Annotated in this window: 122 protein-coding genes, 2 tRNA genes and 5 pseudogenes (1 of these 129 cut by a window edge); 60 read left to right on the top strand and 69 right to left on the bottom strand. The window is 62.8% G+C overall.

Annotation, left to right across the window (positions count from 1 at the left end):
• The 6 genes from NKH21_RS20515 to NKH21_RS20490 all read right to left on the bottom strand — a co-directional run.
• A protein-coding gene (locus NKH21_RS20515; protein ID WP_352666442.1) for a type II toxin-antitoxin system VapC family toxin crosses the window boundary here: on the bottom strand, positions 1-45 show its 5' portion. It extends 348 nt beyond the left edge of the window; only the first 45 of its 393 coding nucleotides appear in the window; its start codon is at positions 43-45; its stop codon lies off the left edge, out of view.
• Between the two features lie 2 nt (positions 46-47).
• Positions 48-281, bottom strand: coding sequence for a type II toxin-antitoxin system Phd/YefM family antitoxin (locus NKH21_RS20510; RefSeq protein ID WP_352666421.1), 234 nt, complete (start codon positions 279-281; stop codon positions 48-50).
• Positions 282-443: 162 nt separating this feature from the next.
• On the bottom strand, positions 444-1,253 hold the full coding sequence (locus NKH21_RS20505; protein WP_352666419.1) for an alpha/beta hydrolase: 810 nt from the start codon (positions 1,251-1,253) through the stop codon (positions 444-446).
• Between the two features lie 40 nt (positions 1,254-1,293).
• Positions 1,294-2,190, bottom strand: coding sequence for an HlyC/CorC family transporter (locus NKH21_RS20500; RefSeq protein ID WP_352666418.1), 897 nt, complete (start codon positions 2,188-2,190; stop codon positions 1,294-1,296).
• Positions 2,187-3,308, bottom strand: a complete 1,122-nt coding sequence (aroB, locus tag NKH21_RS20495) for a 3-dehydroquinate synthase (protein WP_352867146.1) — start codon at positions 3,306-3,308, stop codon at positions 2,187-2,189. The genes NKH21_RS20500 and aroB overlap by 4 nt, the downstream gene beginning before the upstream one ends.
• Positions 3,305-3,907 (bottom strand): shikimate kinase, encoded by a 603-nt coding sequence (locus NKH21_RS20490; protein WP_352666415.1) that lies wholly within the window; start codon positions 3,905-3,907, stop codon positions 3,305-3,307. The genes aroB and NKH21_RS20490 overlap by 4 nt, the downstream gene beginning before the upstream one ends.
• Before the next feature lie 158 nt (positions 3,908-4,065).
• Between NKH21_RS20490 and NKH21_RS20485 the strand changes: the two genes are divergently transcribed.
• From NKH21_RS20485 to NKH21_RS20465, 5 genes are all read left to right on the top strand, one after another.
• Positions 4,066-4,215: a hypothetical protein gene (locus tag NKH21_RS20485; RefSeq protein ID WP_023677884.1), complete on the top strand. Its 150-nt coding sequence runs from the start codon at positions 4,066-4,068 to the stop codon at positions 4,213-4,215.
• Entirely contained in the window at positions 4,212-5,129 is a 918-nt protein-coding gene (locus tag NKH21_RS20480; RefSeq protein WP_352666414.1) for a site-specific tyrosine recombinase XerD, read from the top strand. Before NKH21_RS20485 ends, NKH21_RS20480 begins: the two co-directional genes overlap by 4 nt.
• A 99-nt stretch (positions 5,130-5,228) precedes the next feature.
• Positions 5,229-6,179, top strand: coding sequence for an acetyl-CoA carboxylase carboxyltransferase subunit alpha (locus tag NKH21_RS20475; protein ID WP_254816618.1), 951 nt, complete (start codon positions 5,229-5,231; stop codon positions 6,177-6,179).
• A gap of 212 nt (positions 6,180-6,391) precedes the next feature.
• Positions 6,392-7,717, top strand: coding sequence for a L,D-transpeptidase family protein (locus tag NKH21_RS20470; protein ID WP_352666440.1), 1,326 nt, complete (start codon positions 6,392-6,394; stop codon positions 7,715-7,717).
• A gap of 5 nt (positions 7,718-7,722) precedes the next feature.
• Complete coding sequence (locus NKH21_RS20465; RefSeq protein WP_352666413.1) at positions 7,723-7,992, top strand: sulfurtransferase TusA family protein; 270 nt, start codon at positions 7,723-7,725, stop codon at positions 7,990-7,992.
• A 164-nt stretch (positions 7,993-8,156) separates the two neighbouring features.
• Here the strand turns inward: NKH21_RS20465 and NKH21_RS20460 are convergent, their stop codons facing one another.
• Both NKH21_RS20460 and NKH21_RS20455 read right to left on the bottom strand, forming a co-directional pair.
• The gene (locus NKH21_RS20460; protein ID WP_352666412.1) at positions 8,157-9,299 is read right to left on the bottom strand and encodes a CobW family GTP-binding protein; all 1,143 of its coding nucleotides are present in this window, start codon (positions 9,297-9,299) and stop codon (positions 8,157-8,159) included.
• 4 nt (positions 9,300-9,303) lie between these two features.
• Complete coding sequence (locus tag NKH21_RS20455) at positions 9,304-10,482, bottom strand: D-alanyl-D-alanine carboxypeptidase family protein (protein ID WP_352666439.1); 1,179 nt, start codon at positions 10,480-10,482, stop codon at positions 9,304-9,306.
• A gap of 270 nt (positions 10,483-10,752) precedes the next feature.
• Between NKH21_RS20455 and NKH21_RS20450 the strand changes: the two genes are divergently transcribed.
• Positions 10,753-11,916 (top strand): M20 aminoacylase family protein, encoded by a 1,164-nt coding sequence (locus tag NKH21_RS20450; protein ID WP_352666411.1) that lies wholly within the window; start codon positions 10,753-10,755, stop codon positions 11,914-11,916.
• Positions 11,917-12,381: 465 nt separating this feature from the next.
• On the opposite strand, the gene NKH21_RS20445 is transcribed toward NKH21_RS20450, so the two are convergent.
• The 3 genes from NKH21_RS20445 to NKH21_RS20435 all read right to left on the bottom strand — a co-directional run bounded on the left by NKH21_RS20445 (position 12,382) and on the right by NKH21_RS20435 (position 13,785).
• Positions 12,382-12,672, bottom strand: a complete 291-nt coding sequence (locus NKH21_RS20445) for a hypothetical protein (protein WP_352666409.1) — start codon at positions 12,670-12,672, stop codon at positions 12,382-12,384.
• A 134-nt stretch (positions 12,673-12,806) separates the two neighbouring features.
• On the bottom strand, positions 12,807-13,331 hold the full coding sequence (locus tag NKH21_RS20440; RefSeq protein WP_502903418.1) for a hypothetical protein: 525 nt from the start codon (positions 13,329-13,331) through the stop codon (positions 12,807-12,809).
• A 127-nt stretch (positions 13,332-13,458) separates the two neighbouring features.
• Positions 13,459-13,785, bottom strand: coding sequence for a DUF1330 domain-containing protein (locus NKH21_RS20435; protein WP_023677873.1), 327 nt, complete (start codon positions 13,783-13,785; stop codon positions 13,459-13,461).
• Between the two features lie 338 nt (positions 13,786-14,123).
• On the opposite strand from NKH21_RS20435, the gene NKH21_RS20430 reads away from it, so the two are divergent.
• The 5 genes from NKH21_RS20430 to NKH21_RS20410 all read left to right on the top strand — a co-directional run bounded on the left by NKH21_RS20430 (position 14,124) and on the right by NKH21_RS20410 (position 18,781).
• Positions 14,124-14,816, top strand: coding sequence for a winged helix-turn-helix transcriptional regulator (locus NKH21_RS20430; protein ID WP_352451189.1), 693 nt, complete (start codon positions 14,124-14,126; stop codon positions 14,814-14,816).
• Positions 14,817-14,863: 47 nt separating this feature from the next.
• Positions 14,864-14,940, top strand: a tRNA-Arg gene (locus NKH21_RS20425).
• A gap of 101 nt (positions 14,941-15,041) precedes the next feature.
• Positions 15,042-15,890 (top strand): alpha/beta fold hydrolase, encoded by an 849-nt coding sequence (locus NKH21_RS20420; protein ID WP_352666405.1) that lies wholly within the window; start codon positions 15,042-15,044, stop codon positions 15,888-15,890.
• Positions 15,891-16,314: 424 nt separating this feature from the next.
• Positions 16,315-17,304 (top strand): hypothetical protein, encoded by a 990-nt coding sequence (locus tag NKH21_RS20415; protein WP_352666403.1) that lies wholly within the window; start codon positions 16,315-16,317, stop codon positions 17,302-17,304.
• A gap of 1 nt (position 17,305) precedes the next feature.
• Positions 17,306-18,781 carry an FAD-dependent oxidoreductase gene (locus tag NKH21_RS20410; RefSeq protein WP_352666401.1) on the top strand — a complete coding sequence of 492 codons (1,476 nt, stop codon included), beginning with the start codon at positions 17,306-17,308 and terminating at the stop codon, positions 18,779-18,781.
• A 24-nt stretch (positions 18,782-18,805) separates the two neighbouring features.
• Here NKH21_RS20410 and NKH21_RS20405 read toward each other — a convergent pair whose 3' ends face one another.
• Positions 18,806-19,276 carry a YbhB/YbcL family Raf kinase inhibitor-like protein gene (locus tag NKH21_RS20405; protein WP_352471470.1) on the bottom strand — a complete coding sequence of 157 codons (471 nt, stop codon included), beginning with the start codon at positions 19,274-19,276 and terminating at the stop codon, positions 18,806-18,808.
• A gap of 48 nt (positions 19,277-19,324) precedes the next feature.
• Positions 19,325-19,762: a DUF2267 domain-containing protein gene (locus NKH21_RS20400; RefSeq protein WP_352666400.1), complete on the bottom strand. Its 438-nt coding sequence runs from the start codon at positions 19,760-19,762 to the stop codon at positions 19,325-19,327.
• A 253-nt stretch (positions 19,763-20,015) separates the two neighbouring features.
• Between NKH21_RS20400 and NKH21_RS20395 the strand changes: the two genes are divergently transcribed.
• Positions 20,016-20,495, top strand: a complete 480-nt coding sequence (locus tag NKH21_RS20395) for an Hsp20/alpha crystallin family protein (RefSeq protein WP_352666398.1) — start codon at positions 20,016-20,018, stop codon at positions 20,493-20,495.
• Positions 20,496-20,593: 98 nt separating this feature from the next.
• Here NKH21_RS20395 and NKH21_RS20390 read toward each other — a convergent pair whose 3' ends face one another.
• Positions 20,594-20,887 carry a CBS domain-containing protein gene (locus NKH21_RS20390; RefSeq protein WP_352867137.1) on the bottom strand — a complete coding sequence of 98 codons (294 nt, stop codon included), beginning with the start codon at positions 20,885-20,887 and terminating at the stop codon, positions 20,594-20,596.
• A 429-nt stretch (positions 20,888-21,316) separates the two neighbouring features.
• On the opposite strand from NKH21_RS20390, the gene NKH21_RS20385 reads away from it, so the two are divergent.
• From NKH21_RS20385 to NKH21_RS20365, 5 genes and pseudogenes are all read left to right on the top strand, one after another.
• Positions 21,317-22,051 (top strand): phosphoribosyltransferase, encoded by a 735-nt coding sequence (locus NKH21_RS20385; protein ID WP_352867135.1) that lies wholly within the window; start codon positions 21,317-21,319, stop codon positions 22,049-22,051.
• A gap of 11 nt (positions 22,052-22,062) precedes the next feature.
• Complete coding sequence (locus tag NKH21_RS20380; RefSeq protein WP_352867132.1) at positions 22,063-22,740, top strand: dienelactone hydrolase family protein; 678 nt, start codon at positions 22,063-22,065, stop codon at positions 22,738-22,740.
• Between the two features lie 122 nt (positions 22,741-22,862).
• Positions 22,863-23,363: a DUF6496 domain-containing protein gene (locus tag NKH21_RS20375; RefSeq protein ID WP_352867129.1), complete on the top strand. Its 501-nt coding sequence runs from the start codon at positions 22,863-22,865 to the stop codon at positions 23,361-23,363.
• A 319-nt stretch (positions 23,364-23,682) separates the two neighbouring features.
• Complete coding sequence (locus tag NKH21_RS20370) at positions 23,683-24,630, top strand: arginase family protein (RefSeq protein ID WP_352666390.1); 948 nt, start codon at positions 23,683-23,685, stop codon at positions 24,628-24,630.
• A 77-nt stretch (positions 24,631-24,707) separates the two neighbouring features.
• Positions 24,708-26,373 (top strand): annotated as a pseudogene (locus NKH21_RS20365) (vitamin K epoxide reductase family protein); the annotation flags it as partial.
• A gap of 126 nt (positions 26,374-26,499) precedes the next feature.
• Here NKH21_RS20365 and NKH21_RS20360 read toward each other — a convergent pair.
• The 4 genes and pseudogenes from NKH21_RS20360 to betI all read right to left on the bottom strand — a co-directional run.
• Positions 26,500-26,676, bottom strand: a pseudogene (locus NKH21_RS20360) (aspartate aminotransferase family protein); the annotation flags it as partial.
• Between the two features lie 27 nt (positions 26,677-26,703).
• A complete protein-coding gene (locus NKH21_RS20355; RefSeq protein ID WP_352867126.1) occupies positions 26,704-28,005 on the bottom strand; it encodes a flavin monoamine oxidase family protein in 1,302 nt (433 codons plus the stop codon).
• On the bottom strand, positions 28,002-28,187 hold the full coding sequence (locus tag NKH21_RS20350; protein ID WP_352666388.1) for a hypothetical protein: 186 nt from the start codon (positions 28,185-28,187) through the stop codon (positions 28,002-28,004). The genes NKH21_RS20355 and NKH21_RS20350 overlap by 4 nt, the downstream gene beginning before the upstream one ends.
• A 25-nt stretch (positions 28,188-28,212) precedes the next feature.
• Positions 28,213-28,908, bottom strand: a complete 696-nt coding sequence (gene betI / locus NKH21_RS20345; RefSeq protein ID WP_352867123.1) for a transcriptional regulator BetI — start codon at positions 28,906-28,908, stop codon at positions 28,213-28,215.
• 239 nt (positions 28,909-29,147) lie between these two features.
• Between betI and NKH21_RS20340 the strand changes: the two are divergent.
• Both NKH21_RS20340 and NKH21_RS20335 read left to right on the top strand, forming a co-directional pair.
• A pseudogene (locus NKH21_RS20340) lies at positions 29,148-29,276 on the top strand (aminomethyl transferase family protein); the annotation flags it as partial.
• A gap of 2 nt (positions 29,277-29,278) precedes the next feature.
• Positions 29,279-29,539, top strand: coding sequence for a hypothetical protein (locus NKH21_RS20335; protein ID WP_352666385.1), 261 nt, complete (start codon positions 29,279-29,281; stop codon positions 29,537-29,539).
• Positions 29,540-29,625: 86 nt separating this feature from the next.
• Here the strand turns inward: NKH21_RS20335 and NKH21_RS20330 are convergent, their stop codons facing one another.
• From NKH21_RS20330 to NKH21_RS20315, 4 genes are all read right to left on the bottom strand, one after another.
• A complete protein-coding gene (locus NKH21_RS20330; RefSeq protein ID WP_352867120.1) occupies positions 29,626-30,684 on the bottom strand; it encodes a dipeptidase in 1,059 nt (352 codons plus the stop codon).
• A 186-nt stretch (positions 30,685-30,870) separates the two neighbouring features.
• A complete protein-coding gene (locus tag NKH21_RS20325; RefSeq protein WP_352666381.1) occupies positions 30,871-31,170 on the bottom strand; it encodes a GNAT family N-acetyltransferase in 300 nt (99 codons plus the stop codon).
• Positions 31,163-31,798 carry an alpha/beta hydrolase gene (locus NKH21_RS20320; protein WP_352666379.1) on the bottom strand — a complete coding sequence of 212 codons (636 nt, stop codon included), beginning with the start codon at positions 31,796-31,798 and terminating at the stop codon, positions 31,163-31,165. Before NKH21_RS20320 ends, NKH21_RS20325 begins: the two co-directional genes overlap by 8 nt.
• A 10-nt stretch (positions 31,799-31,808) precedes the next feature.
• On the bottom strand, positions 31,809-32,741 hold the full coding sequence (locus NKH21_RS20315) for a VOC family protein (RefSeq protein WP_352666377.1): 933 nt from the start codon (positions 32,739-32,741) through the stop codon (positions 31,809-31,811).
• A gap of 194 nt (positions 32,742-32,935) precedes the next feature.
• On the opposite strand from NKH21_RS20315, the pseudogene NKH21_RS20310 reads away from it, so the two are divergent.
• Positions 32,936-34,530: pseudogene (locus tag NKH21_RS20310) on the top strand (alkaline phosphatase family protein).
• 52 nt (positions 34,531-34,582) lie between these two features.
• Here the strand turns inward: NKH21_RS20310 and NKH21_RS20305 are convergent.
• Entirely contained in the window at positions 34,583-35,917 is a 1,335-nt protein-coding gene (locus NKH21_RS20305) for a PRC-barrel domain-containing protein (RefSeq protein WP_352666374.1), read from the bottom strand.
• Between the two features lie 250 nt (positions 35,918-36,167).
• Between NKH21_RS20305 and NKH21_RS20300 the strand changes: the two genes are divergently transcribed.
• Positions 36,168-37,088 carry a diacylglycerol/lipid kinase family protein gene (locus NKH21_RS20300; RefSeq protein ID WP_352666372.1) on the top strand — a complete coding sequence of 307 codons (921 nt, stop codon included), beginning with the start codon at positions 36,168-36,170 and terminating at the stop codon, positions 37,086-37,088.
• A gap of 57 nt (positions 37,089-37,145) precedes the next feature.
• On the opposite strand, the gene NKH21_RS20295 is transcribed toward NKH21_RS20300, so the two are convergent.
• Positions 37,146-37,319 carry a hypothetical protein gene (locus tag NKH21_RS20295; RefSeq protein ID WP_352666371.1) on the bottom strand — a complete coding sequence of 58 codons (174 nt, stop codon included), beginning with the start codon at positions 37,317-37,319 and terminating at the stop codon, positions 37,146-37,148.
• 146 nt (positions 37,320-37,465) lie between these two features.
• On the opposite strand from NKH21_RS20295, the gene NKH21_RS20290 reads away from it, so the two are divergent.
• The gene (locus NKH21_RS20290) at positions 37,466-38,989 is read left to right on the top strand and encodes a sensor histidine kinase (protein WP_352666369.1); all 1,524 of its coding nucleotides are present in this window, start codon (positions 37,466-37,468) and stop codon (positions 38,987-38,989) included.
• A 43-nt stretch (positions 38,990-39,032) separates the two neighbouring features.
• On the opposite strand, the gene NKH21_RS20285 is transcribed toward NKH21_RS20290, so the two are convergent.
• Both NKH21_RS20285 and NKH21_RS20280 read right to left on the bottom strand, forming a co-directional pair.
• Positions 39,033-39,524, bottom strand: coding sequence for a hypothetical protein (locus NKH21_RS20285; protein WP_352666367.1), 492 nt, complete (start codon positions 39,522-39,524; stop codon positions 39,033-39,035).
• Between the two features lie 10 nt (positions 39,525-39,534).
• Entirely contained in the window at positions 39,535-39,861 is a 327-nt protein-coding gene (locus tag NKH21_RS20280; protein WP_352666437.1) for an ElaB/YgaM/YqjD family protein, read from the bottom strand.
• 287 nt (positions 39,862-40,148) lie between these two features.
• On the opposite strand from NKH21_RS20280, the gene NKH21_RS20275 reads away from it, so the two are divergent.
• A complete protein-coding gene (locus NKH21_RS20275) occupies positions 40,149-40,469 on the top strand; it encodes a response regulator (RefSeq protein WP_502903417.1) in 321 nt (106 codons plus the stop codon).
• Positions 40,470-40,499: 30 nt separating this feature from the next.
• On the opposite strand, the gene NKH21_RS20270 is transcribed toward NKH21_RS20275, so the two are convergent.
• A complete protein-coding gene (locus tag NKH21_RS20270) occupies positions 40,500-41,051 on the bottom strand; it encodes a sigma-70 family RNA polymerase sigma factor (protein WP_023678544.1) in 552 nt (183 codons plus the stop codon).
• A 3-nt stretch (positions 41,052-41,054) separates the two neighbouring features.
• The gene (locus NKH21_RS20265) at positions 41,055-41,258 is read right to left on the bottom strand and encodes a NepR family anti-sigma factor (protein ID WP_023720919.1); all 204 of its coding nucleotides are present in this window, start codon (positions 41,256-41,258) and stop codon (positions 41,055-41,057) included.
• A 221-nt stretch (positions 41,259-41,479) separates the two neighbouring features.
• Here NKH21_RS20265 and NKH21_RS20260 point away from each other — a divergent pair, with 221 nt between their 5' ends.
• The 5 genes from NKH21_RS20260 to NKH21_RS20240 all read left to right on the top strand — a co-directional run bounded on the left by NKH21_RS20260 (position 41,480) and on the right by NKH21_RS20240 (position 44,642).
• A complete protein-coding gene (locus NKH21_RS20260; protein WP_352471123.1) occupies positions 41,480-42,274 on the top strand; it encodes a response regulator in 795 nt (264 codons plus the stop codon).
• A 224-nt stretch (positions 42,275-42,498) separates the two neighbouring features.
• A complete protein-coding gene (locus NKH21_RS20255; protein WP_023678541.1) occupies positions 42,499-42,663 on the top strand; it encodes a DUF1328 domain-containing protein in 165 nt (54 codons plus the stop codon).
• Positions 42,664-42,854: 191 nt separating this feature from the next.
• Positions 42,855-43,889 (top strand): sensor histidine kinase, encoded by a 1,035-nt coding sequence (locus NKH21_RS20250; protein ID WP_352666362.1) that lies wholly within the window; start codon positions 42,855-42,857, stop codon positions 43,887-43,889.
• A gap of 140 nt (positions 43,890-44,029) precedes the next feature.
• The gene (locus tag NKH21_RS20245; protein WP_023678539.1) at positions 44,030-44,200 is read left to right on the top strand and encodes a hypothetical protein; all 171 of its coding nucleotides are present in this window, start codon (positions 44,030-44,032) and stop codon (positions 44,198-44,200) included.
• A gap of 196 nt (positions 44,201-44,396) precedes the next feature.
• Entirely contained in the window at positions 44,397-44,642 is a 246-nt protein-coding gene (locus NKH21_RS20240) for a YMGG-like glycine zipper-containing protein (RefSeq protein ID WP_006328050.1), read from the top strand.
• Between the two features lie 100 nt (positions 44,643-44,742).
• Here NKH21_RS20240 and NKH21_RS20235 read toward each other — a convergent pair whose 3' ends face one another.
• The 4 genes from NKH21_RS20235 to xylF form a co-directional block, all read right to left on the bottom strand.
• Entirely contained in the window at positions 44,743-46,365 is a 1,623-nt protein-coding gene (locus tag NKH21_RS20235) for a CHASE domain-containing protein (RefSeq protein WP_352666360.1), read from the bottom strand.
• A 128-nt stretch (positions 46,366-46,493) separates the two neighbouring features.
• Entirely contained in the window at positions 46,494-47,288 is a 795-nt protein-coding gene (locus NKH21_RS20230) for an ATP-binding cassette domain-containing protein (protein WP_292655543.1), read from the bottom strand.
• 77 nt (positions 47,289-47,365) lie between these two features.
• On the bottom strand, positions 47,366-48,694 hold the full coding sequence (locus NKH21_RS20225) for a sugar ABC transporter permease (protein WP_352867111.1): 1,329 nt from the start codon (positions 48,692-48,694) through the stop codon (positions 47,366-47,368).
• A gap of 142 nt (positions 48,695-48,836) precedes the next feature.
• Positions 48,837-49,877, bottom strand: a complete 1,041-nt coding sequence (gene xylF, locus NKH21_RS20220; RefSeq protein ID WP_292655550.1) for a D-xylose ABC transporter substrate-binding protein — start codon at positions 49,875-49,877, stop codon at positions 48,837-48,839.
• Positions 49,878-50,163: 286 nt separating this feature from the next.
• On the opposite strand from xylF, the gene NKH21_RS20215 reads away from it, so the two are divergent.
• A complete protein-coding gene (locus tag NKH21_RS20215) occupies positions 50,164-51,408 on the top strand; it encodes an ROK family protein (protein ID WP_352867108.1) in 1,245 nt (414 codons plus the stop codon).
• Positions 51,409-51,417: 9 nt separating this feature from the next.
• Here NKH21_RS20215 and phoB read toward each other — a convergent pair whose 3' ends face one another.
• The 6 genes from phoB to pstS are packed head-to-tail and all read right to left on the bottom strand — an operon-like array spanning position 51,418 to position 56,629.
• The gene (gene phoB, locus NKH21_RS20210; protein ID WP_352666354.1) at positions 51,418-52,107 is read right to left on the bottom strand and encodes a phosphate regulon transcriptional regulator PhoB; all 690 of its coding nucleotides are present in this window, start codon (positions 52,105-52,107) and stop codon (positions 51,418-51,420) included.
• Between the two features lie 16 nt (positions 52,108-52,123).
• The gene (gene phoU / locus NKH21_RS20205; protein WP_254816572.1) at positions 52,124-52,831 is read right to left on the bottom strand and encodes a phosphate signaling complex protein PhoU; all 708 of its coding nucleotides are present in this window, start codon (positions 52,829-52,831) and stop codon (positions 52,124-52,126) included.
• A 32-nt stretch (positions 52,832-52,863) separates the two neighbouring features.
• Positions 52,864-53,667, bottom strand: coding sequence for a phosphate ABC transporter ATP-binding protein PstB (gene pstB / locus NKH21_RS20200; protein WP_292655560.1), 804 nt, complete (start codon positions 53,665-53,667; stop codon positions 52,864-52,866).
• A complete protein-coding gene (pstA, locus tag NKH21_RS20195; RefSeq protein ID WP_023678532.1) occupies positions 53,664-54,515 on the bottom strand; it encodes a phosphate ABC transporter permease PstA in 852 nt (283 codons plus the stop codon). Before pstA ends, pstB begins: the two co-directional genes overlap by 4 nt.
• A gap of 3 nt (positions 54,516-54,518) precedes the next feature.
• Positions 54,519-55,508 carry a phosphate ABC transporter permease subunit PstC gene (pstC, locus tag NKH21_RS20190; protein ID WP_352634128.1) on the bottom strand — a complete coding sequence of 330 codons (990 nt, stop codon included), beginning with the start codon at positions 55,506-55,508 and terminating at the stop codon, positions 54,519-54,521.
• Positions 55,509-55,567: 59 nt separating this feature from the next.
• On the bottom strand, positions 55,568-56,629 hold the full coding sequence (gene pstS / locus NKH21_RS20185) for a phosphate ABC transporter substrate-binding protein PstS (protein ID WP_352666352.1): 1,062 nt from the start codon (positions 56,627-56,629) through the stop codon (positions 55,568-55,570).
• Positions 56,630-57,283: 654 nt separating this feature from the next.
• Here pstS and NKH21_RS20180 point away from each other — a divergent pair.
• Positions 57,284-57,631 carry a hypothetical protein gene (locus NKH21_RS20180; RefSeq protein WP_352666351.1) on the top strand — a complete coding sequence of 116 codons (348 nt, stop codon included), beginning with the start codon at positions 57,284-57,286 and terminating at the stop codon, positions 57,629-57,631.
• Positions 57,632-57,718: 87 nt separating this feature from the next.
• Here NKH21_RS20180 and NKH21_RS20175 read toward each other — a convergent pair whose 3' ends face one another.
• Positions 57,719-58,690 carry a DUF2865 domain-containing protein gene (locus NKH21_RS20175; RefSeq protein ID WP_352666349.1) on the bottom strand — a complete coding sequence of 324 codons (972 nt, stop codon included), beginning with the start codon at positions 58,688-58,690 and terminating at the stop codon, positions 57,719-57,721.
• A gap of 335 nt (positions 58,691-59,025) precedes the next feature.
• On the opposite strand from NKH21_RS20175, the gene NKH21_RS20170 reads away from it, so the two are divergent.
• Positions 59,026-59,241: a hypothetical protein gene (locus NKH21_RS20170; RefSeq protein WP_352468942.1), complete on the top strand. Its 216-nt coding sequence runs from the start codon at positions 59,026-59,028 to the stop codon at positions 59,239-59,241.
• A gap of 131 nt (positions 59,242-59,372) precedes the next feature.
• On the opposite strand, the gene tolA is transcribed toward NKH21_RS20170, so the two are convergent.
• From tolA to NKH21_RS20145, 5 genes are all read right to left on the bottom strand, one after another.
• A complete protein-coding gene (tolA, locus tag NKH21_RS20165; protein ID WP_352489333.1) occupies positions 59,373-59,777 on the bottom strand; it encodes a cell envelope integrity protein TolA in 405 nt (134 codons plus the stop codon).
• 40 nt (positions 59,778-59,817) lie between these two features.
• Positions 59,818-59,967 carry a hypothetical protein gene (locus tag NKH21_RS20160; RefSeq protein ID WP_352666347.1) on the bottom strand — a complete coding sequence of 50 codons (150 nt, stop codon included), beginning with the start codon at positions 59,965-59,967 and terminating at the stop codon, positions 59,818-59,820.
• A gap of 173 nt (positions 59,968-60,140) precedes the next feature.
• Positions 60,141-61,019, bottom strand: a complete 879-nt coding sequence (locus NKH21_RS20155) for a glutathione S-transferase family protein (RefSeq protein WP_352666345.1) — start codon at positions 61,017-61,019, stop codon at positions 60,141-60,143.
• 26 nt (positions 61,020-61,045) lie between these two features.
• Positions 61,046-61,627 (bottom strand): VOC family protein, encoded by a 582-nt coding sequence (locus NKH21_RS20150; RefSeq protein ID WP_352666343.1) that lies wholly within the window; start codon positions 61,625-61,627, stop codon positions 61,046-61,048.
• A gap of 343 nt (positions 61,628-61,970) precedes the next feature.
• Positions 61,971-62,411 (bottom strand): SRPBCC family protein, encoded by a 441-nt coding sequence (locus NKH21_RS20145; protein ID WP_352666341.1) that lies wholly within the window; start codon positions 62,409-62,411, stop codon positions 61,971-61,973.
• A gap of 116 nt (positions 62,412-62,527) precedes the next feature.
• Here NKH21_RS20145 and NKH21_RS20140 point away from each other — a divergent pair, with 116 nt between their 5' ends.
• Positions 62,528-63,592 (top strand): adenylate/guanylate cyclase domain-containing protein, encoded by a 1,065-nt coding sequence (locus NKH21_RS20140; protein WP_352867097.1) that lies wholly within the window; start codon positions 62,528-62,530, stop codon positions 63,590-63,592.
• A 460-nt stretch (positions 63,593-64,052) separates the two neighbouring features.
• Here the strand turns inward: NKH21_RS20140 and NKH21_RS20135 are convergent.
• From NKH21_RS20135 to NKH21_RS20125, 3 genes are all read right to left on the bottom strand, one after another.
• Positions 64,053-64,127, bottom strand: a tRNA-Glu gene (locus NKH21_RS20135).
• A 90-nt stretch (positions 64,128-64,217) separates the two neighbouring features.
• Positions 64,218-64,625, bottom strand: coding sequence for a VOC family protein (locus NKH21_RS20130; RefSeq protein ID WP_352666290.1), 408 nt, complete (start codon positions 64,623-64,625; stop codon positions 64,218-64,220).
• Positions 64,622-65,005, bottom strand: coding sequence for a fimbrial protein (locus NKH21_RS20125; RefSeq protein ID WP_352666288.1), 384 nt, complete (start codon positions 65,003-65,005; stop codon positions 64,622-64,624). The genes NKH21_RS20130 and NKH21_RS20125 overlap by 4 nt, the downstream gene beginning before the upstream one ends.
• 26 nt (positions 65,006-65,031) lie before the next feature.
• Here NKH21_RS20125 and NKH21_RS20120 point away from each other — a divergent pair, with 26 nt between their 5' ends.
• From NKH21_RS20120 to NKH21_RS20110, 3 genes are all read left to right on the top strand, one after another.
• The gene (locus NKH21_RS20120) at positions 65,032-66,072 is read left to right on the top strand and encodes an RluA family pseudouridine synthase (RefSeq protein WP_352666286.1); all 1,041 of its coding nucleotides are present in this window, start codon (positions 65,032-65,034) and stop codon (positions 66,070-66,072) included.
• Between the two features lie 187 nt (positions 66,073-66,259).
• A complete protein-coding gene (rpoH, locus tag NKH21_RS20115; protein ID WP_023720954.1) occupies positions 66,260-67,171 on the top strand; it encodes an RNA polymerase sigma factor RpoH in 912 nt (303 codons plus the stop codon).
• Between the two features lie 350 nt (positions 67,172-67,521).
• The gene (locus NKH21_RS20110; RefSeq protein WP_352867093.1) at positions 67,522-68,031 is read left to right on the top strand and encodes a hypothetical protein; all 510 of its coding nucleotides are present in this window, start codon (positions 67,522-67,524) and stop codon (positions 68,029-68,031) included.
• 186 nt (positions 68,032-68,217) lie between these two features.
• Here NKH21_RS20110 and NKH21_RS20105 read toward each other — a convergent pair whose 3' ends face one another.
• From NKH21_RS20105 to NKH21_RS20090, 4 genes are all read right to left on the bottom strand, one after another.
• Positions 68,218-69,090 (bottom strand): MBL fold metallo-hydrolase, encoded by an 873-nt coding sequence (locus tag NKH21_RS20105; protein WP_352867091.1) that lies wholly within the window; start codon positions 69,088-69,090, stop codon positions 68,218-68,220.
• A 150-nt stretch (positions 69,091-69,240) separates the two neighbouring features.
• Positions 69,241-69,900, bottom strand: a complete 660-nt coding sequence (locus NKH21_RS20100; RefSeq protein WP_352666282.1) for a peroxiredoxin — start codon at positions 69,898-69,900, stop codon at positions 69,241-69,243.
• Between the two features lie 174 nt (positions 69,901-70,074).
• A complete protein-coding gene (locus NKH21_RS20095) occupies positions 70,075-70,440 on the bottom strand; it encodes a cell division protein ZapA (protein WP_292655609.1) in 366 nt (121 codons plus the stop codon).
• A gap of 4 nt (positions 70,441-70,444) precedes the next feature.
• Entirely contained in the window at positions 70,445-70,717 is a 273-nt protein-coding gene (locus tag NKH21_RS20090) for a DUF4164 domain-containing protein (RefSeq protein WP_006200774.1), read from the bottom strand.
• A 260-nt stretch (positions 70,718-70,977) separates the two neighbouring features.
• Between NKH21_RS20090 and tkt the strand changes: the two genes are divergently transcribed.
• From tkt to NKH21_RS20075, 3 genes are all read left to right on the top strand, one after another.
• The gene (gene tkt, locus NKH21_RS20085) at positions 70,978-72,969 is read left to right on the top strand and encodes a transketolase (RefSeq protein WP_352666281.1); all 1,992 of its coding nucleotides are present in this window, start codon (positions 70,978-70,980) and stop codon (positions 72,967-72,969) included.
• A 158-nt stretch (positions 72,970-73,127) separates the two neighbouring features.
• Positions 73,128-74,138: a type I glyceraldehyde-3-phosphate dehydrogenase gene (gap, locus tag NKH21_RS20080; protein ID WP_352465773.1), complete on the top strand. Its 1,011-nt coding sequence runs from the start codon at positions 73,128-73,130 to the stop codon at positions 74,136-74,138.
• Between the two features lie 216 nt (positions 74,139-74,354).
• Entirely contained in the window at positions 74,355-76,244 is a 1,890-nt protein-coding gene (locus NKH21_RS20075; RefSeq protein ID WP_352666279.1) for a potassium/proton antiporter, read from the top strand.
• 168 nt (positions 76,245-76,412) lie between these two features.
• On the opposite strand, the gene NKH21_RS20070 is transcribed toward NKH21_RS20075, so the two are convergent.
• Positions 76,413-77,312, bottom strand: a complete 900-nt coding sequence (locus tag NKH21_RS20070) for a polyprenyl synthetase family protein (protein WP_473600023.1) — start codon at positions 77,310-77,312, stop codon at positions 76,413-76,415.
• 97 nt (positions 77,313-77,409) lie between these two features.
• On the opposite strand from NKH21_RS20070, the gene NKH21_RS20065 reads away from it, so the two are divergent.
• From NKH21_RS20065 to NKH21_RS20055, 3 genes are all read left to right on the top strand, one after another.
• Positions 77,410-78,168 carry a biosynthetic peptidoglycan transglycosylase gene (locus NKH21_RS20065; RefSeq protein ID WP_352540340.1) on the top strand — a complete coding sequence of 253 codons (759 nt, stop codon included), beginning with the start codon at positions 77,410-77,412 and terminating at the stop codon, positions 78,166-78,168.
• Between the two features lie 139 nt (positions 78,169-78,307).
• On the top strand, positions 78,308-78,490 hold the full coding sequence (gene rpmF / locus NKH21_RS20060; RefSeq protein WP_006203806.1) for a 50S ribosomal protein L32: 183 nt from the start codon (positions 78,308-78,310) through the stop codon (positions 78,488-78,490).
• A 199-nt stretch (positions 78,491-78,689) separates the two neighbouring features.
• A complete protein-coding gene (locus NKH21_RS20055) occupies positions 78,690-79,091 on the top strand; it encodes a hypothetical protein (RefSeq protein WP_023720966.1) in 402 nt (133 codons plus the stop codon).
• A 10-nt stretch (positions 79,092-79,101) separates the two neighbouring features.
• Here the strand turns inward: NKH21_RS20055 and NKH21_RS20050 are convergent.
• From NKH21_RS20050 to NKH21_RS20040, 3 genes and pseudogenes are all read right to left on the bottom strand, one after another.
• Positions 79,102-79,532: pseudogene (locus NKH21_RS20050) on the bottom strand (GlcG/HbpS family heme-binding protein).
• 94 nt (positions 79,533-79,626) lie between these two features.
• Entirely contained in the window at positions 79,627-79,857 is a 231-nt protein-coding gene (locus NKH21_RS20045; protein ID WP_023678501.1) for a hypothetical protein, read from the bottom strand.
• A 76-nt stretch (positions 79,858-79,933) separates the two neighbouring features.
• The gene (locus NKH21_RS20040) at positions 79,934-80,458 is read right to left on the bottom strand and encodes a winged helix-turn-helix transcriptional regulator (protein ID WP_352666276.1); all 525 of its coding nucleotides are present in this window, start codon (positions 80,456-80,458) and stop codon (positions 79,934-79,936) included.
• A gap of 96 nt (positions 80,459-80,554) precedes the next feature.
• Between NKH21_RS20040 and NKH21_RS20035 the strand changes: the two genes are divergently transcribed.
• Together NKH21_RS20035 and NKH21_RS20030 are read left to right on the top strand one after the other, a co-directional pair.
• Complete coding sequence (locus NKH21_RS20035) at positions 80,555-81,406, top strand: alpha/beta fold hydrolase (RefSeq protein ID WP_352666274.1); 852 nt, start codon at positions 80,555-80,557, stop codon at positions 81,404-81,406.
• A gap of 54 nt (positions 81,407-81,460) precedes the next feature.
• Positions 81,461-82,117 carry a glutathione S-transferase family protein gene (locus NKH21_RS20030; RefSeq protein ID WP_352666272.1) on the top strand — a complete coding sequence of 219 codons (657 nt, stop codon included), beginning with the start codon at positions 81,461-81,463 and terminating at the stop codon, positions 82,115-82,117.
• A 142-nt stretch (positions 82,118-82,259) separates the two neighbouring features.
• Here NKH21_RS20030 and NKH21_RS20025 read toward each other — a convergent pair whose 3' ends face one another.
• The 3 genes from NKH21_RS20025 to NKH21_RS20015 form a co-directional block, all read right to left on the bottom strand.
• Positions 82,260-82,547 (bottom strand): ArsR/SmtB family transcription factor, encoded by a 288-nt coding sequence (locus tag NKH21_RS20025; protein WP_023678497.1) that lies wholly within the window; start codon positions 82,545-82,547, stop codon positions 82,260-82,262.
• Between the two features lie 31 nt (positions 82,548-82,578).
• Positions 82,579-83,826, bottom strand: a complete 1,248-nt coding sequence (locus NKH21_RS20020; RefSeq protein ID WP_352465767.1) for an MFS transporter — start codon at positions 83,824-83,826, stop codon at positions 82,579-82,581.
• Between the two features lie 96 nt (positions 83,827-83,922).
• Positions 83,923-84,117, bottom strand: coding sequence for a DUF1192 domain-containing protein (locus tag NKH21_RS20015; RefSeq protein ID WP_023678495.1), 195 nt, complete (start codon positions 84,115-84,117; stop codon positions 83,923-83,925).
• 124 nt (positions 84,118-84,241) lie between these two features.
• On the opposite strand from NKH21_RS20015, the gene NKH21_RS20010 reads away from it, so the two are divergent.
• The 3 genes from NKH21_RS20010 (at position 84,242) to NKH21_RS20000 (ending at position 86,606) form a co-directional block, all read left to right on the top strand.
• Entirely contained in the window at positions 84,242-85,252 is a 1,011-nt protein-coding gene (locus tag NKH21_RS20010; RefSeq protein WP_352867083.1) for an NAD(P)H-quinone oxidoreductase, read from the top strand.
• 164 nt (positions 85,253-85,416) lie between these two features.
• Positions 85,417-85,557, top strand: coding sequence for a DUF1127 domain-containing protein (locus tag NKH21_RS20005; RefSeq protein WP_023678493.1), 141 nt, complete (start codon positions 85,417-85,419; stop codon positions 85,555-85,557).
• A gap of 353 nt (positions 85,558-85,910) precedes the next feature.
• Entirely contained in the window at positions 85,911-86,606 is a 696-nt protein-coding gene (locus NKH21_RS20000; RefSeq protein ID WP_292655650.1) for a DUF1013 domain-containing protein, read from the top strand.
• Between the two features lie 61 nt (positions 86,607-86,667).
• Here the strand turns inward: NKH21_RS20000 and NKH21_RS19995 are convergent, their stop codons facing one another.
• From NKH21_RS19995 to NKH21_RS19985, 3 genes are all read right to left on the bottom strand, one after another.
• Positions 86,668-87,387, bottom strand: coding sequence for a helix-turn-helix transcriptional regulator (locus tag NKH21_RS19995; RefSeq protein ID WP_023678491.1), 720 nt, complete (start codon positions 87,385-87,387; stop codon positions 86,668-86,670).
• A gap of 18 nt (positions 87,388-87,405) precedes the next feature.
• Positions 87,406-87,813 (bottom strand): hypothetical protein, encoded by a 408-nt coding sequence (locus NKH21_RS19990; protein ID WP_352666268.1) that lies wholly within the window; start codon positions 87,811-87,813, stop codon positions 87,406-87,408.
• Between the two features lie 141 nt (positions 87,814-87,954).
• Positions 87,955-88,122: a hypothetical protein gene (locus NKH21_RS19985; RefSeq protein ID WP_254816537.1), complete on the bottom strand. Its 168-nt coding sequence runs from the start codon at positions 88,120-88,122 to the stop codon at positions 87,955-87,957.
• A 203-nt stretch (positions 88,123-88,325) separates the two neighbouring features.
• Between NKH21_RS19985 and NKH21_RS19980 the strand changes: the two genes are divergently transcribed.
• Complete coding sequence (locus NKH21_RS19980; protein WP_008873884.1) at positions 88,326-88,487, top strand: hypothetical protein; 162 nt, start codon at positions 88,326-88,328, stop codon at positions 88,485-88,487.
• A 13-nt stretch (positions 88,488-88,500) separates the two neighbouring features.
• Here the strand turns inward: NKH21_RS19980 and NKH21_RS19975 are convergent, their stop codons facing one another.
• The 7 genes from NKH21_RS19975 to NKH21_RS19945 all read right to left on the bottom strand — a co-directional run bounded on the left by NKH21_RS19975 (position 88,501) and on the right by NKH21_RS19945 (position 95,225).
• Positions 88,501-89,232, bottom strand: coding sequence for an SGNH/GDSL hydrolase family protein (locus NKH21_RS19975; RefSeq protein WP_352666267.1), 732 nt, complete (start codon positions 89,230-89,232; stop codon positions 88,501-88,503).
• An 86-nt stretch (positions 89,233-89,318) separates the two neighbouring features.
• Positions 89,319-90,056, bottom strand: a complete 738-nt coding sequence (locus NKH21_RS19970) for a DUF899 domain-containing protein (RefSeq protein WP_352666266.1) — start codon at positions 90,054-90,056, stop codon at positions 89,319-89,321.
• A gap of 151 nt (positions 90,057-90,207) precedes the next feature.
• Entirely contained in the window at positions 90,208-91,233 is a 1,026-nt protein-coding gene (locus NKH21_RS19965; protein WP_352666264.1) for a class I fructose-bisphosphate aldolase, read from the bottom strand.
• Positions 91,234-91,373: 140 nt separating this feature from the next.
• Positions 91,374-92,570, bottom strand: a complete 1,197-nt coding sequence (locus NKH21_RS19960) for a phosphoglycerate kinase (RefSeq protein ID WP_352867077.1) — start codon at positions 92,568-92,570, stop codon at positions 91,374-91,376.
• A gap of 162 nt (positions 92,571-92,732) precedes the next feature.
• A complete protein-coding gene (locus NKH21_RS19955; protein WP_352666261.1) occupies positions 92,733-93,587 on the bottom strand; it encodes a transglycosylase SLT domain-containing protein in 855 nt (284 codons plus the stop codon).
• 4 nt (positions 93,588-93,591) lie between these two features.
• Positions 93,592-94,845, bottom strand: coding sequence for a flavodoxin-dependent (E)-4-hydroxy-3-methylbut-2-enyl-diphosphate synthase (ispG, locus tag NKH21_RS19950; protein ID WP_352867074.1), 1,254 nt, complete (start codon positions 94,843-94,845; stop codon positions 93,592-93,594).
• A gap of 200 nt (positions 94,846-95,045) precedes the next feature.
• Entirely contained in the window at positions 95,046-95,225 is a 180-nt protein-coding gene (locus tag NKH21_RS19945) for a YdcH family protein (RefSeq protein WP_023678481.1), read from the bottom strand.
• 239 nt (positions 95,226-95,464) lie between these two features.
• Between NKH21_RS19945 and NKH21_RS19940 the strand changes: the two genes are divergently transcribed.
• On the top strand, positions 95,465-95,668 hold the full coding sequence (locus NKH21_RS19940; protein WP_023678480.1) for a YdcH family protein: 204 nt from the start codon (positions 95,465-95,467) through the stop codon (positions 95,666-95,668).
• A 51-nt stretch (positions 95,669-95,719) separates the two neighbouring features.
• On the opposite strand, the gene NKH21_RS19935 is transcribed toward NKH21_RS19940, so the two are convergent.
• The gene (locus tag NKH21_RS19935; RefSeq protein ID WP_352867071.1) at positions 95,720-96,523 is read right to left on the bottom strand and encodes an IclR family transcriptional regulator; all 804 of its coding nucleotides are present in this window, start codon (positions 96,521-96,523) and stop codon (positions 95,720-95,722) included.
• A 128-nt stretch (positions 96,524-96,651) separates the two neighbouring features.
• On the opposite strand from NKH21_RS19935, the gene NKH21_RS19930 reads away from it, so the two are divergent.
• From NKH21_RS19930 to NKH21_RS19875, 12 genes are all read left to right on the top strand, one after another.
• The gene (locus NKH21_RS19930; protein ID WP_031212143.1) at positions 96,652-97,533 is read left to right on the top strand and encodes a transporter substrate-binding protein; all 882 of its coding nucleotides are present in this window, start codon (positions 96,652-96,654) and stop codon (positions 97,531-97,533) included.
• Between the two features lie 67 nt (positions 97,534-97,600).
• Positions 97,601-98,266: an amino acid ABC transporter permease gene (locus NKH21_RS19925; RefSeq protein ID WP_352867068.1), complete on the top strand. Its 666-nt coding sequence runs from the start codon at positions 97,601-97,603 to the stop codon at positions 98,264-98,266.
• Position 98,267: 1 nt separating this feature from the next.
• On the top strand, positions 98,268-98,918 hold the full coding sequence (locus tag NKH21_RS19920) for an amino acid ABC transporter permease (RefSeq protein WP_292655692.1): 651 nt from the start codon (positions 98,268-98,270) through the stop codon (positions 98,916-98,918).
• Between the two features lie 4 nt (positions 98,919-98,922).
• A complete protein-coding gene (locus NKH21_RS19915) occupies positions 98,923-99,717 on the top strand; it encodes an amino acid ABC transporter ATP-binding protein (protein ID WP_352867065.1) in 795 nt (264 codons plus the stop codon).
• Positions 99,718-99,751: 34 nt separating this feature from the next.
• Positions 99,752-100,213, top strand: coding sequence for a RidA family protein (locus NKH21_RS19910; protein WP_352666251.1), 462 nt, complete (start codon positions 99,752-99,754; stop codon positions 100,211-100,213).
• A gap of 26 nt (positions 100,214-100,239) precedes the next feature.
• Entirely contained in the window at positions 100,240-101,445 is a 1,206-nt protein-coding gene (locus tag NKH21_RS19905) for an aminotransferase class V-fold PLP-dependent enzyme (protein WP_352666249.1), read from the top strand.
• A gap of 167 nt (positions 101,446-101,612) precedes the next feature.
• On the top strand, positions 101,613-102,560 hold the full coding sequence (locus NKH21_RS19900) for a metallophosphoesterase family protein (RefSeq protein WP_352867062.1): 948 nt from the start codon (positions 101,613-101,615) through the stop codon (positions 102,558-102,560).
• Positions 102,561-102,571: 11 nt separating this feature from the next.
• Entirely contained in the window at positions 102,572-102,919 is a 348-nt protein-coding gene (locus tag NKH21_RS19895; RefSeq protein ID WP_352666245.1) for a cupredoxin domain-containing protein, read from the top strand.
• A gap of 25 nt (positions 102,920-102,944) precedes the next feature.
• On the top strand, positions 102,945-103,505 hold the full coding sequence (locus NKH21_RS19890; protein WP_502903415.1) for a sigma-70 family RNA polymerase sigma factor: 561 nt from the start codon (positions 102,945-102,947) through the stop codon (positions 103,503-103,505).
• The gene (locus NKH21_RS19885; protein WP_352867059.1) at positions 103,502-104,335 is read left to right on the top strand and encodes an anti-sigma factor family protein; all 834 of its coding nucleotides are present in this window, start codon (positions 103,502-103,504) and stop codon (positions 104,333-104,335) included. The genes NKH21_RS19890 and NKH21_RS19885 overlap by 4 nt, the downstream gene beginning before the upstream one ends.
• Positions 104,336-104,464: 129 nt before the next feature.
• The gene (purE, locus tag NKH21_RS19880; RefSeq protein WP_292655714.1) at positions 104,465-104,962 is read left to right on the top strand and encodes a 5-(carboxyamino)imidazole ribonucleotide mutase; all 498 of its coding nucleotides are present in this window, start codon (positions 104,465-104,467) and stop codon (positions 104,960-104,962) included.
• Complete coding sequence (locus tag NKH21_RS19875) at positions 104,959-106,035, top strand: 5-(carboxyamino)imidazole ribonucleotide synthase (RefSeq protein ID WP_352666242.1); 1,077 nt, start codon at positions 104,959-104,961, stop codon at positions 106,033-106,035. The genes purE and NKH21_RS19875 overlap by 4 nt, the downstream gene beginning before the upstream one ends.
• The last annotated feature ends 82 nt before the right edge of the window (positions 106,036-106,117 follow it).

Below are 106,117 nucleotides of genomic sequence, written 5' to 3'. Positions count from 1 at the left end.
GGTCTCACCGCCGACCCAGCGGACGAGAACATGCGTGTCCAACACGATCAATTGCTGGCTTCCCAATCATCTTCGGCCACCGGATCCGTGGGGCGGTCGTAACGCAGGACGGACCCGCGCAGCACCTCCAAAGGGTCGCGCGCAACCGATTCATAGCGTCGTATCTCCAGTGTGGGCTGGCCGTGATCGGTCACAATGATTGGCTCGCCACTCGTTTCAACCTGACGAAAATACTCGAGAGCCTTTGCCTTGAACTTCGATTTCGACACCTGCGCGGCCATGCGCCACCTCAATGAACAAAATTGCCGTTCACTATATAGGACCAGAAGTGACCACGGGCAATGACCACGGTCACAGCAATCGCTCCGGCTTAGCCGTCCCTCGTTCCCCGCGTCTGCGCGCGCCTCACCGGCCTGCCGCCATCCAAAAGACCCGCTGGTAACTCAGCCGAGGCTCGCCCTCAGGAAAGCCATCACCGCTGCGGTCAATGTATCGCCTTCGGTGCCGAAGTCGCGATTGATCGACATGTGCGAATAGGCGCTGCCGTCGAACAGCGTGACCCTGGTTCCGGTGGCGCGCAGACGCTCGGCGAAGGCCTGCGCGTCCGCCGCGCGGGCTTTCGCGCGCGAATGGGCGATAAAGGTCGGCGGGTGCTTGCGGCCTTCGACGTAGGTGACAGGCGACAGCGCGCGCCACTGCGCCGGATCGGAAAAGGCGCGGGCATAGACCCCTGCCATGCCGCCGCTCCTGGCCAGTGCCTCCAGATCGTAAGCCCTGGTGTCGTCGAGGACCAGCGCCGCGACGCCGGGCAGGCCGCCGCGCAGGCCGGTCAATGCGACGAGATGGCAGCCGGCCGAATGGCCCATTGCGACGATCCGGTCCGGATCGCCGCCATGCCTGGCGATGTTGGCGCGGACGTAGCGATAGGCCAGTTCGACATCAGCCGCCTGGGTGGCGACGTCTGCTTCAGGCAACATCCGGTAGTCGATCGAGACGAAGCAGAAGCCATTGTCGAGCAGGAAACCAGGCTTGGAGTTGACATTGTTGCGGTTGCCGACCCGCCAGGCGCCGCCATGGACGAAGAAGACGACCGGCAGGCCGCTTGCGCCATCGCGGGAATAGATGTCGAGCTTGGCCGGACCATAGTCGAAGGTTTCGGGCGATTGCGAACGCAGCCGCGATGCGGCACGAGCCTGCCCCGGCAGCAGCGCCGCCATCGACGCCAGAAGCAGGGTTCGCCGATCGATTGTCATAAACGCCTGACTGCCCACGGCTGCCACAAGGTGCGCACTGTCATTCTCCAAGCATCGCCGGCTTGATCCTCAACCGTGCGATCCGGTTCTTGTCGCGCTTCATGACGACGAAGCGCTTGCCGTGAAACGTAAAGGCCTGCTTTTCGTCCGGGATCGACTGCGCCTCGTGGATGACAAGGCCGGCGATGGTGGTGGCTTCCTCGTCCGGCAGGTTCCAGTCGAGCGCCCGGTTCAGGTCGCGGATCGGCACCGTGCCGTCGACGACGACGGAGCCGTCGGCCTCCTGCTTGACGCCCTGGATGTCGATGTCGTGCTCGTCGGCGATCTCGCCGACGATCTCCTCGATGATGTCTTCCAGCGTCACCAGCCCTTCGACCTCGCCATATTCGTCGACGACGATGGCGAAATGCGCCTTGCGGCGCAGGAAGGCATTGAGCTGCTCCTGCAGCGTCGTGGTGTCGGGCACGAACCACGGTTTCGACGCGATCTTCATCACGTCGATCCGGGAGAAATCGTTGCCGACCTCGTTCAGCGCGCGCAGCAGATCCTTCGCGTGCAGCACGCCGACAATGTTGTCGAGCGAACCCTTCCACAACGGCATGCGGGTGTGCGGGCTCTGCAGGATCTCGCGAACCACCGCTTCCGGCGGGTCGTCGGCATTGACCGAGCGCATATTGGTGCGGTGGACCATGACGTCCGACACTTCGAGCTCCTCGAGGTCGAACAGGCCGCCAATGCGGGCGCGGTCCTCGCGCACCACCTGGCCGTCGCGGCGGAAATCGTCGACGGCGCCGCGCAGTTCGTCGCGCGCCGAGCGCTGCGGCTCGATGCGTTGCAGCTCGTAGCCGAAGGCGGCGAGCATTTGCCGGCGCAGGACGAAGCCCAGCAGGCCGAGGCCGGCGAGCACTGCAGCCGCGATCCAGCCGGCCTGGCTCATCCCGGATGGTTCTCCCGGAGGAACGCCAGCACTTCCGAGGCCGGCACATCCCGGGCGATGAAGGCCTGGCCGATGCCGCGCGTCAGGATGAAGGTCAGCGCGCCGCGCGACACCTTCTTGTCCTGGGTGATGAAGGAGAACAGCGTCTCGGCGTCGGGCAGTTCGCCTGGAATGTCGGCCATGCGCCAGGGCAGGCCGACGGCGCGAAGATGCGCCTCGACACGCGCCGCGTCGTCGGGGCTCGCCAAATTGAGCCTTGACGAAAAGCGATGCGCCAGCGCCATGCCGATGGCGACGCCTTCGCCATGCACGAGCCTTGCGCCGTCATAGCCGGTCGCCGCCTCCAGCGCATGGCCGAAAGTGTGGCCGAGATTGAGCAGGGCGCGGTCGCCGGTCTCGAACTCGTCGCGGGCAACGACGTCGGCCTTGGCGCGACAGGCCTCGGCGATGGCCGCAGCCCGCTCCGGCCCGCCGGCAAACACGCGAGGCCAGTTTTCCTCCAGCCAGGCGAAGAACTGCGGCCGGTCGATCAGCCCGTATTTGGCCAGTTCGGCGTAGCCGGCGCGAAACTCGCGGATCGGCAGCGTGTCGAGCACTTCGGTGTCGGCCAGCACCAGCTTCGGCTGGTGAAACACCCCGACCAGGTTCTTGCCGCGCTTGCTGTTGATGCCGGTCTTGCCGCCGACGGAGGAATCGACCTGCGCCAGCAGCGAGGTCGGAACCTGAACGAAGTTCATGCCGCGCCGCGCGATGCCGGCGGCAAAGCCGGCGAGGTCGCCGACGACGCCGCCGCCGAGAGCGATGACGACATCGCCGCGCTCCAGCTTGGCGGCCAGCACGCCGTCGACCACCTCTTCGAGATGCGCAAAGCTCTTGGTCTTTTCGCCGGGCGGCAGCGTGATGACGGCATGTTGGATGCCTCCGCTTGCCAGGCCGGCCGCAAGCGTCGCGAGATGCGCGCTAGCGACGTTTTCGTCGGTGACAACCGCCGCTCGCGTGCCCGGCAGACGGCGCGAAATCTCGGCGCCGGCGCGTGACAGCAGGCCGGGACCGATCAAAATGTCGTAGGCACGCTCGCCAAGCCCGACTTCGACAGAGACCGTTGCATCAGCGCTCACGACCGCACCTCGTCGATGTCGGCAACGCCAAGGTGGCCGCGCAACGCCTCTACCACTTCGGCGGCAATGATCTCCTTGCGGTCGTCGCGGGTCGGCACGATGACATCGGCCGCGGCATAAACGGGGTAGCGTTCCGCCATCAGCCGTTCGAGCACGGCGCGTGGATCGGCGCTTTTCAGCAGCGGCCGGTTCTGTTTCTTGGAAACGCGCTCCATCAACAGGTTGATCTCGGCTTTCAGCCAAACCGAAACGCCATGGCTGGCGATCGCCTCGCGCGTCTGCGCGTTCATGAAGGCGCCACCGCCGGTCGACAGCACCTGCGGCCCGTGCTCCAGCACGCGCAGGATGACGCGCTGCTCCAGCGCCCGGAACTCCGCCTCGCCATAGCGCTCGAACAGGTCCGGGACGCTCATGCGCGAAACGGTTTCGATCTCCTGGTCGCTGTCGATGAAGGGCAGTGCCAGCATCGCCGCCACCTTGCGGCCGATCGCCGTCTTGCCGGCGCCCATCAGCCCGACAAAGACGATGGAACGGCCGCCCAGTCGGCCGAGCAGCGCGGCATGGCTCTCGCCCGGAGGATTTGCTGGTAGCGCATTCATGCTTCTAGGGCCTCTTTGCCGGCGTATCGACATCAAAAGCCTGTTTGCGTCAAGCGCGGCGCAACCGGGACTATGGGCTTCACCCTTGAATTGGCCGGATTGGCGTCTCATAAGGGCACAGGGTTGGAAATGCAGAATAAGACGACGGGCGAAAATTAATGCCAACACTGTTTCGCTTTGTCGTGACGCTCGCGATTCTGGCCGGCATTGTCTATGGCGCGATGTTCGCCCTGGTCATGTTCGTCGAGCCGAGAAAGGCGGAAATGAGCGTGCGTATCCCTCCGGAAAAGCTCAATCCCAAAAAATGAACAGCGCCGCCCGCATCGAAGCTTTCCTGGAGATGATGAGCGCCGAGCGCGGCGCTGCCGAAAACACGCTTTCCTCCTATCGCCACGACCTCGAGGACGCTTCCGCCGGGATCGGCGGCGGGCTTGCCGCTGCCACAAGCGCTGACATCCGCGCCTATCTCGACGACATCGCCGCGCGTGGCTTTGCCGCCACCTCGCAGGCGCGCAAATTGTCGGCGGTCCGGCAGTTCTTCAAGTTCCTCTACGCCGAAGGCCTGCGCGGCGACGATCCGACCGGCACGCTGGACAGCCCGAAGAAGGGCCGGCCGCTGCCGAAGACGATGAGCGAGGCCGATACCGGCCGGCTGCTCGACCGCGCCGCGCAGGAGGCGATCGACCCCTCGCTCAACGACGGCGACAGCCTGGCGGCGCTGCGCCTGCACGCGCTGGTCGAGGTGCTCTACGCCACCGGTTTGCGCGTTTCGGAGCTGGTCGGCCTTCCCGTGACGGTGGCACAGCGCGACGACCGCTTCTTCATGGTGCGCGGCAAGGGCAACAAGGAACGCATGGTGCCGCTGTCGGCCAAGGCGCGCACGGCGATGCGGACATGGCTTGCCGCGCGGGCGGCGGTGCCGGCTCTTGCCGACAGCCCGTTCCTGTTTCCGGCCGCCTCGGACAGCGGCTATCTTTCGAGACAGGTCTTTGCCCGCGAGCTGAAGGGGCTTGCCGCGCGGGCCGGCATTGCCACGGCGAAGATATCCCCGCATGTGCTGCGCCATGCTTTCGCCAGCCATCTCCTGCAGAACGGCGCCGATCTCAGGGCCGTGCAGCAGTTGCTTGGCCATGCCGATATTTCAACGACGCAGATCTACACGCATGTGCTGGAGGAGCGGCTGGTGCGTCTGGTCAACGATCATCATCCGCTTGCCGACTAGGCGTCATGTCGCTATGTGAGAACGACGTTCCACCGCGCCCAGCCTGCATTTTCAGGCTTGCGTCAGTCATTGCCTTCCGACTTGCCGGTCCGCCCAAGAATGTACAATTACCTCGATTTCGAAAAGCCTGTGCAGGATCTCGAAGGCAAGATCCTTGAGCTGAAGAAGCTTGCCGAGAACGGCGAGGCGGTCGATGTCGGCGATGAGATCGCCCGCCTCGAGAAGCGCTCGCGCGATGCGCTGCGCGACGCCTACAAGGCGCTGACCCCGTGGCAGAAGGTGCAGGTGGCGCGCCATCCGGACAGGCCGCATTGCATCGACTACATCAAGGGCCTGCTTACCGATTTCACGCCGCTCGCCGGCGACCGCAATTTCGGCGAGGACCAGGCGATCGTCGGCGGCTTTGCCCGCTTTCGTGGCGAGCCGGTGGCGATTATCGGCCAGGAGAAGGGTTCCGACACGGCAAGCCGGCTGAAGCATAATTTCGGCTCGGTGCGGCCGGAGGGCTACCGCAAGGCGGTGCGGCTGATGGAACTCGCCGACCGCTTCCAGATCCCGCTGCTGACGCTGGTCGACACTGCCGGCGCCTATCCCGGCGTCAACGCCGAAGAGCGCGGCCAGGCGGAAGCCATCGCCCGGTCGACCTCGGCCTGCCTTGGCCTGAAGGTGCCGTCGATCTCGGTGGTAATCGGCGAAGGCGGCTCGGGCGGCGCCATAGCGATCGCCACCGCCAACCGCGTCTACATGCTCGAACACGCCATCTATTCGGTGATCTCGCCGGAAGGCGCCGCCTCGATCCTGTGGCGCGATACCACGCGGTCCAGGGATGCTGCGACCAACATGAAGATCACGGCGCAGGACCTGCTGGAGCTGAAGATCATCGACGCCATCATCGCCGAGCCGCTCGGCGGTGCCCATCGCGCCCCCGAAACGGTGATCGCCGCCACCGGCGACCTCATTGCCAGGACGATGAAGGAATTCTCCGGCGCCAACACCGACTTCCGCGAGCATCGCCGCGAGAAATACCTGGCGATGGGCCGCAATCTGTAACATCCGGCAGGCACGCGGCCCGAAATGTGGCGGCGTGAACCAGTTTCGCCACAAAAATGCCGCTGCATTCGGCTCAGTGGACTTGCCGTAAGGGGACGCGCCAGCATGATTGCGGTAAGGAATTTTCAAGGTTAACGGGCTTAGGGTCCGTCAGTGGTCAGTTTAGCAGCCGCGGCATCCGCGGCGCAGAGATGAAGACGATAGCCATATCCATGTTAGCCAGGCTTGCCCGCACCGGAGTTCTGATCGCTGCGATCGGCGTCGCCGGCTGCAACGATGCTTCGATGAAGGATTTTGCGCCGCAAGCCAACAAGCCGCTGCCGGACAAGATCCTGTCCGAGATGAAAGCCAAGGGCATGGTCCGCACCTCCTCGGTGATGGCCCGCATCTTCAAGGAAGAAGGCAAGCTCGAAATCTGGAAGGCCAAGACCAACGGCCGCTACGACCTGGTCGCCAGCTACGACATCTGCAAATGGTCGGGCAAGCTCGGGCCGAAGTTCACCGAAGGCGACCGCCAGGCGCCGGAAGGCTTTTACACCGTCCGTCCGGCACAGATGAACCCGCGGTCGAATTATCACCTGTCCTTCAACATCGGCTACCCGAACGCCTATGATCGCGCCAATGGCCGCACCGGTTCGAACCTGATGGTCCATGGCGCCTGCTCGTCGTCTGGCTGCTATTCGATGACCGACGCGCAGATCGAGCAGATCTACGCCTTCGGCCGCGACGCCTTCCAGGGCGGCCAGACCGAGTTCCAGATCCAGGCTTTTCCGTTCCGCATGACCGCAGCCAACATGGCGCGCTATCGCAACGACCCGAACTACGAATTCTGGAAGATGCTGAAGGTCGGCTACGACAATTTCGAGGTCACCAAGGTGCCGCCGAAGGTCGACGTCTGCGAGAAGCGCTACGTGTTCAACCAGATTGCGGCCGACGGCTCGACCTTCAATCCGACCGGCCCTTGCCCTGCAACCACCCAGCCCGATTCGCTGAAGAGCGCCATCAACGCCTATCAAAGCACCTATGAGGCGGCCTTCAACGGCGCCATCAAGGCCAGCGTGCCGGCGCCCAAGCCGACCATCGCCGGGATCAAGGAAGCCAGCATCGTTTCCGACTGGTCGAAACGGCGTGCCCGCGGCGAACGCGTTCCGATCGAGCCGCCCTCGCTGAACCCTGACGGTACCGTGGCCGAAACGGCGCGCATGGGCCGCATCGATTCGCCGGCGGGCCGCAAGATGGCGGCGCTCGACGCCGAAAAGGCTGCCAAGCAGAAGGCCGAGGAACAAAGGCTTGCCGCCATAGAAGCGGCCAAGGCCGCGAAAGAGGCAGCCAAGGCGCAAGCCCTGGCCGAGAAGGAAGCTGCCAAGGCCCAGGCGCTCGCCGAAAAGGAAGCAGCCAAGACCGCCGCAGAGATGCCTGTCGCCACCGCCACCGTAGCGCCATCGGACGCCGCCCCGGCAGTCGAAACGCAGGCTGCGGACGCCGAAAGCACGGCGACAAGATTGAAGAAAAAGCTGCTCGGCATGTTTGGCGGCTGAGCTTTATGCTTGAGCAAGAAGATGGGGGCCAAAAAAACAGGCCTTCAACCAGCCGCGCCGCCGTCTACGACCTCAAAGGCTTGAACTGCCCGCTGCCCGTGCTCAAGGCAAAAAAGCGCCTGGCCGCAATGCAGCCGGGCAGCCGGCTGTGGCTCGAAACCACCGACCCGCTCGCCGTCATAGACATTCCCGCCTTCTGCGCCGAGAGCGGCCACCGGCTGGTCGAGACGACCGCGACGTCAGGCGGCCACCGCTTCCTGGTCGAGCGCGGCTGAGCGGGGTAATCTCCCCCTCGAGGATGAGATGTCGCCGAAGGCGACAGAGGGGGTCGCCTCGCGTAAAGCGCCAACCTTGATCTGCCGCAGGAGGCCGCGTCCGGTCGCGTCGACCCCCTCTGGCCTGCCGGCCATCTCCCCCTCGAGGGGGGAGATCGGCAGCTTCACCCACGCCCGGCAATAGCCAGCGGATTGCTTTCCAGGGCAGCGCGGTCCGGCGTGTCGATCGACGGCCGGTTGGTGAAGGCGGCGAACAGCCGGCGGATATAGTCTTCCGGCATATCGAGCGTGATCAGCATCAGTCTGGTGCCGCGCTGGCTGTCCGGCCAGGCCGGCAGTTGCACCGGCGGATGCAGGATCTTCTGCACGCCATGGATAACCAGTGGCCGCGACGGGTCTTCTGCAAGCTCGATGACGCCCTTCATCCGCAACAGGCGCTCGCCATGCGCCGAGCGCAGCAGATCGAGGAACATCTCGATTGCCGAAAACGGCACCGGCCCGTCATGGACCAGCGAATACGAACGCACGCGGGAATCGTGCCTGTGGCCATGACCATGACCATGGTGATGGTGGTCGCCACCGTCATGCCCGTCGTCATCATGCCCGCTGTGGTCATGCCCGCTGTGGTCATGGTTGTGGCCGGCTTCTTCGCCCAGCCAACGCTGCACATCGACCGATTTGGTAGCCGGATTGTAGAGCCCGCAATCGAACAGGGTCGCGGCGCTCGCCTGGCTCGTGTCGAGCACCACGGCGCTCGGGTTGAGCTGCCTGAGCCGCGCCCGCGACGCCTCGACATTACCTGCATCCGTGGCCAGGTCGGCCTTGCTGAGCACGATGCGATCGGCGACCGCCACTTGCTTCACTGCCTCGACATGGGCATCGAGCGTCGCATTGCCGTTGACGGCATCGACCAGGGTGATGACGCCGTCGAGCCGGAAGGCCTGGACCAGGGCCGGATGCGCCATGATCGATTGCAGCACGGGGGCGGGATCGGCGAGCCCGGTGGTCTCGACGACGACGCGGGCAAGCCGGTCGATGCGGCCGGTCTGCAGCCGGTCGACGAGATCGGCCAGCGTGTCGACCAGCTCGCCGCGCACCGTGCAGCAGAGGCAGCCGTCGGAGAGCTGGATGATGCCGTCGGAGGCCTGCTCGACCAGAAGATGGTCGATCGCCACCTCGCCGAACTCGTTGATGATGACGGCGGTGTCGGCGAGCGCCGGATCCCGGAGCAGCCGGTTGAGCAGCGTCGTCTTGCCGGCGCCGAGAAAGCCGGTGAGCACCGAAACGGGGATCGGGAAGCCGGCCATGCGGCTAGTTCAGCGCCTTGGTCGGCTGCTGGACCTGCACGGCGGTGGCGGATCCGGCCACAACAGGCTCGGCGCCGGCCGGCGGCGCCCGGTCCGGCCGCCATGTCGGCAGCGGCACGTCGGCATATTCCTGCCCGGAGGCGTCGAGCATCGCCTTCGGCACCGGCCCCGTGGCACCGCCGAGGCCAACGGCGATCAGCGTCGGGACATGGTCGAGCTTTTCCTTATAGGGCGATTTCGGCAGGTCCTTGCCCTTGTCGCCGACCGCCGGTGCTGCTTCCGACTGCTCCGCGACCGGCTTCTTCTTGCAAATCTCGTCATCCATGTCGTTGGCCGACATGGTGTCGCCATAGACAGGCAGCGCCGCGACCGTCAGCCCGCTCGGCGCCGGCGTTGCAAAGCCCTGGTCGAGCAGTTTTGCCGCCGTCTCGGCGCGGGTAATGGCCGACCGTTCGCCGAGCACTACGGCGACCACGGTGCGGCCGTTGCGGGTAGCCGAGCCGATCATGTTGAAACCGGACGAGCAGACGAAACCCGTCTTCATGCCGTCGGCACCCGGATAGCGGCCGATCAGCAGGTTGTAGTTGGAGATTGCCTTCTTGCCGACGGCAAGGCCTTCGATCGAGAACCAGGGGGCATATTGCGGAAATTCCGTGCGAATCGCCATCACCAGCAAAGCAAGATCGCGCGCTGTCGTATACTGGTCCGGCGAATAGAGCCCGTTCGGATTGACGAAATGCGACCCGCTCATGCCGAGCCGCCGCGCCTCGGCGTTCATGCGTTCGGCGAAAGCCGCTTGCGAACCGCCGATATTCTCGCCGACCGCCATAGCGATATCGTTGGCCGATTTGACCAGCATCATCTTCAACGCATTGTCGAGCCGCATCACCGAGCCCGGCTTGAAGCCCATCTTGCTCGGCGGCTCGCCGGCGGAATGTTTCGTCACCTTGATCGGCGAATCGAGCTGGACCTCGCCCGCGGCAATCGCTCGAAACGCCACATAGGCGGTCATCAGCTTGGTCAGTGATGCCGGGTACCAGCGCCTGAATGCGTCCTGGTGCTGCAGGATCTTGCCGCTGTTCAGGTCGAACAGGATGGTCGGATTGGCCAAGGCGGGCCCGGCCAGCGCCGCAAGCACCACCGCGCCCGCCGCCAACAGTTTGAGGAAATGCCTGTAGCGCATCATAAAAACCGAAATAGCCTCTTGCCGCAGTCGCACCTGGCTCCGTAAGATTTCGTTACACGATCGCCAGGATAATGGTCCGGCCCTCTGTTCCCGGACCACAGTCGCGGTGCTATTTACTCTATGTGACGTCAACATGGCAAAGTGCTGCCGATCACAATGTGGAAGCAGCAGCACAATGCAAAGCTGCGTGCATGGTTGCAAGGCAGCAGGCACAATTGCAAAGCAGCAGGCCAAGACCGCCTGCTCCAACAGCGAAATGGAACCATCATGCCGATCCTGAACCGAGCCGCCGAAATGCAGGACGAGGTGGCCGGCTGGCGCCGCCATTTGCACCAGACGCCGGAGCTGAATTTCGACGTCTTCAAGACCGCCGCCTTCGTCACCGAGAAGCTGAAGGCATTCGGCTGCGACGACATCGCGACGGGTTTGGGCAAGACCGGCGTCGTCGGCATCATCCGCGGCCGCCATGGCGAAGGCTCGACCATCGGCCTGCGCGCCGACATGGACGCCCTGCCGCTCAACGAGATCACCGGCAAATCCTATGCCTCGACCGTCCCCGGCAAGATGCACGCCTGTGGCCATGACGGCCACACCGCGATGCTGTTGGGTGCCGCCAAATACCTCGCCGAAACGCGCAATTTCGCCGGCTCCGTCGCGGTCATCTTCCAGCCGGCCGAAGAGGGCGGCGGCGGCGGCAACGAGATGGTCAAGGACGGCATGATGGAGCGCTTCGGCATCTCCAAGGTGTTCGGCATGCACAACATGCCGGGCCTACCGGTCGGCCAGTTCGCCATCAGGCCGGGTCCGATCATGGCGGCGACCGCCGAGTTCACCATCACCGTCAAGGGCCGGGGCGGCCACGCGGCGATGCCGCATGGCACCATCGATCCGATCGTCATCACCAGCCAGCTTGTCGGCGCGCTGCAGACGATCGCCTCGCGCAGCACCGATCCGGTCGAGGCGGTGGTCGTCTCGGTGACGAAATTCCACGCCGGCGACGCCTATAACATCATTCCCGAGAGCGCCGAGATCGCCGGAACGGTACGCACGCTGAAGAAGGAGGTTGCCAAGAAGGCCGAAGAGCGCATCCGCGCCCTTTGCCAAGGCCTGGGTGCTGCCTTCGGCGCGACAATCGAGGTCGATTACAATGCCAACTACCCCGTCACCTTCAACCATCCGGAAGAGACGGTCTTTGCCAGCGACGTCGCGGCCGACGTCGCCGGCGACAGCCATGTGCACCGCGCGATCCAGCCGGTGATGGGCGGCGAGGATTTCTCCTACATGCTGGAAGCGCGGCCGGGCGCCTTCATCTTCATCGGCAATGGCGATACCGCCGGCCTGCACAACCCGGCCTACGATTTCAACGACGAGGTCATCCCGCACGGCATGAGCTATTGGGTGAAGCTGGCGGAGACGGCACTGGCGGCGTAGCATTTGCCGAGTGGAATCCGTTGGCGCCGTAGAAATGCAACCAACAACAGACGGAGCATGACACGGATCAATTTGAACGCATCCGCCTCCGTGTGTTGATGTTCACCGAAGGCCGCGACGCTCGAACGTAACGGCATGGATCCTAGGGTCTACGCCGCGTCGCTTCGCTCCTTGCTTCGCCCTAGGATGACGAAGGCATGATCGCTGAAAGCTGAGGCCAATGGCTGATGTTGGAGATTGGCAGTGCGTCTGCGTGTTATCGGACGACGACTGATGGCGAACTACAAACCTCTCCAGATTGGCGGAAACATTTTTCCCTTCGTCATCCTAGGGCGGAGCAGGAGCGAAGCGACGTCGCGGAGACCCTAGGATCCATGCCGTTACCATGGCCGAAGAGTGCATCGACGCAAGTGGTTGGCCTGCGCCGTCAGGTGCAGAGCACGTGGTCGTTCGCCGGCTAATCAGTCAAGGCCCGCTCTTCGGATCCTCGACCTCCAGTGCCTCCATGACCGGCGCCAGCTCATTGTCGTCGGCGGACTGCGGCTCTTCGCCTGTCCTCGCCTTCTTCAGGGCTGCCTCGATCGCCTCCTGGATATTGCCGAGTTCGTCTTCGCGAACCTCGTGGCCATAGCCGGCAGCATCGGCATCCTGCTCGAATTGCTGCGCCAGGACGGCGACGCTCACCTCGCTCTCGGCGGGCAGATTGCCGACATTCTCCTGCAGCCAGGTTTCAAAGAATTCTTTGGTGGCGCTCATGCGGTGTCTCCTCGGGACACTAAAGCGCGCCGGCATCCCGAAAGTTCCGCTATCCGAGCCGTCTTTGCGCCCGTTGCCGGGTGCCCCGCAATTCAGCGCGGCCAGGCGGCGTTGACGCCGCGTGGCTCGGCTGCTTACTGGCTGGCAGCAGTCGTCGGTTCGCACGACACCTTCGGGTTCATGTCCGCGAACGCGCCGGTTGGGTTGCCTTTCCAGGCCCAGACATGCAGCTCGTAGAACGGACCGAGGCCATAGCGGTTGGGCGCGCTGTTGAAGTTGAACAGATGCCCATCGAGCGAGGCCGGGCCTTTCGAGGTGATGTATTCGACCGCGATCAGTTTTAGCGTGCCGTCGGCCATCGGCTCGTACATCACCGCTTCGGGCTTGGCGACATCGACAGCGTCGTCCTTGAGGTAGCCGGGATTGACGTAATGGATGCCCATGGCGCCGCCGGTGATGCCGCTGGCGCAAGGAATGGGAGCATAGCCCTCGGCGGTCGCCGCCGCCACACTCTCGAAGCGACTGTTGGCGGCTCGCACCTTGTCGGCCAGCGGATTGGGACCGGACGAGGGCGCTGCCTGATGCGCCTGCGCCAATGCAGTGCAGGCCGACAGCAGCACCGCGGCAGCGAGGAACTTGTTGCGAAAGTTGATTGTCATAGTCATTCCATTCTTCTTGAAAAGCACAGCCCGGCCGGCCGCCGGTAGTAAGGAGGCCCGGCAGGTGGACGCTGTGGCTGTTGTTGCTGGGAGATCCCTGTCCCGATGCGACGAATGCAGGGGAACATCATCCCTTCGGCAGATACGGGATGGTTCCGGCCAGATCGGAGTTGTCGATCAGCTGGAAACGGCTGTCGCTGCCGCCCTGACGGGCCGAAACGAACGGTGCGTAGGCGGGATCGTCGGTGAAGGCGCGCGCCGCGGCCTCGGTCGGGAACGCCATCAAGGCAATCAGCGTCGTGTCGAGCGGCTTGCCTTCGAGCGTCTTCACATTGCCGCTGCGCGACAGATATCTGCCGCCGTGCTTGTGTACGAGGTCGTGGACCGACGCGGCATAGGCCGGCATCCACTTCGGGTCCCTCACCTTGATGTCTGCGATAACGTAAGCGGTCATGGGTTATGTCTCCTGGTCGTGCACAGGGGTATCCAGTGCAGCGGCAGAGGGGTCGCATGGCAAGGTCGCGCCAGCCAGTCCGCGATCTGTACTGGTGTGGCGAATCCGAAATTCGCATTCACTTTGGAGCAACGCAGCGAGCGAATTTCGGATTCGAATGCCACACCAGCAAATGCCTGGATTTCCAGTGTGGTTTTGGATTTGAAGATCCTAACGCTGATGCCACCCAGAAAGCAGGAACTTCAAATCCACCACACCGGGCCGGTACAGTTTCTGTACTCGCCGCGTCGCCGGGAAAGGCCTATGGTTCCGGCTGAGTTTGAGGGGAAGGCAATATCATGACCCAGTCCGGATACAAGCAGTTCTGCCCGTTATCGATGGCCGCGGAGGTGCTGTGCACCCGCTGGACCATGGTTCTGCTTCGCGAATTGGTGGCGGGCTCGACCCGTTTCAACGATCTGCGCCGCGGCGTCCCCAAAATGTCGCCGACCCTTCTGTCGCAACGCCTCAAGGAGCTCGAACTGGCCGGGATCGTCGAGCGCAAGGAGGTGCGCGGCGAGAAAGGCATCTTCGAATACCGGATGACCGAGGCAGGCCGGGATCTGCGTTCCGTCGTCGAGGCGATGGGCTTTTGGGGGCAGAAATGGGTCGAGTCGCGGCTGTCGCTGAAGAACCTCGATCCGTCGCTGCTGATGTGGGACATGCGGCGCAACCTCAATGCGTCGCCGCTGCCCGATGGCCGCACGGTGATACAATTTCTGTATCAGGAGCTCCCCGCCTCGAAACGGTCATGGTGGCTGATCGTCGAGAAGCACGGCGAGGTCGACCTCTGCTGGTACGATCCGGGCTTCGATGTCGATCTCTACGTCTCAACCGACCTGCACACCATGACTGAAATCTGGATGGGGCTGATCACCGTCGAGAAGGCCGGGGCGAAAGTCATCTTGACGGGAGACCAGGATATCGCCCGCAAAATGCAGACCTGGCTCGGCCTGAGCCCGTTCGCGGTCGAACCCAAGCGAGCAGCCTAGCTGCCTCTTGGCGAAACGATCCGAAGCGGTTATGTGTCGGGCGCGATGGTCCCGTAGCTCAGTAGGATAGAGCGGCAGATTCCTAATCTGTAGGTCACAGGTTCGATTCCTGTCGGGATCACCAACGTTTTCAATTGGTTACCTAAAAGGTGCACTGTCACCGGTATTCGCGAGCATACATTAGGGAGCTCGATACGTATTGCGGCTTCGCCTAAGGCTTAAGCCATGATTGTAGAGGACGCTAATTCATCCAAGTTGCGGTCACGCGATGGCCGTCTGTTAGGTGTTGCCGCATACGGCGCGCCCAATGGCAAGCTGTTGCTGTACTTTCACGGTTTTCCGGGTTCCCGTCTGGAGGGCGGGATGCTGCATAAAGCCGCCGAACGCGCCGGCGTCCGCGTTCTCGCGATCGATCGTCCCGGAGTCGGTTTATCTTCCTTCGCATCTGGCCGTCGCCTGTTGGATTGGCCGGACGACGTCAGTGCGCTCGCCGACCAGCTCGGCGTCGATCGATTTTCCGTGGTCGGCTTTTCAGGCGGCGGGCCGTTCGCGCTGGCCTGCGCCTGCAAGATTCCCGGTCGACTTGCTGGGTGCGGTATCGTCTCGGGACCTACAGAACCCGGTGTCCTTGCCTTTCTCGTATCGCGGGTGATGCCGCACCTGCTTATGCCGCTGGCGCATCGCCGCTTTCACGATCGAAGCCAGGCTCAACGGTCGCTCGTGAGGCTCGCGCGGCGGTGGCCCGCAGCGGATCGTACGAGCCTTGACCGCGCCCAGGTTCGAGAAGCCCTTGCCGCGTCGTTGGTCGAGGCGTTCCGGCAGGGAACGAAGGGCAGCGTGCAGGACGCGAAACTCCTGGGCGCGCCCTGGGGCTTTTCACCAGAAGACATCGCGTTTCCGCAGCTGCGCCTTTGGCACGGCGAACTCGACCAGCAAATTTCTGCTGCTCAGGCGCGCGTGAATGTGGCGAGACTACCCCGGTGCGAAGCGACTTACTTCCCCAATGACGCTCACGTCTCGACCCTCGTGAACCATGCCGAGGACGTCGTGCGGAGGCTGACGGGCGCCGCTTAAGGACCTCGCCCTGGCAGCTCCCGGCCTCGGGCGCGCTAAGTCTCGGCCAGATATCCTCGCGCGCGGTCTCTCAAAAATTCGAAATACGCCACAGAAATACGGTGACAGTGCACTTTTGCCTTTTTCGCGCGGCGTCGCTTTCTGTACTGCTCCACTCGTCGGCGTTGATGCTGCCAGGGAGAGCACGATCGGGTGCGGCAATGAAACCTCCACCGTGCGGAAGTGAGCGCCTGGACCTGAAACTCATGATCAGGCGGAGGTTCCTCAATCGGACGGCCAAGGAACCTGCCGCCGATCAGATCGTTTCGCGGTATCTAGCCAGATCAACCGCAACGGAGGAGAGACATGCTCAAAATTCTGCATGCTCGCAATCGCGCGGCACCGAACACCAGCCCGGTCTGCCATAAGTTCGGGCCTTGGCGCGATGTTGCGTGACGTCGACTATGTCCTGCGAAAGCTCGACTGGATGCGCGCCGAAGGCATCTGGCCCAACGGCTTGCGGTATCTGTGGACCGACGCATTCGGGGTCGTGCTCTACGTCTCGCTTTACACAGAAACTGGCGAAGAGCGCTGGCTGGACGCGGCCGAGCGGCTGGCGGCCGATGTCGAGCGTGTGCTCGGCCGCCGGCACGGACTGAGGATCGGCGAAGCGGCCGATCGCGACGGCCAGTACTTCCACTATCTGGCGATGTGGCTGTTCGCCTTGGCGCGTCTCGGCGATCTGAAGCCGGAATACCGCAAGCGCGGCATTGCGCTGGCGCGCGACATTCACCCGGCGTTTGTGATCCCTGGCCGCGGCGTGATCTGGAAAATGCAGGAGGATCTGAGCGGCCCTTACCCCGGCTACGGCCTCGGCAGCATGGATGCCTATGACGGCTACGTCTCTTACCGGATGCTCGATGAGGACGCACTGGCGCCCGAGATCGCGCAGATGCGTGACCTGATGGAGCGCGATTGGCCCACCCTCGACATCGAGCAGGACCTCGGCCTCGGCATGATGCTGTGGCTCGCCCATTTCTTTCCCGACGAGCCGTGGGCTGGGGCGCAGACGAGGCGTTCGCTGCGAACCCTGGAAACGATGTGGGTCGACCCGCCCGGCTATTTCAGCCGCGCGCCATGGCTGCGCGATACCAAGTTCGCCTTCACCAATTACGGCGTTTCGCTCGGCCTGCAGGCCGCCGGTATCTGGCCGGGGCGTGTCGATAGGCTGAACGCCTTCTTCGAGGACTGGCGCTCCGGCGACGAATACGACCGCGAGGCGATCACTTGGGTTATGGCCTGCACCTCGCACCTTCCCGGTGCTTTTCTGACCCAGGGTGGCGAGAGATCGATTGAAAGCGACCAAGCTCGGGAACGTTCCTCCGCCGGCGCGGTTGTCGATGGAAGTGCATCGAGACGCAAGGAACGCGGTTGAAATGGCCATTCTCTTGGGAAAGCCGGGAAGCTGTTGGGTGGCGGCAGCCAGATCCACGAACTATCCCCAGCTCGAAGGTTCGATCCGTGCGGACGCCGTTGTCGTGGGGGCCGGAATTGTCGGGCTGACGACGGCGCTTCGCCTTTGCGAGGCGGGCCAATCGGTGATCGTCATTGAAGGCCTGCGCATAGGTGGCCAGGTGACCGGCCGCTCGACGGCCAAGATCACCACGCAGCATGCGCTGATCTATCGTCATCTCATCGACAGCGTTGGCCGGGACCTGGCGCAGACCTATGCCGATGCGAATTCCGCCGGCGCCCGACAAATCCGCGATTGGGTCGACAACTGCGCCATCGTCTGCGATTTCGAGAGCAAGGACGCCTATACCTACACCTGCGATGATGGCCGGCGCGCGAAGGTCGCGGCCGAGGCGGAGGCCGCGCGTCAGGTCGGGCTGGAGGCCGAGGTTCTCGAACGCGCACCGCTGCCTTTCGAAACGGCCGCGGCATTACGGTTCCCCGACCAGGCGCAGTTCAATCCGGCGATGTATCTGGTTGGCCTGGCGGAAGCGGTGACGGCCCGTGGCGGTCGGATCTTCGAAAACAGCCGCGCCACCTCGATCGACGAGGCAAGCCGCTGGCGCGTCGTCACCGATGGCGGCGCCGTTGATGCCGGGCACGTTGTCGTCGCCACCAACATGACGGTGAAGAGCCCCGTCGGCATGGCGAACCGGACTCAACCGCGCTGCCACACCGTGATGGCCTTTCGGATCGATGATCCCCTCCCTGTCGACGGCATGTTCATCGGCATCGACGACCCGACGCATTCCATTCGCACAGGCCGTGATGCCGAAGGTCCACTGCTGGTCACGCTTGGCCCCAAATTCAACACCGGCTGGGATGGCGACGTGGCGAAGCGGTTTGTCGAACTGGAAAAATGGGCAAGAAAGAACCTTCCGGTCGGCGACGTCGCGTGGCGCTGGTGCAACGAGGACCATGATACGGCCGACAGGATCCCATACGCCGGCGAACCCGATCCCGCCAAGGCCGCCGGCTTCCACATTGCCACGGGCTTCAACGCTTGGGGCATCACCAACGGGACGGCCGCGGGCACGATGATCGCCGACCTGATCTGCGGCCGCCCGAGCCCATGGCAAAAACTGTACGATCCGGCGCGGCCCTACCCCGAGGACTTCCACAAGAACGGCCGCAGCCAATCGATCGTCTCGAGCACCCACGACATTGCGCCCGGCATGGGTGGCGTGATCGTCAGGGGAGACGAAAAGATCGCTGCGTGGAGAGACACCGAAGGCGCACTCCAGGCGGTTTCGGCGACGTGCACCCACAAGGGCTGCACCGTGACCTGGAACAATGCGGACCACACCTGGGATTGTCCCTGCCACGGCTCGATCTTCGCCGCCGACGGTTCGGTCATCCACGGCCCTGCCCGAAAACCGCTTGCCCAGATTACATTGTGAAGGCGGCGACCGGCGCGGCCCGCATCACGCCGGCCGTTCGTAGGTTCCGACCAACTCCGTCTCCTCCAACGCGTGTTTCTGGGCTTGCTTCCAGACCTGATGCACGCCCGCCTGTCCCGGTACGCTGAGGCTCGGCACATCGAGCGCGGCCAGCAGGAAGTGGTAATGATGGACGCCATGCCCTGCAGGCGGCTGCGGACCATCGTAATAGGCATTGCCGAAATCGTTGGTGCCTTGCCTGAGGGCCGACGGGCCGGGCTTGCCATCTTCGGCCTCGGCGAGTCCGCCGGCATCCGGCGGGATGTTGAATACTGCCCAGTGTCCGAAAATCCCGCTTGGCGCATCGGGATCCCGCACGACAAGAACAAGGCTCTTGGTTCCATCCGGGACACCGGACCATTTCAGCGGCGGCGAGACGTTCTGGCCGTCACGCGCATATTTTTCGGGAATTCTTCCGCCTGCCCGAAACGCCGGGCTGATAAGGGTGAGTGGCATTGCTATTTCTCCGGGAGATTGCGACCGAGAAACCCGCGCCGGCGCCGTTCACGCCGCTTGCTGAGCTTCCGCGATGCGTCTGATCTCTCCTGGCAGGGATTCCCAGACCTTGTGCATCTGTCCTTCTCCGACGTGATGGGCGAGCACCTTGGACACGACGCTGAATGCATCCTTGGAATCGACCGGACGGGCAAATTCCAGCTCCGCCTTGATCTTGGCCAGAAACTCGTCGAGCGACCGCATCTTCTCGGGAGCTTTGGAAGGCTGGTATTGGTCATAGAAGGCGCCGCGCACCAGGATCGGCAGCTGCGAGCCGAGGTGGGCTGCAAGATCGGGTTGCATCCGGTCGCGCAGGGCGTGCAGCACCGCGCCGAGAACGTGCCAGGCGGCCTGCCGATCCGGTCCAATCTCGTCCATGATCTCGTCGAGCCAGATGTTCGTGGTCTGCAGTGTCTTGTCGAATACGTCGAGTCCGGTGGCGTTCATCGAAAATCCTCCTTCCGTTCAAATCCGACTAGGCTGATGTGACCAAACAGCCGTACCTGCCCGTTGTTCCCCGATGCGTATGTCCTGGTGCGCATTCATTGTCGGAGGTTCCGTCATGAGGGGATTCGGGCCGGCTTTTTGCCGCTGTTTTTTCGACCGCCTTTCTTGGCCGGCGCCCGGGTGGACGAGTTTTATTTGCCGTCGCCGATCACATGGCGACGAGTGCTGCAGACACGAAAACAGGAGAAGAACCATGGTACATCATCATTTGGCGCCCTGGACGCCATCGCGCAGCCTCTATCCATCCGCGAGCGACCCACTCACGTCATTCCACCGGCAGATTGATCGCCTGTTCGACGACTTCTTTGCGCCAATGACCGAAGCGACTACGGCCGGCGATCTTTGGCCGAGCGTCGATGTATATGAAACAGACCAAGCCTATAAGGTCACCGCCGAATTGCCGGGGCTCGAGCAGAAGGATGTTGAGCTCAAGCTGCGCGACAACACCCTCTCCATTACGGGCGAGAAGCGTTCGGAGCACAAGGAAAGCGACCGCGGCCACACCTACAGCGAACGCAGTTATGGCCGGTTTCAGCGGACGATCCCCCTGGAAGCGGAGATCGATGCCGACAAGGTGCAGGCCACTTTCAAGAACGGCGTTTTGACTGTCGAGCTTCCGAAGAACCCCGCTGCAAAGGACAAGACACGGCGCATAGAAGTGAAAGCGCGATAGTTGCCAAACTGAAGGCTGCAGGGCAGGCGGTGTTCAGCCCCGATTGAGGGAGAACGGCGAGCACGGCGAGCACGGCGGCAACCGCTCAGGCGAAGCGTCTAGCGCCGGGGATCGTCCGTCGGCTCGGAAACGCCTTCGAGTGCGATCTTGGCGGCTTCCTCATCGGTCCGCCCGAGGTCGGCCAGGGCAATGACGCCGACGAGGCGCTTGTCATGGTTGATCACCGGAAGGCGACGCACCTGATGCTTGGCCATGATTTTCGCCGCATCGGTGATATCGGCGTCGTCGAAGCACCAATAGACATGCTCGGACATGACCTCGCGAACGGTCGTGTTGCCGGCTGAGCGCTCCTCGGCGACGCCGCGCATCACGATGTCGCGGTCTGTCACCATGCCGACCAGCCTGTCATTCTCGCCGGAAGGGCGCCGAGATTGTCGGCCCGCATTTTCCGGGCGGCATCCCTGATTGTCGTGTTCGGGCCGACCAGTTCGGTCCGACGGCTCATGATCTCCTGAACTTGCATGGGATATTCCTTCCCTGATTGCTGAGGCAACAAGTCGCCAGACGGGCCTGTCGCCACGCATCGCGAGATTGCCAGCTGGCCGGACGGGGCATGTACGGATCACTATCTTCTTCGATCTTCCCGATCCGCGCTGAGGCGTGCCGGTGCCGGCACCTCGCGATCGAAACTATTCTTGGAACGTCCAGGCAGCGAGCGAGTTCCAAAATGGTACCGGTGCCGCAGCCATCCCACGGGATGTGGCCGCAGGCTGGTGAAAAAACATCCACCGGGAAAAACAGATGCACGCGGATTGAAGGTCATGGCAATCATCTTTTCAGATCGCCGCGAGGCCGGGCGGCGACTCGCTGAGGAGCTCGTTCGCTTTGCCGGCCGCGACGACGTGATCGTATTGGCGCTGCCCCGAGGCGGCGTGCCGGTCGGCTACGAGGTCGCGCAGGCACTCAAGGCACCGCTCGACGTCTTCGTCGTGCGCAAGCTCGGCGTCCCCGGTCACGAGGAACTGGCCATGGGGGCGATCGCGCCCTCAGGCGTACGTGTCCTGAACGACGAAATCGTCAACGGTCTCGCGATCCCGCCACACGTCATCGACGCGGTCGCTGCAAAGGAGGAAAAAGAGCTTCTGCGCCGCGAGCACCTCTATAGGGACGGGCGACCCCCACCGCAGTTGAATGGACGGACCATTATCCTCGTGGATGATGGGCTTGCGACCGGATCGACCATGCGGGCCGGGATCAAGGCGCTGCGAAAAAACCACGCCGCCCATATTGTCGCGGCCGTTCCCGTCGGTAGCCCCGACACTTGCGACGCGATGCGGGCGGACGCCGACGAGGTCGTTTGCGCGACGACACCAGAGCCGTTGCTGGGTGTCGGGCGCTGGTACGTGGATTTCTCACAAACGAGCGATGAAGAGGTCCGCGCGCTCCTCGCCAGCTGCGTGCCCAAGCCTGCGGCTTCCGACAAGCCTGCCGCTTCCGAAGAGGAATTGGCCGGGCGCGCGAGCGCGGGTCCGGTGCCTGGCACCAGATCGACATAGCGGAGGTGGACATGGACCGGGATAGCGAGCACGTCGTGCATCTTCCCGCGGGGCCTGTCACGCTTGAGGGCAATCTTTCGTTGCCCCCGGATGCTCGTGGCCTTGTGCTGTTCGCCCACGGCCGCGGAAGCAGCCGCCACAGCCCGCGCAACCGCTACGTGGCCGGAAGGCTGAACGAGGCGAACCTCGCCACCTGCCTCGTCGACCTGTTGACGGCCGAAGAGGAGCGGATCGACCAGGTCACGGCCGAGTTGCGCTTCAATATCGGACTGCTCGCCGACCGGCTGGTCGGCGTCACGGATTGGCTCGGCGCCTCGCCGGACACGTCGGGGTTGCGTCTTGGCTATTTCGGCGCGAGCACGGGCGCCGGTGCCGCCCTGGTGGCGGCGGCCGAGCGGCCCGACCAGGCCGCGGCCGTGGTTTCGCGTGGTGGCCGGCCCGATCTTGCGGCGCTCGCCCTGCCGCGGGTCCGGGCGCCGACCTTGCTCGTCGTCGGAGGCGCCGACACGCAAGTGATCGCGCTCAACCGCGAGGCACTGGCGGCGCTCCGCAGCGAGAAGGAGCTCACCATCGTCCCTGGCGCGACACATCTGTTCGAGGAGCCCGGCGCCCTGGACGAAGTCGCGGATCTCGCCACCCAATGGTTCTTGCGCCATCTGATTTCGGACAGATCGGCGTCGACGTCCTGACAGCTGGGGCTTGCATCACCGGTCCCGGGATCATTTGCGTCCTCAACGCGTTATGATCCTCATAAGACAGCGCGCAGCTGCAACCCGAATGGCTGTCGCAACCCGCATGTGGGAGAAAGACAATGCCGGACAAGAAAACCATCGAGAAGGCCCGAAAGGACAAGCGCGAGGGCAAATCGCCGAGCACGCAGGCCGGCGAGTTCGTGCACGAGGAGATCGATAAGATCCGCCGCGGTGAGCACGGCGCGCGCTCGACCCAGCAGGCCATCGCCATCGGGCTTTCCGAGGCGAGACGCGCAGGCGTAGACCTGCCCCCGCCCAAAAAGGGCAAGGTGAAGGAGAGCACGCGCAAAAGCGCCGAATACGCCTATGAGGCCGGCCAGGGCGAACGCAAGCCGAAACGCCGCCCGCGGGTCTCCAAAGCCGTCTCCAAGGTGCTCGAGCACGAGCCGAAGAGCACGGCGTCGCACGAGGCGCTGGCGCAGCAGGCCAAGCGTGCGGCCTCGCGCCGGACGGCTGAGGAGCGTTCGGCCGCCGCAAAGAAAGCCGCCGAGACGAAAGGCGCCAGCGGAAGGAAGGCGGCGGCGCAGAAGGCCGCCAGAACGCGCGCACACCACGCATAGTTCAAAGACGGCAGTTCGCCTCCTGGAAATCCGATATGGCCCAAACGACCGGTATCGAGCTCTGCCCCGGCAGCGCGGGACAACGCCGCTGCCCAGGCGAACCAGAGCCTGCATCTACGGGACAACATCGACGTCTTCGACTTCGAAATCACCGCTGACGATACGGCAGCGCTGAACGAGCAATATTCGTCGCTCGCAACGCTGCCTGGACACCGACCCGGAGGTACCCGGCGGCGAGGGCAGCGGGAGACCGGTCAGGAAAGCGCAGTCTGTTTCTTGAGCGCGATGCGTATCGCGCACAACGCGGAGAACTCTGATCATGACCTCAGCTGCCAGCACGACAATGCCGCGAGCCACCACTCAGACGAGACATATCGGTTTGCTCGGCGCGCCCTCCAATCTTGGGCTGATGCCACAGGAGGGTGAGCCGGAGCCCGGCGTGTGGAAGGCGCCGGAGGCACTTCAATCGCTTGGTCTCGCCGACCGTTTGGGCGCCGGTCCGTTGCACACGGTTCGGGCTCCGCTTTATCGGCCTGAGGTGGACCCTGCGACGGGCGTGCGCAATGCGCAGGCACTGCGCCAGTATTCCGAGACGCTTGCCGAAGCGGTCGACGAGGAGCTGAACTCGGGAGGGTTCCTGCTCATGCTCGGCGGCGATTGCAGCGTGTTGCTTGGCCCCGCGCTCGCTCTGCGGCGTCGTGGCCGCTACGGCCTTATCTTCTTCGATGGGCACACCGATTTCAAATTACCGGATACCTCGCCCTCGAAGGGAGCCGCGGGCATGGATTTGGCCTTCGTGACCGGCCATGGACCGAAGCTCCTGACCGATTTCGGCGAGCACACTCCTTTGTTCCGTGAGGCCGACGTAGTCGCGTTTGGCTATCGCGATGTGCAGGACCCCGCGACTTACACGTCCAAAGCCGTCTTCGACACCGATGTTCGCCGGATGGATTTGGCTGAAGTGCGGCGGCGCGGCTTCGCCAATGCCGCACGCATAGCGCTTGACGCGGTCGCAGGGCAGGACGTCGAGGGTGTATTCGTCCATTTCGATGTCGACGTCCTGGACAGCGAGATCATGTCGGCTGTCGATACGCCGGAAGCCGGCGGCGTCTTGCCCGACGAAGCCGTCGAAGCCCTTCGCACATGGTGCAACGATCCACGCGTGATTGGGATGGAGGTGACGATCTATGATCCCGACCGCGATCCGGATCGTCGCTGCGGCAAGCTGCTGATCGACATTCTGGTCGCTTCCCTTCGCGGCCGGTAGACCAATGGGAGTCCCGCACTTGTGCACGAATCCGCCGGCGCGAATGGCCGTCGGTCTGACGGATCGCCGCGCGCACCCAGGAGACCGACATCAAGCCATGGATGATCGAGAACGCCGACGATCACTACGAGATCGACATCTCCCGCGCCAGGCGACTGCTCGGCTGGAAGCCGCGGCATAGCCTGACCGCTCCCTTGCCGGAAATGATCCGGCGGCTGAAGGCGGATCCCACCGACTGGTACAAGAAGAACAAGCTTGAACCGTCGGCGGTCGCGGCTTCCGCGCCCGAGCTCGACCAGGCCGCCGAACGGCTGCAGGGTCCGCTCGAGCGCTCGGACGATGAGGTCGAGGCGGAAACCGGACGCCACCGGGCCGCAACGCTCTGGGCGCCGCTGACCAACGTTGCGATCGGGCTGTGGCTCGTGGCGTCGGCCTTCACGCTCGGCCTGTTCGATCCCGCTTCAGCACCGATTCCGCCGGCGCTCGGACATGAGATCGCCTCGCCGGAGACGCGCGACGGCAGGCTCGGCATCAGCGAGATCGTATCCGGCCACGCCATCCTGTCGCTGGCGCTTGTCAGCATGCGCCGGCGCTGGCACGGGCTGCAATGGATCACGGCCTCGATCGGGGTTTGGGTGATGTTCGCGCCGCTGCTGTTCTGGACCACCAGCGCCGGAGCCTACGCGACCGACACGTTGGCCGGCATGCTGATCGTCGCGTTCGCGGTGATGATCCCGCCAACGCCGGGTATCAGCCGGCGTGCCCTTGCCGCCGATGACGACCGTCCGCTCGGCTGGAGCTATTCGCCCTCGCTCTTCACCCAGCGCATTCCCATAATCGGCCTCGCCTTTGTCGGCCTGTTCGTCTCGCGTTATCTCGCCGCCTATCAGCTTGGCCATATCGATGGCCTTTGGGAACCGTTCTTTGGCCCGGGCGAAACGGCAATGGCAGCGAGGCGGTGGTCACCCCTGGGTCTCCAAGGATTTTCCGATCGCCGATGCCGGGCTGGGCGCCTTCGCCTATGCGCTGGATATCCTCGCCGGCGCGATCGGTGACCGCCGCCGCTGGCGCACCATGCCGTGGATGGTGCTTTTGTTCGGCCTGCTGGTCGTCCCGCTCGGCGTGGTCAGCGTCAGCTTCATCATCATCCAACCACCGCTCATCGGGGCGCTGTGCACGCTCTGCATCGTCCAGGCTGCCGTCGCGGTCGTGCTCATCCCCTATTCGGTCGACGAGGTGCTGGCGAGCTGCCAGTATCTCTGGCGTGCGAAACAGGCGGGAGAGCCGTTCTGGCGGACATTCTGGTGCGGAGGCCCGGCACTTTCGGAGGACCAGACGCCGACGCCCGACCTCGACCGGCCGCTGTCGGCAGTGGCGCGGGACTTCGTCACCGGCGGGGTGAACTTCCCGTGGACCCTTGTTGCCAGCACGCTCGCCGGTGCCCTGCTGATGATCACGCCGCTCGCCTTCGGCACAAGCCCGCCGCTCTATTTCAGCGACCATGTGATCGGCTGCCTGGTCATCATGGTCGCCGTCACCGCGATGGCCGAGGTGGCGCGAGCCGTCCGCTTTCTGAACATCGCGCTCGGCGCCTGGATCGCCCTCTCTCCGTTCATCCTCGCCGGCGGTGCGGCGGCAAGCCTCGCCAATCTGGCGATCGGAGCGCTGCTGGTCGGGCTCAGCCTGCCGCGCGGCACACGCAGCGCTGCGCATTATGGCGGCTGGGACAGGGCCATCGTCTGAGGATGTTCAGCGGCTTAATGCTTTGTTTCCCCAGAGATGCGGCCGGACGTAGGCGATCAAGGCCCTGCCGCACAGCGTAAGCGTTGACGACCGCCGTCAGCAATGGCGAGCTGCAGCGACAAGCGCTTATCCCTGCCATATGCTCTCCCAGCGCAGATCGTCCATCGTGCGCGAAATGTCTTCGCGCAGGATCGACACCATCTCGTCGATCTGCTCGCGCGTGATGATCAGCGGCGGCGACATCACGCACATGTTGATCAGTGGCCGGACCAGCAGGCCGAGTTCGTGGCAGCGCGCGTCGATCCCGGTCGACAGTTCGATCCCCCTCGCTTATGACTCTGAAGCTCCGCTGGTGATGGCCGACTGAATAATTTTCAGTGCAGCAACGCGCCCGGCGACGATTGCACCCTCGACGTAGCCCGGAAATGATGGCGACAGCTCCGACGAGGCGAAATGGATCGGCGACGCACCCGCACGGATAATGCGTTCGGCATCAGTTGCCGTCGCATCGACGATCAGATCGCTGTAGCCGCCGCCGCTCCAGCGATCGTCCGTCCAGTCGCGATAGCTGAGATCTGAGAAGCCGGCCGCCTCGGCGCCGAGTGCTTCCTCCAGTTTTGATGTCACCTTGGCGCGCAGTGCCGCCTCGCCCAGTTCGTGCCAGCGCCGGGCCAGCGGCCCGCCGATGAAGACGACAAGCGCTGGATGAGCGTCGTCATTGCTGGCGTCGCAGGCAAAAAGCCCGTGCGGGTCGCGCCACATCACCATGCCGCTCAAGCCCCTGTCTCGCCAGAAGGCCCTGGGATAACGTGCCAGCATCTTGATCACCGCGCCGCTTTGCCAGACGCCGAGCGCTCCTGCCAGCGCAGCCGGTAGCAGCGGCACGAACTCCACTTTCGAGGCCATCATCGGCGGGACCGCGACCAGCACCGTCCGTGCCTCGATTGAGCCTGCAGCCGAGACGACGCGAACCCCTTCCGGTCCGTGTTCTATGCTTTTGATCGGCGTGCTTAGCCGCAGGCGATCGCCGAGGTCCAGGGCCAGATCGTCCGCCAGCGAATACATGGTTTGGCGCACGAAATACTGCAGTTCCGACACCTCGTTGGTGATACGGCGATCATTGTCGATGACATACCACAGCGGCAGCCTTTCCATCGCCAGGCACCAGAGGCCCTCGATCAGCGAATGAAAGGCCGCCTTGGCTTCGCTGGGATCGTTCTGGCGATCGAGCCATGCTGCCATGGTCAAACCGGCAATGGCTGGGTCGTCGGGTGCAACCGCGTTCATCCGCTCCCGTATTCGCATCGCGGCGCCATACGTGCGCGCGGCTTGCGCCTCGCTCATCCGTGGCTGGGTGATGAATTCGCCGGTGAAATGCGTCTTGACCAGCGTCTTACCGCGCGCGCGCACCAGCGCCATCACTTCCGGCATGTCATCGCACAGGAACTGGCCGCCGCTGTCGATGCGCTCGCCAAGTCTGTTCGGCATGGCTTCGACGCGTCCGCCGACGCGGTCGCGGGCTTCGAGCAGCACGAAATCGACGCCGGCCTTCTTCAGCTCAAGCGCCGCCGAAAGGCCGGTGAAGCCGGCGCCGACGACGACCACATCGGCTCGTTCGATCTCGGAGTTCAACAGCCGGCCTTGATCTTCTCGAATTGCGCGATCATCCGCTGTTTGAGCTCCGGCGCCACCGGCTGAGGATGGGAGCCGGGGTCCTCGTAACGGGACTGGTCAAACAAAACGAGGTCCTTGTCCGGCCCCAGCGCCGCAGCCGAAGCCACCAGCGCTCTCAGAGGTCGCGTCAATGTCTTCATTGCTGTTCCATCCTCTTTTGATTGTTCACGCCGGCTTGGCAGCGCTGGCTGCAGATTTCGGATAGTGCTTGGGGAATGCCGCCGACAGGAATTCGTTCGCGGCCTGCAGCGCCGTCTCGCGTGTGGTGTCTTCGGTGCCCATCATCAAACGCAGCCACAGACCATCCAGCATGGCGCTGAGTGCCAGCGCCATAACTTGTGGCTCATAGGCATAGCCGCCGCTCCGCTGGAGCGCCGCGCAAAGATCGATGAAGATGTGCTGGTAGATGGCATCACGTGCGCTGCTCAGGGCCTGATATTTCGGCCGCGATTTGGCCTCGCCCCAGAAGGCACACCAGGCAGCCAGCTTGCGCTTGTTGCAGATCGAGCGATCGAAATCAGCCGCGACCAATGCCTGCAACTGGCGGGCAGGGTCATCTCCGGCCTTTTGCAAGGCGCTGCGCCAATGCGCCGAATACTCGTCATACATGTATTGCAAAGTGGCGACGAGCAGCTTCTCCTTGCTCTCGAAATGGAAATTGACGATGCCGCGCGATAGGCCGGCGCCGTCTGCGACGTCGGCCATCGTCGTCTCCGAAAAGCCGCGCTTGGCCAGTGAATCGATTGTCGCTTCGATCAGTTGAAGCTGCCTTGTCTCCTTCGACGCCTTGCGGCCGCGCTTTTCGGAGTCGCTTTTTCGCGCCGGTTCGAGGAAGGCTTCGCGCGCCTCTGTCGTCTTCATCGGGTGATGGTCTCCAGCGGTGATGGTCTCCAGCATCGCCGGCTAGCCGACCGGCTTTCGGCCCCGAAGATCAGTGGAACGGTGCTTACCACTGTCAAGCAACTTCTGCATGGCTGCCAAGTTCCAATGTTCACGTCGAGATAGGGATCCTTGGAGAAACCGAGGTCGAAGGCACCGTCGGCGAAAGGTAGCGACCCGGCGATGCGTGGACCAGATTTGCCCCCGAGCCCTCTGCAGCGGACCTCTGGGTCGAGATCTATGCCATGCGCGAGCTGCAGTACCAGAAGCCGATGAAGCGTGCCAAACTGGTGCCGCGGCCGTTCGTCAGCCTTGATCGCCGCACCGCCAGCCCGCCTGCGGATTTCTGAGCATGTCCGACGAAGCCGAACGTCATGAGGACGACGCCGAAGCCGCCGAACAGTGGCAGCTGATCAACACGCCGCTCGGCGAAAAATGGTCGGGCCGCACCCGCTATGCCGCGGCCATGTTCTTCTACAAACGCGGCGAGATGAATGCCGAGACGCTCGAGGTCTACCGCATTTGCGCGCGGCTGGATTCGACGGATCCGCTACCGATCATCCGCGATCGCCGCGTCGGTCAGGACTGGCTGAAGCGCATGGGTTTCGAATAACTCGCCCAGGGGCGTGTTGAGATTCAGGTCAGGCCGAGTCGAAAATTGTGGTTTCGAGAACCGGAGCGGCGCGTACTTTGGGTGCCCTAGCCAATGGTCTTTTCCAGCATGCCGAGCCAATTGCGATAGGCGATCTTCTCGATCAGCGCGCGCCCGAAGCCGCGTGCCGCGAACGCGTCGAGCAGTCTTGGCAGGCCAGCAACGTCGCCTATCACGGCCGGGATCATGGCGCCGTCGAAATCCGAGCCCAGGCCGACGCCGTCTTCGCCCAATGCCTGCAGCAGCGAGTCGACATGGCGCACCATGATGTCGAGGCTGGTGTCGGCGTTCATCCTGCCGTCCTCACGCAGGAACCCGGTGGCGAAGTTCAGCCCGACCATGCCGCCCGAATCGCGGATCGCGCCGAGCTGCCATTCGGTGAGGTTGCGCGAATGGCCGCAGATCGCGTGCACGTTGGAATGGGTCGCGACCAGCGGTGCGTCGCTGATCTCGACGACGTCACGGAAACCTTTTTCGTTGAGATGCGAAAGATCGATCATGATCTTCAGCTGGTTGCAGGCTTTCACCAGCGCCTTACCGGCATCGGTCAGCCCCGGCCCTGTATCGGGCGACTGCGGGAAGCGGAACGGCACGCCGTGGCCGAAGGCATTGGGACGGCTCCAGACGATGCCGAGCGAGCGCAGGCCGGCTGCGTGGAGAACGTCGAGCAGGGTGAGCTCTGGGTCGATCGCCTCGACCCCTTCGATATGGAACACCGCCGCAATCGAGCCTTGCGCCATCGCCTTCCTCACATCGCCGGCGCTGCGGCAGATAGTAAGGGCCGAAGCCCGCTCCAGCCTGAACAGGATCGAGGCCATCGCTACCGTCGAGTTGAGCGCATCGGCGCGCGGGATCTCGGGTGGCAAGGGCTCGCTGTCGCTCGGCGCCAGCGGCACCGCGCCGCGTTTGGATTTCTCGACAGGCGGCGGGAAGATCGCGAACATGCCGCCGGCAAACCCGCCTTTCTTCGCGCGCGGCAGGTCGATATGGCCACCCGGCGTCCCCTCGACGAACAGCTTTTCGACGTCCGCATCCTTCGACTGGTAGAGCCTGAGCAGCGTGTCGTTGTGGCCGTCGAAGACGGGAACGAGATCGGATTCGGTCATGGAGGGCCATTCGGTTGACGTGATCGGACCGCGGACGGCGAGCCGGTTGCTGGCAATACTTAGGCAAGGTTGGCGCTCTGCGCAAATCCCGTATGTTTGCCCCTTGCGTTTGTACGCCCCCAATAGCCAAAGCGGCACGCGGTAAAGCCGCGCACCCCTTCTTTCGACATTCGTCGAGGCTGTGCCTTACCGCTTCAGCACGTCCGCCCATTCCGGATGGCGGCGGAACTGAGCATTGGCGAACGGGCAAAGCGGGATGATCGTCTTGCCCACCGCACGTGCATCCTCGACGGCACGGCTGACCAGGCGAAGCCCCGCGCCCTGGCCGCGAAATGCATCCGGCACTTCGGTATGGTCGATGATGATCTGGTGCTCACCGATCTTGGTGAAGGTCATCTCCGCCTCGGCGCCGCCCGGCCCACGCAGGAAGTAGCGGCCCTTCGAGCCGCGGTCCTCCAGTTCAATCTCCGGCAATAGGTCAGACATGGCTTGCGGTCCTTTCATCCGACGCCACGGCGAACAACCGCCGCGCCGCCTCGATCTCGCTCGGCCGCACCTCATGGCCGCCGTCATGCCACTCGACTGTGACATCGGCGCCATCGGCGCGCAAATAGGCTTCGAGGCGCGCCGTCAAATCAGGCGGACAGATCGGGTCCCGCCTGCCGGCGGTGACCAGGATGCGGCTGCCGCAAAGGCTGCCCTTGACCTTCGGTTCGAACGGGATCAGCGGATGCATCAGCACCGTTGCGTCGAACAGCGACGGTTCGGTAAACAGCACCGAGGCCAGGATGTTGGCGCCGTTGGAGTAACCGAGGCCGAGCACCGAAGATGGCCTTGCCGCCTCGACATGCGCCTTGACGAAGCCGGCCATCTTGTCCGTCGCTCGCGTGAGGTCGCCCATGTCGTAAACGCCCTCGCCGGTACGGCGGAAGAAGCGTGCGGCGCCTTGTTCTGAGACATCGCCGCGCGGAGCGACGATCGTCGCTTGGGGCGCGAGATCGCGTCCAAGCGACAGAAGCTGGGCCTCGTCGCCACCGGTGCCGTGGAAGACGAAGAGCAACGGTCCGCCCGGCGAACCGGGCAGCACTTTGTGAATATATGAATCCTTGCTCATGACCTTGCCCTCAGTCTTCCAGTTTCTGCAGATGCTGCTCGAGATAGGGTCGCAAATGCTGGTGTTGCGACGGCAGTTTCAGCGCCTCGCCAAGGTGGGCGGTATCCTCGTCGCGGTCGAAGCCCGGCTCGTTGGTGGCGACTTCGAACAGCACGCCGCCCGGTGTGCGGAAGTAGATCGCCCAGAAATAATCGCGGTCGATCACTGGCGTCACCTGATAACCTGTATCGACCAGCGCCTTGCGCACTTCGAGCTGCTTGGCGCGGTTCTCGACGGCGAAAGCGACATGGTGGACCGAGCCAGCGCCGAGATTGGCGAAGCCGGCCCCCGGCAGCGATTCGATATCGACGACGTCGGCGCCGTTGCCGCTCTTCACCGCCAGCCGCCTGACGTTGCCGGACTTGTCGAGCTCCTCATAACCCATGAATTTCAGCAGCTCTTCGGTGGCGCCGCCATCTTTCAGCCTAAGCGACACCGAGTGAAAGCCGCGGATCGCCTCGTCGGTGGGAATGCCACCCTTGGCCCATGGCACACGGCTGTCCGCTTTGTCCTCGACCAGCGCAAACCCGTCGCCGTCGGGACCGGCGAACGCAAGACGCTTCTCGCCGAACGTCTCCTCGCGGGACAGCCCGGTGACACCTTGCTCGGCAAACCGTTTCTCCCAATAGCCGAGCGTGCCCTCGGGCACCGAGTAAGCGGTGGTGCCGACTTCGCCGACTCCATGGCGGCCTTTGCCGATGTTCGGGAACGGGAAATAGGTCATCACCGAGCCGGGCGTGCCGACCTCGTCGCCGTAATAGAGGTGATAGACATCGGGTGCATCGAAATTGACCGTTTTCTTGACCCGGCGCAGGCCGAGTGTACCGGTGAAGAATTCGTTGTTCTGGCGTGCATTGCTGGCCATCGAGGTGACGTGATGCAGGCCCTTGACCTGGTCGAGCATGTTTCTGCTCCTTCCCTTGTGTGTGGTGGTGCGGCTCTTGCCGCTGTCCACGCAAATATGAGGATCCGCCTCCTGGCCGCAAAGGCGGCAAATACAGAATGGACTGTGCTGTTAAAGTGAACGATCAAGCAGGTTTTGTTCACCATTCGGCGAACCGGACCGGCTTGCATACTCGCCGAAATTGCGCTCCATGAATGACGCATGTAGCCAGCGTGAGGATACCGCGGTTGACGGGAAAACGCCCCAACATTCTCCTGATCACCTGCGACCAATGGCAAGGCGACTGCCTGTCAGCCGCTGGCCACAAGGTGGTAAGGACGCCGAATGCCGACGCGCTGGCTGCCGAGGGCGTTCTGTTCCCGAAGCACTATGGCGGCGCCGCACCTTGCTCGCCGGCGCGCGCCTGCCTCTACACCGGCCTCTACCAGATGAACAATCGTGTTTGCCGCAACGGCACACCGCTCGATGCCCGCCACGGCAACATAGCGCTCTGGGCGCGCGCCCTTGGCTATGATCCGACGCTGTTCGGTTATACCGACATGGCGCGCGACCCGCGCACGCTGGCGCCTGGCGACCCGCAGCTGAAGAGCTATGAAGGCGTGCTGCCCGGCTTCACCGTGCGCCAGCTTCTGCCCGAGCACCAGAAGCCCTGGCTGTCATGGCTCAAGGCGCGCGGCGTCGATGCCGGCGCCGGCTCCCCCGCCATTCACCGCCCGGTGGGCGAAATCCTGGAAAACGACGGCGGGGTCAGCAACGCTCCGCCAATCTATTCGAACGACGAGACGCCGTCGGCCTTCCTGGCCGGCGAATTCATCCGCTGGCTCGGCGAGCAGGAGCACGATACGCCGTGGTTCGCGCACCTTTCCTTCATCAGCCCCCACCCGCGCCTTACAACACCATGTACGATCCGGCCATCGGTCCAGCTTTTGACCGCGCCAAAAGCTGGCAGGCCGAAGCAGCAAGCCACCCCTACCTCGCCTTTGAATTTGACCGGCACGAACGGTCGAAATTCCGCCCCGGCTCGGAGGGCAAGGTGCGCGACTGGGGCGACGATAATTTTCGCCGCATCCGGGCGCTCTATTACGGCATGATCTCGGAGGTCGACGCGCAGCTTGGCCGTGTCTGGCAAGCGGTCAAGGCGGCCGATGCATGGGACGACACCGTCATCGTGCTGACCTCCGACCACGCCGAGATGATGGGCGATCATTTCATGCTGGGCAAAGGCGGCTTCTTCGACGGCAGCTTCCATATTCCGCTGATCATTCGCGATCCGCGCCGCCGCAAGGCTGTCGGCAGCAGCGTCGACCGCTTCACCGAGGCGGTGGATTTGGCGCCGACCTTGCTCGATCTCACTAGGCTCGAGCTCACTGGCGGCGAAGTGCTGCCGCATCTCGACGGCCGCTCGCTGGCGCCTTTCCTGGACGCAACGGAGCCGGACAATTGGCGCGATGCGGCGCATTGGGAGTTCGATTTCCGCTCGATCGCGGATGGTGATGCCGAACGGTATTTCGGCATCGGTCCGCGTCAGTGCAATCTCGCCGTCGTCCGCACGCAAAAGTTTAAATATGTGCATTTCGGCGGCGGCCTGCCGCCCTTGTTCTTCGACCTGGAAAAGGATGCCGGCGAGCTGACCAACGTCGCTGATGATCCAGCCTATCTGCCGGCGCGGTTGGAATTTGCCGAGAAGTTGCTCACCTGGCGGGCCGAGCATCTCGACCAGTCTCTGGCGCTCGCCGAATTAACGGACGATGGCGTTGCCGGCCATGTCGCCGGCTTTCCCTCGATATAAGTAAAGCCCGCGCCGTTGCCGGCGCGGGCTTCTCTGTCGGCCTGTGTGCAGCTTAGCGCATCATCATACGCTGTTTGTCGCGATTTTGCGCATAGGTGGCCTTGTCGTAGGGGGCCTGCGCCTCGAGCTGCTCCTTGGTGAAGTTCGTGTAGAGATAGCGCTTGCCGTTCTTGTCGGTCATGAATTTCAGGTTGTCCATGCCAACCGCCACTTCCTTCGAACCGATGCCTAGGAAGCCGCCGACATCGATGATGATCGCGTCGACCTTCTTGTCGCCGCCCAGCACGATATCGCCGATCTTGCCGACGTTGACATCGTTGGCGCCGTAAACGGTTGTTCCAACCAGATCCTCAGCCCGGATTTCGCCCATCGGCATTTCGGTTAGCGTCGACTTGTCGATCGACCCGGTCTTGGTCTGGTCGGCCGTGGAATTAGCCGGAGGCGCCGCTGCCGGAGCGTTTTGAGCCGTCTTGCTGGTCGTCTCGGTGGTTTTGGTCGTCGCGGTGTTGCTGGCCGTCACGGTAGGCGTGACGGTGGCGGGCGCAGTAGCCGCGGCAGTGGTTGCCGGGGCCGGATCATAGGCCTTGCGGTTGAAGTCCGGCTGCGCCTGCAGCTCTTCCTTGGTCGTTTGCGCGACCAGCCAGCGATCGCCGTTCCTCTCGGCCCACTGCGCCTTGTCGAAATCATACGCGACGTTCTTTTCGCCGATGCCGAGGAAGCCGCCGACACCGATGATCAGCGATTGCGCCTTGGCTTCCTTGTTGATGACGATGTCGTTCACGTCACCGATGTTCTGGGCGTCGTCGCCGGTGCCGTTATAGACGGTCTCGCCGATGATATTGGTGGCGAGATTGCCTTCGGCGCGCTTCACTGGCTCAGCCGGCGCGGCAGGCGCAGGGGTTGTATTTTGCGCGCTGGTGGAAGGGGCGGCAGGCACCGCATTATCGGCCGAAGCTGGTGGCGGAGGCGGATCGTAAGGTCTCCGGTCGAAATCCGGCTGAGCCGTCAACTCATCCTTCGTCGTTTGCGCTATCAGCCAACGGTCGCCATTTCTTTCGGCCCATTGCATCTTCTTGTAGTCGAAAGTGACGTTCTTGGTTCCTATGCCAAGAAAACCGCCAACGCCGATGACGACGGATTTTACCTCGCCGCGCTCGTCGAAGACGATATCGCTGATTTTGCCGATATTCTGGGCATCATCGCCGGTGCCATTATAGACGGATTCGCCGATGATGTTGGTGGCAAGGCTGCCCTCGGCACGTATCGCCGGAGCGGTATCCTCGGCGGCGGGTGGTTGCGCCGGCGCCGGGGTCGTCGCCGATTGCGCAAATGCACCCGTCGCAATCAATGTTGCGACTGCTGTCGTGGTTAAAAGGGTGCGGATCATCTCAGTGTCTCCTCGTCGGATTTCGTGCACGCCCTGCCCGCCTGGCGTCACTGCGGGCGCAGCGTCTTCTGCATGTTCACAACGTTGTGACCACACTGTTGTTCCGAAAAAAGCCGTGGTGCACCCGGTGCGATGTCAATGGTTCTCGGATTCGCCGCGCTGGTCGAAAGGAACATTTTCCCGGCCGCCCCGTTCCACTCCCGGCTGGGGCCCCGTCCCGGCCTGATAGGTGCTGTAAAATGGAACGGCCATGCGGTTTGCAGCGGTGCTGAACAAGGACGGGGGCACCCTGCGCACCATCGATCTTGAGGCCTTCGCCAGTCGGATGCGCAGCACGCTTGAGACTGCCGGCCACTCGATCGATATCGAAATCGTCGCCGGCAAGGATATCGTTGCCACGCTGGACGGCGTAGCTTCCAGGCGCGGCATCGACGTCGTGCTGGCTGGCGGCGGCGACGGAACCATTTCGGCCGCGGCAGCCCGTTTGATGAATGGGGAGAAGGCGCTGGCAATTCTGCCGGCTGGCACAATGAACCTTTTTGCGCGCGGCCTCGGTATTCCGCAGACCCTCGATGCGGCACTGAAATCGTTTGCCGACGGCGAGGTGATGGCGATTGACGTTGCAACAGCCAACGGCCGGCCTTTCGTACATCAATTCTCGATCGGCATGCACGCCAGGATGGTGCAACTGCGCCAGAAGATGGAATTCGGCTCGCGGCTGGGGAAGATGCGCGCCTCGGTGCGAGCCGCTTGGGCAACGATCAACAATCCACCGGCGATGAACGTAACGCTGACGATCGGCGAGGCCGAGATCAGAACCCGGATCACCGGCATCGGCATCACCAACAATCTGTTCGGCGAGGGCCACCTGCCCTATGCCGATGATCCTGCAGGCGGCGTGCTGGGCATCTATGTCACCGTGGCACGGCGGCGCGGCGAATTGATCCGGTTCCTCTTTGACGTCGCCCGTGGGAAATGGCGCGGCAACGAACATGTCGAAATCCATCAGGCAAACCGCGCCGTTTTGAAAATCCATTCGACGAACAGGAAAGTTCAGGCCGTCATGGACGGCGAACTGGTAAAGCTCGATCGCGAGACGACCGTCGAAATCCATCCGCGCGCGTTGAATGTTCTCGTCCCGGCGCGTGCCGCCGAGGCAAAGGTTGCCTGACGTGGGATGCGTGATGTGGGTTGCGTGATGCGAGCTGGCACGGGCGATGGAAAGAGCCTAGCCGCTGGGGGTGTTGCCCTGTTCGGTCTTCGGCGTCTCGATCATCCAGCCGTAGATTTCGGCGACGCCCCAGGCGATAAAAGCCAGCAACAGCGCGGCGATCAGGATACGAAGGACATGCCGGCCCCGCCCCCCTTGACGGGCTTTGTTTTCAGGAATGGTTTTTGGCATTGTCTGGCTCCATATTTGGCGCCGGCAGGCATGACTAGCGGGGCGTTGGCTGGTAACGGTCCCCCGCTGCGAAAGTTCCGGCTCTGCAAGGCGGCAAACCGGCCGGTTGGCCTGACCAATCAGCGGAGCCGGCCACCGGGGGCATAGTGGACGACAATAGCCAGAACACGCCGGGCCTGCCGGCCGATATTCGCCGTGTGGTGGGCGCCGCGGACCGTCTTGCCGTGCTGCACGGCCTCGACGCGCTGGACAGGGCTGCCGACCCTGATTTCGATCGTATCGGCGGTCTTGCCGCTTCGGCGATGCAAACGCCTGTCGCACTGATCACGCTGGTCGACGCCGAGCGGCAGTGGTTCAAGTCCTGTATCGGCCTCGACGAGACCGAAACCGCAACCGAGACATCGTTCTGCGCCTATACCATCGCAGCCGGCAACGTGCCGATGGTGGTGGCCGACGCGGCTGCGGATCTGCGGTTCAAAGCCAATCCGCTGGTCACCGGCGAGCATCATATCCGCTTTTACGCAGGCGTGCCGATCGTAATCGACGGCGCGCTGATCGGCACGCTGTGCGTGCTCGACCGGAAGCCGCACGCACGTCCCTCCTCTGTCCAACTCGACCAGCTGTCGGCGCTGGCTGGCCTCGCCGCCAGCCTGTTCACGCTGAAGGATGCAACACGTAGCGCGGCGATAGCCAAGGCCGCACTGGTTCGAGAGGAAAAGCGGCGCGCTATCGCACTCGACGCGGCTTCGCTTGCCAGCTGGGCATGGGATATCCGCAGCGACATGATCGACTGCGATGTCCTGCTGTCTGAATTGTTCAACCTGCCGAAGTCGAACCGGCTGAGGGCGCGCGACATCCTGACCGCCATCGACCCGCGCGACGTTCACCAGACCGAAACACGCTTTCGCGACGCGCTGACCGGCAGCGACGATTATTTTGGCGAATACCGTGTCAAAGGCCTCGATCCGCCGCGATGGATCGCAACGCGCGGCCGCGTCATAGAGCGCGACGGCGAGGGCAAGCCGACGCTGATCTTCGGCGTCAATTACGACATCACCGAACGCAAGCTTGGCGACGAACGTCAACGACTGTTGCTGCGCGAGCTCAATCACCGCGTCAAGAACACTTTGGCAACCGTACAGGCGCTGGCGACGCAGACCGTTCGCCATGCCCGCCAGCCAAGCGAATTCCTCGAAGCCTTCGGCGCCAGGCTGCAGGCACTGGGCGTTGCGCACAGCCTGCTGTCGGACCGCGAGTGGCGCGGCATCGGCATCCGCGAGCTGGTGCAGATCGAGGTAAAGCCGTTCCAAGCCGCCGGACAATCGCGGATGGCGATCTCCGGCGCCGATGTCCTGCTCTCACCCGACCAGGCAGTCGGGCTCGGACTGATCCTGCATGAACTGGCAAGCAACGCACTGCAATACGGGTCGCTCTCGGTTTCCTCCGGAAAGGTCGATCTCGATTGGAAGGTACAAGGCGGGAAGGGTGCACGGCGTCTGTTGCTGGCCTGGCGCGAAAGCGGCGGCCCACGCGTTGCGCCGCCCGAACGCCATGGCTTCGGCTCGATCCTGATCCGCCGCAGCCTGGCCAAGGTCATTTCCAGCGAGGTGACCCACGAATTCCGGCCGGATGGCGTGGTTGCCGAAATATCGATTCCGCTCGATTTGTGACGCCAGCATTTTGCGACCGGGCGCCAGAATCGTTTGCCCCGAACTATCCCTCCGAACTATCCCGTTTGCCGGTATCCGGATCATCCGAGCCGCGCTTCACGTTCTCGCGGTAGATGGCGTAGGCAGCGAGTGCTATCGCCGGGCCGAGAATGGCGCCCAACCCGCCCTTCGCCAGGCCACCTTTGCCCTTGAGCAGCGCCGGCAGCACGGCGAGTGCCGCAGTGATGCCGATAGCCTTCATGTCGGCGTTGCGTCGCTTCGCCCGGCGCCTGGCGCGCGAGCCGGCCGATATCCGGTAAACGAGCAAGATGAGACCGGCGATTGCCAGAAAGCCGATCCCGAAGCTCAGGGAAGCTGCCATCGGCCCATAGCGGGCCACCGCCCAGATATAGGCCGCCCCGACGAGAAAGCCGAGGCCGCACAGCGCCGCGAGCGCTGCGACCGAATAGACAATCGCAGCGACGCGCGCGCGTTGCACCGCTGCAATGGTTTCGCCCGAGGCGATGCCCGAGATCAGCGATGCAAGCATTCCCATGCGTGCAGAACTAGCGGCGCGCGAGAAGCGCGAAGAGGAATCCGACGCCTGCGGCGATCGCCAGCGAAGTCACCGGCTTTTCGCGCATATGGGCTATCATCTGCGCCTCGATGTCCCTGGCGTTGCTGCGCAGGCTGTCGAAGGCCGCCTCGCCCTGGGTTCGCAACTGCTCGACGCTTTCGGCGGCGGCTCGCCTTGCAGCTCCATAGCCATGTTCGCCAGTTTTGGCCAACAGCTTGGTAAGTTGGTCGATGTCGGCCTTCAGTTGTGCGATGTCGGCCTCAATATCGGAATTCGTGCGGGCTTCGTTCGCGGCCTTTCCTGTGGCAGTCGCCATTGCTTCACTCTCCATGCTTTTTGCTCGGTCGAAACGCCCGACAGACCCCAAGGTTCCGGCACGAACCTCTTCTAACCCTATCTCCGGCAGCGCGCGTTGCAAATGCCTTGCATGGGCCGGGGCCGACGCATCCGCGCCAGCGCGTTTTTTTTAAATGACAGCATGCCAAATAACCATCATGACTTCCCCGTTTCACGATAGAGACGCGTTTGAGGAGATATTGCTGCGTGCGCCCATCGCTTGACGGTTTGCGGATTCTTATCCTGGAAGATGAGTTCCTGATTGCCATGGATATCGAGCAGCTTTGCCGCGACTACGGCGCGCTGGATGTGGTCATCGCCCGTGATCTGACCGAGATCGAACAGCAAGACATTGCCGCGCAGTTCGATGTGGCCATCGTCGACCTCATGCTGAGCGGCGTTTCGACGCTCCAATTTGCTTCGCGGCTGCGTGAAGCGGGCATCCCGTTCGTGTTCGCCTCGGGCTATTCGGATACCGACGAGATCAAGAAAACTTTTCCCGGCGTCAGGCTGGTCACCAAGCCCTATTCGGGAGACGATCTCGTTGAGGCAGTGGTAACGGCCTGCAGGCGCACGCCGCTTCGCTGAGGCGCGGAGCGGTTCGAACACGCCCGCGCTTCACGCAGCCGTCGATCCCGTTACCTGAGCCGAAATTGCGTCCGGGCCATATTCGTCTTCACCGGAGATCTTCAGGATTTCCTGCAGCCGTGTGCGGGCGCGGCTGACGCGGCTCTTGATCGTTCCGACGGCGCAGCCGCAGATCTCGGCCGCTTCCTCGTAGGAGAAGCCCGACGCGCCGATGAGGATAATGGCTTCGCGCTGGTCTTCGGGCAGCAACTCGAGCGCGCCCCGAAAGTCCTCGAGGTCAAGCTGGCCGTGCTGGGCCGGATGAACAGCAAGCCTGGCCGTCATGACGCCATCGCTGTCCTGCACCTCGCGGCCACGCTTGCGCATCTGCGAATAGAATTCGTTGCGCAAGATTGTGAACAGCCATGCCTTCAGATTGGTGCCGGGCTGGAAGCTTTCATGCTTGTCCCAGGCCTTGACCAACGTTTCCTGCACCAGGTCGTCAGCCTTGTCGGCGTTTTGCGTCAGCGACACGGCAAAAGCCCGCAGGCTCGGGATCGAGCCGAGCAAGTCGGTCTTGAAGCCCTGGGAGACGGCCGCCATGCCTCAGTCCTTCTTTTGTACAGGTTCGGCCTTTTCCAACTGGCTGAGCAGTTGGGCGAAGCGATCCGGCACATTGTCGGAGACCAGCTCGTCGTAGTATTGTTTGAGTTTGCGGCCGATTTCCGAATTCGGCCCAAGCGGGTCGCGGGAAGCAGCCCGGCGCCCGTTGCCCACGCCAGCCGTGGTAGCTTTCGTCATGTTCTTCATTTCGCCCTTTGTCCCAGCCTTGAGCCGCCCTTCAACACATAACGCACGGCAAGCGGCAGCCTCGTCTGGTTGCCCAACCCCGCCCTAAACGCCAGCCCCCATACTTAGTTCCGCATGACCGGAACTTTTTCGCGCAACCCGCGTTTCTAACTTTGGGCTTGCGAACCGTTTTTAGCTATAACATGAACATGCAATCACGTCATATGAGGGAGACGTCCGATATGAGCCTATCAGCAACCATCGCTCCGCACCTGCCGTTCCTGCGCCGCTTCTCGCGCGCCGTATCCGGATCGCAGGAGAGCGGCGACGCGTTGGTCGCCGCAATGCTCGAGGCCATCATTGCCGATGTCGATATCTTTCCGAACGCATCGAACGACCGCATCGCGCTCTACAAGGTCTTTGCCAAGCTCTTCACCTCGGTGGCCATTCGCGTTCCGCAGGAGCATGCCCAGTCGGCATGGGAACAGCGCGCCGCGGCCAATCTGAATGCAATTGCGCCTCGTCCCCGCCAAGCCTTTCTGCTGGTCGCGGTCGAAGGCTTCAGCGAAGACGAGGCGGCGGAGATTCTCGACGTCGACGAACAGGAATTCTCCGAACTCCTCGCGCAGGCGAGCAACGAGATCTCCCGTCAGGTGGCAACCGACGTGCTGATCATCGAGGATGAGCCGCTGATCGCCATGGATATCGAAGAAATGGTCGAAAGCCTCGGCCACCGCGTCGTCGGAACGGCGCGCACCCATGCCGAGGCGGTGGCGATGTTCGGCAAGGCGAGGCCAAAGATGGTGCTTGCCGATATTCAGCTCGCCGACGGCAGTTCGGGCATCGCGGCCGTCAATGAGATCCTGTCGTCGACCTCGGTGCCGGTGATCTTCATCACCGCCTTTCCCGAGCGCCTGCTCACCGGCGAGCGGCCGGAACCGGCTTTCCTCGTCACCAAGCCGTTCAATCCGGACATGGTCAAGGCGCTTATCAGCCAGGCCCTGTTTTTTGACCGGCACGCGAAAGCCGCGGCATGAAACAGCCGGCGGCCGAGCTGCCGCCGGGATAGCCGCTCCCTCGGATCAGATGGGCGTGATGCCGGCTCAACTCACTGCCAACCAACTGGGGCAATCAACTGGACCTTTTTCAGACACCGCGGCAATTCGGGCCCTGAAGATTTTCGGCATCGTCTTTTTCGGAAAATGGTGGAACAAACGGAGGCGAATCACGTTTTCACCGCAGCATTGGAAGGAGATCGATCATGCTTTACTGGGCGCTCGTATTTCTCGTCGTGGCGATTATCGCCGGTGCGCTTGGTTTCGGCGGCATCGCTGGTACCTCGGCCGGCATAGCACAGATATTGTTCTTCATCTTTCTCGCCTTCCTGATCATATCGCTTATTGCCGGCCTGATCAGACGAGCGTGAATGCCAAGCGGCCATTCGAGCGAACACTGGAAGCCGCACCCCTCAAACGGTTTCCAGCCACCGCCGGGCAGTGTCCTCCAACGGGATGCCGCTCGGCGGACCGCTTTTTAAGGCTTGATACGAGGCTCCTCCTTTTGGAACCCATTCTTCCGCGAGCCGTTCAGCCCGACATGGGTTGAGCAAATTGACCGATGCGTTCCAGAGTCGGAAAAATGAAAGACCGCGGCCAGAGTGATGAGATCATCGCTTTGCATCCCGCCGAAAGCGGGATGCAGCTTGGCCGGGCCCTTCTCCATGCACTGCACAATGCCGGGATTTCCGTCCTGTACCAGGATCGCGAGATGAAGACGGTGTGGGCGCGCAACATGCGCGCCCCATGGACTTCCGATGCCTCCGACAACAACGGCATCTTGCCGTCGGCGCAGGCCGAGCGTATCGGCGCCGCCAAGCACGACGTCATCGTCTCCGGCAATCCTCAACATCTCGAACTCAGCGTGCCGGCCGATGACGGCGCCCGCTGGTTTCAGGTGTGGATAGACGCCGACCGCAGCGAGACCGGCGCGGTGCAGGGCGTCGTGACCACCATGGTCGAAACAACCGAGCAGAAACGCCGGGAGCAGACGTTGAAGGCGCTGCTGCGCGAAGTCAGTCATCGCTCCAAGAACCTTTTGGCCATCATCCAGAGCATCGCCACCCAGACGGGCCGTTATTCCGGCAGCATTGACGATTTCCTGACGCGTTTCCGGGGCCGATTGCAGTCGCTGGCCTCCTCGCAGGATTTGGTTACGTCATCCAACTGGCGGGGAGCGTCGCTGCGCGAGCTGGTTTCCGGTCAGGTCGGCAGGTACGGCGCGGATCCCTTGCACAGCCTGCGTTTCCGCGGCGCAAATCCATATCTCAACCCCAATGCCGCCTTGCACATCGGCTTGGCCATGCATGAGCTCGCCGTCAATTCGGTCAGCTATGGCGCACTGTCGCGCAGCGACGGTTTCGTCGAGGTGACGGCCGATCTGACGGCAGCTTCCGCTGGCGAGCCTGCGCTGTCACTGACATGGGCCGAAGTGATCGGAGCCAACGACAATCAGCGCAGCGAGAAACGTTTTGGCAGCGTCGCGCTCGAACGCGTCGTGCCCACTTCATTGAATGGAACGGCGACACTTGAGATCACCGGGAACCGCCTCGAATACCGCCTTGTCGTTCCACACGGCAATTTCGAGACGGATTGAACGAACGGCGGTCGCCGCGAGAAGACATGCTGCGCATCGCCAAACCTTAACCGACTGTTCACCATAAAGTCCGATCCTGCCCGAACGTGCCGATCCGCCGGACATCGATTGAGTTTGGCACAAAATGAAAGGAATGGGCCTTGACGGCTGCCGACTTGAACAGACTGGAACAGGCCGCTCGCGTCTCGATGGGCGGTTTTCAGGATCCCGACGCGTCCGCAGCGCCCGCGCCTCGTGCTTCGCCCCTCCGCTTCGCCGCCGTCGCGCTTATGGCCGCGATCGTTCTGACCGCCGCGTCCCAACTGATCTGAATCGAACTCGCCTCTGCTTGATCGGCTTGAAACGATGCGTCCTTGGAGATTTCCAAGTTCGTGGTAGCATCGAACGGCGCACGCCCCGAAAAAGACTATCTTAATCAACAATGAAATCGTGCGGGCGAAGGCCGTACTTTCGTGCTAAATGGCGGCTGGAGCTTATTAAAGTGAGGACAAACGTGAGGATGACTCCATGCGGAAGATGATTATTGCCATGGTTGCCGTGGTTGCGGTCAGCGGCTGCACCACCACGGAAGAGAACGTGGGTATCGGCACTGTGGGCGGCGCACTCATTGGTGGCGCTGTCGGCGGCGGCAAGGGCGCTTTGATCGGCGCCGGCGCTGGTGCGATTGGCGGTCTGCTCGTTCGCCGTCTGCAAAATGGCTACTGCCAGTACAGAGATCGTCACGGCCGGATCTACACAGCTCGCTGCAACTAGTTTCGAGCTCCAGGCGAACAGCAAACGCGGAGACAGGCCACCTGTCTCCGCGTTTGCACCTCCAAGGCGCTGTCGCGATGCGGCCCACGAGACGGCGGTTTCAGGCCGGCAGCGGAACCTTGATTTCCACGTTCAAGCCATCTTCGTGAAAATCGCGCCTGATTGTGCCACGCAATTCTCGCGTGACATTGAGATCGATCAGCCTGGTGCCAAAACCGCTCTTTGCCGGTGTCTCGAGCTTCTTCTGACCGGCCTCACGCCAGTTGAGAGCCAATGTCCGGGCGCCGCCACGGCCTTCGAGCGACCAGTCGACCTTCAGCGCACCGACTGAATTGCCGGCTTCGCCGTGCTTCAGCGCATTCGTCGCCAGTTCGTGAAAAACGAGGCCGAGTGCCTGCGTCGTTTTTTCGTCAAGAAGAACCTCCGGTCCCGACAACAGCCCTTCAGGAAGCTCGCTGCCGAACACCTGGCCAAGCTCGATGCGCAGCAGGTCGCCGAGATCGGCTTTCTGCCAGCGTGAGCGCGTCAGCATGTCCTGGGAAGCCGCCATCGCCTGCAGCCGGGCCGAGAAAGAAGCCGAGAATTCCTGGACGTCGGTGGTGTGCGATGCTGTCTGGCGCGCGATTGCCAGCACCCGCGTGATCGAGTTCTTGATGCGATGCTTCATCTCCTGCAGCATCAGGTCTTTTTCCAGCAGGCTCTTTTCGGTCGTTTCGTGAAGCAGCGAGACCGCCTCATAGGCCCGCTCCTGATAGCGGGCCACCAGCGCGATGGCGCCCGCAAGCAGCAGTCCGAACAATCCGAGCATCACCGGGATGGCGCGCGAGGAAGGTTGCGAGAAAGCACTTGTCGGCCTGAACAGGACGACCCACGGCCGGCCGGCGACGGTGATCTTGCGGGTGACTAGCAGCCTGTCGCCGAGGCCCGAAACAGGCGGCGTTTCCGACTGGAACAGCAGGTTGTCGCTGTCCACCGTGCCGTCATAGATCTCGGTATTGACCGGCAGCAATGGTGCCCGGCTGAGCGCGGCCTGGAACAGATCACGGGCGCGGAAGGCCGCATAAAGGAAGCCGGCAGTCGAGGATCTCGACGCGTTCACGGCGTCCGGCGCGGTTTCGACATTGAGCCGGACGAAGACCAGGAACCCGGTAAAGGTCTGCGCGGCACCCGTATCCTTGCCGAGCTGCACCAGCCCGCTGGCGTGCTGCTGGTCGTCGGCCATCGCCCTTTCGATCGCCTCGCGCCGCGCCGGCCCGGTGAACATGTCGTAGCCGATGCTGGATTTGTTGGACGGATCCAGCGGTTCGAACAGCACGATGGGCGTGCGCCACGGTAAGTTCGTGTCGGGATAGATCGGATGGCTTGCGCCGTGATCGTGCAGGATGTCGCGCTCGACCGCCGCCTCGTTGCCCGTTTTCGCCAGGCGGAGGAAGCCGATGCCGCGCAGGCCGGCGAAATTATTGTTGATGTCGAGCGCGTTGAAGAAAGCCTTGAACTCGCCTTGCGAGATACCGCCATTGCGCGCGTCGAACAGCGCCCGGGTTGAGCGCAGCAGCGACAGGTCCAGGTCGATGCGGCTTTCGATCCGGTTAAGCGCGTCGTCCGCCGTCGCGTCGAATTTAATGCGGGCCGCCTCCTGGGTGGCAAAATACGCAAAACCCGCCATCGTCAGGCTGATCAGCGCGACGGCGATAAAAGCGACAGTCGGAAAAAGCTTCTTCAATGGCTGATACGTCCCGTGGACGGTTCGGCTCTTTATGGGCAAGTCCCGACGCCAACACAATGGCGAGGCCAAAGCATGGTGACGGCTGGCACATTTTGGCGGCTTGTGATTAGCCGGCTAATTCTCATTCATGCGGCAATCTTCAGGGCTCCCGGCCCCGGAATGGCGCCGGGTGGGCACTTGCCGAGGATGATCATGCCGAGCACTTCGTCCTGGGTGACGTCGGTCGTGCGCGCCGTGCCGACAACCCGACCGTTCTTCATGACGCAGACGCGGTCGGCAAGCTCGAACACGTCGTGAATATCATGGCTGATCAGGAAAATGCCGATGCCGTCGGCCTTGAGCTGCCTGACCAGTTCGCCGACCTGCGCCGTCTCCTGCGGCCCGAGTGCCGCCGTCGGCTCGTCCATGATCAGGATGCGGGCGTTGAACAGGATGGCGCGGGCGATCGCAACCGACTGCCGCTGGCCGCCTGAAAGCTTTACGACCGGCTCCTTGAAGCGTTGGAAACGCGGATTGAGCCTGCCCATCACCTTGCGCGCCTCGGCCTCCATGGCGACGTCATCGAGCGTACCCCAGCCGGTCATCAGCTCGCGGCCGAGAAACAGGTTGGCGGCCGCATCGACGTTGTCGGCCAGCGCCAGCGTCTGGTAGATCGTCTCGATGCCGTACTTCTTGGCGTCGCGGGGATTGGAGATCGAAGCCTCCTCGCCGTTGACGAAAATCTGGCCCGCATCGCGCTTGTAGGCGCCGGACAGGATTTTTATCAACGTCGACTTGCCGGCACCGTTGTGACCGAGCAAAGCCATCACTTCGCCCGGGAAAAGATCGACCGAGGCATCGTCGACGGCGCGAATGCCGCCGAAGGCGATGGAGATGTTGCGCATGTCGATCAGCGGCGTGGGAGCGGTCTTGTCTGCCATGCTTGTTCTTCCTCCCTATAGATCCTGCTTGAGCATGATCTTGTCCGACAACCGGTTTCCACCTTGCGGGATCATGCTCAGACCCGTTTGCGATAGACGGTATCGAGCCACACCGCGACCACCAGCACGGCGCCGACAACAATGCTCTGCAGCGGCGAATCGATGCCGAGCAGCACCATGCCGGATTGCAGCGACTGCATCAAAAGCGCGCCGAGCATGGCGCCGAGCACTGTGCCGGAGCCGCCGGCGAGCGACGTGCCGCCGATCACCGCCGCCGCGATGACCAGGAGTTCGTCCAGGGTCCCCAGCGCATTGGTCGACGCATTGAGGCGGGCCGAAGCAATCGCCGCGCTGATCGCGGCCAGCACGCCCATGATCATGAACACCTTCATGGTCACCCAGCGCGTGTTGATGCCGGCGAGTTCCGCCGCTTCCGGGTTGCCGCCAATGGCAAAGACATAGCGGCCGAAACGGGTGCGTTTGGTGATGAAGGTCATGACGATGCCGACTGCGACAGCGATCAGCACCGGTATGGCGATGCCATGGGCGATGAACAGCCCGCCTTCGGGGAGGGTGATGCCGTTCCGCTGGGCGTACTGGCGAACGATGCCGATCGGCCAGGGATAGGAATTGGCGATCCAGACAGCGCCGAGGATGGCGGCACAGGCGACAACACCGAGCAGGGTCTCCGCCCAGACGGGGCGCAGCGGAAATTTGAACCGCTTGCGCTGCGACCGGCCGTTGAGCAGCATGAAGGCGACGCCCACACAGGCGAGAATGCCGACGATCCAGCTTGCGGTTGCGCCGATCGAGCCACGCGGCCCGCCGCCCATGAGCTGGAAGGTGGCGTCGAGCGGCGCGACGGTGCGCCCGCTCGTCATCAACCATGCCATGCCGCGCCAGACCAGCAGGCCGCCCAGCGTCACGATGAAGGCCGGAACCTCGAGATAGGCGATGATAAAGCCCTGGAACGCGCCGATCAGGAGGCCGAGCGCCACGCCGGCAGCCAGCGCGATGATCCATATCCAGGGATTTCCAAGCTGGAACTCCATGACGCGGATGAGGAATTCGGCCTGCGCCACGCCCATCACCATGCCGATCACGCCTTCGACGGAGCCGACCGAAAGATCGATGTTGCGCATCACGATGACCAGCACCATGCCGGTCGCCATGATCGCGACCGAGGAGGTCTGCACCGACAAGTTCCAGAGATTGCGCGGCGTGAGGAAAAGCCCACCCGAGAGTATGTGGATCCCGACCCAGATGACCAGCAGCGCGCCGACCATGCCGAGCATGCGCGTGTCGAGTTCGGTTGCCTTGAGAAATCGGGCAACGATGCCGAGCTCGGATTCACGCGCCCGGTCTGCCGTGCTGTCGACCGGCGTGTTGGAAGTCGTGTCGGTCATCATGTTTCTCCCGCCGGGTTGCCGTCTGCCGCGGATGCCGGAAGCAGCCTAGAAGTTATCCGCCGGAAGCGGAAAAACAACTCTTGTTGAAAAAACGCCGCGGCGAGCGGCCGCGGCGTTCGGACGTCTCGGAAACGTCGGCTCAGTTGCAGACTGCAACAGTGCCCGCCGCCACGCCGGCGCAGACCTCTTCTTTCTTGATCCAGCCGGCGTCGATGACGACGTTGAGGTTATCCTTGGTGATGGCGACCGGGGTCAGGAACAGCGACTTGACGGTATTGCCGCCGGGCGTGGTGAAATCCTTCACGCCGGCAATGTCGGTCATCTGCTTGCCGTCGGCCAGTTGCGAGGCGATCTCGGCGGCGTTCTTGCCGAGCTCGCGCGCATCCTTCCACACCGACACAGTCTGTGTGCCGAGCGCGATGCGGTTCAGCGCGGCGTGGTCGCCGTCCTGGCCCGAGACCGGAACAGATCCAGCCAACCCTTGCGCCGTCAATGCTGCGACGACGCCGCCGGCAGTACCGTCATTGGCCGCGACCACTGCATCGACCTTGTTGTCGTTCGCCGTCAGGAACTGTTCCATGTTTTTCTGGGCGTTGGCCGGCAGCCAGCCGTCGGTATAGGCCTCGCCGACATTCTTGATCTTGCCGCTGTCGATAGCGTCCTTCAGCACTTCCATCGAACCGGCAAACAGGAAATCGGCATTCGGATCGGCACCCGAGCCCTTGATGAAGACGTAGTTGCCTTCCGGCTTCACCTTGAACACTTCGCGGGCCTGCATGCGGCCGACTTCCTTGTTGTCAAAGGTCAGGTAAAAGACGTCCTTGTTCTCGATCAGCCGGTCGTAGCCGACAACCGGAATACCTTCGTCCAGCGCCTTCTGCACGGCCGGCCCGATGGCCGAGGCGTCCTGCGCAAGGATGATCAGTGCGTTGGCGCCCTGCGAGATCAGGCTCTCGACGTCGGTGAGCTGCTTGCCGGGGTTGGACTGCGCGTCGGCGGAAATATACTTGTCGCCGGCGGCCTCGATGGCCGCCTTCATTGCGGCCTCGTCGGTCTTCCAGCGCTCTTCCTGGAAGTTCGACCAGGAAACGCCGATGACCTTGTCTTTAGCCTGCGCCACCGACGCCAGCGCCAGCGTCATGGCGACACCCGCCAGAATGGCGGTCGTGAATTTCTTCATCATATCCTCCCTGCGCCGCGTACGGCGTGACCAATTGGCTCAAAGACCAGCTTAGAAGCTCTAATTTTTTCGAGCCTCGAAAAAATACTGGCCCGATCTCCGGCTGCTGTCAACATCGATTCTGATGGATTTTGATGACTTTGCGAGTTTTTTCGAGCGTCGGAATAAACGATGACAGCGCCACCCGCATCTGACACTATTTGCCTGCATCCGACACTGTTTGTCGGACATTACCGACGGCTTCCGGTTCATGAGCGGCCGCGGCAACCGGGAGGAAAGCAAAACGATGTCGGTCGGAATCCGCCATGACGATTTGCGCCGGCGCAACCGGGCGATGGTGATCTCGGCGGTGCGCCGGGCCGGCCAGCCATCGCGTACTGAGATCGCAGCAACCACCGGCCTCAGCCATTCGACCATATCGGCGATCTCCTCCGACCTGATACGGGAAGGCATCCTCGCCGAGAGCAAGGCAAGCGAGCCCGTTTCGTTGAAACGCGGTCGTCCGCAGGTCGGCCTCGCCCTCAACCCGGAAGCTGCGGCGGTGTTGACCGTGGTGTTGTCGCTGAATTTCCTGTCGGCCGCCATTATCGACTATGCGGGACAGGTGGTCGCCGAGGAACAGCGCCGGCTGGACACGCTGACCATGCCGCGCGACGAACTGATCCGCGAATGCATGGCCATCGTCCGGCGCCGACTTGAGGATCCAGACCTTGACGTCCGCAGTGTCGCCCGCATCGCCCTAGCTATCCAGGGCATTACCGACTCCCCTGCACGCGCCATGCTGTGGTCGCCGATCACGCCGCAGACCGACATTGCCTTTGCCGACATGCTGGAGGACGAATTCGGCATCCCGGCAACGGTGGAGAACGACTGCAATATGATGGCGGTGGCTCTGCGCTGGCGCAAGCCGGACCGCTATCGCGACGACTTCATCGCCATCCTGCTTTCGCATGGCATCGGCATGGGGCTAGTGTTGAAGGGCGAGCTGTTCACCGGCACGCATTCCTCGGGCGGCGAGTTTGGCCACATGATCCATCGTCCAGGCGGCGCGCTCTGCCGTTGCGGACGACGCGGCTGCATCGAGGCCTATGCCGGCAACTACGCCATCTGGCGCAACGCCAGGCAGATGAGCGAAGACAGCGAACCGGTCGCCGACGTCAGCGACGCCGACATGCGCGCCCTGGCGGCCCGGGCGCGCGAGAAAGATGGGCCGGAACGCGAGGCCTACTGCAAGGCCGGCGAAGCGCTGGGTTTCGGTCTCGGCTCGCTGTTCGCGCTGATCGATCCGGCACCGGTCGCGATGGTCGGCGCCAGTGCCGCCGCCTTCGATCTGATCGAGCCGGCCTTGCGCAAGGCAATCGCACAGACCGCCGGCGGCCAGCATTCCGGCTCGATCTCTTTCGACACTGAGCCGAACGAATTGCCGCTGATCCGCGAAGGCTGCGCGATGCGGGCGTTAAGCTTCGTCGACCAGGAGATTTTCGCGCCGGGCGCGCAAATGAGGCCCGGCGTCCGAAAGAACGTCGCCTGACCAGGCGGATCAATCTTCCCTGATCGCATAACCGGCACCGCGGATGGTGCGGATGACATCCGGCATGCGGCCGTTATTGACGGCTTTGCGCAGCCGGCCGACATGGACGTCCACTGTGCGTTCGTCGATGTAGATCGTCTCGCCCCAGACATTATCGAGCAACTGGCTGCGCGAGAAGACGCGGCCCGGATGCCGCATCATAAACTCCAGCAGCCGGAATTCGGTCGGTCCGAGCCTGATCTCGCTCTTCTTGCGATAGACCCTGTGCGATTCGCGATCGAGCACGATGTCGCCGACCTTCAGCACGCTGGACAGCACTTCCGGCTTGGCGCGGCGCAGCAGCGCCTTGACCCTGGCCATGAATTCCGGTGTAGAAAACGGTTTGACCAGATAGTCGTCGGCGCCGGTCGAAAGACCGCGCACCCGGTCGCTCTCCTCGCCGCGCGCGGTCAGCATGATGATCGGCAGCCGCTCGGTTTCGGGGCGCACCCGCAACCGGCGGCAGAGCTCGATGCCGGAAACCGCTGGTATCATCCAGTCGAGCACCAGAAGGTCGGGCACATTCTCCTGCAAACGGATCTCGGCTTCGTCGCCGCGTGTCACCACCTCGACCTGGTAGCCTTCGGATTCGAGATTGTAGCGGAGCAGCACACCCAACGGCTCCTCGTCCTCCACCACCATTACTCGTGGTGCGATCATCAGCTGGGCACCCCCATCATGTCACCGGCGCGGACATTGTCGTTTCGTCCTGCTTCGGACGATTGACCGGCAATTGCTCGCCGGTCAGCACATAATACGCATTTTCGGCGATGTTGGTGACATGGTCGCCGATCCGCTCCAGATTCTTGGCGCAGAACAGCAGGTGCGTGCAAGCGGTGATGTTGCGCGGATCTTCCATCATGTAGGTCAATAGCTCGCGGAACACGGACGTGTATTTGACGTCAATGCGCTCGTCGGCGGCACGCAGCTTGGCCAACGCGGCCGCATCGCCTGCAGCATACTCCTCGATGACGCCCTGCACCTGGATGAGCACCAGCTGCGCCATCGCGTCGATGGAATGCGACAAGTCGCGCGGCGTGACGCTGAGGCCGACCGCACTCACACGCTTGGCGATATTCTTGGCAAGGTCGCCGATGCGTTCGAGGTCGCCGGCCATGCGGATCGCTCCGACCACATGGCGAAGATCGTGGGCCATCGGCTGGCGTTTGGCGATCAGGGTGATGGCGCGGTCGTCCAGTTCGCGTTGACGCGCATCCATGATGGCGTCGTCGGAAACGACGCGTTGCGCCAACACGTTGTCGGAATTCAACAGGGCCTTGGTCGCCCCGCCGACCATCGAACCGGCGAGGTCGGCCATGTCGCGGATCAGCTTGCTGATCTGCTCGAGATCCTCGTCGAAAGAAGCGACTGTGTGTTCGCCCATGGTCCTGTCCTCATATGCATGATCGGAACGGCTCAGCCGAAGCGGCCGGTGATATAATCCTGCGTGCGCTTCTCGCGGGGCGACGTGAAGATCTTCTCGGTCCGGTCGAACTCGACCAGTTCACCCAGATACATGAAGGCGGTCTGGCGCGACACGCGCGCCGCCTGCTGCATGTTGTGGGTGACGATGACGATCGTGTAGTCGGCTTGCAATTCGTCGATCAGTTCCTCGATCTTGGCGGTCGACAATGGGTCGAGTGCGGACGCCGGTTCGTCGAGCAGAATGACTTCCGGCTTCACGGCCACGGTGCGGGCGATACAGAGCCGCTGCTGCTGGCCGCCGGACAGGCTCAAGCCGCTGGCGTTGAGTTTGTCCTTGACCTCGCTCCACAGCGCGGCGCGCTTCAACGCCTGTTCGACGCGGCCGTCCATCTCGGACTTGCCGAGGTTTTCGTAGAGCCTGACGCCGAAGGCGATGTTCTCGTAGATCGACATCGGGAACGGCGTCGGCTTCTGGAACACCATGCCGATCTTGGTCCTGAGGAGGTTGAGATCCTGCGACCGGTCGAGAATGTTTTTGCCGTCGAGCAGCACCTGGCCCTCGGCTGTCTGTTTCGGGTAGAGCTCATAGATGCGGTTGAACACACGCAGCAGCGTCGATTTCCCGCAGCCCGAAGGCCCAATGAAGGCCGTGACGCTGCGCTCGGGCAGCGACAGGCTGATGTCCTTTAGCGCCTTGCTCTGGCCGTAGTAGAAGTTGAGGTTCTTGACCTCGATCTTCGTCTTCTCGGCGACCGTTTCGGTCATCGTCATGTCCGGGGACAACATCTGTGTCATCTGTCCTCTCTGCGTCCGGTAAGGCTGCGGGCGAGGATGCTCAAGCCCAGAACCGTCAGGGTGATTATGAGTGCGCCGGTCCACGCCAGTTGCTGCCATTCCTCGTAAGGGCTGAGAGCGAACTGGAAGATGGTCACCGGCAGGCTGGCCATCGGCGCGTTGATATTGCTGCTCCAGAACTGGTTGTTGAGCGCGGTGAAGAGCAGCGGCGCCGTCTCGCCGGAAATGCGCGCTATCGCCAGCAATATGCCGGTGACGATGCCGGATAATGCGGCGCGGTAGGCGACCGAACGGATCACCACCCAGCGCGGCGCGCCGATCGCGGCACCGGCTTCACGTAATGCGTTCGGCACCAGGTTGAGCATGTCTTCGGTGGTGCGCACGACCACCGGAATGACCAGGATGGCAAGCGCAACGGCGCCGGCAATGGCCGAGAAATGCCCCATTGGCCGCACCATCAACTCATAGACGAACAAGCCGATGATGATCGACGGCGCCGACAACAGGATGTCGTTGATGAAGCGGACGACGGTGGTGATGCGCGAGAAACGTCCATATTCGGCCATGTAGGTTCCCGCCAGCACGCCGATCGGCGTGCCGACGACAACAGCGATGATCGTCATCAGCAGGCTTCCCGCAATGGCATTGAGCAGGCCGCCGGCCTCGCCCGGTGGTGGCGTCATCTCGGTGAAGACCGCAAGCGAAAGCCCGGCCGTGCCCTTATAGACCAGCGCGCCGAGGATGAGCGCCAGCCAGGCAAGCCCGATGCCGGCGGCGACGACGCAAAGCGCCATCATCACCGAATTCCTGGCTTTGCGGCGGCTGTGGAGCGATGAGGATGTCGACATCGGTCAGGCTCCCGTACGGGCGTCGATCCGCATCAGCATATAGCGGGCGGCGGCAAGGATCAGGAAGGTGATGACGAACAGGATCAGGCCGAGCGAAACCAGCGAGGAGGTGTAGAGATCGCCGTCGGCTTCGGTGAATTCATTGGCGATGGTGGCCGAGATGGTCGTGCCCGGCGCGAACAGAGAGGCGCTGATGCGGTGGGCGTTGCCGATGACGAAGGTCACCGCCATGGTCTCGCCGAGCGCCCGGCCGAGGCCAAGCATGACGCCGCCCATGATGCCGATGCGGGTATAGGGAATGACCACGCGCCGGGTCACTTCCCATGTCGTGCAGCCGATGCCGTAGGCCGATTCCTTCAGCACCGCCGGCACCGTATCGAAGACGTCCTTGGTGATCGAGGTGATGAAGGGCAGCACCATGATGGCGAGGATCAGCGCCGAGGTCAGAAGGCCGATGCCGTAAGGAGGGCCGGCGAAAAGGCTGGATAGTCCCGGCACGCCGTGGAAGATGTTGATTATGAAGGGCTGTATCGTCGTCTGCAGGAACGGCGCGAACACGAACAGGCCCCAGATGCCGTAGATGATCGAGGGAATGCCGGCCAATAGCTCGACCGCTATGCCGATCGGGCGCCTGAGCGGGCGCGGGCAGAGCTCGGTGAGAAAGATTGCAATGCCGATGCCGATCGGGACCGCGATCAGGATGGCGATGGCCGCCGTTACCAGGGTGCCGTAGATCGGCGCCAGTGCGCCAAATTTTTCCGTGACCGGATTCCAGCTCTCAGTCGTCAGGAAAGAAAAACCGAAGGAGGACAGCGCCTGCCATGAGCCGGCAAACAGCGAGATCGCGACACCGCCGAGGATGACCAGCACAAGAATTGCGGAAGCGCGGGTGAGACCGCGGAATATGGCATCTGTGAGCGCGAAGCGCCGCACCGTAGCTTCCCTGGCCCGGGCTGCTGCGGATGATGGCATGGCATCGGAAGCGATGGTCATTGGGTCCTCGCGATTAAAGGCAACAGGGAGGGCGCCGTCGACGCCCTCCCTGGAGGAGATTACATAGCCGAGTAGAGCGGCTTGCCGTCGCTGCCGACGACTTCCTTGGCCCACATCGCCTTGACGCTCTCGACCACCTTGTCGGGCATCGGAACGTAGTCCAGCTCGCCCGCCATCTCGTCGCCCTTGTCATACGCCCAGGCGAAGAATTTGAGCGCCTCGCCGGTGGTCGCGGCGTCGTCCGGCTTCTTGTACAGGAGGATCCACGTCGCCGCCGTCATCGGCCAGGACTCGGCGCCCGGCTCGTTGGCGAGGATCACCCCATAGCCCGGCTGCGAGCTCCAGTCGGCATTGGCCGCTGCCGCCGAAAACGCCGCCGCGGCAGGCTCGACCTTCTTGCCGTCCTTGTTGATCATGTCGGTGTGGGTGAGCTTGTTCTGCTTGGCATAGGCGTATTCGACATAGCCGATCGCGCCGCCAGTCTGGGAGACGTTGTTGGCAACGCCCTCATTGCCCTTGGCGCCGATGCCAACGGGCCATTCCACGGCCTTGTCGACGCCGACCTTTTCTTTCCAGTCCGCGCTGACGTCGCCGAGGTAATAGGTGAAGTTGAACGTCGTGCCCGAACCATCGGAACGGTGAACGACCGCGATCGCCTGCGAAGGCAGCTTGACGTCTGGATTGAGCTTCTTGATCGCTGCGTCATCCCAGCTCGTGATCTTGCCGAGGAAGATGTCGGCCAGCGTCGGGCCGTCGAGAACCAACTCGCCAGGCTTGATGCCTTCGAGATTGACGACGGGAACGATGCCACCCATCACCATCGGGAACTGAGCCAGTCCGGACGCTTCAAGCTCTTCGCCTTTCAGCGGCGCATCCGAAGCGCCGAAGGTAACGGTCTTGGCCTTGATCTGCTTGATGCCGCCGCCGGAACCGATCGACTGGTAGTTAAGGCCAACGCCGGTGTCTTTCTTGTAGGTGTCGGCCCACTTCGCATAGATCGGGTAGGGGAAGGTGGCGCCGGCGCCGGAGATGTCCGCGGCGAGCGCGGCGGACAGGGTGAGGGTGGTCGTCGCCGCAGCCATTGCAATCGCAACGGCCGCCGAGCGGATGAAATGTCTCATGTGGCCTGCTCCTTGTCGGAATATGGTCTCTCGGCGCCATACCTCCGGCGCCCGCTGAGGCCAATAGCCCCCGATTATTACAGTCGCATGACAGTTTCATGTCGCTCCGGTAACGTCGTCCAGCCGGGGTTAAGAAGGAGCGGCTGCGGCCTTTGTCGGAGTGGGCCGCGCTTTGCCGTTGGAATCAGCAGCTTGCGTGAATTCCGGCCCGGCATCGTCTGCTCGGCGATCGCAGCCACCGGCCTTGAAAAGAAAAAAGCCGGACGGGAGCGCGTTGCATGCAGCCAGAGCGTGTCATGGCCGCGCCATCGCCTAAACAGGTCCGTTGGGGTAAATCTGACCCTGTTTCTTGCCGGCGGTCGCTGCTCCCGCCCGTAACTGGAGGAGCGGAACTTCGAATCCCATTGTCGCGATTGAGCGCGGCTTTGGTATGGTGCGATCGCACCATGGCCTTACGCTGGAAGCGTTGACGAATCGCACGTTTCTAACTCGCGCTGGACCTCCATCCGCGCCCGACCCGGCGCTCGATCTTCGAGCAAGGCCTTCGACTGGAAGTGCGAAGACTTCTACTTCACCGTATCTACTCCCTCCGCCCTATTCCGCCGGTTGTCGGTCAGGCCGAAGCAGCGTTATAAGCTTGCAGGGGTGTTGCTGATGTTTCGACGGATTCTGCCTGTCTTCCTGTGCCTGGCGCTGCCTCTGGGAAGCGGCTGCGCGCGCAGCTATGACGGCACCGTCATCATTCCCAAGCCGCTCGATGTTCGCCGGTTCTGGGACCGGCCTTCGCCGCAGGCGCAAGCCGAACAGTCGCAACTGGAGACCGACGTCTTTCCAGTGGCGCCGCAAACGCCGAAAAGGCTGGCGGTGCGCAGGAGCGCAGCTTCGGTTGCAGCGCCACGGAGGAGGGTTGCCGTCAACCCGCCGTCGCCGGAGCCGACGAAGCCGCTAACTTGCAGGAACGTCAGCGAGCCCGGCAAACGGGCCCGCATGGTCTGCGAATAACCAGCGACGTCGGTCGACGCGCGCCTCCAGGCCTTGAAGAGGCTATCTGGCCAGCCGTTCGCCGTCTCGGACCGCCGCCTGCCTTGGTCAGTCCGCCGGGAAAAAGGCCGGCCCGACCACTCTCACCGGCCGCGCTCCGACCGCTTTTTCGATCGACTGATGCTGGGCAGCCCCTTGCACCTCGGTAGCCTGCGTTTTTGCCTCTGCGGGAGCGGCACCGGCGGTTTCGATCCCGGATTCAGGAATTTCCGCGACGATGCCAAAATCCGGCTTTGCCGTCGGCAACGGAATGATGGCGTTGGTCATGTTGGCCGGTGTCACGGTTCGTGCCCTGAGTTCGGCGACGCGCCGGTAGTAGCGCTTGACGTCGCAGGCCTTGAAATTCGCGTCGTCGCGGTACCGGAACGCGGCAGGTAGCTCCACATAGGGTTTTCCCGACTCGAGTGCGACCATCTCTTCGGTCTCGCGGGTGGCGTCGCTCAGCGTATAGAGGTCGACGCCGGCATCGTCGCAGATGTAGCGGCACTGATCGACCGTTTCCTTCAGATCGTCGCTCTTGGCGAACTGCGATTTTGGCGCGGGGAAGAAGTATCCGTCCGACAAGCGAACGCAAAACAGCATCCGATTGCCGCCAATTGTTGTGCCTGCGGACTGGGCTTTGGGTGCTGTGCGTTGCTGCGCCTGCTGTTTCTTGGCAGCCGGGGCGGCGCAGCCCAGCGCGACAAACCTGGCCTTCAATCCGGACGTGTCCCTGCCCGAATTCGCCAGTCTCGCGATTTGCCGTTGCACCTCCGCCTTGCTACTGACCAGGTCTGCGCAGGGATTGAAGAAGAAGCCGGCCGTTTTCACCGTGCATCGGCGTTGTCTCTCCAGCTTTTGAAGCGCGGCGAGTTGCCGGTGCAGTTGGGCAAGCTCGGGGCTGGTCCCGCCGCCGCGCCCCGCCGAAACCAATTGGCTCCTGATAGCACCGCAGCTATCCGCGTAGGAGAAGGATGTGCCGAGCGCAACGGCTATTGCCGACACTAGCATCAGAATCGTGAAGGGCCAGAAGCGTGTCATTGGAACGACCATTATCCTTGTTGCGCCGAGAACAGGATTTCTTCTTTGTCGACTATGGATAAGTACTGGCTAAATCAGTTTCACCTAATTGAAGTAGATCGAACTGCCGACAGAGACTTTAGCTCTAGTGTATTAGATCAACTCGTGTAAATTCAATATTACATTTTTATTTCAAGATTGAGACGAACCGGCAGCAACGCCGGCGGACGCCCGCCACGGCGACGTTTGATGCGCGCGGCGGGTTCCGCATCGCGATCAATCCGGCGTTACCGGCCGGCCGTTGCTGAAACCTTAGCCCTGGGTTCGGCGTTGAGCGGCCAAGGAGGAGACCGCAAATGTCGATCCACTTCACTGTCGCGGACCTGACCAGGAATCTGTTCCATTCACTTGGGTTGGACCATGAACGCGCACCGAGGCCACTTGACCACGAGCAGAGGCTGTTGCTGGAGTGCTATCTCGCCGGCCAGATACCGGAATCGGCCTGGAGCGACTATGTCTTCGAAATGCCGGAACTGGCGCGACATGTCGAGGCGAGACGAAGCCGCCACTAAAGCGCATCGCGGTCGACCGGGCCTCATGTGACGCGCTTAGGTTCTTGTCTAATGCATGTCGTTGTCGCAAAACCGCTGCACACTTTGCGCGACATGCATTAGGAAAAGTGGAATCCGGATGTCGGAAAAGATCAAGGCGAAGCCTGCACTCGCGTTGCAGGCTGTTTTTGTTTAGGCGAGTTGAATTGCAGAGTGAACACCTTGCCCGGGATGCCTTCAGCCAGCGCCGGTGAAAGGCTCAACGGCAGGCAGTGGTCCACGGCCGCAATCGCCGCATCGACAAAAGCTTGCCGCGCCTTCTCGTCGCCGGCCACGCGGATGGCGGTCGGCTTGGGCCGGCCGATCAGCGTGCCATTGCGCCTGAAGCTGAAGCTCAGGGTGACGGTGGAATTCCCGGCATTCGCTGGCGGGGTCCAGCACGCCTGGATGGCAGCCCCGACCTCGGGCATGGTGTTGAGCGTCGCTGCATTCGATTGACCGGCTGCACCCGCCAGCATGGCGCCTGCAATCACCACCATTCCAGCAATGCTTTTCATGACAGGGCCTCTGTCCTTGAACCGCCCTCGAGGACGGGGACTACTTCGATGGTAGGGCCGACATCGGCGATGACAAGATGCCGGCGACGCGCTTCATCAGCCATGCAGGGCGTCGAAGCGCCGTCAGCCGCAACTTCGGCAGCGCCGCAACAAGCAAAAGGCCGGCGAGCAGCCGACCTTTGCTTTCCATCCGCGCCAGTACATCCGTGGTCGCGGGCTGGAGGTGGATACCAGTAGAAAGGGTTTCGGTTAACGAAACCTTACTCTCCCCACATCGTGCAAACAGGGGAGAGTAAAAAAGAATTACCCCAGATCATTGCAGGCTCCTGCGGGAATGCGGACGGTCGCCGGCCTGCCCGTGCCTCAGGCGTTGGCCTGCGACCGCACATAGGCGATGTAGCCGCGCACATCGCCGGCCGGCTCGGCATAGGCCTTGCCGAGCTTCTTCTCGATCGCCGCCATATAGTCTTTTGCCCATTGGGGCAGCGCATAGTCGATGACGGCGAGGAATTCGAGCGTCGCCGCCAGGCGGATGTCGGCGATCGACGGGTTCTTGCCGCCGATGAACGGCTTGCCGTTCCTGAAGAAGCTGTGAAACACCTCCAGCGGCTCGGCTATCGCTTCCATAGCGGCCTTCTGGGCTTCCGACTTCCTGTCGGGATCAGCGTCGCTGTGACCAACCTCGCCGGCATATTGCGGGAAATTCAGTGCAGGATAGGTGGCGCGCGCCACATAGGGGTAGAGCGTCCCGATCAGGTAGAACATGGCACTGTCGATCATTGCCCGCTTGGCCGGCGCCTTGGGATATAGGTTATCCAGCCCGTGCTTGTTGGCGAGGTATTGCATGATGGCGCAGCTTTCCCACAAGACACCTCTCGGCAGGCCCTTGTCCTCGATCATCGGCGTCAAATGGGCCGGGTTTCGCGCCATATATTCGGGCGAGCGCGTATGGCCCCATACGTCGGTCTCGGAATGGTCGAGCCCGGCGGCGCGTGCAAACACCCGAACGCTCATATTGTTGACGCTCGGCTTCAGCATGCTGAGCGTGAGCGCCGGCTTTTTCGCCGGTTTCGCCTTGGCCTTCGCGAGCTTTTTGGCGGAGACCTTCGCCGCCGGCTTTGCCACTTTCGCCGCTGACCTAGCGGCGGCTTTGGCCGCCGGCTTCGCTCCTGGCTTGGCTGTCATCGGTGCCGAAGTCTTGGCCGCGGGCCTTTTCGCACTCTTCGTTGCTGTCTTTGCCATTATGTCCTCCCATTGTTGGCGTGTCGTCAGTATGGATTTTTCGGTGCGCGATCCTCCGACAAGGTTGCGCGCGAGCGCTCGACAAGCGTCTGGATCGCATCGGCAAGGTGCACTTCGGCGATGTTGTAGTCGCCGCGCGCAACGCGGATCTTGTGCGCCTGCATCAGCACGTCGGCATGGGTGAAGCCCGCCGGCGGCTCGAAACGGTAGGAGGCGAGCTCGATCAGCAGGCCGAGCGGATCCTCGAAGTAGATCGAGTCCATGAAACCGCGATCCTTGACGCCGCTGTGCTTGATTTCACGCTCGTTGAGCCGGGCGACCGCCTGCAAAAAGGTGACGCGCGACACCGCAAAAGCGATGTGATGGACGCAGCCCGTATCGGTCGGCGTGCGCCGCTTGACTGGTGTGCGGCTCTCGTCGGTGAAGACCGTGATCAGCCGCCCATCGCCTGGGTCGAAATAGAGGTGGCTTTCGCTTGCCTTGTCGAGGTTGGGCTGCTCGAAGATGAAGGGCATGCCGAGCACGCCCTCCCAAAAATCGATCGAGGTCTGGCGCCCGGCCCCGACCAGCGTGATGTGATGGACGCCTTGTGATTGCAGTTTTTGCATTGGTCTCCTCCCGGCCACGCCGTCTTGCCGCCGAACGGAAGTTCGGATGCCCAGTCGCGCTTGGATCAGCGCCCGGCATGTGACCGCGCCCGGCCTCGCTCGCCTGCGCTCCGCATTCCGCATCCTGCAGGAGTGCGGCCGGAGCTTTGATGAACGGATGCTAATTCAATCCGAGGCGTTGCGCCAGAAGCGCTGAGTTTCAAGAACTCCACGCAGGCGCCAAGAGCGGCACCGGGATCGCGTCGCTGGGTTTCCCGAGCGGTCGGTTTGGCGAGGCAGGTCAAAGGGGCCCGGTTGACGCATGCCGCGCCTGGTTCGGATTACGGGCGCCCTTAGATGAAAATCACATATTCTTCATCGGCACGTCGGGATCGACATGTCCCCCATCGGCAGTGATCTTCAGCCTTGAGAGGTAGTGCTCCCATCCCATTCGGTGGCTGTCACGCTCCTTTGCGTTCGGCAGTCCGCTGTGCGTGAAGCGGATCAGTGTCCCCGCATCCCTCGCGATCAGGTCGATCTCGACATGGCTGGAGCCGGGCGGCACGGTCTCGTTGTCTTCCCAGCCAAAACTGTAGGCAAGACGGTGGACCGGGATCACCTCGGTGAACTCACCGCGCGCCATATGGCGACCACCGACATTGACGAGAAACAGACCGCCCGGCGTTGCATCCAAATTCGCTTCGGTCCCGATCCATCGCACGATCTGGTCCGGATCCGTCAAAAGCGCGAACACGGTCGCTTGTGGCGCGGCGACCTCAATCTCTGTGTAAACCGATTCCGCCATCGCTCACTCCAGGTCACATCCGCATCGAATGCCGTACATGATTGAAGCGAATTTGGGGAGTTGCAAGAAGATGTTCGAGGCGTAAGCATAAGCCGGTGCCGAGTGACCTTCTACCGATGCTTCTCGCAAACTCGCTTTCATTCCTTCTGGACGACGCCGCGCATATTGGCGACGGTGGGCGACTTCTATTGCAGCTCTCAACGCATTTGATGGAAGACGGCTTGCCGATCATCGCCGGCGCGCTGGCGCAGGATGCTCCCGACCCGATCATTTCACGCCGCATCTGGCTCTGGCGAGCGCCTGGGGGTGAAGTGGTCGAGGCTTTGGGGATAGGCGCCGACGGCCAGAATGCCGATCCCCGGTTCGTGCTGCGGGAGTGGCTTGGCACGACGCGGGCGATCGTGTTCGACGAGCGAGCGGGCGGTGTCGCACCGACTTTGGTGTGGGCGTTCGATTATACTCCGGATGAGGCGCAGTCAGAGCTGCTGCGGCAAGTCTCCCGGTTTGCTGCGGCTCCGATGACCGCACTCGCAGAACGGTCCGCGAAACGCGCATTGCTCGAAGCATATTTGGGAAAGCGCAGCGCAGCACATGTGCTCAACGGTCATTCTCGTCGAGTAAAGGGAGAGACGATACGGGCTGCGCTTCTGTGCGCGGACCTTCGAGGTTTCACCGATCTATCCGAGGTTCATGATGCAGAGATCGTGTTGGTACTTGATGCCTGGTTCGATTGCGTCGCCGGCGCGGTGCACGCATTTGGTGGCGAGGTTCTCAAGTTTATAGGTGATGGCGTCCTCGCGATTTTCCCGATTGGCGAGCGCGATTCAAGGGCCGCATGTGACGCGGCGGTACGCGCCGTGAAGGCCACGCGCGCCGGGATAGATCATCTCAACCAAACTCGGCGCCGCAATGGCGGCCCTGAGCTCGGATATGGCATTGGCCTGCATGTCGGCGAGATACTCTGGGGGAATATCGGCACTGCCGGCAGGTTGGACTTCACCGCGATCGGCAAGGCTGTAAATCTTGTCAGCCGCATCGAAGGGCTGTGCAAGCCGTTGGGACGGATGGTGCTCGCGTCGACAGTGTTCGAGGCAGAAACTACCGAGCCGATGATCACCATGGGCAGTCATCCGCTCGGAGGAATAGCAGGCGCGCAAACATTATTCGGCTTGCCGGAATAGATCGAATGGTTGAGCGCGCCGTGGATGTGTCGTTCGCAGCATATCTTGGTATCGTGCGAAGCCATGACTGAGAGAAATTCGAACGGCAAAGAAGCTACGACACTGCAACTGGAGTATGGCGTCTAGAGCCCAGCCATGCGCGTTGCGCGCAGCTTCGCTGGCCAGTGCTAAGGGCCGAGTATTCCCGGCATCCACCTTCGAGGGAGAGGCGCCCTTCGCCGAGCTCGCCAAAACGATCGGTCGCCGGCAGCTGTAGCTCAGGTCGGCTCCAGGCAGTGCCGACCAGCGTGGTAGACGCCTTCAGCGCGACGTTCTGCGCGCCGCTAAAGCTGCGCCTCAAGACCCATGATGCAATGCTAATGCAATCGGCTCCGCTGCGCCAGAAGCGGCAATGAGCCAAACCCGCCGCGACCCGAGGCGATGGATCGGATTGATGGTTTGCCGAGAGCTTGGAGAGACTTGGTACGCCCAAGGGGAATCGAACCCCTGTTCCCGCCGTGAGAGGGCGGTGTCCTGACCGCTAGACGATGGGCGCGTTCAAGAACCGGCGATATAGGCTGACGGCCGGCAAAAAGCAACTAGGCTTAGGTCTGCCTGTCGCACCGGTGGAATATCCGCTGCAAGCCTAGCGTTTTGGCTCGATCAGGTCCCAGAGATTGCCATAGAGATCGGCGAAAACCGCCACAGTGCCATAGACCTCGTGGCGGGGCGCCTCACGGAATTCGACGCCCTTTTCGAGCATCAGCGCATGGTCACGGGCAAAATCGTCGGTTTCGAGGAACAAAAAGACGCGTCCGCCGGTCTGGTTGCCGATCGCCTCCCTTTGCGCATCGCCGGATGCCTCGGCGAGAAGCAGCCGCGCGCCCTGCCCTTTGCCCGGCATGATGGTGACCCAGCGTTTGCCGCCGCCGAGATCTACATCTTCGGTGAGGACAAAACCCAGCCGGTCGACATACCACGAGATCGCTTCGTCATAGTTTGCGACGAGAAGCGCGACCGTGGCAATGCTGCGGCGTTCGGCAAAACCGGTCATTTGTTCCTGATCGAAAAACGGCCGACGATGCGGCGCTCAGTGATGTCATACAAGAAAATAGCGCGGCTGCCGTCGGGCAGCTCGGCGTCGATCGACAGGTGATTGCCGGAGAGCGATTGGCTGATCACCCTGGCGCCGACCGGCAGCACGATGTCGCCGTTGACCGTCTCGCCAATCGGCACCTGGATGTCGCTGGTCAACGGCGGGGCGGCAGGCGGCGCGTTGCGCGCTTTGTAGACAAGCGCCGCGATCACCACCATAAGGGCGAGGAACAGCAGGCCGAGATTGATGGCGACGAAGCGCACGAGCTTCCTCCGCACCTTTTCGACCTCGGGGTCGAGCGGCTTTTCCTCGTCTTCGTCGGCAAGCGGCCGGGCCATGGCAGCAGATTCCGGAACTGTTCTCGATGAGCGCTCATAACGAAGAGGCCAGACAATTAATAGGGGCCGGACAGATCGTGCTGGAGGCGGGCGCCGATGCGGCCGGCCAGCGGCTCGACCAATGGCTGGCGGCCAGGCTCGGTCCCGACATGTCGCGCAGCCGCGTACAGATGCTGATAAAGCAGGGCGCGGTCAGGATCGGCGGCAGGCAGGTCGACGAGACGAAGCGCAAGATGGCACAAGGTGACAGCGTGTCGGTTGATATGCCGGAGCCGGAACCAGCGGAGCCGCAAGGCGAAGATATTGCGCTGGACGTCCTCTACGAGGACAGCGAGCTGATCGTCATCAACAAGCCGGCCGGGCTGGTCGTGCATCCCGGCGCCGGCAACTGGACCGGCACGCTGGTCAACGCGCTGATCCATCATTGCGGCGACAGCCTGTCGGGCATCGGCGGGGTGAGGCGGCCGGGCATCGTCCATCGCCTCGATAAGGAGACCAGCGGCGTCATGGTCGTCGCCAAGACCGATCGCGCCCACAAGGCGTTGTCGGAGGCCTTTGCCGACCACGGCCTGACCGGCGATCTTGAGCGGGCGTATCTGGCGTTGGTCTGGGGCATACCGGCAAGGCCGACCGGGACGGTCGACGCGCCGCTCGGCCGCGCCGCCGACCGGGTACGCCGCGCCGTAGTACCGCAAGGCCGCGACGATGCCCGCCATGCCATAACGCATTTCACCGTCGTCGAGCGCTTTGGCGAGCAGCAGCAGGAATTCGCCACGGCGAGCCTGGTCGAATGCCGGCTGGAAACCGGTCGCACCCACCAGATACGCGTCCACATGGCCCATATCGGCCATCCGGTGATTGGCGACCCCGAATACGGCCAGGCTTTCCGCACCAAGGCCAATCGGTTGCCCGAGCCGCTAAGAAGCAAGGTAAAGGCGTTTCCGCGACAAGCTTTGCACGCCCGCCTCCTTGCATTTCGGCATCCGGATACCCATTTAACGATGAGGTTCGAAGCACCGATACCGTGGGACATGGAGGAACTCGTCGACGGCTTCCGCAAGCTCTGAACCAACCACCTGAAAACCTGACCGGCGTTGTTCACTTCAACGTGACACACTGTTTCGTGTTGAACAAATGCCTGTCTTTCTGGTTTTGTTCCTATATATGTCGGTTGGCGCGAATGTGCCTTTGGCATTCGCGCCACATGCCCGCCGCGTTTCGGGGGCATCACTCCAATAGAGAGGGGGCGCTATCATGGCCCAGTCATTACCCAGTATCGTTTCCGGCGAAGGCGGTCTCAGCCGCTACCTGGAAGAAATCCGCCGCTTTCCGATGCTTCAGCCGCAGGAAGAGTACATGCTCGCCAAGCGCTACGCCGAGCATGAGGACACCACGGCTGCGCATAAGCTCGTCACCAGCCACCTTCGGCTCGTCGCCAAGATCGCCATGGGCTATCGCGGCTATGGCCTGCCGATCGGCGAGGTGATCTCGGAAGGCAATGTCGGCCTGATGCAGGCCGTCAAGAAATTCGAACCGGAGCGCGGCTTCCGTCTTGCCACCTATGCGATGTGGTGGATCAAGGCCTCGATCCAGGAGTACATCCTGCGCTCGTGGAGCCTGGTCAAGATGGGCACCACCGCCAACCAGAAGCGCCTGTTCTTCAACCTGCGCAAGGTGAAGGGCAAGATCCAGGCGCTCGACGAAGGCGATTTGAAGCCCGATCAGATCACCGAGATCGCCACCCGGCTGAACGTCTCGGAAGCGGAAGTTGTGTCGATGAACCGCCGTCTGTCGGGCGACGCCTCGCTCAATGCGCCCATCCGGGCCAGCGAAGGCGAATCCGGCGAATGGCAGGACTGGCTGGTCGACGACCACGAAAGCCAGGAAGAGATGCTGATCGAGCAGGACGAGCTGGAAAACCGGCGCGGCATGCTGTCGGGCGCTCTTGCCGTGCTCAACGACCGCGAACGCCGCATCTTCGAGGCGCGCCGCCTCGCCGATGAGCCGTTGACGCTTGAAGAGCTGTCGGCCGAGTTCGATATCAGCCGCGAGCGCGTGCGCCAGATCGAGGTGCGCGCCTTCGAGAAGGTGCAGGACGCGGTCAAGGCCGCAGCCAAGCGCCAGATGCAGGCGCTGCGCACCATCGAGGCGCAGCCGGCAGCGTAAAGCCTTCAGATAGAAACGAATAACGGCGGCGCCACATACCTGGCGCCGCCGTTTTTTTAGAGGGTTGCCAGTTCCGCGGCGCCTTCGCGGATGTCCGATCCGCTGCCATAAACTGCTCAGTAGCCTCGCCATCGTGTCTGCAGGCGATCTCATTGATAGCGGCATTATCGCAATTTTCCCCAAGCCCTGGAAACCGCAACGCTGCAAGCTGTGGCGACAATGTTCCGGCGCCGACACGGGCTTCCGTCGCAAAATTTCACGGCGGCGCTTGCTCAGACGGTCGACAACGGGCCCGCCGGGCCGCGCCGGGCAGTTGAACTCATCTGTTCGGAAACAAAGGCAGTGTGACGATGACCATTTCTCCGTTTCTGGCCGCTCTCGTATCCGAAGGTCCGCCAGCCGACCGAGCAAAAGACATGGCCCTGTATGGATGGCTAATTGGAAGCTGGGACATGGACACGGTCCACTATCTCGACGACGGCACAATCCAGAAATGGGATGGCGAATGCCATTTTGGCTGGGTGCTCGAAGGCCGCGCGATTCAGGACGTTTGGATCAGGCCCAAGCGCCCTGCACAGTCGACGATGTATGGCACGACCTTGCGCATCTTCGATCCTGGGATCGATGGCTGGCATATCATATGGAGCGACCCGCTCAACCGGGATCACTCGCGCCAGATCGGCCGGGCCGAGGGTAAGGACATTGTCCAGCTCGGCAATGACTCGCGCGGTCTGCAAACTCGATGGCGTTTCACTGAGATCACTGCCAACAGCTTCCATTGGATCGGCGAGGAAAGGTCTTCCGAGAGCGACCCTTGGCAAATCACGTATGAACATTTAGCCCGCCGAACAAAACCCTGACGCTGGACTAAACACTTAGCCGGCGTCTGCGCCGCTCCTCACCCGGCTGCCCCCACCTTCTCCCCTATGGTGACCGACCGGATTCACACATCGCAAAAATCGAATCAGGATCAATAACTTGGATGACCTTGAACGATGAGCGGGCGCCGAGTTTGAATAGCACTGTAGTGCCAGCGACCCATCCCCTCACAGGCAATCGAGCGGAAACTTCAGGTAGCGCCGCCCGTTGGGTTCCGGTTCCGGCAGGCGTCCGCCATTCATATTGACCTGCAGCGCGTGCAGGATCAGCCGCGGCATCGGCAACGTCCTGTCGCGGGCTTGGCGGAGCGCGACGAAGTCGGCTTCCGTCTTGCAGCTGGCAACATGGGTGTTGCCGGCTTTCTGCTCCGCGACCGTGCTTTCCCAGCGCGCTTCGCGGTCACCCGGCTGGTAGTCGTGACCGACGAACAGACGTGTCTCGTCCGGCAGTGCCAGGATGTCCTGGATCGAGTGCCAGAGCCGCTCGGCGCTGCCGCCGGGAAAGTCTGCCCTTGCGGTGCCGCTGTCCGGCATGAACAGCGTGTCGTGGATGAAGGCGGCGTCGCCGATGACGTAAGTGATCGAGGCCAGTGTGTGGCCCGGCGAAAACAGCACTCTTGCCGGAAGGCCGCCGACCGAAAAAGTCGCGCCGTCGGCGAACAGCCTGTCCCACTGCGAACCGTCGGCGGGGAATTCCGGCCAGTTGTAGATCACCTTCCACAATTTCTGGACGTCGACGATCCTCTCGCCGATTGCCGTCGGCGCTCCGGTTCTCCCCCTCAGATAATGGGCGGCGGAGAAATGATCGGCATGCGGATGCGTGTCGAGGATCCACTCGACCTCCAGCCCGCTTTCCCTGACGAAATCGAGCAGGGCGTCGGCGTTTTTCGTCGCCGTTGCACCGGACCTTTCGTCGAAGTCGAGCACCGGATCGATGATGGCGCATTTGCGGGTCGCCATGTCGGCGACCACATACTGGACGGACCCGCTCGGCTTGTCATAGAAGCCGGTGACCTGCGACCTGGCCGATAATGCGTCCAATCCAGCCTCCTTCGCCCCCCACCACGGCAGGAAGGATTTTCTCTGCCACGGCAAATTAAAGGCATGGTTGTCCGTCAACCAGGCATCGTCAAGCACCTCATGCTCACACGGCCAGGAAAACCAAAAATTCTCTGTGCCGCCTCTGCCGGCTTAGGCAGAAGGCTGCTTGGTTTTCCTGAGATATGGCAGGATTGTCTCATAGGCACCGAAGCGCTTGATGGCATCCTCATTCGAGACGGCAGCGGTGATGATGACGTCCTCGCCCTGCTTCCAGTTCGCCGGTGTCGCCACCTGGTGCTTGGCTGTCAGCTGCATGGAATCGATGGCGCGCAGGATTTCGTCGAAGTTGCGGCCCGTCGTCATCGGGTAGGTGAGAACCAGCTTGATCTTCTTGTCGGGCCCGATGACGTAGACCGAACGCACCGTGGCATTGTCGGCGGGCGTGCGGCCTTCCGAGCTGTCGCCGGCACCCGCCGGCAGCATCTCGTAAAGCTTGGCGACCTTGAGATCCTTGTCGCCGATCAGCGGATAGTTCACCGAATGGCCGGTCGCGGTCTTGATGTCGTTCTGCCACTTCTCATGGCTTTCGACGGGATCGACCGAGATGCCGATGATCTTGACGTTGCGCTTCCTGAACTCGCCTTCGAGCCCGGCCATCGTGCCGAGTTCGGTCGTGCAAACCGGCGTAAAGTTCTTCGGATGGCTGAACAATACCGCCCAGCCGTCGCCGATCCATTCATGGAAGCTGATCGGCCCTTGCGTGGTCTCGGCGGTGAAGTCCGGTGCGATGTCGTTGATACGAAGGCTCATGGCGTGTCCCTACCTTGTGAGTGCAGATCGCAGCCGGCGTTGACCGGCGCTGCTTTTGCCTTTCTACCACTCCGGCGTCATCCTTCAAACGGCTGTTGCGCCGGCATCAAGGCCGGCGGCGAAATATTTTCATTGCTTCTCGGCAAATGCAGCAGGAATCTTCGCTGCGCTGGCTCAGGCCTTGCTCACTGCCAGCGTCGTCGCCAGGTCTTCCATGCGCTGGGCCAACGCGCCAAGCGCCCCGGTCAGCACGGAATCGTTCTTGTCGGCCTTGGTCAGTGCGTCGTCGCGCGTCTTGCGCAGCGTCAGCACTTCGCTTTCCATGCCCTTGACCCGCTTTTGCAGTTCTGAAAGCTCATCCATGACCATGATGCCGGCCATCACGGTCAGCCGCTGGTCGCCGATCTCGCCAAAAGAATCCTTCAGATGCGAGACATAGCGGTCGAAGCGCTCGGCAAGATCGATCAGATGCTCTTCCTGGCCCTCGTCGCAGGCCATACGATACTGCTTGCCGTCGATGGAAACCGTGACTTGTGCCATTGGCCTACCTGTCCAGTACCGCGCGGATGGTTTCCATGGCTGTCACCAGCCTTCGCGATACTTCCTTGTTGGCATCTTCCAGCCGTTCGGCGCGGGCCTCGGAGTTGTCGAGTTCCTGCGCCAGCCGCGAACGGTCGGCGTTCATCCGCTGCACTTCGGCCTCGGCTTCCGAATAGTCCCGCTCGTGCTCGAGCTTGGCCGCGACGGCGTTTTCCAGCCCTTCGATGGCCTTACCCAGCCTGGCAATGACTTCCTTGAGGGTCGTTTCCCCGGTCATGGCTTTCGTCCTGCGCCCTGCCCATCACCGAATCATCCACGTTCAGAACGCGTTATCCCTGAAACATTACGCGCCGTGTGAACCGCCCGTCAATAAAGCTGTCGCGACTGTCCCCTGCTAACGCTAATGTAAGTCGCGCATGGCCATCACAAGACCGGCAAAAGCACACCGATTTGTTGACTAAAAGGCCGCGCCTGCTATGTGTCGCGCACCCTTTTCAAGGGCTTTCCCAAGGCCCAAACCCCCATTTTGGAGGAAGCATGACCTCGCGCGAACAACATGACCGGATGGCCAATGCGATCCGTTTTCTCGCCATGGACGCCGTCGAGAAGGCAAATTCCGGCCACCCCGGACTGCCCATGGGCTGCGCCGACATCGCCACGGTGCTGTTCACCCGCTTTCTCAAATACGATCCGAAGAACCCGCATTGGCCGGACCGCGACCGCTTTATCCTTTCGGCAGGTCACGGCTCGATGCTGCTTTACTCACTGCTCTATCTGACCGGCTACGAAGACATCACCATCGACCAGATCAAGCAGTTCCGCCAATTGGGGTCGAGGACGGCGGGCCACCCGGAATACGGCCATGCCGCGGGCATCGAGACGACGACAGGCCCACTCGGCCAGGGCCTTGCCAATTCGGTCGGCTTCGCGCTCGGCGAGCGCATCATGAATGCCGCTTTCGGCAACGATCTCGTCGACCACTACACCTATGTCCTGGCCGGTGACGGCTGCCTGATGGAAGGCGTATCCCAGGAAGCCATTGCGCTTGCCGGACATCTGAAGCTGAACAAGCTGATCGTCTTCTGGGACAACAACAACATCTCGATCGATGGCCCGGTGTCGCTGGCCGACAACACCGATCAGGTTGCCCGCTTCCAGGCGTCCGGCTGGAATGCCAGCCATATCGACGGCCAGGACCCGGAAGCGATCGCCTATGCCATCGAGGCGGCCCGCCACTCCGACAAGCCGACGATGATTGCCTGCAAGACGACGATCGGCTTCGGCGCGCCGACCAAGGCCGGCACCAACAAGGCGCATGGCTCGCCGCTCGGCGCCGAGGAAATCGCCGGCGCCAGAAAATTCTTCGGCTGGGATTATCCGCCGTTCGAGGTTCCGGCCGACATCCTCGATGCGTGGCGTACCGCCGGCCGGACCGGCGTCAAGGCACGCACCGACTGGGAAGGCCGCCTTGCCAAGGCCGACGGCAAATTGCGCGCAGAGTTCGAACGCCGCATCAGTGGCACGCTGCCGGCCAACTTCGATGCCGTCATTGGCGATTACAAGAAGAAGCTCGCCGCCGACAAGCCGAAGGTTGCCACACGTAAGTCATCGGAAATGGCGCTCGAGGTCATCAACGGCGCCGTGCCCGAAACCATCGGCGGCTCGGCCGATTTGACCGGCTCCAACAACACCAAGACCAGCCAAACCAAGAACATCACCGCCGACGATTACGGCCAGCGCTACGTCCACTACGGCGTTCGCGAGCACGGCATGGCGGCCGCACTCAACGGGCTGACATTGCATGGCGGCATTATCGCCTATGGCGGCACTTTCATGTGCTTTTCCGATTATGCCCGTCCGGCGATGCGGCTTGCTTCGCTGATGGGCATCCGCTCGATCTTCGTCATGACCCATGATTCCATCGGCCTTGGCGAAGACGGCCCGACCCATCAGCCGGTCGAGCATCTGGCAGCACTTCGCGCCATTCCGAACCACAATGTCTTCCGCCCGGCCGACGCGGTGGAAACCGCTGAATGCTGGCAGTTGGCCATTGAGTCGGAAAAGACGCCTTCGACATTGGCGTTGACCCGGCAGAACCTGCCGACGGTACGCAACGACTTCGTTGCGGAAAACCTCTCCAGCCGCGGCGCCTATGAACTTGTCGCCGCCAGTGGCGAGGCGGCGGTGACGATCTTCGCTTCGGGCTCGGAGGTGGAGATCGCGCTGGCCGCCCGCGAGGCCTTGGAAAAGCACGGCCACGCGACCCGCGTCGTCTCGGTGCCGTGCTTCGAATTGTTCGACAAGCAGAGCGCCGACTATCGCAGCAGGACGATCGGCAATGCGCCGCTCAAGATTGCCATCGAAGCCGGCATCCGTCAGGGCTGGGATCACTTCATCGGAACCGACGGCATCTTTGTCGGCATGACCGGCTTCGGCGCCTCCGGCACCATCGAACAGCTCTACCCGCATTTCGGCATCACCGCCGAGGTAACGGTGAAGGCGGCGGAAGCCCGTCTGCACGGCAAATGAAAGTGAGCCCCGCCCGGCAAAGGCTGGCATAGCGGTTTTGCCGGGCGGTGGAGCACTAATCGATTTAAATCCGTGCCTCGGCGGCTGGATTCTTTGCCCGTCCGCCGTTATGAAGCTGCGGACTTGATCTTCGGCCTCCAACTCCCAGGGAGAGAACAATGACCGTCAGAGTTGCCATCAACGGATTCGGCCGCATCGGCCGCAACATCCTGCGCGCCATCCATGAATCAGGCCGCAAGGATATCGACGTCGTCGCGGTCAACGATCTCGGCCCGGTCGAGACCAACGCGCATCTGCTGCGCTTCGACAGCGTGCATGGCCGCTTTCCGCATGAGGTGACGGTTGACGGCGACCAGATCATCGTCGGCAAGGAAAAATTCAAAGTCACCGCGATCAAGGATCCGACGCAACTGCCCTGGAAGGAGCTTGGCATCGACATCGCACTCGAATGCACCGGCATCTTCACCGCCCGCGACAAGGCCGTCGCCCATCTGACCGCCGGTGCCAAGCGCGTTCTCGTCTCCGCTCCGGCAGAGGGCGCCGATCTCACCGTCGTCTATGGCATCAACCATGACAAGCTGACCAAGGACCACATCGTCATCTCGAACGCCTCCTGCACCACCAACTGCCTGGCGCCGCTGGCGGCCGTACTGAATGAGGCGGTCGGCATCGAGAAGGGCATGATGACGACGATCCATTCCTACACCGGCGACCAGCCGACGCTGGACACCATGCACAAGGACCTCTACCGCGCCCGCGCCGCCGCGCTGTCGCAGATTCCGACCTCGACCGGTGCCGCCAAGGCCATCGGCCTGGTACTGCCCGAGCTCAAGGGCAAGCTCGACGGCATCTCCATCCGCGTGCCGACCCCGAACGTCTCGCTCGTCGATTTCAAGTTCATCGCCAAGCGGCCGACCACCGTCCAGGAAATCAACGACGCGGTGATCACTGCCTCGAACGGCAAGCTGAAGGGCATCCTCGCCGTTACCCGTCACCCCAATGTTTCGATCGACTTCAACCACGATCCGCATTCCTCGATCGTGGCGCTCGACCAGACCAAGGTCATGGACGGCAACTTCGTTTCGGTGCTGTCGTGGTACGACAACGAGTGGGGCTTTTCCAACCGCATGGGCGATACCGCCGTCGCCTTCGGCAAGACCATCGCCTGATCGCAGAACCATCTTTTCGACGTGGAAGACGCCCGGCTCAGTCCGGGCGTTTTTCGTTGCAGCACGAACCGCCGAGGCACGCTCCGCTGCTCGGGTGCCAAAACTTTCGACGATCGGCAGCGTGGGGCAAAAAGCCACGCTGCTGCCTTGCAGCGGCCATGTCTTCGCCCCACTCTCCCGTGATGCCTGAGCATATCGACTAGGGGCGACCAACGAATGGAGCATGGTATCTATCTGGTGACGCTCGTTGGGGCAGCACTTGTCGTTGCCGCCGCGTTTTCGAGCCTGATCGCCTTCCGCTTCGGCGCCCCTCTCCTGCTGCTGTTTCTCTGCATCGGCCTCGCCACCGGAACCGACGGTCTCGGCATCCATTTCGACAATGCCCGAGTTGCTTATTTTGCCGGCTCATTGGCGCTGGCGGTCATCCTTTTCGATTCCGGCTTCGGCACGCCGCTCAACGCCTTGCGGCAGGCGGCCGGGCCGGCGCTGTCGCTGGCCACATTCGGCGTCCTTTTGACCACCGGCCTGTTCGGCGCCGCCGCCTATTATCTGCTCGACCTGACCTGGCTGGAATCCTTCCTGCTCGGTGCCGCTGTCGCCTCGACCGACGCCGCGGCGGTGTTCTTCCTGCTGCGCGCCGGCGAGATCAATTTGCGCGAGCGCGTGCGGTCCACGCTCGAGGTGGAATCCGGCACCAATGACCCGATCGCCATCTTCCTGACCATCACGCTGGTCGAGGTCATCGCCGCCAACACCCACCCCGAGGCCAAGGTGCTGGTCGCCGATCTTGCCGTCGGCTTCCTTGTCAACATGGGGCTCGGCGCGGTCATCGGCATTCTCGGCGGCATGGCCATCGTGCGCCTTGTCGATCGCCTCAATCTCGATCACGGCCTGCTGCCGATCTTCGTGCTGACGCTGTCGCTGATGGTGTTTGCTGCCGCCGGCGCCGTCGGCGGATCCGGCTTCCTGGCGGTCTATCTCGCAGGCTTGATCGCCGGCAATTCCGATATCCGGGCCGTCACCATCCTCAAGCGCTTCCAGGACGGCATGTCGTGGCTGGCGCAGATCATCATGTTCCTGATCCTCGGCCTGTTCGCGACGCCTTCGCAATTTCCGGCGATCCTGGTGCCGGCAGTTCTGCTCGGCCTGTTCCTGATATTTGTGGCACGGCCAATCGCGGTCTGGCTCTGCCTGGTGCCATTTCGTCTGCCACGCCCGGAAGTCGCCTTCGTCTCATGGGTCGGCCTGCGTGGCGCCGTGTCGATCCTGCTTGCCATCACGCCGCTGCTCGGCGGCCTTGAGAACGGTCGCCTCATCTTCAACACCGCCTTTATCATCGTGCTGGTCTCGCTGATCATCCAGGGATGGACCGTCGGGCCGCTGGCACGCCGCCTCGGCCTTATCGTGCCGGCTCGGCTGGGACCGCTCGACAAGGTCGAATTGGAACTGCCGGGCTCCGCCCATCATGAGCTTCTCGCCTATCGCGTGGCACCTGGTAGCCCGGTCGCGCGCGGCGAACGCATTCCGCGCTGGGCGCGGCCGTCGCTGGTGTTGCGCGACGGACGCTCGATGCGCTTCCAGGACATGGGCCGGCTGGCGGCCGGCGACCATGTCTACATCTTCGTGCCGGACCGCTATCCGCGCCTGCTCGACAAGCTGTTCGCCAGCCGTGCCGTGGTCGATCCCGAGGACGCGGATTTCTTCGGGGCCTTCGCCGTCGATCCGTCACGCTCCGCCGAGGAACTGGAGACCGCCTATGCGCCGGGCCTGACCGAAGCGGAGCGCAAGCTCAGCATTGGCGACCTGGTTACTACGCGGCTCGGCGGCCACGCCGAATACGCCGACCGCGTGCTGCTCGGTCCGATCGAGCTGATCGTTCGCGACGTCGACGACAAGGGCAGGATCACCGGCCTTGGCCTGTCCTTTGAGCCGACCGCCCCGGTGGCGCGCGTTCCGGTATTCCTCAGCGCCGGTGAAATCCGCGACCGCATTGCCGCGTTCATCCGCAACCGGCGCAAGCCAGCCGAGGCGCAGGCGGCCGAGGCGGCGGCCGAGCTGGAACCGGTTCGGCCGCCCGTGGTGGAAAAGACAACTGGCGAAGGCTGACCGCTGTCCACCCGAGCCGCGGAACCCGGCCGCGAGGCTGAAGAATGGCTCGGCAACTGGCGTGGCGGGCCGATGTGGTCCGACATCGCCGGAAATGATCCCGATCGGTCGGCTGCGAGGGCATCCGGCCGATCAGTCGCCAATTCTCCGGCGCGCCATAGGGGCGCTTTAATTGTTGCGGGCCGCGACGAACTCCGCCGCCTGTTTCAGAAGCGCGGCTTGTTCGCCATAGGGCTCGAGCAGCGCATGAGCCTGATCGACGAGGCCATGGAGCTGGTCCCGCGCCCAGCCCGGTCCGTGCAGCGCGACCAGCGTCGCCTTGCCGGCCGCGGCATCCTTGCCGGTCGCCTTGCCCATCTGATGCGCGTCGGCGGTCAGGTCGAGCAGATCGTCGGCAAGTTGAAAAGCAAGCCCGATCGCGGAACCAAATTCGGCCAACCTTTCGCGGTCGCCCGACGGCGCACCGGCAAGGATAGCGCCCGCTTCGCAGGCAAAGCGGATCAGCGCACCGGTTTTCATCGCCTGCAGCCGGATGATGCCGGCCTCGTCCGGCCGGCCTTGTTCGGCCTCGAGATCGAGCATCTGGCCGCCGACCATGCTTCCCGCCCCGGCGGCGCGGGCCAGAGCCAGCACCAACCCTGCCCTACGCTCGGCCGGCAGCATTGTCGCATCGTCGGCAAGGATGTCGAAAGCAAGCGTCAATAAGGCGTCGCCCGCAAGAATGGCGGTCGCCTCATCGAAAGCCCTGTGTACAGTCGGCTGGCCGCGGCGCAGATCGTCGTCGTCCATGGCCGGCAGATCGTCATGGATGAGCGAATAGCAGTGCACGCATTCGAGCGCCGCCGCGACGCGCAGCGCCGCCTCGCCGTCGGCTGAAAATAGTGCAGCACTTTCCATGACCAAGAAGGGACGCAGTCGTTTGCCGCCGTTCAGCACGCCATGTCGCATGGCCGCCATCAGGCGTTCGGGCCGCGCGACCTCGCCTGAAAGCGTCCGTCCGTCGAGCAATCGCCTCAGCAGCGCCTCGAGCGGAACTGCCCGGGCAATAAGTGCAGCTTCGAATGCCATTTGGTCGTCTTTCGTCATGGTCGGGAGCGGTAGCCGACACTCAGACGTTGCGCAAGAAGCCAAGCGCCATTATGCCGGGGGCAGGGAGCAGCGCGGATTGGGTGGCTTGGCGGAACCGATCGTCGATCACGAAACCGAAGGGTTGGACATGGCGAGACCGAGACGCGGCAGCCGCATCGGTCTTCAACGCTGGGTCCGGCGCGGCATCGCCGTCGCCGTCGTGCTGGCGCTGGTGCCGGTGGTGCTGACCTTCCTGTACCTGCCGTCATTCGTGCATCCGGTGTCGACATTGATGCTGAAGGACCTGGCGACGTTTTCCGGCTACGATCGGCGCTGGGTTTCCATCGACGATGTCGCGCCGGTGCTGGCATATTCGGTCATCATGTCGGAGGACGGGCAGTTCTGTTTCCATCGCGGCGTCGATCTGGGCGAGTTGCGCGGCGTCGTTGACGATGCGCTTGCCGGCGAGATGACGCGTGGCGCCTCGACCATCACCATGCAGACGGTAAAGAACCTTTATCTATGGTCGCGGCCGTTGGGCTCGGTCCGTAAGGTCGTCGAACTGCCGCTGGCCGTCTATTTCGATGCGGTGCTGTCGAAACGGCGGATCATGGAGATCTACCTCAACATCGCCGAATGGGGACCGGGCATCTACGGCATCGAGGCCGCCGCCCAGCATCATTTCGGCGTCTCGGCAAAACAGCTGTCGCGCCGGCAGGCAGCGCTGCTTGCCGTCACCTTGCCGAATCCGATCGTGCGCAATCCGGCAAAGCCTGGGCCGGGACTGAGGCGGCTTGCCGCATTGATCGAACGGCGCGCAGGCCGCGCAGGCGCCTACGTCGGTTGCCTGCGATAGTGTCAAAAAAAAACACGGCGACGCTGGCCAAAACGCCGTCGGGCGTGTATAGGCACCCGACTTTCTCAGATTCCGGCCCCTGATGTGGCCCTTTCACGAGGGCCGCCGGGGCGTTTTGACCATGTAGTGGAGCATATCCATGGCCGTTCCGAAACGAAAAACCTCTCCGTCGAAGCGCGGCATGCGCCGTTCTGCCGACGCACTGAAGGCCCCGACCTATGTCGAGGACAAGAACTCCGGCGAGATGCGCCGTCCGCACCATATCGACCTGAAGACCGGCATGTATCGCGGTCGCCAGGTTCTGGAGCCGAAGGAAAGCTGAGAGAGCTTTCGACGGTTTATGGGTTGCGAAACGACCGGCCATTGGCCGGTCTTTTTGCGTTTGCGACAACCGATCATATCAGTCGGGCCTGACATTGTTGTTTCACGCCGTCTTTGTCCGTGTTTATCGGCCGCACGAAAATTCTTGACGACGAACGCCGGGCGCACTCTACAAAGATCAGTCCAACCGGAGCCGCCACATGTTCGGTGCCATCCCGCTGCTGATCGTGCCTTTCATCCTGTACAATCTCGGGCTTCTGGGAATATTCGGCAGCGGCGACGATCCGTGGGCGACCGAAATGTTTTCGGTCCGGATGATGTCGGGTGGCGTGTTCTCTATGACCCTCGGCGATCTCATCGTGCTGATCGCACTGATCTTCTTGTTCGTCGAAGTGGTGAAATCGACGCGCACGACAAATGCCTCGATCATGGACCACCTTTTGTCGACCTTCGTCTTTGTGGCCTATCTGGTCGAGTTCCTGCTGGTGAAGGGCGCCGCCCATTCCGTTTTCTTCACACTGATGGTCATAGCGCTGATCGATGTGCTGGCCGGCTTTTCGGTGTCGATGCGGTCGGCCAGCCGCGACATCAACATGAATTAAGGATCCCGGCTCAGCCCGGGTCGGCGCTAAAGCCAGCCGCCTCGATGCCGGCGATGGCTGCCGTTTCGTCATTGTCGGACGTATCGCCGGAAATACCGACCGCGCCGATGATCGTACCAGCCTCGTCCGGATCAGCACGCCGCCGACGACCGCCAGGATGCGCCCGCCCGACACGTCGGAGATGCCGGCGATCAGATGCGGGCGCTCCCTGGCGAAAGCTTCCACCCGGCGCGAGCCCATGCCGATACCGAGTGCGCCATAGGCCTTACCGGCCGACATTTGCGGACGCAGGAACGAGGCGCCGTCCTGACGCTGGAACGCGACCAGATGGGCGCCGGCGTCGAGCACCGAGACGCCAAGCGGCCTGAGCTTGAGCTCGGCACCCTTGGCAAAGGCGGCGGCGATGATTTCAAGGGCTTTGTCGAGCGTCAGTGCGGTCATGCCGGTCTCCTAAACGCGCCAGTTATCAACCGGCAGAAACATCCCGGTGAACTGTTTCGTGTGCGAAATGAAGCATGCGTCTGGGAGCGCCGGTTTATTTTTTCTTGGCGCGAGGCTTCTTCACCGGGGCGGGAGGCGCATTGGCTAGGTCTTCCGCTTCCTTGGCGAGGCGCAGCGCCCGCAGCTTGTTGGTCTTGGCTTGGCGAGCGTCGCTCTCGGCGACATATTCCGCCATCGCCTTCTGGCGGACCGTGGCTGCCTCTTCCTGTTTCTTGAACCGCAAATCGGCCCGCGCACGGGCAGTGTCCTTAGAGTTCTCGACCAAGAGCGTTATCCAATCCCGTGAATTATCTTCAGCCCCTTGATAGCAGAGCCAGCCCGCAATTGGGAAAATATGTTGGTCATGGCGCCAGATCGCAGCCGATGCCCCGCGCGTTGCGGGCGATCACCGCATCGTATCCGGCCTGCAAAGTCGCGCGGACGGTGGGCTCGGATGGCGCAGGAGACGCACCCAGATGCTCGTGGCGCAACTCGTTCATGAACTTATCCCACATCGGCGGGCCGCCTTTTTCCAGAAGCTCGGCACGGATAGAGAGCTCTTCGCTGACCGGCAGCCAGACCCGGCCCCAGGCGCCGAGATGCGCCAGGATCGGCACCAGCGTGATCGCCATTTCGGTCAGACTGTAGATCACCTTCTGCTTGTGGGAGGGATCATCCGCCTTGGTCAGCATGCCGAGCTCCATCAGCCGCTTCAGCCGGTCGGCGAGGATGTTGGAGGCGATGCCCTCCATCGAGCCGTTGAGCAGTTCGCGAAAGTGGCGTCTGCCGCCGAAGATGATGTCGCGAAGGATGATCAGGCTCCACCGGTCGCCGAACACTTCGAGCGACAGGTTGATGGGGCATCCGGACCGACGATCGATGTTCATGCGAATCTCCAAAACCGGTTGCATTATCGTATCGGTTTTACTATCGTGCAACTGATTGCGAAATGCAATCGGATTGGAAGCCGAAGGAGGAAAGCCATGAAAAACGCCGAACACCCCGAAATCGTATCCCAGACCTTCGGCGATCCGGCCCATCCGGCGGTATTGTTGATCATGGGCGCCATGGCTTCCATGCTCTGGTGGCCCGAAGCGTTTTGCCGGAAGCTGGCCGGCGAAGGTCGCTTCGTGATCCGCTATGACAATCGCGATACCGGCCGTTCGACCAAATACGCGCCGAGCGAGCCGCCTTATACATTCGACGACATGGCGGACGATGCCATCCGCGTCCTTGACGACCATGGAATCCGAAAGGCGCATGTGGTCGGCATGTCGATGGGCGGCATGATCGCGCAGCTCGTTGCGTTGAAATACCCGTCGCGCGTCACTTCGCTGACGGTGATCAGCAGCTCGCCCCTGGGCATCGATACTTCGCATCTGCCCGGAACCACCGAGGCCTATAGGAAACACTCGGCCGAAGGCGCCAAGGTCGACTGGTCGGACCGTGGCCAAGTGGTCGATTTCATCGTCAAGGACGCACATGCGCTCACCGGTGCCGCGCACTCTTTCGACGAGCAGCGAACGCGAGCTTTCGTCGAACAGGATTATGACCGGTCCGGCGGTTTTCTAAGTGCGACCAATCATTTCATGCTCAAGAGTGGCGAAGATGGGAGCGGCGAGGACTGGACGGGTCGGCTGCGCGACATGAAAATCCCGCTCCTCGTTATCCACGGCACCGACGATCCCATCTTTCCAGTCGAGCATGGCGCCGCTCTTGCCGACGCGGTCGCCGGTGCAAGGCTGCTCCGGATCGAGAGCGGCGGCCACGAGCTGCATCCCGACGACTGGGCCGCGATCATCGATGCCATCGTGACCCACAGCCAGGCCAAATAGTACCCGACCCGACACCGAATTTCCGCGAGACGAGCCACCCAAGGAACGACAAACATGTCCCTGACTATGCATCTTCATCCACTGGCCTCCTTCTGCTGGAAGCCGCTGATCGCGCTCTATGAAAACGGCACGCCATTCACATCCGTCGTTGTCGATCTCGGCAATGAACAGTCGCGCGCGGCGTTCCTGAAATTGTGGCCGCTCGGCAAGATGCCGGTACTGCGTGATGAAGCGCTGGATCGGACCGTGCCGGAATCGACGATCGTCATCGAATATCTCAACGCGTATTATCCTGGGCCGGTCGAACTGATCCCCGCCGATCTCGATCTCGCTCGCCAGACCCGGCTCGCCGACCGCTTCTATGACTTCTACGTCCAGGAACCGATGCAGAAGATCGTCGGCGACCGGCTGCGGCCGGAGGGCAAGACCGATCCGTTCGGCGTCGAGCAGGCGCGCACCCAGCTGCGCAGCTCCTACGCCGTCATTGAACAGGACATGCCGTCGAGGACATGGGCGGTGGGTGCGAGCTTCACCATGGCCGACTGCGCTGCCGCCCCCGCGCTGTTCTACGCCAACAAGGTCGAGCCGTTCGGAGACGAATATCCTGCGGTCAGGCGCTATCACGACCGGTTGCTGCAACGCCCGTCGATTGCCCGTGTGATCGAGGAAGCGCAGCCTTATTTCAAGCTCTTCCCCTACAACAATGGCTAGAGTGGTTCATCGTTTCACGGAAACGCCGAACCGCTCTATCTCTTTGTTTTTGCGCAATTCCGGACGGAAAGCCGTTTCACACTTTCCTGGAATTGCTCTAGGCCCGATGCTGCATAGTTGCTCGACGCGCTGACGACGCCCCTCAGCTTCCGGGTGAACCGAGCTGCTCCGCATCCCAGAACTGGTCGAGCCAGATGTTGAGCTTCAGGAAGCCGGCATTGCTGACCGTATAGACGCGCCTGGTGCCTTCCGGCTTGGCGTTGACCAGCCCGGCATCAAGCAGGACCTTCAGGTGCTGCGAAACGGCCGGGCGGGACACCGGCAAGCCGGATGCCAATTCGTTGACGGTCTTCGGTCCGCGCCGGAGCTCTTCCAAGAGATGGCGCCGGTTGGGATCGGCAATCGCCATGAAGGCGTCGGAAAGCATCATGCCTTATTTGTGGGGCAAAGCGCCCCGAATCTCAACCGTCGGTTTCAGCTTTTCTGCGCGGGTCGAGCCGCAACGCTTCCGGCGTCACCGAACGATCGGCCGGCTGGGTCTTGAAGGCATCGCGGCCTTCGATCGGCACCGGCGCGCGACGGCTGATGCGCAGCAGCGTATAGCCGGCCAGGCTGAGATGTGCGAGCGCAGTGGCCAGGAACAGCCCCTCGGGACGCATCCAGCCCATCAGGCCGGCGGCCACCAGTGGACCGATCATCGTGCCGAAGCCATAAAGCAGCAGCAGGCCGCCCGACACTTTGACGAAGTCCTCCGAGCGCGCATGGTCATTGGCATGCGCCACCGCGATCGAATAGAGCGTGTAGGCGAAGGCGCCGTAGGCGGCGGTGCAGACGATGACGAAGACGCCGGAGCGCGGTTCGAACAGGAAGATGGCGATGGCGAACAGCGCAGCGCCGAAAGCCGCGCCCGCCAGCACAAAACGACGGTCCGTCGTGTCGGAGAGCCGCCCGGCCGGAAGCTGCATGGCGGCGCCGGCAATGACCACCAGGCTCATCATCAGCGCGATCTCGGCTGTCGAGATGCCGATGCGCGCTCCATAGACGGCACCAAGCGTACCCCAGGCGCCGTTGGCGATGCCGATCAGCACGCAGGCGATCGCCGATACCGGCGAATTGATGTAGAGCCCTTTGACGTCGAGCGACACGTCCTGCAGCGGCTTGGGGTGCGACGCCGTCGAGACCGCCGTCGGGATCAGCGACAGGCAGAACAGAATGCCAGTGATCATGAACAGCGACGCCGATTTCACATCGCCGCCGGCAACGATCATCTGACCGCCCATGATCGAGGCATAGGTGACCATCATATAGAGACCGAAGACGGTGCCGCGGTTTTCGTTGGTGGCTTTCTCGTTGAGCCAGCTTTCGATGACCATGAAGGCGCCCGCCATGGTGAAGCCGGTGAAGGCGCGCAGCAGGATCCAGGTATATTCGTCGATGATCAGGCCGGTGAGCAATGCGACGATCGCTCCCGATGCGGCAAAGGCACCGAAAGCCCTGACATGACCGGCGCGGCGCACGATGCGTGGCGCAAAGAAGCAGCCGGTGACGAAGCCGCCAGCCCAAGCCGTGCCCATCAGGCCGAGCGATGCCGTCGAGAAGCCCTCCACCTGACCGCGCAGCGGCAACAGCAGCCCATGCAGCCCAGATGCCGCCAGCAGGAACGCGGTGCCGCGCAGCAGCGAGAGGATCGGTCTGTAGCTTGCGAACATTTTTCAATCCGGCTGGGGGTTTGGGGCACAAGTCTGGAGACAGCGGCATTCGGGCTTTTCGGCGGCGTGCCCGAGCTTTTGGAATTACCCGCAGTACTATCCGCGGCGAAACAGCGCCTCTGCCGCCGACTTGGTGGAGCCCTTGGTCTTGAGCTCGGCTTCCAGCCGGGCAATCTCGTCACGCAGGATGCCGATCCGCTCGGACAATTCATCGACGGAAAGCAGCGACAGATCCTGCCCGATCTCGTGCGGGCGCGCTTTCTTCTTGGGTTCGTCGTCGAAGATCGCCATCGTCGCTCCTCCGTGATTGCCCATTTGCCTGATTTGCCAATGAGCATACATAGGGCAAGGGTATGGATGCAAATGGCCGGCAAGAGCTGGCACAAGAAACCGGCGAAGCACGACGGGAAAATTCATGGCGAACGCACAGAAAATTCCGGCGAAGATGATGGCGATCGCCATATCGGAACCGGGCGGGCCGCGGGTGCTGAAACCGGAAACCCGCGACGTACCGGTTCCCGGTCCCGGCGAGATCCTGATCCGGGTGCGGGCCGCCGGCGTCAACCGGCCGGACGTGCAGCAGCGCAAGGGCGCCTATCCGCCACCGCCGGGAGCGTCGGATCTGCCGGGCCTGGAAGCGGCAGGCGAAGTCGCTGCCCTTGGTGACGAGATATCGCGCTGGCGCGTCGGCGACCGGGTCTGCGCGCTGACGGCGGGCGGCGGCTATGCCGAATATGTCAAGGTTCATGCCGGCAGCGTGCTGCCGCTGCCCCCCGGCTTTACCTACACCGAAGCGGCGGCGCTGCCGGAAAACTACTTCACTATTTGGCACAATGTCTTCGAGCGCGGCGGCCTGAAGAGCGGCGAGACGCTGCTCGTGCATGGCGGCTCGTCGGGTATCGGCACCACGGCGATCCAGCTTGCTGCCGCTTTCGGCGCCTATGTCATCACCACCGCCGGCAGCAAGGAGAAATGCGAAGCCTGCCTCAAGCTCGGCGCCGACCGGGCGATCAACTACCGCGAGGAGGACTTCGTCGCCGCGGTAAAGGAGGCGACCGGCGGCAAGGGCGCCAATGTCATCCTCGACATGGTCGGCGGCGATTATGTCGCGCGAAACTACGAGGCTGCGGCGCTGGAAGGCCGCATCGTTCAGATCGCCACGCAGGGCGGGGCGGTTGCCAGCGCCGATTTCTCGAAACTCATGGTCAAGCGGCTCGTCCACACCGGCTCGACGCTCAGGCCGCGCACCGTCGAATTCAAGGCGGCAATCGCCGCAGCACTCGAGGCGCAGGTGTGGCCGTTGCTCGGCAGCCGCAAGGTGGCGCCCGTCATGGATATGATCTTCCCGCTCAAGGAGGCCTGGCGGGCGCATGAGCGGATGGAAGACGGCGAACATATCGGCAAGATCGTGCTCGACGTCGGCTAGGAACGTATCGTCCGAGACGCACGCCCCAACAGGCTGAACGAAAGCTTAATGCTGCAATGCAACAAACGCATTGCGGCCATGCAAAAGCGTCTGTTCAATTCCTGAGCAGCGATGCCTATTTACGCGTCATCGAAACGAATGATCCAACGAAATGGAGGACTACCATGAACCCGATCCGCGCTTTCCGTAACTGGCGCATGTACAACGAAACCGTGCGCGAACTGAACCGGCTGAACGCTCGTCAGCTCAACGACCTCGGCATCAACCGCGGCGATATCGAAAGAATCGCCCGCAAAGGGCTTTGATCTCGAGGACGATCCCGCCCAAAGACCGGGCGCTGCTTTTCCGCAACGCCGAGCCGCGGTTCGGGATCAAGCCTTAGAAGCCAGAGCCGCAGCAGACGGATTTCCGTCGCCGGTTCCGAGCCCGCCCGACCTTGGTCTGGCGGGCTTTGTCTTTTTGAAGCTCCGATTGCATGGCGTCATCTGCCGACCCTTCGCGGTCTGCCGGTCGCGGTGCCGTGCCGTCCTTGGCGCGCGCCTGCCAAAATCATTGCGAAACGGCGAGCGAGCGGTTATATAGACCGCGATTTTCCCATTTTGGTGGCTCTAAACCACCGCCCGCGCGGGAACGCGGGCGAACGAGAAGGATTTTTGTAATGGCCAATACGCTGCTGATGCCAAAGGCGACCGCCGTCTGGCTGGTTGACAACACAGCGCTTTCCTTCGAGCAGATCGCGCAGTTCTGCGGACTGCATCCGCTTGAAGTCAAGGCGATCGCCGACGGCGAGTCGGCGCAAGGCATCAAGGGCATGGACCCGATCATGACCGGCCAGCTCACTCGCGACGAGATCGCGCGCGCCGAGAAGGACCCGAACCACCGGCTGAAGCTCTCCGATCCCAAGGTGCGGGTGCCGGAATCCAAGCGCAAGGGTCCGCGCTATACGCCGCTGTCGAAGCGCCAGGACCGGCCCAACGCCATCCTCTGGCTGGTGCGCAACCATCCCGAGCTCAAGGATGCGCAGATTGCCCGCCTTGTCGGCACGACGAAGTCGACAATCGACCAGATCCGCGACAGAAAGCACTGGAACTCCGCCAATCTCCAGCCGATGGATCCGGTGACACTCGGCCTGACGTCGCAGATCGACCTCGACATGGAAATCAACCGCGCCTCGCGCGGCCGCGAGCAGGCGCAGCCGGTCGGCGATACGCTGCTGCCGGCCGCCTTGACCGAACGGCTGGTGCCGGCGCCGGAAAAGCCGAAGGACGAGGACCGCGAACTCGACGCCAACGCCGTCTTCGCCAAGCTTTCGGCGCTGAAGTCGAAGGACAAGGACGCCGACGAAGAGGAGTAGGTCTCGCATCCACAACAAAAAAGCCCGCTTTCAAGCGGGCTTTTTTTTGTGATCTTCCGTGTCAGCTTCGCGCCGCCCGGTCCGGCGCCATGCCGTAGTCCTCGCTGCGTTCCACCGCGCGGTAGAAATCGGCGAGCTGCTTGCCGCGCTCCGGCTTGAAGGTGCGGCCGGCGATGACCACCGAGGCGATGCGGTCGATGCGGAAGGCGCGGAAATCGCCGCGCATCTCGCACCAGGCGACCAAGGTCCACACCTTGCCCCAGAACCACAGGCCGAGCGGGCGGATGTCGCGCGCGGTGCTGCGGCCGGCCTCATCCGAATAGTCGATGGTCAGCACCTGACGTTTCTCGATGGACCGCTCGATCAGGTCGATGGCTTCGCGGGCGGCATCGCTTACCACCCACATCGGCGTGTGGATCTCGGTACGGGCGATGCGGTCCTTTTCGGCGTCGGGCAACACGGCGCCGATCTTGACCAGCGCCTCGTCGGCGGCTCGCGCCATGGCCGCGCCGCCAAAGGCGCGCACCATGCGGGCGCCGGCGACCAGCGCGACGATCTCGTCACGCGTGAACATCAGCGGCGGAAGGTCGAAACCCTCCCTCATCATGTAGCCGACACCAGCCTCGCCGTCGATCGGCACGCCGGTCGACTGCAGGTCGGCGATGTCGCGATAGATCGTCCGCTCGGAAACCTCGAGCCACGTGCCCAGCTTCTGGGCGGTGACCAGACGGCCACCACGCAGATGCTGCACGATCTGGAAGAGCCTGTCGGCGCGGCGCATCGTATGGTCCCTCGGCGTCTATCGTTTCAGCCCTTCGCTCTTGCGCTGCGCGGCAACGAAGGCCGCGCCGAAGGACAGTTTTCTCGTTATCGGCGTGCTTGCGTCGAGCACTCGCCAGAACGGCGCAATGTCGCTCAGCGCCATGCCGCGCTCAAGATCCTCGTTGGCGGCCTCGTCGACGGTGCTCAGATGATAGCCGATGGTGACCGGACATGTCACCTCGGCACCGTGCTCGATGGCGAGAGCGGTGCGCAAAGCGCGGATATCCATTTCCATGCCTTCGGGGATGGGGCGGATGAATGCATCGACCTGGCGAGCTGTAGGAACGAGCATCGGCTGGCCTTCGACGACGTCGCCGATGGTGCGTGGCGACGGTTTTATGCCGTTGATGCCAGGCGTGTTCAGCCTGTCGTTCCAGCTTTTCATCGATCGTCCTCTCGGCCATCCGTCTCCGGCAGCCATCGCACTATGGCACGAGCCTCCTGACACCATACTGTCAGGAGGCTTCAGCATGCCCATTTCAGCTCGTTGCTAGGTCGCATCCAAACGCCACGCAGAAAGCTTGCCTCAATTGCCGCCATTGCGGCGGTCGCCATACATGTCCGGCCAACCAATATCCTTGCGGATGTCTGCCGGCAGGGTATTCATGAAACGCTGGGTGCGGATCTCGTTGCGCATCGTCCGGATCTTGCCGACATAGTGCTGCACGCTACGCAGAATGGTAAAACCGTTCATCGCTGGTCTCCTCTCTTTCGATGCAGGCACTATCGCACACCCCTGCTGACAGCAGTCTGTCAGGAGGGTGCAGCTCTCGTGACCGGCATTCCGATTTGTCCACCGAGGTGACCAGCCAGCGCTGAAAAGAGGCGGGCCGCAGTGGAAAGACGGCGATCGCGGAGCCGCTTTGACAGCCAGCCGCGATGCTGATCAAAGGCGGCATGTCGAAACTTCTCGCGCTCGTCATCATCGCCATGATGGTCATCCAGCTGATCAAGCCGCTCGGCTGGCCCGGACTGAAGCGGCGCAGCGATTTCTGGAAGCTGGCGCTGCTGGCGATGGCGGCGATTTCGATCACGGCGGTGCTCGGGCACTGGACGTAGTGCCGGCGGCCCGCTACGCGACGCCCGGTTCGTTGGCGAGCACCAGGCTGACCAGATGTTCCGCCCAGGCCCGGTAGCCGGCTTCCGAAGCATGAAATCCATCCGACGCAAAGCCGGCCTCGGCATCGGTGATCGGCAGGCGGGGCGCCGGTATGGCGCCGCGCTCGAGGCAAAGGCGCTCGCCCATCCGGTTCATTTCGACGGCGCGGATTTCGAGGATCTTCCCGAGCAGCGGCGGCATTGCCGGCGCCCGGGTGAACTCCAGCACCGGCGACCACACGACGCGCGCCTCCGGCCATTTGGCGCGCAGCGCGTAGAGCAGGCCGCCAAACTCGCGCTTGAAGCGCGGTACCGAATGAAAATTCTTGGTGTCGTTGGTGCCGATGGCCAGCACGATATGCGTCCACGGATCGGCCGATAGATTGGGCAGCACATGATCGCGGATCTGGCCAGAGGTTGCCGAGCTGAAGCCAGCCGCCCGCCAGCGCACGGTGCGGCCGGTGCGTTGCGCAATCAGAACGGCGAGTTGCGCGGCCAATCCGTTTTCGGAATTGCCAATGCCTACCGAGGCGGCGGAGGAATCGCCAAGCACCAGAACCGAGATTGCTGGCGCCAGGCCAGATATCTCGTGCATGACCGGACCTTGTGCCGGCAGCATGCGGGTGGTGCGGCGACGCACGCCAAGTCCTTGCCAGACATAGACCGGAAAGGCGAACCAGGTGAGAAGGGTCGGAAAGCGCCGCATGGCAAGTCCCTTTTAGGGCATAGCGAACAGCACTTAGCGCATGTTGTACTGAAGGTGAACGACCTTGCAGCGACGCCCTTGTCGCCTCAATGGCAGCCGTCATGCGTCCCGGATCGGTCTTCGTACTCGTCATGCAGCCGCACCCAGTCGACGAGGCTATGATGCGGGCCAGTTTCGTTGCGGCCTTTCGGCGTCAGGTCGAGATAGTGATAGGCGCCGATCAGCGGATCGCCGCCTCTGGAGCGCGAGACGAAGGTCAGGAAGATGTCGCCTTTCTCGTCGCGATAGAACACGCTGGTGCCGGGAAGGTCCTTCGAGTTTCGCGCACGCCGCTCGAAATTGTATGTCGTGTCGCCGGTCGCGATCTGCTTGTCGGTGAATGACACCTGCATGTCGAAGTTGAAATCCGAGGCGTAGGACGACACCCAGTCGAATTTCCAGCCCATGCGCTGCTTGTAGGGCAGCAATTCGGCCAAGGGCGCCCGCGCTACCACGACAAGTGAGACATCATGGTGCCTGAGGTGCTGGTTGGCGCCGTCGATATGATCGGCAAGGAATGAGCAGCCTTCGCAGCGATAATCGGCGCCCGGCGCGAACATGAAATGGTAGACGATCAGCTGGCTGTTGCCGCCAAACAGGTCGGGCAGTTTCCTTGGCCCTTGCTCGGTCTCGAAGACGTAGTCCTTGCGGATCTTCAGCCATGGCAGTTCGCGGCGTTCGGCGGCGACACGATCGCGAAAGCGCGTCAATTCCTTTTCGCGCGCCAGATGCGCCTTGTGCGCCTGAAACCAGTCTTCCTGCGAAACGGTCTTGTTGTTTGGCATCGGTCTGCTCCTCTTTTCACGGAGGACGTTCGGCAGCGAGGAATGCCGACAACGAGCTGCATTTCAGTTGCAAGAAATTGCAGCCCTTGCTGCTTTTCAAACAAAACCCGGGCACGTGGCCCTGGTCGGGAGAAACGCAAGATGTTTTCGGTCAGGCGGCTTGCTCAAGCGTCGGCTGCCATTGTCCAAGCGCTGCCAGATGGTTCATGTGGGCGCGATGGGCGAAGGCCGCCTGCGCGGCGGCGACATTTGCCGCCTTGCCGCCCCAGGCCTTCTGCGGGGCGGCCTGCAAGGCGCGGCCGTAGGAGAAGGTCAGCTTCCACGGATGCGGGCCGATAGCGTTGATGGCATTGAGGTTGGCGGTCGCCTCCTCGTCCGATTGTCCGCCTGACAGGAAGGCGATGCCTCCGATCGCGGCCGGCACCGTCTCGCGGAATAGCTTTATGGTCTTTTCGGCGACTTCCTCGGGGCTGCTGACCTTGCCTGACTTCTTGCCGGCAATGACCATGTTCGGTTTCAGGATGGTGCCTTCGAGCACGACGCGGGCCGCATAGAGCTCGGTGTACAGCTTCGTCAGTGTCGCCTTGCTGATCTCGTAGCAAGTGTCGATGTCATGAGCGCCGTCCATCAGCACCTCCGGCTCGACGATCGGCACGATGCCGGCTTCCTGGCAAAGCGCGGCGTAACGGGCGAGCGCATGGGCGTTCGAGCCGATCGAGGTGGCGGAAGGCACGCCCTTGGCAACATCGATGTCGATTACCGCGCGCCATTTGGCAAAGCGGGCGCCAAGTTTGTAATAGTCGGCGAGGCGTTCGCGCAGGCCGTCCAGGCCTTCGGTGATGGTGTCGCCGGGAAAGCCGGCCAGCGGCTTGGCGCCGGCGTCGACCTTGATGCCGGGGATAGCACCTGATGCCTTGATGATGTCGACCAGCGGTGTGCCGTCGGCGGCCTTCTGGTGAATGGTCTCGTCATAGAGGATGACGCCGGAAATGTACTTGGTCATTGCATCGCTGGCACGGAACATCATCTCGCGATAGTCGCGCCGGCTGTCGGCGGTCGACTCGACGCCGATGACGTCGAAGCGCTTCTTGATGGTGCCGGAGCTCTCGTCGGCAGCCAGCAGGCCCTTGCCATTGGCCACCATCGCGGCGGCAATGTCCTCGAGACGTTCGCTCATCATGCTTCTCCTGAAAGAATTGATCCGCGCCCAGCAGACCACCAGAGCAACGCAGGTTCAAGTCGAACCATTTCGTCAAACAAGCGCGAATCGATTGAAAGTCGCGGGCGCACTCCTTCGCACTGCTCTTGCGGCTCCGCTCAGCGCTTCAAGACGTCGACGCCGGGCAAGGGCTTGCCTTCCATCCATTCGAGGAAAGCGCCGCCGGCCGTCGAGACATAAGTGAAATCATCGCTGACGCCGGCATGGTTGAGCGCCGCCACCGTGTCGCCGCCGCCAGCGACCGAGACCAGTGTGCCGGCCTTGGTGCGCGCTGCCGCGTGCCTGGCCGTCGCCACCGTCGCATGGTCGAATGGCTCGATCTCGAAGGCGCCGAGCGGCCCGTTCCAGACCAGCGTCGCGGCGCGGTCGATCCATTCGGCAATGGTTTTCACGGTTTTCGCACCGACATCCAGGATCATGCCGTCGGCCGGCACGTCTGCTATGGCGACGGTCTCGCTAGCGGCGCCGGCCTTGAACTCTCTGGCGACAACGCCGTCGGCGGGCAGGATGATGGCGCAGCCGGCCTCGGCCGCCTCGATCATGATCTGCTTGGCGGTGGTCGCGAGATCATGCTCGCACAAGGATTTCCCGACGTCGGTGCCGCGTGCCGCGAGAAACGTGTTGGCCATGCCGCCGCCGATGACCAGCGCGTCGACCTTCTTCACCAGGTTCATCAACAGATCGATCTTGGTCGAGACCTTGGCCCCGCCGACGATGGCGACAACCGGACGGACGGGATTGCCAAGCCCCTTTTCCAACGCGTCGAGCTCGGCCTGCATGGTACGGCCGGCGAAGGCCGGCAGCACATGCGCCAGCCCTTCAGTCGACGAATGGGCGCGGTGCGCAGCGGAGAAGGCGTCGTTGACGAAAATGTCGCCGTTGGCGGCGAGCTTTTCGGTGAAGGCCGGGTCGTTCTTCTCCTCCGCTTTGTAGAAGCGGGTGTTCTCGAGCAGTAGCACGTCGCCGCTGTCCATGGCGGCGACGGCGCTCGCCGCCATGTCGCCGATGCAATCGGCGGCAAAGCCAACCGGACGGCCGAGCACGTCAGCCGTCGCCTTGGCGATCGGTTCGAGTGAGAATTCCGGCGTCGGTCCATCCTTGGGCCGGCCGAAATGGGCAAGCAGGATGACCTTGGCGCCCTTGCCGGAGAGCTCGGCGATGGTCGGGGCAATGCGCTCGATGCGGGTGGCGTCGGTGACCTTGCCCTCGGTGACGGGAACGTTGAGGTCGACACGCACCAGCACACGCTTGCCGCTGATATTGCCGACGTCGTCCAGTGTCTTGAAGCCGGCCATGCTGATCCCTTTCGCGAAAAATCGCGGGGACCTTACCCCGCATCGACGACGATGCAAGACCTGCCTAACGGTTCACCGAAAATATGATTCACGTGTCGAGGACGAAGTGCCCACGGGGAGCGAGATGGGCAGCAATGGCGTAAAACGCGCCGACATATGGCTTTACCGGTTGCGTACCACGATGCAGGCGCCGCCGACGCTTTGCAGCTTGTCGCAGATCGTGTCGGCCTTGGCTCTGCTATCGGCGCCGATCCGCACGGCATAGATGCCGCGCCTGCCGATCGGGGTACGTACCCGGCTGACCACCGGATCGTGGCCGGCAAGCAGTGCCGGGAACCGGCTTTTCACTCTCAGCCACTGATTGAGCGCCGCGGCGCGGCGGAAATTGCCGGCCACCTGCACACCCCACGGCTTGATGTTGATCGACGACATCGGCACGGTTCTGGACATGATCACCGGCAGTTCGCGGCAAGCGGCAGCGAAACTCGCCTTCTTGTCGAGCGGCCGGATGACGCCGGCGTAGGCGGTATTGGTGAAGTTGTCGGCCGGCTCGCCCATGACGTCCAGAACGTAGCTTTCGGTCTCCATCGGCAAGAAGCCGCCGGAATTCAGCCAGCGCGTCACCCGGCTCTCGCCGGCATTGTAGGCTGCGGCGGCGAGGCCGAGATTGCCGAAACCGGATTTCATTTCGGCGAGGTATTTTGCCGAGGCCGGGATCGCCTGTTCGATGTCGAAGGAATTGGCGAGCCCGCGCATCTTGGCGGTGCCCGGCATGAATTGGGCGATACCCTCCGCACCGACGGGGCTGACCGCATTGGGATCGAAACGGCTCTCCTTCCAGATCAGCCGGGCAAAGAAATCCCGGGGCAGGCCGTTCTGGTCGGCATGCGTCTCGATAAGATCGCAAACTCGATCGATCAGCTTCTGCTTGCCGGGCCGCGGCGGATCGGCCTGGACGGCTGTCGCCCAGCCCAGCCCGGAAATGACAACCAGCGTCGCCCCAAGCAAACGCCGCATCGAACTACTCCGCCGCGGCTTTGCCGTGTTGCCCAAACCGCCGTTCGATGTAGTCGGAAACCATTTTCTCGAAATCGGCGGCGATCGACGGGCCGCGCAGCGTCGCCGCCTTCTTGCCGTCGACGAACACTGGGGCGGTCGGCGTCTCACCGGTGCCGGGCAACGAAATGCCGATATCGGCATGTTTGGATTCGCCCGGACCGTTGACGATGCAACCCATCACCGCGACCTTGAGGTTCTCGACGCCGGGATATTGTTCGCGCCACACCGGCATGTTCTTGCGCAGGTCGGCCTGGATGTTCTGGGCAAGCTCCTGGAACACGGTCGAGGTCGTGCGGCCGCAGCCAGGGCAGGCGGCGACGATCGGCACGAACTGCCGGAAGCCCATGGTTTGTAGCAGTTCTTGCGACACCTGCACCTCGCGCGTGCGGTCGCCGTTCGGCTCCGGCGTCAGCGAGATGCGGATGGTGTCGCCAATGCCTTGCTGGAGCAGGATGCCCATGGCCGCGGACGAGGCGACGATGCCTTTCGAGCCCATGCCCGCCTCCGTCAGGCCGAGGTGCAGCGCATGGTCGGAACGGGTGGCAAGCTCGGTGTAGACGGCGATCAGGTCCTGCACGCCGCTGACCTTGGCCGACAGGATGATTTTCTCACGGGCAAGGCCGATCTCTTCAGCCATTTCGGCCGACAGGATCGCCGACTGCACGATTGCCTCGCGCGTCACTTCCTGGGCGGTCAGCGGAAAGCCCTGGGCCTGGTTGTCGTCCATCAGCCGGGTCAGCAGCTCCTGGTCGAGCGAGCCCCAGTTTACGCCGATGCGCACCGGTTTGTCGTATCGGATCGCCATCTCGACGATCGCCGCGAACTGCCGGTCTTTCTTGTCCTTGAATCCGACATTGCCGGGGTTGATACGGTATTTGGCCAGTGCTTCGGCGCAGGCCGGATGATCGGCCAGCAGCTTGTGGCCGATATAATGGAAATCGCCGACCAGCGGCACGTCGATGCCGAGCCGTTCCAGCCGCTCGCGGATGGCCGGCACGGCGGCAGCGCTTTCGTCGCGATCGACGGTTATGCGCACGATCTCGGAGCCGGCGCGATGCAGCGCCGCCACCTGTGCGACCGTCTGATCGACATCGGCCGTGTCGGTGTTGGTCATCGACTGAACGACGACCGGCGCGCTGCCGCCGACCATCACGCCGCCGACATCGACACCGACCGACCTGCGGCGTGGGAAGGGTGAGGAAAAATATCCGGTCATGCCGGCTGCCTTTAATCTTGAAGGTCCGGGCATGAGGTGGAGGAGCAAAGATGGCTTGTCAATGGCGACTGGCGCGCAGGCCCAGCAAATCGGAAATGACAAGACGGCAGCTTGCCGCAAATCCACGAGTGTTTCCGGCAGCATAGCGATGCCACCGGAAAGATCGCGCGCCGGGCGGCGCTGCTAGTCCTGGAAGGGCTTCAGTGCGTCGTCGGTTTCGCCTTCAGTTTTTCAATCTCGTCCTTGAGCGCCAGCTTGCGCCGCTTGAGATTCACGATTTCGAGGTCGTCTACCGATGGATGGGTCATCGCATCGTCGATTTCCCGTTCGATGTCGCCGTGTTTCCGCTGCAGCTCATCAAGATGGGATGCAAGAGACATGATTGGTTCTCCCTTTCATGGTTTCCTCGATTGCAGCCGCCAAGGCACGTCCACCGCAGGCTCGCTTCTATGACGGCATAATGACAGTGTGCCACCATCGAGCACCGATGTCGAATGCTGCGTGGTAGCATTCCACGACAATATGAAATGTGGTATGGGCTGCGCGCCGGTGCAAGAAGAGCCCGGTCCCGCCCAATCAGGCCCATAGTTTGGGCGCCGCAGACGTGCAGACGGTAAAAATGTCCGATCAGGAACAGGCAGATATCCGCCTCGAATATTCCCGGCTGAAGCAGGAACACGCCGATTTCGACGCGGCCATCAATGCGATGATCGCCATGAATTGCGACCCGCTGCAGATCCAGCGCATGAAGAAAAAGAAGCTTTTCCTGAAGGACAGGCTGATGGCGCTGGAAGACAAGATCATTCCAGACATTATTGCTTGAACGAACGCCATTGCTTGAACGAACGCCGGCGCCGGCCTGCTGGAAAAGCGGCTATGCCGCGATCGAAAGCCGTGCGGCGCGCTCGCGCAACAATGCTATCAGATCGTCGGTCTTTTCGCTCGAAGTATCGATCGGAACCACCAGGCACATCGTCGCCTCGACCCTGCCCGGCGCTGAAAAAACCGGCGCGGCCAGGCATTTCGTATAGGCATCGACAAGGCCGGAGGTGACGCAGTAGCCGGCCGACTTGGCGACGGCGATGTCGGCTATGAAATCGTCGAGCCTCAACCTGCGGCCGTCCGGCAGTACGAGATCGTCTTCCGAAACCATATCCTCGATCGCCGCCCTGTCGAACCCGGCGAGGAGCAGCCGGCCGGACGCTGTCCAGGGAAGCGGTATTTGCAGACCCGTCGCCGAGCTGATCCGGAATGGCCTCGTTCCCGGGCTTGAATGGACGATGGTGTAACGGCCGCTTTGCAGCATGCACAGCTCCGAGGTCTCGCCGGTCTCGCGCGACAGATGGTCGACTTCCTGGCGCCCTCGCCTGAGCAGGTCGTTGCCCCGCACATAGTCCATTCCGTAGAGATAAAGCTTCTTTCCGAAATAGACCCGATTGCCGTCTCCGGCCATCTCCAGCAGGCCTGCGTCGACCAGCGAGCGCACCAGCGTATAAGTCGTCGAACGCGGCGCGTTTACCCCCTTGGCAAGGTCGCCAATGCCGATCGCACGCTGGGTCGTGTGGAGAAACTCCAGGATCTGGAGGACCCGGTTGAGACCCTTCTCCCGAGAGCCCGAGTTCTTGTCTTCGTCCAGACCGACGTCCGGTCGAGCGGCCAAGGCATTGCCATCTTGCATTATCGATCCCTGATGTTAATCTGTCTTGTACAGAGTACAGGCGTCTCTTGTAAGGGACAATGACGTCAGTTGCAACCGATGCCTGTACTGCTGGTCCAAAGGGGAACACAACACGAAAGGAGGTCGCCGTGAACGACACATCCAAAAGGCGTGAATTTCTGAAACTGGGAATGGCCGGGCTTGCAACGGCCGGAGTGATGAGCGCCGCCACCGCGGTCGACGTTCAGAAAGCGGCGGCCCAGGCAGCGCCCGACAGCCTGCTGCGCACCGTCCTCGAACGCGGCAAGGTGATCGTCGGCACCGGCAGTACCAATGCGCCCTGGCATTTCGAGAACGACGCCGGCGAACTGGTGGGCATGGACATCACCATGGGTCGCATTCTCGCCAAGGGGCTTTTCGACGACCCGACCAAAGTCGAATTCGTCATGCAGGATCCGGCTCAGCGCATTCCGAACGTGACCACCAACAAGGTCGACATCACCATCCAGTTCATGACCATGACCGCCCAGCGCTCGCAGCTGATCCACTTCTCCAGGCCCTACTACGTCGAAGGCATCGCCCTGCTGACCCTTCCGAACGCCGAAAACAAGACCTTCGACAAGCTGCTCGCCGGCGGTTCGGCGACCCGGATTTCCATCCTGCAAAACGTCGATGCCGAGGCTAACGTGCATATCGTCCTGCCGGAGTCGCAGGTGATGCAGATAGACACGCAGGCCAATGTGCTGCAGGCACTGGAATCGAAGCGCGTCGACGCCGCCGCGGTCGATCTGTCGACGGTGCGCTGGCTCGCCTCGCGCAATCCGGATAAGTACTTCGATGCCGGCAAGAGCTGGTTCTCGATGCTTTATGGTGCCGCGCTGCGGCAGGGCGACCTCGACTGGCTGACCTTCGTCAACCAGACCTTCACTATCGCCATGTTCGGCCATGAAACGGCACTCTATGACGCTGCGTTCAAGGATTATTTCGGACAGGAGCCGCCGGCGCGCCATCCCGGTTTCCCGGTCATCTGATGCAAGCAGGCGGAAGGACAAACGTCCTTCCGCCTTCTCTCATCACAGCCCTCCATGACGAGGACGCATGGGTTATATCCTCAACTTCAACCTGATCTGGCGGCATTTCGACAAGCTCTGGGGCGGACTGCTGCTAAGCCTCGAACTGGCCGTCATCTCGATCGCGATCGGCATCGTCATCGGGCTCGTTCTGGCGGTCTGGTACGTGTCGGCCGGACGTGCTGTGCGGACCATCATCGCGGGCTATGTCGAGTTCATCCGCAACGTGCCGCTGATCCTGCTCGTCTATCTTGTCTTCTACGGTCTGCCGACCGTGGTCGACATTGCCTACAGCGCGCAAACTTCATTCATTGCCACGCTGTCGCTCTACAGCGGCGCCTACCTGGTCGAGGTGTTTCGCTCGGGGCTCGAGGCGGTGCCGCGCGGGCAGCTCGACGCCGGCAAGGCAATCGGCCTGACACCATGGCAAAGGCTGCTCCATGTGCGCCAGCCGACGATGCTGCGCATAACCCTGCCGGCGCTTTCCAACACATTCATATCGCTCTTCAAGGACACGTCCGTGGCGTCGGTCATCTCGGTACCCGAGCTCACCTATGGCGCCCAGTGGATCAACTTCAATACGTTCCGCATTGTCGAGGTCTATCTGGTGGTGACTGCGATGTACCTGTTGACCGGCTACGCCCTGCTTTTCGCGCTGCGGCTGGTCGAGCGCCGGTTCAAGGCGGCGCGCTGACATGCTGAGCCAGATCATCTACGCCTTGCCGTTCCTCGCCGAAGGCTTTGCCGTAACCTTGTGGGTGTCGCTGCTGGTCGTGGTGTTATCGCTTATCGCCGGCGTGTTGATGGGCGTCGGCCTTGTCTATGGTCCTGCTCCGCTGCGCTGGGCAGTGCGCATCTTCAGCGACACCATACGCGGCATTCCGATCCTGGTGCTGATCTTCTTCGTCTACTACGGCCTACCGGCGGTGGGGCTGCATCTGGAATCCTTTTGGGCGGCCGTACTCGCCCTCACCCTGTTCAAGACCGCCCAAGTCGTCGAATATCTCAGGGGCGCCGTCGGCTCGATTCCCAAGGGTCAGTCGGAGGCGGCGATGGCGATCGGACTGACCTTTCGCCAGCGGCTGGCCTACGTGATTTTTCCGCAGGCGTTTAGGCGCTTCCTGCCACCGTGGATCAATGGCGTCACCGACGCGGTGAAGGGTAGCGCGCTGGTCTCGCTGCTCGGCATCACCGACCTCATGCAGGCGATCAACCAGGTCATCGGCCGCACCTATGAGGCAATGCCGCTCTACATCCTCGGCGCGCTCGTCTACTTCGCCGTCAACTACGCCCTCTCCTTGGCCAGCCGGCGCCTGGAGCGGCGTTTCTCCTTCATCCGGGAATAGCAAGATGTCCAACGCCTCGCCCGCAAATCCGGCGCTTCTCGATGTCTCCGAGGTTTCCAAAGCCTTCGGATCGGTCGAGGTCCTGCGCTCCGTCAGCCTCAAGGTGACACGCGGCGAGGTGGTGACTGTCATCGGCCCCTCCGGCAGCGGCAAGACCACGCTGCTGCGCTGCGTCAACTTCCTGGAGAGCTACGACAGCGGCTCGATCCGCATCGATGGCAAGGAGGTCGGCTATCGCGAGACGGGAGCACGCCAGCGACGCAGCGAGCGCGACCTGGCGGCGATGCGAGCCGAGACCGGAATGGTGTTCCAGAGCTTCAATCTGTTTCCGCATCTGACTGCGGCCGGCAACATCATGCTTGGCCTGCGCAAGGTGCGCGGCAAGACCAATGCCGAGGCCCGAACCATTGCCGAGCACTGGCTCGGCCGCGTCGGCCTCGCCCACAAGGCCGACAGCCTGCCGGCCGAGCTTTCCGGCGGCCAGCAGCAGCGCGTCGGCATCGCCCGCGCCGTGGCGATGGAGCCGAAGATATTGCTTCTCGACGAGATCACCTCGGCGCTCGACCCCGAACTGGTTGGCGAGGTGCTCGAGGTCGTGCGCAGCCTCGCCGAAGACGGCATGACCATGCTGATGGTCACGCATGAAATGGCTTTTGCGCGCGATGCATCGAGCCGCATCGTTTTCATGGCGGACGGCGGCGTCAGCGCCGTCGGACCACCCGCCGAGATTCTGGCGGCGGGGTTCGACAATGAACGCCTTCGCAGCTTCCTGGCGCGGTTTCGCGCCTCGCATTTTTGACATCGGACGGCGAAAGCTGTCGCAAGGAGCTTTTATGACGCCTTACATCCGGCTCGCGGAATTGGGCCTGACATTGCCCGAGCCGCCGAAGCCCATCGCCAACTTCGTCACCTATGCCGAGAGCGGGCGGCTGATCTTCCTCTCCGGCCAGGGGCCGTTGCGCGCCGATGGCGCGCTCTGCACCGGCAAGGTCGGCGAGGATGTCAGCGTTGAAGAGGCCTATGATCATGCCCGTCTGACCGGCCTGAACCTGCTCGCTGTCATGCATGCGGCGGCCGGCGACCTCGGCCGCATCGTGCGCGTCGTCAAGCTGCTTGGCTTTGTCAATGCGACGCCGACATTCAGCGAGCACCCCAAGGTGGTGAATGGCTGTTCCGATCTTTTCGCCGCCGTCTTTGATAAGATCGGCGGACATGCCCGCTCGGCGATCGGTGTCGGCTCGCTGCCAGGCAACATCACAGTTGAAATCGAGGCGGTCGTCGAGATCGCCGCCTGAAAGCATTCGAAACAGGATCTGCAGAGATGACGACCTATGCCGCTGACCGTTCCAACACGACAATTCGCGAACGGCTTGGCCTTCGCCCGATCATCAATGTTTCCGGCACGATGACGGCGCTCGGCGCTTCGATCATCGTACCGGAAGCGATTGCCGCAATGTCGGAAATCGCCTCGCAATGGGTCGAGATGGACGATCTGCAGCGCGCCGCAAGTACGGTGATTGCACGCCTCACCGGCGGCGAGGCCGGCTTTATCACCGCATGCTGTGCCAGCGGCATAACGATGGCAATTGCAGGCGCGATGACCGGAACCAGCCTTCTTGCGATCGAGCGGCTGCCGGACGATGCCGAGGGCCTCAAATCGGAGGTCATCGTCCAGCTTGGCCATATCGTCAATTATGGCGCGCCGATCGACCAGTCGATCCGGCTTGCCGGAGCCAAGGCAGTGCCTGCCGGCACGGTCAGCGTCACCCAGGATTATCATGTTGCCGAGGCGATCCGGGATCGGACGGCGGCAGCCCTCTACGTCGTTGCGCACCACACCGTGCAATACGGCATGCTCTCACTCGAGGAGTTCTGCGAGATTTGCCACGCCAAGGGCGTGCCGGTGATCGTCGACGCCGCCTCGGAATATGATTTGCGCGGCTTTCTGGCGCGCGGTGCCGACATTGTCGTCTACAGCGGGCACAAATTTCTCTCAGGGCCGACAAGCGGCATTGTGGCCGGCCGCAAGGATCTGGTGCGGGCCGCCTATCTCCAGAACCGGGGCGTTGCGCGCGCCATGAAGGTGGGCAAGGAGAGCATTGCCGGCACCATGGCGGCGTTGGAAGCCTGGGAGCGGCGCGACCATGCCGGCATTCGCCAGCGGGAAGAAGCCGCACTGCATCTGTGGCAAACCGCATTGCAGGGCCTGCCTGGCATCGAGGCACGTATCATTCCAGATCCGACCGGAAATCCTCTCGACCGCCTGCAGGTGTTTGTTGCGCCGGAAAGTCGCTTCACCGCCGCCGGGCTGGCGTCAGCGCTTGCCGCGGGTTCGCCGCCCGTGATCGTGCGCAACCACGAGGTCGAGCGCGGTCACTTCTTCCTTGATCCCTGCAATCTCCATCCCGGCGAGGCGGAGATCGTTGCCGAACGCCTGCGGGCGGTGTTGAGTACTGCCGATCGGCCCGCGGATGCGATGAAACCCGCTCGCAAACAGTCCGCCGGGGCGTTGCGCTGGCCTGACTAGACATCGGCAGAGCGTGGTCGAGCCAGTGCCTTCCAGCGCCGGCTTCGCATCGGGCCAGTGCGCCATCACGGCACTGTGAATGACCTTTTTGGTCGTCGGGCGGAATAAACCACCCCGCCCATTGGTCTCCCAAGCAGACGCCATTTCCGGCGTTGCAGGAGACCGGTATGACCCACAACCACGACAATGAAGCTGACGGCATCAGCCGCCGTCATGCACTGGAATGCATGATCTGGGCCGGCACGGGAGTGCTGTGGACGATTTCGGCCGGCGTGCCGGTTTCGCTCAGCCTGCTCGGCGCGGCGCAAGCCGCAGAGGCCTTGGCCACCGGCTTCACTTTCCTCCAGATCTCCGACAGCCACATCGGCTTCGACAAGGCTGCCAACCCGCACGCCATCGACACGCTGAAGGAGGCCATCGGCAAGATCCAGGCGCTGCCGCAAAAGCCCGCTTTCATGATCCACACCGGCGACATCACCCATTTGTCGAAAGCCGCGCAGTTCGACAACGCTGCCCAGATCATCGGCGGTGCAGGCTTCGACGTGCATTATGTGCCCGGTGAGCACGACCTGATTGATGACGGCAACGGGCAGGCCTATCTCGACCGCTACGGCAAGGGCACCAAGGGCGCCGGCTGGTATTCGTTCGACCAGAACGGCGTCCATTTCATCGGGCTGGTCAACGTCGTCAACCTGAGGGCTGGCGGGCTCGGCAATCTCGGCACCGACCAGTTGGCATGGTTAGCTGATGACCTGAAGGCGGTCAGCGCCTCGACGCCAATCGTCGTCTTTGCCCACATCCCGCTCTGGGCTGTTTATCCCGAATGGGGCTGGGGCACCGACGACGCGGCGCAGGCCTTGGCCCTGCTCAAGCGCTTCGGCTCGGTCACCGTACTCAACGGCCATATCCACCAGATCATGCAGAAAGTCGAAGGCAACGTTACCTTCCATACCGCGCGCTCGACCGCTTTCCCGCAACCGGCGCCGGGCACCGCAGCCTCGCCCGGGCCGATGACGGTTCCTGCCGGCCAGTTGCGCAGCCTGCTCGGCACAAGCAGCGTGACGGTCAAGCAAGGCGGGCAGGACCTCGCCATCATCGACAGCACGCTGGCCTGAGGGGAAATGCGATGATCCGCTTTCCATCCCGCCTCTTGGTCGTATCGCCTGTCATGTTCGGTTTGGCGGCAATCCTGACAATGATTTCCATGCCACTGAACGCGGCAGACCAGCCAATGGTCAAGGTCGAGAACTTTGCCTTCACACCGGCGGTGCTGACGGTCAAGCCGGGCACTACCGTGACCTTCGAGAATGACGACGATATCCCGCATCTGGTGGTCGCCAACGATGCCTCATTTCGCTCCAAGGCGCTTGACACCGGTGACACATATGCCTTCACCTTCAACAAAGTGGGCGACTATGCCTATTTCTGCGGGCTTCACCCGCACATGCAGGGCAGGATCACCGTCGCTCCGTGAGGATGTTCGGAAGGTTCTGCCCGGGATGCCGGGCGATGCGACGGTGTTGAACCAAGAGGCCGCGGCCGAGCGCTTTCGCGAGGTGGTTCTGCCCCATCTCGCGGATGCGCTTGCGCTTGCCCGCTGGCTGACCGGCAACGCCGCCGACGCCGAGGATGTGGTGCAGGAGGCCTGTTTGAAGGCGCATGCGGGCATCGCCGGCTATGCCGGCGGCAATGCCCGCGCCTGGTTGCTGGCGATCGTGCGCAACGCCTCTTACTCCTGGCTGGCGCGCAACCGGCCGCGCAGTATCGTCGCCGTCGGCGACCTGACCGACCTCGATGACATGACGGCTGCATATGGCGCCGGCCTGCCGGACACGGATAGTCCTGAGGCAAGCCTGATCGCCCGGGCCGACACGGCGGCACTCGAGGCGGCGATCGCCGCGCTGCCGCACCAATTTCGCGAGACCGTGGTGCTGCGCGACATCAACGGCCTCAGCTATCGCGAGATCGCGACGCTGCTTGGCGTCCCGCTAGGCACGGTGATGTCGCGGCTGGCGAGGGCGCGCGGCCTGCTGATATCCCAACTTGGGAGGGCGCCATGAGCGCGCACAACGATGGACTGCCGGATGATCCGGCGGGCATGGAGCTGATGATCCATGCCTTGGTCGATGGCGAGCTCGACGCAGCAGCAGCATTGGCCGTCGAGCGACGCATTGCCGCCGATCCGGCGCTCGCCGCCAAGCATGCCCGCATCATTGCGCTGCAGACCGTTGTCGGCGGGCTGCCGAGGCCCGATGTCCGCGAGGATTTCAAGGCTCGCATCGCTGCAATCGGGACAGCCGGTACGGCGAAAGTGCTGTCGGCGCCGGCGCCCGCCGCTCGACGGTCACCGGCGCACAGGTCGGTGCACCGATTTGGCGCGTTCGACTGGCGCGCGCTGGCGGCGTCGATCATCGTTACCGCCGTGCTGGCCAGCGGCGCGACGCAATGGATGATGCTGGGCAGGGCGCCCGACAGCTTTGCCGCCGCGGTCGCCAGCGGCCACCGTCGCAGCCTGCTGGCCGCGAGCCCGGTGGACGTCATCTCGTCGGACCGGCACACGGTCAAACCCTGGCTGGATGGCAGGGTCGGCCTGTCGCCGCCGGCACCTGATCTTGCCAATGACGGCTTCGCATTGCTCGGCGGCCGGGTCGAGGTGATCGCCGACCAGCCAGTGCCGGCACTGGTCTACCGGCACCGCGAGCACCTGATCACCCTCGTCGCCGCGCCTGAGGAAAGCGGCTCGACAACCGGACCTGTCGATCTTTCTGCCGGTGGCTTCTCGCTGGTCCACTGGAGCGACAGTGCCTTTTCCTACTGGGCGATTTCCGATACCGAACGCCCTGAACTTGACGACTTCGTCAACCGCTTCCGAGCAGCGGCCGCCCGATGACCACCGCCGCCGCCCGTTAGCCATTTGCGTAGCGACCGAAACGGCACAAGCGGCTTTCCCTTTCTGGCCATCCTTGCGGCTCCCGACGAATTCCGCTAATGCGCGCCTTTGTCGCCGGGGAGCAGAAGCTTGAACGATCAACGCGCCGACGTCGCCATCATCATGGGCAGCCAGTCCGACTGGGCGACGATGCGCCACGCCGCCGAAACGCTTGAGGCGCTTGGAATTCCGCACAAGCGGCTGATCGTCTCGGCCCACCGCACGCCCGACCGGCTCTATGACTTCGCCAAGGGCGCCAAGGCGGCCGGCTACAAGGTGATCATCGCCGGCGCCGGCGGTGCGGCGCATCTGCCCGGCATGACGGCGGCGATGACGCCGCTGCCGGTGTTCGGCGTGCCGGTGGAATCCAAGACGCTGTCCGGCCAGGACTCGCTGCTTTCCATCGTGCAGATGCCGGCCGGCATTCCGGTCGGCACTTTGGCCATCGGCAAGGCCGGCGCTGCCAACGCCGCCCTTCTGGCCGCCGCGGTGCTGGCGCTGAGCGACGAAAAGCTTGCCGCCCGGCTGGATAGCTGGCGTGCCGCACAGACCGCCAAGGTGGCGGCCGAGCCCACGGACGCGCCGTGAGCCTGCCGGCGGGATCGAGCATCGGCATCATCGGCGGCGGCCAGCTTGGCCGCATGCTGGCGATGGCCGCCGCCCGCCTCGGCTACCGCATCGTCGTGCTGGAGCCGCAGCCGGATTGTCCGGCGGCACAGGTCGCCAACCGGCAGATCGTCGCCGCCTATGACGACGCGGCCGCGCTTGGCGAGTTGGCTGCGGCCAGTGCGGTCGTTACTTATGAATTCGAGAACGTACCGGTCGCGGCCGCCGCGGCACTTGCCTCTACGGTGCCGGTCTACCCGCCGGCACGCGCACTGGAAGTAGCGCAGGACCGGCTGGCGGAAAAGAAATTCCTCAACGGCATCGGCATACCGACCGCGGATTTCAGCCCCGTCGACAATGACGAGGAACTGACGGCTGCGCTGAAAAAGTTCAACGGCAGCGGCATATTGAAGACGCGCCGCATGGGCTATGACGGCAAGGGCCAGCGTGTCTTCCGCAACATGGAAACAGGCGGCTTTGCCGGCACCTGCGAGGCGATGGGCAACGTGCCGCTGATCCTGGAATCCTTCGTCACCTTCGAGCGCGAGATTTCAGTGATCGCCGCGCGCGGCATCGACGGCTCGCTCGCCGCCTACGATCCGGCCTGGAATGTCCATCGCAACGGTATTCTCCACAGCTCGACGCTGCCGGCCGGAGTAAAATCCGAGACGGCGGCTGCGGCTCAAACGGCGGCGGCAGAGATTCTTGCCGCGCTCGACTATGTCGGCGTCATCGGCGTCGAATTCTTTGTCCTTGCCGACGGTTCGCTGCTGGCCAACGAGATAGCGCCGCGCGTCCACAATTCCGGCCACTGGACGGAGGGCGCCTGCACCATCTCGCAATTCGAGCAGCACATCCGCGCCGTCGCCGGCCTGCCGCTGGGAAATCCCGCCCGGCAGTTCGACTGCGTCATGGAAAACCTGATCGGCGACGATGTCCAGCGCGTTCCTGAGCTGCTCGCCGAGCCCGATCTTATGCTGCACCTCTATGGCAAGGCCGAGGCGCGGCCCGGCCGCAAGATGGGCCATTTTACGCGCGTGAGCCGCCGCAGCTAGATGTTTGATCCCAGGCTTTGATGGTTCATCATTGTCGTCCGAATCAAAGGATGCACTATGGGCCAGGTTCTGCATGGGAGCG

Origin of the sequence: Mesorhizobium sp. M1329, from assembly GCF_040318035.1 — a bacterium.
Classification (GTDB): domain Bacteria; phylum Pseudomonadota; class Alphaproteobacteria; order Rhizobiales; family Rhizobiaceae; genus Mesorhizobium.
Note: the sequence above shows the minus strand (reverse complement) of the source record. Positions and strands in the feature narration are given on the sequence as shown.

Excerpts from the sequence above, each read along its gene's own strand:
- NKH21_RS20510 (WP_352666421.1), bottom strand. The coding sequence starts at position 281 with ATGGCCGCGCAGGTGTCGAAATCGAAGTTCAAGGCAAAGGCTCTCGAG.
- NKH21_RS20505 (WP_352666419.1), bottom strand. The coding sequence starts at position 1,253 with ATGACAATCGATCGGCGAACCCTGCTTCTGGCGTCGATGGCGGCGCTG.
- NKH21_RS20500 (WP_352666418.1), bottom strand. The coding sequence starts at position 2,190 with ATGAGCCAGGCCGGCTGGATCGCGGCTGCAGTGCTCGCCGGCCTCGGC.
- NKH21_RS20490 (WP_352666415.1), bottom strand. The coding sequence starts at position 3,907 with ATGAATGCGCTACCAGCAAATCCTCCGGGCGAGAGCCATGCCGCGCTG.
- NKH21_RS20485 (WP_023677884.1), top strand. The coding sequence starts at position 4,066 with ATGCCAACACTGTTTCGCTTTGTCGTGACGCTCGCGATTCTGGCCGGC.
- NKH21_RS20480 (WP_352666414.1), top strand. The coding sequence starts at position 4,212 with ATGAACAGCGCCGCCCGCATCGAAGCTTTCCTGGAGATGATGAGCGCC.
- NKH21_RS20475 (WP_254816618.1), top strand. The coding sequence starts at position 5,229 with ATGTACAATTACCTCGATTTCGAAAAGCCTGTGCAGGATCTCGAAGGC.
- NKH21_RS20470 (WP_352666440.1), top strand. The coding sequence starts at position 6,392 with ATGTTAGCCAGGCTTGCCCGCACCGGAGTTCTGATCGCTGCGATCGGC.
- NKH21_RS20465 (WP_352666413.1), top strand. The coding sequence starts at position 7,723 with ATGCTTGAGCAAGAAGATGGGGGCCAAAAAAACAGGCCTTCAACCAGC.
- NKH21_RS20460 (WP_352666412.1), bottom strand. The coding sequence starts at position 9,299 with ATGGCCGGCTTCCCGATCCCCGTTTCGGTGCTCACCGGCTTTCTCGGC.
- NKH21_RS20455 (WP_352666439.1), bottom strand. The coding sequence starts at position 10,482 with ATGCGCTACAGGCATTTCCTCAAACTGTTGGCGGCGGGCGCGGTGGTG.
- NKH21_RS20450 (WP_352666411.1), top strand. The coding sequence starts at position 10,753 with ATGCCGATCCTGAACCGAGCCGCCGAAATGCAGGACGAGGTGGCCGGC.
- NKH21_RS20445 (WP_352666409.1), bottom strand. The coding sequence starts at position 12,672 with ATGAGCGCCACCAAAGAATTCTTTGAAACCTGGCTGCAGGAGAATGTC.
- NKH21_RS20440 (WP_502903418.1), bottom strand. The coding sequence starts at position 13,331 with ATGACAATCAACTTTCGCAACAAGTTCCTCGCTGCCGCGGTGCTGCTG.
- NKH21_RS20435 (WP_023677873.1), bottom strand. The coding sequence starts at position 13,785 with ATGACCGCTTACGTTATCGCAGACATCAAGGTGAGGGACCCGAAGTGG.
- NKH21_RS20430 (WP_352451189.1), top strand. The coding sequence starts at position 14,124 with ATGACCCAGTCCGGATACAAGCAGTTCTGCCCGTTATCGATGGCCGCG.
- NKH21_RS20420 (WP_352666405.1), top strand. The coding sequence starts at position 15,042 with ATGATTGTAGAGGACGCTAATTCATCCAAGTTGCGGTCACGCGATGGC.
- NKH21_RS20415 (WP_352666403.1), top strand. The coding sequence starts at position 16,315 with ATGTTGCGTGACGTCGACTATGTCCTGCGAAAGCTCGACTGGATGCGC.
- NKH21_RS20410 (WP_352666401.1), top strand. The coding sequence starts at position 17,306 with ATGGCCATTCTCTTGGGAAAGCCGGGAAGCTGTTGGGTGGCGGCAGCC.
- NKH21_RS20405 (WP_352471470.1), bottom strand. The coding sequence starts at position 19,276 with ATGCCACTCACCCTTATCAGCCCGGCGTTTCGGGCAGGCGGAAGAATT.
- NKH21_RS20400 (WP_352666400.1), bottom strand. The coding sequence starts at position 19,762 with ATGAACGCCACCGGACTCGACGTATTCGACAAGACACTGCAGACCACG.
- NKH21_RS20395 (WP_352666398.1), top strand. The coding sequence starts at position 20,016 with ATGGTACATCATCATTTGGCGCCCTGGACGCCATCGCGCAGCCTCTAT.
- NKH21_RS20390 (WP_352867137.1), bottom strand. The coding sequence starts at position 20,887 with ATGGTGACAGACCGCGACATCGTGATGCGCGGCGTCGCCGAGGAGCGC.
- NKH21_RS20385 (WP_352867135.1), top strand. The coding sequence starts at position 21,317 with ATGGCAATCATCTTTTCAGATCGCCGCGAGGCCGGGCGGCGACTCGCT.
- NKH21_RS20380 (WP_352867132.1), top strand. The coding sequence starts at position 22,063 with ATGGACCGGGATAGCGAGCACGTCGTGCATCTTCCCGCGGGGCCTGTC.
- NKH21_RS20375 (WP_352867129.1), top strand. The coding sequence starts at position 22,863 with ATGCCGGACAAGAAAACCATCGAGAAGGCCCGAAAGGACAAGCGCGAG.
- NKH21_RS20370 (WP_352666390.1), top strand. The coding sequence starts at position 23,683 with ATGACCTCAGCTGCCAGCACGACAATGCCGCGAGCCACCACTCAGACG.
- NKH21_RS20350 (WP_352666388.1), bottom strand. The coding sequence starts at position 28,187 with ATGAAGACATTGACGCGACCTCTGAGAGCGCTGGTGGCTTCGGCTGCG.
- betI (WP_352867123.1), bottom strand. The coding sequence starts at position 28,908 with ATGAAGACGACAGAGGCGCGCGAAGCCTTCCTCGAACCGGCGCGAAAA.
- NKH21_RS20335 (WP_352666385.1), top strand. The coding sequence starts at position 29,279 with ATGTCCGACGAAGCCGAACGTCATGAGGACGACGCCGAAGCCGCCGAA.
- NKH21_RS20330 (WP_352867120.1), bottom strand. The coding sequence starts at position 30,684 with ATGACCGAATCCGATCTCGTTCCCGTCTTCGACGGCCACAACGACACG.
- NKH21_RS20325 (WP_352666381.1), bottom strand. The coding sequence starts at position 31,170 with ATGTCTGACCTATTGCCGGAGATTGAACTGGAGGACCGCGGCTCGAAG.
- NKH21_RS20320 (WP_352666379.1), bottom strand. The coding sequence starts at position 31,798 with ATGAGCAAGGATTCATATATTCACAAAGTGCTGCCCGGTTCGCCGGGC.
- NKH21_RS20315 (WP_352666377.1), bottom strand. The coding sequence starts at position 32,741 with ATGCTCGACCAGGTCAAGGGCCTGCATCACGTCACCTCGATGGCCAGC.
- NKH21_RS20305 (WP_352666374.1), bottom strand. The coding sequence starts at position 35,917 with ATGATCCGCACCCTTTTAACCACGACAGCAGTCGCAACATTGATTGCG.
- NKH21_RS20300 (WP_352666372.1), top strand. The coding sequence starts at position 36,168 with ATGCGGTTTGCAGCGGTGCTGAACAAGGACGGGGGCACCCTGCGCACC.
- NKH21_RS20295 (WP_352666371.1), bottom strand. The coding sequence starts at position 37,319 with ATGCCAAAAACCATTCCTGAAAACAAAGCCCGTCAAGGGGGGCGGGGC.
- NKH21_RS20285 (WP_352666367.1), bottom strand. The coding sequence starts at position 39,524 with ATGGGAATGCTTGCATCGCTGATCTCGGGCATCGCCTCGGGCGAAACC.
- NKH21_RS20280 (WP_352666437.1), bottom strand. The coding sequence starts at position 39,861 with ATGGCGACTGCCACAGGAAAGGCCGCGAACGAAGCCCGCACGAATTCC.
- NKH21_RS20275 (WP_502903417.1), top strand. The coding sequence starts at position 40,149 with ATGGATATCGAGCAGCTTTGCCGCGACTACGGCGCGCTGGATGTGGTC.
- NKH21_RS20270 (WP_023678544.1), bottom strand. The coding sequence starts at position 41,051 with ATGGCGGCCGTCTCCCAGGGCTTCAAGACCGACTTGCTCGGCTCGATC.
- NKH21_RS20265 (WP_023720919.1), bottom strand. The coding sequence starts at position 41,258 with ATGAAGAACATGACGAAAGCTACCACGGCTGGCGTGGGCAACGGGCGC.
- NKH21_RS20260 (WP_352471123.1), top strand. The coding sequence starts at position 41,480 with ATGAGCCTATCAGCAACCATCGCTCCGCACCTGCCGTTCCTGCGCCGC.
- NKH21_RS20255 (WP_023678541.1), top strand. The coding sequence starts at position 42,499 with ATGCTTTACTGGGCGCTCGTATTTCTCGTCGTGGCGATTATCGCCGGT.
- NKH21_RS20250 (WP_352666362.1), top strand. The coding sequence starts at position 42,855 with ATGCGTTCCAGAGTCGGAAAAATGAAAGACCGCGGCCAGAGTGATGAG.
- NKH21_RS20240 (WP_006328050.1), top strand. The coding sequence starts at position 44,397 with ATGCGGAAGATGATTATTGCCATGGTTGCCGTGGTTGCGGTCAGCGGC.
- NKH21_RS20230 (WP_292655543.1), bottom strand. The coding sequence starts at position 47,288 with ATGGCAGACAAGACCGCTCCCACGCCGCTGATCGACATGCGCAACATC.
- NKH21_RS20225 (WP_352867111.1), bottom strand. The coding sequence starts at position 48,694 with ATGACCGACACGACTTCCAACACGCCGGTCGACAGCACGGCAGACCGG.
- xylF (WP_292655550.1), bottom strand. The coding sequence starts at position 49,877 with ATGAAGAAATTCACGACCGCCATTCTGGCGGGTGTCGCCATGACGCTG.
- NKH21_RS20215 (WP_352867108.1), top strand. The coding sequence starts at position 50,164 with ATGTCGGTCGGAATCCGCCATGACGATTTGCGCCGGCGCAACCGGGCG.
- phoB (WP_352666354.1), bottom strand. The coding sequence starts at position 52,107 with ATGATCGCACCACGAGTAATGGTGGTGGAGGACGAGGAGCCGTTGGGT.
- phoU (WP_254816572.1), bottom strand. The coding sequence starts at position 52,831 with ATGGGCGAACACACAGTCGCTTCTTTCGACGAGGATCTCGAGCAGATC.
- pstB (WP_292655560.1), bottom strand. The coding sequence starts at position 53,667 with ATGACACAGATGTTGTCCCCGGACATGACGATGACCGAAACGGTCGCC.
- pstA (WP_023678532.1), bottom strand. The coding sequence starts at position 54,515 with ATGTCGACATCCTCATCGCTCCACAGCCGCCGCAAAGCCAGGAATTCG.
- pstC (WP_352634128.1), bottom strand. The coding sequence starts at position 55,508 with ATGACCATCGCTTCCGATGCCATGCCATCATCCGCAGCAGCCCGGGCC.
- pstS (WP_352666352.1), bottom strand. The coding sequence starts at position 56,629 with ATGAGACATTTCATCCGCTCGGCGGCCGTTGCGATTGCAATGGCTGCG.
- NKH21_RS20180 (WP_352666351.1), top strand. The coding sequence starts at position 57,284 with ATGTTTCGACGGATTCTGCCTGTCTTCCTGTGCCTGGCGCTGCCTCTG.
- NKH21_RS20175 (WP_352666349.1), bottom strand. The coding sequence starts at position 58,690 with ATGACACGCTTCTGGCCCTTCACGATTCTGATGCTAGTGTCGGCAATA.
- NKH21_RS20170 (WP_352468942.1), top strand. The coding sequence starts at position 59,026 with ATGTCGATCCACTTCACTGTCGCGGACCTGACCAGGAATCTGTTCCAT.
- tolA (WP_352489333.1), bottom strand. The coding sequence starts at position 59,777 with ATGAAAAGCATTGCTGGAATGGTGGTGATTGCAGGCGCCATGCTGGCG.
- NKH21_RS20160 (WP_352666347.1), bottom strand. The coding sequence starts at position 59,967 with ATGGAAAGCAAAGGTCGGCTGCTCGCCGGCCTTTTGCTTGTTGCGGCG.
- NKH21_RS20155 (WP_352666345.1), bottom strand. The coding sequence starts at position 61,019 with ATGGCAAAGACAGCAACGAAGAGTGCGAAAAGGCCCGCGGCCAAGACT.
- NKH21_RS20150 (WP_352666343.1), bottom strand. The coding sequence starts at position 61,627 with ATGCAAAAACTGCAATCACAAGGCGTCCATCACATCACGCTGGTCGGG.
- NKH21_RS20145 (WP_352666341.1), bottom strand. The coding sequence starts at position 62,411 with ATGGCGGAATCGGTTTACACAGAGATTGAGGTCGCCGCGCCACAAGCG.
- NKH21_RS20140 (WP_352867097.1), top strand. The coding sequence starts at position 62,528 with ATGCTTCTCGCAAACTCGCTTTCATTCCTTCTGGACGACGCCGCGCAT.
- NKH21_RS20130 (WP_352666290.1), bottom strand. The coding sequence starts at position 64,625 with ATGACCGGTTTTGCCGAACGCCGCAGCATTGCCACGGTCGCGCTTCTC.
- NKH21_RS20125 (WP_352666288.1), bottom strand. The coding sequence starts at position 65,005 with ATGGCCCGGCCGCTTGCCGACGAAGACGAGGAAAAGCCGCTCGACCCC.
- NKH21_RS20120 (WP_352666286.1), top strand. The coding sequence starts at position 65,032 with ATGAGCGCTCATAACGAAGAGGCCAGACAATTAATAGGGGCCGGACAG.
- rpoH (WP_023720954.1), top strand. The coding sequence starts at position 66,260 with ATGGCCCAGTCATTACCCAGTATCGTTTCCGGCGAAGGCGGTCTCAGC.
- NKH21_RS20110 (WP_352867093.1), top strand. The coding sequence starts at position 67,522 with ATGACCATTTCTCCGTTTCTGGCCGCTCTCGTATCCGAAGGTCCGCCA.
- NKH21_RS20100 (WP_352666282.1), bottom strand. The coding sequence starts at position 69,900 with ATGAGCCTTCGTATCAACGACATCGCACCGGACTTCACCGCCGAGACC.
- NKH21_RS20095 (WP_292655609.1), bottom strand. The coding sequence starts at position 70,440 with ATGGCACAAGTCACGGTTTCCATCGACGGCAAGCAGTATCGTATGGCC.
- NKH21_RS20090 (WP_006200774.1), bottom strand. The coding sequence starts at position 70,717 with ATGACCGGGGAAACGACCCTCAAGGAAGTCATTGCCAGGCTGGGTAAG.
- tkt (WP_352666281.1), top strand. The coding sequence starts at position 70,978 with ATGACCTCGCGCGAACAACATGACCGGATGGCCAATGCGATCCGTTTT.
- gap (WP_352465773.1), top strand. The coding sequence starts at position 73,128 with ATGACCGTCAGAGTTGCCATCAACGGATTCGGCCGCATCGGCCGCAAC.
- NKH21_RS20075 (WP_352666279.1), top strand. The coding sequence starts at position 74,355 with ATGGAGCATGGTATCTATCTGGTGACGCTCGTTGGGGCAGCACTTGTC.
- NKH21_RS20070 (WP_473600023.1), bottom strand. The coding sequence starts at position 77,312 with ATGGCATTCGAAGCTGCACTTATTGCCCGGGCAGTTCCGCTCGAGGCG.
- rpmF (WP_006203806.1), top strand. The coding sequence starts at position 78,308 with ATGGCCGTTCCGAAACGAAAAACCTCTCCGTCGAAGCGCGGCATGCGC.
- NKH21_RS20055 (WP_023720966.1), top strand. The coding sequence starts at position 78,690 with ATGTTCGGTGCCATCCCGCTGCTGATCGTGCCTTTCATCCTGTACAAT.
- NKH21_RS20040 (WP_352666276.1), bottom strand. The coding sequence starts at position 80,458 with ATGAACATCGATCGTCGGTCCGGATGCCCCATCAACCTGTCGCTCGAA.
- NKH21_RS20035 (WP_352666274.1), top strand. The coding sequence starts at position 80,555 with ATGAAAAACGCCGAACACCCCGAAATCGTATCCCAGACCTTCGGCGAT.
- NKH21_RS20030 (WP_352666272.1), top strand. The coding sequence starts at position 81,461 with ATGTCCCTGACTATGCATCTTCATCCACTGGCCTCCTTCTGCTGGAAG.
- NKH21_RS20025 (WP_023678497.1), bottom strand. The coding sequence starts at position 82,547 with ATGATGCTTTCCGACGCCTTCATGGCGATTGCCGATCCCAACCGGCGC.
- NKH21_RS20020 (WP_352465767.1), bottom strand. The coding sequence starts at position 83,826 with ATGTTCGCAAGCTACAGACCGATCCTCTCGCTGCTGCGCGGCACCGCG.
- NKH21_RS20015 (WP_023678495.1), bottom strand. The coding sequence starts at position 84,117 with ATGGCGATCTTCGACGACGAACCCAAGAAGAAAGCGCGCCCGCACGAG.
- NKH21_RS20010 (WP_352867083.1), top strand. The coding sequence starts at position 84,242 with ATGGCGAACGCACAGAAAATTCCGGCGAAGATGATGGCGATCGCCATA.
- NKH21_RS20005 (WP_023678493.1), top strand. The coding sequence starts at position 85,417 with ATGAACCCGATCCGCGCTTTCCGTAACTGGCGCATGTACAACGAAACC.
- NKH21_RS20000 (WP_292655650.1), top strand. The coding sequence starts at position 85,911 with ATGGCCAATACGCTGCTGATGCCAAAGGCGACCGCCGTCTGGCTGGTT.
- NKH21_RS19995 (WP_023678491.1), bottom strand. The coding sequence starts at position 87,387 with ATGCGCCGCGCCGACAGGCTCTTCCAGATCGTGCAGCATCTGCGTGGT.
- NKH21_RS19990 (WP_352666268.1), bottom strand. The coding sequence starts at position 87,813 with ATGAAAAGCTGGAACGACAGGCTGAACACGCCTGGCATCAACGGCATA.
- NKH21_RS19985 (WP_254816537.1), bottom strand. The coding sequence starts at position 88,122 with ATGAACGGTTTTACCATTCTGCGTAGCGTGCAGCACTATGTCGGCAAG.
- NKH21_RS19980 (WP_008873884.1), top strand. The coding sequence starts at position 88,326 with ATGTCGAAACTTCTCGCGCTCGTCATCATCGCCATGATGGTCATCCAG.
- NKH21_RS19975 (WP_352666267.1), bottom strand. The coding sequence starts at position 89,232 with ATGCGGCGCTTTCCGACCCTTCTCACCTGGTTCGCCTTTCCGGTCTAT.
- NKH21_RS19970 (WP_352666266.1), bottom strand. The coding sequence starts at position 90,056 with ATGCCAAACAACAAGACCGTTTCGCAGGAAGACTGGTTTCAGGCGCAC.
- NKH21_RS19965 (WP_352666264.1), bottom strand. The coding sequence starts at position 91,233 with ATGAGCGAACGTCTCGAGGACATTGCCGCCGCGATGGTGGCCAATGGC.
- NKH21_RS19960 (WP_352867077.1), bottom strand. The coding sequence starts at position 92,570 with ATGGCCGGCTTCAAGACACTGGACGACGTCGGCAATATCAGCGGCAAG.
- NKH21_RS19955 (WP_352666261.1), bottom strand. The coding sequence starts at position 93,587 with ATGCGGCGTTTGCTTGGGGCGACGCTGGTTGTCATTTCCGGGCTGGGC.
- ispG (WP_352867074.1), bottom strand. The coding sequence starts at position 94,845 with ATGACCGGATATTTTTCCTCACCCTTCCCACGCCGCAGGTCGGTCGGT.
- NKH21_RS19945 (WP_023678481.1), bottom strand. The coding sequence starts at position 95,225 with ATGTCTCTTGCATCCCATCTTGATGAGCTGCAGCGGAAACACGGCGAC.
- NKH21_RS19940 (WP_023678480.1), top strand. The coding sequence starts at position 95,465 with ATGTCCGATCAGGAACAGGCAGATATCCGCCTCGAATATTCCCGGCTG.
- NKH21_RS19935 (WP_352867071.1), bottom strand. The coding sequence starts at position 96,523 with ATGCAAGATGGCAATGCCTTGGCCGCTCGACCGGACGTCGGTCTGGAC.
- NKH21_RS19925 (WP_352867068.1), top strand. The coding sequence starts at position 97,601 with ATGGGTTATATCCTCAACTTCAACCTGATCTGGCGGCATTTCGACAAG.
- NKH21_RS19920 (WP_292655692.1), top strand. The coding sequence starts at position 98,268 with ATGCTGAGCCAGATCATCTACGCCTTGCCGTTCCTCGCCGAAGGCTTT.
- NKH21_RS19915 (WP_352867065.1), top strand. The coding sequence starts at position 98,923 with ATGTCCAACGCCTCGCCCGCAAATCCGGCGCTTCTCGATGTCTCCGAG.
- NKH21_RS19910 (WP_352666251.1), top strand. The coding sequence starts at position 99,752 with ATGACGCCTTACATCCGGCTCGCGGAATTGGGCCTGACATTGCCCGAG.
- NKH21_RS19905 (WP_352666249.1), top strand. The coding sequence starts at position 100,240 with ATGACGACCTATGCCGCTGACCGTTCCAACACGACAATTCGCGAACGG.
- NKH21_RS19900 (WP_352867062.1), top strand. The coding sequence starts at position 101,613 with ATGACCCACAACCACGACAATGAAGCTGACGGCATCAGCCGCCGTCAT.
- NKH21_RS19895 (WP_352666245.1), top strand. The coding sequence starts at position 102,572 with ATGATCCGCTTTCCATCCCGCCTCTTGGTCGTATCGCCTGTCATGTTC.
- NKH21_RS19890 (WP_502903415.1), top strand. The coding sequence starts at position 102,945 with ATGCCGGGCGATGCGACGGTGTTGAACCAAGAGGCCGCGGCCGAGCGC.
- NKH21_RS19885 (WP_352867059.1), top strand. The coding sequence starts at position 103,502 with ATGAGCGCGCACAACGATGGACTGCCGGATGATCCGGCGGGCATGGAG.